General features: G+C 68.6%; 96 protein-coding genes, 1 tRNA gene and 2 pseudogenes (2 of these 99 only partly in view). 54 read left to right on the forward strand and 45 right to left on the reverse strand.

Going from position 1 to position 115,343, the window contains the following annotated elements:
• The 15 genes from LUU90_RS05700 to cutA (LUU90_RS05770) all read left to right on the forward strand — a co-directional run.
• A protein-coding gene (locus LUU90_RS05700) for a glycoside hydrolase family 127 protein (protein ID WP_275002359.1) crosses the window boundary here: on the forward strand, nucleotides 1-1,073 show its 3' portion. It extends 853 nt beyond the left edge of the window; only the last 1,073 of its 1,926 coding nucleotides appear in the window; the start codon falls outside the window, past its left edge; it ends in the stop codon at nucleotides 1,071-1,073.
• 28 nt (nucleotides 1,074-1,101) lie between these two features.
• Nucleotides 1,102-2,415: an ABC transporter substrate-binding protein gene (locus LUU90_RS05705; protein WP_275002360.1), complete on the forward strand. Its 1,314-nt coding sequence runs from the start codon at nucleotides 1,102-1,104 to the stop codon at nucleotides 2,413-2,415.
• On the forward strand, nucleotides 2,412-3,287 hold the full coding sequence (locus LUU90_RS05710) for a carbohydrate ABC transporter permease (protein WP_275002362.1): 876 nt from the start codon (nucleotides 2,412-2,414) through the stop codon (nucleotides 3,285-3,287). The genes LUU90_RS05705 and LUU90_RS05710 overlap by 4 nt, the downstream gene beginning before the upstream one ends.
• A 1-nt stretch (nucleotide 3,288) precedes the next feature.
• Nucleotides 3,289-4,230, forward strand: coding sequence for a carbohydrate ABC transporter permease (locus tag LUU90_RS05715; RefSeq protein ID WP_275002363.1), 942 nt, complete (start codon nucleotides 3,289-3,291; stop codon nucleotides 4,228-4,230).
• 110 nt (nucleotides 4,231-4,340) lie between these two features.
• Nucleotides 4,341-4,411 (forward strand) — tRNA-Gly (locus tag LUU90_RS05720).
• 191 nt (nucleotides 4,412-4,602) lie between these two features.
• Nucleotides 4,603-5,997 carry a site-specific integrase gene (locus LUU90_RS05725; protein ID WP_275002364.1) on the forward strand — a complete coding sequence of 465 codons (1,395 nt, stop codon included), beginning with the start codon at nucleotides 4,603-4,605 and terminating at the stop codon, nucleotides 5,995-5,997.
• 108 nt (nucleotides 5,998-6,105) lie between these two features.
• The gene (locus LUU90_RS05730) at nucleotides 6,106-6,480 is read left to right on the forward strand and encodes a helix-turn-helix domain-containing protein (protein ID WP_275002365.1); all 375 of its coding nucleotides are present in this window, start codon (nucleotides 6,106-6,108) and stop codon (nucleotides 6,478-6,480) included.
• 926 nt (nucleotides 6,481-7,406) lie between these two features.
• On the forward strand, nucleotides 7,407-7,793 hold the full coding sequence (locus LUU90_RS05735; RefSeq protein WP_275002366.1) for a MerR family transcriptional regulator: 387 nt from the start codon (nucleotides 7,407-7,409) through the stop codon (nucleotides 7,791-7,793).
• 149 nt (nucleotides 7,794-7,942) lie between these two features.
• A complete protein-coding gene (locus LUU90_RS05740; RefSeq protein WP_275002367.1) occupies nucleotides 7,943-8,470 on the forward strand; it encodes a flavin reductase family protein in 528 nt (175 codons plus the stop codon).
• Nucleotides 8,471-8,490: 20 nt separating this feature from the next.
• On the forward strand, nucleotides 8,491-9,831 hold the full coding sequence (locus tag LUU90_RS05745; RefSeq protein WP_275002368.1) for an NtaA/DmoA family FMN-dependent monooxygenase: 1,341 nt from the start codon (nucleotides 8,491-8,493) through the stop codon (nucleotides 9,829-9,831).
• A 262-nt stretch (nucleotides 9,832-10,093) separates the two neighbouring features.
• Entirely contained in the window at nucleotides 10,094-11,470 is a 1,377-nt protein-coding gene (locus LUU90_RS05750) for a DHA2 family efflux MFS transporter permease subunit (RefSeq protein WP_275002370.1), read from the forward strand.
• 48 nt (nucleotides 11,471-11,518) lie between these two features.
• Nucleotides 11,519-12,283, forward strand: a complete 765-nt coding sequence (locus LUU90_RS05755; RefSeq protein WP_275002371.1) for an SDR family NAD(P)-dependent oxidoreductase — start codon at nucleotides 11,519-11,521, stop codon at nucleotides 12,281-12,283.
• An 11-nt stretch (nucleotides 12,284-12,294) separates the two neighbouring features.
• Complete coding sequence (locus LUU90_RS05760) at nucleotides 12,295-12,588, forward strand: Dabb family protein (RefSeq protein ID WP_275002372.1); 294 nt, start codon at nucleotides 12,295-12,297, stop codon at nucleotides 12,586-12,588.
• An 87-nt stretch (nucleotides 12,589-12,675) separates the two neighbouring features.
• On the forward strand, nucleotides 12,676-13,359 hold the full coding sequence (locus LUU90_RS05765) for an NADPH-dependent F420 reductase (RefSeq protein ID WP_275002373.1): 684 nt from the start codon (nucleotides 12,676-12,678) through the stop codon (nucleotides 13,357-13,359).
• Between the two features lie 334 nt (nucleotides 13,360-13,693).
• The gene (cutA, locus tag LUU90_RS05770) at nucleotides 13,694-14,035 is read left to right on the forward strand and encodes a divalent-cation tolerance protein CutA (RefSeq protein ID WP_275002374.1); all 342 of its coding nucleotides are present in this window, start codon (nucleotides 13,694-13,696) and stop codon (nucleotides 14,033-14,035) included.
• 48 nt (nucleotides 14,036-14,083) lie between these two features.
• On the opposite strand, the gene LUU90_RS05775 is transcribed toward cutA (LUU90_RS05770), so the two are convergent.
• Nucleotides 14,084-14,806, reverse strand: a complete 723-nt coding sequence (locus LUU90_RS05775) for a GntR family transcriptional regulator (RefSeq protein ID WP_275002375.1) — start codon at nucleotides 14,804-14,806, stop codon at nucleotides 14,084-14,086.
• A gap of 27 nt (nucleotides 14,807-14,833) precedes the next feature.
• Nucleotides 14,834-15,367, reverse strand: coding sequence for a GntR family transcriptional regulator (locus tag LUU90_RS05780; protein ID WP_275002376.1), 534 nt, complete (start codon nucleotides 15,365-15,367; stop codon nucleotides 14,834-14,836).
• 281 nt (nucleotides 15,368-15,648) lie between these two features.
• Here LUU90_RS05780 and LUU90_RS05785 point away from each other — a divergent pair, with 281 nt between their 5' ends.
• From LUU90_RS05785 to LUU90_RS05810, 6 genes are all read left to right on the forward strand, one after another.
• A complete protein-coding gene (locus LUU90_RS05785; protein WP_275002377.1) occupies nucleotides 15,649-15,918 on the forward strand; it encodes a hypothetical protein in 270 nt (89 codons plus the stop codon).
• Between the two features lie 5 nt (nucleotides 15,919-15,923).
• A complete protein-coding gene (locus tag LUU90_RS05790; protein WP_275002378.1) occupies nucleotides 15,924-17,036 on the forward strand; it encodes an HAD family hydrolase in 1,113 nt (370 codons plus the stop codon).
• A 118-nt stretch (nucleotides 17,037-17,154) separates the two neighbouring features.
• Nucleotides 17,155-17,367 (forward strand): hypothetical protein, encoded by a 213-nt coding sequence (locus LUU90_RS05795; protein WP_275002379.1) that lies wholly within the window; start codon nucleotides 17,155-17,157, stop codon nucleotides 17,365-17,367.
• A gap of 348 nt (nucleotides 17,368-17,715) precedes the next feature.
• Nucleotides 17,716-18,549, forward strand: a complete 834-nt coding sequence (locus LUU90_RS05800; protein WP_275002380.1) for a phosphotransferase — start codon at nucleotides 17,716-17,718, stop codon at nucleotides 18,547-18,549.
• Between the two features lie 1,108 nt (nucleotides 18,550-19,657).
• Nucleotides 19,658-19,918, forward strand: coding sequence for a TraR/DksA C4-type zinc finger protein (locus tag LUU90_RS05805; protein ID WP_342469718.1), 261 nt, complete (start codon nucleotides 19,658-19,660; stop codon nucleotides 19,916-19,918).
• A 149-nt stretch (nucleotides 19,919-20,067) separates the two neighbouring features.
• Nucleotides 20,068-20,601: a YcxB family protein gene (locus LUU90_RS05810; RefSeq protein WP_275002381.1), complete on the forward strand. Its 534-nt coding sequence runs from the start codon at nucleotides 20,068-20,070 to the stop codon at nucleotides 20,599-20,601.
• Between the two features lie 45 nt (nucleotides 20,602-20,646).
• Here LUU90_RS05810 and LUU90_RS05815 read toward each other — a convergent pair whose 3' ends face one another.
• Nucleotides 20,647-21,072 (reverse strand): hypothetical protein, encoded by a 426-nt coding sequence (locus LUU90_RS05815; protein WP_275002382.1) that lies wholly within the window; start codon nucleotides 21,070-21,072, stop codon nucleotides 20,647-20,649.
• Between the two features lie 141 nt (nucleotides 21,073-21,213).
• Between LUU90_RS05815 and LUU90_RS05820 the strand changes: the two genes are divergently transcribed.
• Nucleotides 21,214-21,738, forward strand: a complete 525-nt coding sequence (locus tag LUU90_RS05820) for a hypothetical protein (RefSeq protein ID WP_275002383.1) — start codon at nucleotides 21,214-21,216, stop codon at nucleotides 21,736-21,738.
• Nucleotides 21,739-22,529: 791 nt separating this feature from the next.
• On the opposite strand, the gene LUU90_RS05825 is transcribed toward LUU90_RS05820, so the two are convergent.
• Nucleotides 22,530-23,507, reverse strand: coding sequence for a hypothetical protein (locus LUU90_RS05825; protein ID WP_275002384.1), 978 nt, complete (start codon nucleotides 23,505-23,507; stop codon nucleotides 22,530-22,532).
• Nucleotides 23,508-23,834: 327 nt separating this feature from the next.
• Here LUU90_RS05825 and LUU90_RS05830 point away from each other — a divergent pair, with 327 nt between their 5' ends.
• Nucleotides 23,835-25,046, forward strand: coding sequence for a hypothetical protein (locus LUU90_RS05830; RefSeq protein ID WP_275002385.1), 1,212 nt, complete (start codon nucleotides 23,835-23,837; stop codon nucleotides 25,044-25,046).
• 333 nt (nucleotides 25,047-25,379) lie between these two features.
• Here the strand turns inward: LUU90_RS05830 and LUU90_RS05835 are convergent, their stop codons facing one another.
• Both LUU90_RS05835 and LUU90_RS05840 read right to left on the reverse strand, forming a co-directional pair.
• Complete coding sequence (locus tag LUU90_RS05835) at nucleotides 25,380-25,997, reverse strand: hypothetical protein (RefSeq protein WP_275002386.1); 618 nt, start codon at nucleotides 25,995-25,997, stop codon at nucleotides 25,380-25,382.
• Nucleotides 25,998-26,495: 498 nt separating this feature from the next.
• The gene (locus tag LUU90_RS05840; RefSeq protein WP_275002387.1) at nucleotides 26,496-27,929 is read right to left on the reverse strand and encodes a hypothetical protein; all 1,434 of its coding nucleotides are present in this window, start codon (nucleotides 27,927-27,929) and stop codon (nucleotides 26,496-26,498) included.
• Nucleotides 27,930-28,559: 630 nt separating this feature from the next.
• Between LUU90_RS05840 and LUU90_RS05845 the strand changes: the two genes are divergently transcribed.
• Together LUU90_RS05845 and LUU90_RS05850 are read left to right on the forward strand one after the other, a co-directional pair.
• On the forward strand, nucleotides 28,560-30,464 hold the full coding sequence (locus tag LUU90_RS05845) for a hypothetical protein (protein ID WP_275002388.1): 1,905 nt from the start codon (nucleotides 28,560-28,562) through the stop codon (nucleotides 30,462-30,464).
• A 260-nt stretch (nucleotides 30,465-30,724) separates the two neighbouring features.
• The gene (locus tag LUU90_RS05850) at nucleotides 30,725-31,564 is read left to right on the forward strand and encodes a hypothetical protein (RefSeq protein ID WP_275002389.1); all 840 of its coding nucleotides are present in this window, start codon (nucleotides 30,725-30,727) and stop codon (nucleotides 31,562-31,564) included.
• 444 nt (nucleotides 31,565-32,008) lie between these two features.
• Here LUU90_RS05850 and LUU90_RS05855 read toward each other — a convergent pair whose 3' ends face one another.
• The 3 genes from LUU90_RS05855 to LUU90_RS05865 all read right to left on the reverse strand — a co-directional run bounded on the left by LUU90_RS05855 (nucleotide 32,009) and on the right by LUU90_RS05865 (nucleotide 35,358).
• A complete protein-coding gene (locus LUU90_RS05855; protein WP_275002390.1) occupies nucleotides 32,009-33,001 on the reverse strand; it encodes a hypothetical protein in 993 nt (330 codons plus the stop codon).
• A 189-nt stretch (nucleotides 33,002-33,190) separates the two neighbouring features.
• Nucleotides 33,191-34,195: a DUF4917 family protein gene (locus LUU90_RS05860; RefSeq protein ID WP_275002391.1), complete on the reverse strand. Its 1,005-nt coding sequence runs from the start codon at nucleotides 34,193-34,195 to the stop codon at nucleotides 33,191-33,193.
• Nucleotides 34,196-34,416: 221 nt separating this feature from the next.
• On the reverse strand, nucleotides 34,417-35,358 hold the full coding sequence (locus LUU90_RS05865) for a hypothetical protein (RefSeq protein WP_253870470.1): 942 nt from the start codon (nucleotides 35,356-35,358) through the stop codon (nucleotides 34,417-34,419).
• Nucleotides 35,359-36,417: 1,059 nt separating this feature from the next.
• Between LUU90_RS05865 and LUU90_RS05870 the strand changes: the two genes are divergently transcribed.
• A complete protein-coding gene (locus tag LUU90_RS05870) occupies nucleotides 36,418-40,047 on the forward strand; it encodes a hypothetical protein (RefSeq protein ID WP_275002392.1) in 3,630 nt (1,209 codons plus the stop codon).
• Here LUU90_RS05870 and LUU90_RS05875 read toward each other — a convergent pair.
• Together LUU90_RS05875 and mobF are read right to left on the reverse strand one after the other, a co-directional pair.
• Nucleotides 40,006-40,626 (reverse strand): hypothetical protein, encoded by a 621-nt coding sequence (locus LUU90_RS05875; protein ID WP_275002393.1) that lies wholly within the window; start codon nucleotides 40,624-40,626, stop codon nucleotides 40,006-40,008. The two genes, LUU90_RS05870 and LUU90_RS05875, sit on opposite strands and share 42 nt — an antisense overlap.
• Before the next feature lie 70 nt (nucleotides 40,627-40,696).
• Nucleotides 40,697-46,036 (reverse strand): MobF family relaxase, encoded by a 5,340-nt coding sequence (mobF, locus tag LUU90_RS05880; protein ID WP_275002394.1) that lies wholly within the window; start codon nucleotides 46,034-46,036, stop codon nucleotides 40,697-40,699.
• Nucleotides 46,037-46,453: 417 nt separating this feature from the next.
• On the opposite strand from mobF, the gene LUU90_RS05885 reads away from it, so the two are divergent.
• On the forward strand, nucleotides 46,454-46,891 hold the full coding sequence (locus LUU90_RS05885) for an AAA family ATPase (protein WP_275002395.1): 438 nt from the start codon (nucleotides 46,454-46,456) through the stop codon (nucleotides 46,889-46,891).
• A gap of 6 nt (nucleotides 46,892-46,897) precedes the next feature.
• On the opposite strand, the gene LUU90_RS05890 is transcribed toward LUU90_RS05885, so the two are convergent.
• Nucleotides 46,898-47,038: a hypothetical protein gene (locus LUU90_RS05890; RefSeq protein ID WP_275002396.1), complete on the reverse strand. Its 141-nt coding sequence runs from the start codon at nucleotides 47,036-47,038 to the stop codon at nucleotides 46,898-46,900.
• A 724-nt stretch (nucleotides 47,039-47,762) separates the two neighbouring features.
• On the opposite strand from LUU90_RS05890, the gene LUU90_RS05895 reads away from it, so the two are divergent.
• Together LUU90_RS05895 and LUU90_RS05900 are read left to right on the forward strand one after the other, a co-directional pair.
• Nucleotides 47,763-47,897, forward strand: a complete 135-nt coding sequence (locus tag LUU90_RS05895) for a hypothetical protein (RefSeq protein WP_275002397.1) — start codon at nucleotides 47,763-47,765, stop codon at nucleotides 47,895-47,897.
• Nucleotides 47,898-48,144: 247 nt separating this feature from the next.
• Complete coding sequence (locus LUU90_RS05900; protein WP_275002398.1) at nucleotides 48,145-49,425, forward strand: hypothetical protein; 1,281 nt, start codon at nucleotides 48,145-48,147, stop codon at nucleotides 49,423-49,425.
• Nucleotides 49,426-50,001: 576 nt separating this feature from the next.
• Here LUU90_RS05900 and LUU90_RS05905 read toward each other — a convergent pair.
• Together LUU90_RS05905 and LUU90_RS26465 are read right to left on the reverse strand one after the other, a co-directional pair.
• Nucleotides 50,002-51,012: a protein-L-isoaspartate O-methyltransferase family protein gene (locus tag LUU90_RS05905; RefSeq protein WP_275002399.1), complete on the reverse strand. Its 1,011-nt coding sequence runs from the start codon at nucleotides 51,010-51,012 to the stop codon at nucleotides 50,002-50,004.
• The gene (locus LUU90_RS26465; protein ID WP_425596196.1) at nucleotides 51,009-51,248 is read right to left on the reverse strand and encodes a lasso peptide biosynthesis B2 protein; all 240 of its coding nucleotides are present in this window, start codon (nucleotides 51,246-51,248) and stop codon (nucleotides 51,009-51,011) included. The genes LUU90_RS05905 and LUU90_RS26465 overlap by 4 nt, the downstream gene beginning before the upstream one ends.
• A 465-nt stretch (nucleotides 51,249-51,713) precedes the next feature.
• On the opposite strand from LUU90_RS26465, the gene LUU90_RS05910 reads away from it, so the two are divergent.
• The 4 genes from LUU90_RS05910 to LUU90_RS05925 all read left to right on the forward strand — a co-directional run bounded on the left by LUU90_RS05910 (nucleotide 51,714) and on the right by LUU90_RS05925 (nucleotide 56,138).
• The gene (locus LUU90_RS05910) at nucleotides 51,714-52,388 is read left to right on the forward strand and encodes a response regulator transcription factor (RefSeq protein ID WP_275002400.1); all 675 of its coding nucleotides are present in this window, start codon (nucleotides 51,714-51,716) and stop codon (nucleotides 52,386-52,388) included.
• A complete protein-coding gene (locus LUU90_RS05915) occupies nucleotides 52,385-53,836 on the forward strand; it encodes a HAMP domain-containing sensor histidine kinase (protein WP_275002401.1) in 1,452 nt (483 codons plus the stop codon). Before LUU90_RS05910 ends, LUU90_RS05915 begins: the two co-directional genes overlap by 4 nt.
• A 143-nt stretch (nucleotides 53,837-53,979) precedes the next feature.
• Complete coding sequence (locus tag LUU90_RS05920; RefSeq protein ID WP_275002402.1) at nucleotides 53,980-55,221, forward strand: hypothetical protein; 1,242 nt, start codon at nucleotides 53,980-53,982, stop codon at nucleotides 55,219-55,221.
• Between the two features lie 5 nt (nucleotides 55,222-55,226).
• Nucleotides 55,227-56,138, forward strand: coding sequence for a TQO small subunit DoxD (locus LUU90_RS05925; protein ID WP_275002403.1), 912 nt, complete (start codon nucleotides 55,227-55,229; stop codon nucleotides 56,136-56,138).
• 19 nt (nucleotides 56,139-56,157) lie between these two features.
• Here LUU90_RS05925 and LUU90_RS05930 read toward each other — a convergent pair whose 3' ends face one another.
• Nucleotides 56,158-56,823, reverse strand: a complete 666-nt coding sequence (locus tag LUU90_RS05930) for a response regulator (protein ID WP_275002404.1) — start codon at nucleotides 56,821-56,823, stop codon at nucleotides 56,158-56,160.
• A gap of 276 nt (nucleotides 56,824-57,099) precedes the next feature.
• Between LUU90_RS05930 and LUU90_RS05935 the strand changes: the two genes are divergently transcribed.
• From LUU90_RS05935 to LUU90_RS05945, 3 genes are read left to right on the forward strand one after another with little or no spacing between them, the layout of a single operon-like run.
• Complete coding sequence (locus tag LUU90_RS05935; protein ID WP_275002406.1) at nucleotides 57,100-59,295, forward strand: MMPL family transporter; 2,196 nt, start codon at nucleotides 57,100-57,102, stop codon at nucleotides 59,293-59,295.
• A 22-nt stretch (nucleotides 59,296-59,317) separates the two neighbouring features.
• On the forward strand, nucleotides 59,318-60,475 hold the full coding sequence (locus LUU90_RS05940; RefSeq protein ID WP_275002407.1) for a sensor histidine kinase: 1,158 nt from the start codon (nucleotides 59,318-59,320) through the stop codon (nucleotides 60,473-60,475).
• Complete coding sequence (locus LUU90_RS05945; RefSeq protein WP_275002408.1) at nucleotides 60,475-61,137, forward strand: response regulator transcription factor; 663 nt, start codon at nucleotides 60,475-60,477, stop codon at nucleotides 61,135-61,137. The genes LUU90_RS05940 and LUU90_RS05945 overlap by 1 nt, the downstream gene beginning before the upstream one ends.
• Here LUU90_RS05945 and LUU90_RS05950 read toward each other — a convergent pair.
• Nucleotides 61,110-62,378: an MFS transporter gene (locus LUU90_RS05950; RefSeq protein WP_275002409.1), complete on the reverse strand. Its 1,269-nt coding sequence runs from the start codon at nucleotides 62,376-62,378 to the stop codon at nucleotides 61,110-61,112. The genes LUU90_RS05945 and LUU90_RS05950 overlap by 28 nt on opposite strands.
• Nucleotides 62,379-62,521: 143 nt before the next feature.
• Between LUU90_RS05950 and LUU90_RS05955 the strand changes: the two genes are divergently transcribed.
• A complete protein-coding gene (locus LUU90_RS05955) occupies nucleotides 62,522-63,319 on the forward strand; it encodes a hypothetical protein (protein ID WP_275002410.1) in 798 nt (265 codons plus the stop codon).
• Nucleotides 63,320-63,601: 282 nt separating this feature from the next.
• Here the strand turns inward: LUU90_RS05955 and LUU90_RS26470 are convergent, their stop codons facing one another.
• From LUU90_RS26470 to LUU90_RS05980, 7 genes and pseudogenes are all read right to left on the reverse strand, one after another.
• Nucleotides 63,602-65,971: a carbohydrate-binding protein gene (locus tag LUU90_RS26470; RefSeq protein ID WP_425596208.1), complete on the reverse strand. Its 2,370-nt coding sequence runs from the start codon at nucleotides 65,969-65,971 to the stop codon at nucleotides 63,602-63,604.
• Nucleotides 65,972-65,974: 3 nt separating this feature from the next.
• Nucleotides 65,975-67,465 (reverse strand): annotated as a pseudogene (locus LUU90_RS26475) (glycoside hydrolase domain-containing protein); the annotation flags it as partial.
• A pseudogene (locus tag LUU90_RS26480) lies at nucleotides 67,466-68,299 on the reverse strand (hypothetical protein); the annotation flags it as partial.
• 28 nt (nucleotides 68,300-68,327) lie between these two features.
• Nucleotides 68,328-69,359 (reverse strand): WxL protein peptidoglycan domain-containing protein, encoded by a 1,032-nt coding sequence (locus LUU90_RS05965; RefSeq protein ID WP_275002412.1) that lies wholly within the window; start codon nucleotides 69,357-69,359, stop codon nucleotides 68,328-68,330.
• Between the two features lie 104 nt (nucleotides 69,360-69,463).
• Complete coding sequence (locus tag LUU90_RS05970; protein WP_275002413.1) at nucleotides 69,464-70,075, reverse strand: hypothetical protein; 612 nt, start codon at nucleotides 70,073-70,075, stop codon at nucleotides 69,464-69,466.
• 70 nt (nucleotides 70,076-70,145) lie between these two features.
• Nucleotides 70,146-72,875, reverse strand: coding sequence for a fibronectin type III domain-containing protein (locus LUU90_RS05975; protein ID WP_275002414.1), 2,730 nt, complete (start codon nucleotides 72,873-72,875; stop codon nucleotides 70,146-70,148).
• A gap of 184 nt (nucleotides 72,876-73,059) precedes the next feature.
• Nucleotides 73,060-73,629 carry a hypothetical protein gene (locus LUU90_RS05980; RefSeq protein WP_275002415.1) on the reverse strand — a complete coding sequence of 190 codons (570 nt, stop codon included), beginning with the start codon at nucleotides 73,627-73,629 and terminating at the stop codon, nucleotides 73,060-73,062.
• A gap of 148 nt (nucleotides 73,630-73,777) precedes the next feature.
• Between LUU90_RS05980 and cutA (LUU90_RS05985) the strand changes: the two genes are divergently transcribed.
• Complete coding sequence (gene cutA / locus LUU90_RS05985; protein WP_275002416.1) at nucleotides 73,778-73,972, forward strand: divalent cation tolerance protein CutA; 195 nt, start codon at nucleotides 73,778-73,780, stop codon at nucleotides 73,970-73,972.
• 50 nt (nucleotides 73,973-74,022) lie between these two features.
• Here the strand turns inward: cutA (LUU90_RS05985) and LUU90_RS05990 are convergent, their stop codons facing one another.
• On the reverse strand, nucleotides 74,023-74,640 hold the full coding sequence (locus LUU90_RS05990; RefSeq protein WP_275002417.1) for a hypothetical protein: 618 nt from the start codon (nucleotides 74,638-74,640) through the stop codon (nucleotides 74,023-74,025).
• Nucleotides 74,641-74,742: 102 nt separating this feature from the next.
• Here LUU90_RS05990 and LUU90_RS05995 point away from each other — a divergent pair, with 102 nt between their 5' ends.
• Together LUU90_RS05995 and LUU90_RS06000 are read left to right on the forward strand one after the other, a co-directional pair.
• Nucleotides 74,743-75,489, forward strand: a complete 747-nt coding sequence (locus LUU90_RS05995; protein WP_275002418.1) for a DUF2625 family protein — start codon at nucleotides 74,743-74,745, stop codon at nucleotides 75,487-75,489.
• A gap of 418 nt (nucleotides 75,490-75,907) precedes the next feature.
• Nucleotides 75,908-78,769: a glycosyl hydrolase gene (locus LUU90_RS06000; protein WP_275002419.1), complete on the forward strand. Its 2,862-nt coding sequence runs from the start codon at nucleotides 75,908-75,910 to the stop codon at nucleotides 78,767-78,769.
• Nucleotides 78,770-78,886: 117 nt separating this feature from the next.
• Here the strand turns inward: LUU90_RS06000 and LUU90_RS06005 are convergent, their stop codons facing one another.
• Nucleotides 78,887-80,011, reverse strand: a complete 1,125-nt coding sequence (locus LUU90_RS06005; RefSeq protein WP_275002420.1) for an FAD-dependent monooxygenase — start codon at nucleotides 80,009-80,011, stop codon at nucleotides 78,887-78,889.
• Nucleotides 80,012-80,080: 69 nt separating this feature from the next.
• On the opposite strand from LUU90_RS06005, the gene LUU90_RS06010 reads away from it, so the two are divergent.
• The 3 genes from LUU90_RS06010 (at nucleotide 80,081) to LUU90_RS06020 (ending at nucleotide 83,773) form a co-directional block, all read left to right on the forward strand.
• Entirely contained in the window at nucleotides 80,081-80,746 is a 666-nt protein-coding gene (locus tag LUU90_RS06010; RefSeq protein WP_275002421.1) for a TetR/AcrR family transcriptional regulator, read from the forward strand.
• 205 nt (nucleotides 80,747-80,951) lie between these two features.
• A complete protein-coding gene (locus tag LUU90_RS06015; protein ID WP_275002422.1) occupies nucleotides 80,952-82,454 on the forward strand; it encodes a ricin-type beta-trefoil lectin domain protein in 1,503 nt (500 codons plus the stop codon).
• A 224-nt stretch (nucleotides 82,455-82,678) separates the two neighbouring features.
• Nucleotides 82,679-83,773: a LacI family DNA-binding transcriptional regulator gene (locus tag LUU90_RS06020; RefSeq protein WP_275002423.1), complete on the forward strand. Its 1,095-nt coding sequence runs from the start codon at nucleotides 82,679-82,681 to the stop codon at nucleotides 83,771-83,773.
• A 32-nt stretch (nucleotides 83,774-83,805) separates the two neighbouring features.
• On the opposite strand, the gene LUU90_RS06025 is transcribed toward LUU90_RS06020, so the two are convergent.
• From LUU90_RS06025 to LUU90_RS06050, 6 genes are all read right to left on the reverse strand, one after another.
• A complete protein-coding gene (locus tag LUU90_RS06025) occupies nucleotides 83,806-85,065 on the reverse strand; it encodes a glycoside hydrolase family 76 protein (protein WP_275002424.1) in 1,260 nt (419 codons plus the stop codon).
• Nucleotides 85,066-85,116: 51 nt separating this feature from the next.
• Nucleotides 85,117-88,230 carry a glycoside hydrolase family 38 C-terminal domain-containing protein gene (locus LUU90_RS06030; RefSeq protein WP_275002425.1) on the reverse strand — a complete coding sequence of 1,038 codons (3,114 nt, stop codon included), beginning with the start codon at nucleotides 88,228-88,230 and terminating at the stop codon, nucleotides 85,117-85,119.
• A 96-nt stretch (nucleotides 88,231-88,326) separates the two neighbouring features.
• Nucleotides 88,327-89,133 (reverse strand): carbohydrate ABC transporter permease, encoded by an 807-nt coding sequence (locus tag LUU90_RS06035; protein WP_275002426.1) that lies wholly within the window; start codon nucleotides 89,131-89,133, stop codon nucleotides 88,327-88,329.
• Nucleotides 89,134-89,165: 32 nt separating this feature from the next.
• Nucleotides 89,166-90,050, reverse strand: coding sequence for a carbohydrate ABC transporter permease (locus tag LUU90_RS06040; RefSeq protein ID WP_275002427.1), 885 nt, complete (start codon nucleotides 90,048-90,050; stop codon nucleotides 89,166-89,168).
• On the reverse strand, nucleotides 90,038-91,339 hold the full coding sequence (locus tag LUU90_RS06045) for an ABC transporter substrate-binding protein (protein ID WP_275002428.1): 1,302 nt from the start codon (nucleotides 91,337-91,339) through the stop codon (nucleotides 90,038-90,040). Before LUU90_RS06045 ends, LUU90_RS06040 begins: the two co-directional genes overlap by 13 nt.
• 184 nt (nucleotides 91,340-91,523) lie before the next feature.
• On the reverse strand, nucleotides 91,524-92,414 hold the full coding sequence (locus tag LUU90_RS06050; RefSeq protein WP_275002429.1) for an ROK family protein: 891 nt from the start codon (nucleotides 92,412-92,414) through the stop codon (nucleotides 91,524-91,526).
• 255 nt (nucleotides 92,415-92,669) lie between these two features.
• Between LUU90_RS06050 and LUU90_RS06055 the strand changes: the two genes are divergently transcribed.
• From LUU90_RS06055 to LUU90_RS06065, 3 genes are read left to right on the forward strand one after another with little or no spacing between them, the layout of a single operon-like run.
• Nucleotides 92,670-94,430 carry a class I mannose-6-phosphate isomerase gene (locus LUU90_RS06055; RefSeq protein WP_275002430.1) on the forward strand — a complete coding sequence of 587 codons (1,761 nt, stop codon included), beginning with the start codon at nucleotides 92,670-92,672 and terminating at the stop codon, nucleotides 94,428-94,430.
• A gap of 2 nt (nucleotides 94,431-94,432) precedes the next feature.
• On the forward strand, nucleotides 94,433-95,692 hold the full coding sequence (locus LUU90_RS06060; protein WP_275002431.1) for a type I phosphomannose isomerase catalytic subunit: 1,260 nt from the start codon (nucleotides 94,433-94,435) through the stop codon (nucleotides 95,690-95,692).
• A gap of 58 nt (nucleotides 95,693-95,750) precedes the next feature.
• A complete protein-coding gene (locus LUU90_RS06065; RefSeq protein ID WP_275002432.1) occupies nucleotides 95,751-96,614 on the forward strand; it encodes a PHP domain-containing protein in 864 nt (287 codons plus the stop codon).
• A gap of 52 nt (nucleotides 96,615-96,666) precedes the next feature.
• Here LUU90_RS06065 and LUU90_RS06070 read toward each other — a convergent pair whose 3' ends face one another.
• Together LUU90_RS06070 and LUU90_RS06075 are read right to left on the reverse strand one after the other, a co-directional pair.
• On the reverse strand, nucleotides 96,667-96,954 hold the full coding sequence (locus tag LUU90_RS06070) for a DUF6881 domain-containing protein (protein WP_275002434.1): 288 nt from the start codon (nucleotides 96,952-96,954) through the stop codon (nucleotides 96,667-96,669).
• Nucleotides 96,955-96,997: 43 nt separating this feature from the next.
• Nucleotides 96,998-98,287: an AAA family ATPase gene (locus tag LUU90_RS06075; protein ID WP_275002436.1), complete on the reverse strand. Its 1,290-nt coding sequence runs from the start codon at nucleotides 98,285-98,287 to the stop codon at nucleotides 96,998-97,000.
• Between the two features lie 113 nt (nucleotides 98,288-98,400).
• Here LUU90_RS06075 and LUU90_RS06080 point away from each other — a divergent pair, with 113 nt between their 5' ends.
• The 3 genes from LUU90_RS06080 to LUU90_RS06090 all read left to right on the forward strand — a co-directional run bounded on the left by LUU90_RS06080 (nucleotide 98,401) and on the right by LUU90_RS06090 (nucleotide 100,667).
• Nucleotides 98,401-99,627 (forward strand): tetratricopeptide repeat protein, encoded by a 1,227-nt coding sequence (locus LUU90_RS06080; RefSeq protein ID WP_275002438.1) that lies wholly within the window; start codon nucleotides 98,401-98,403, stop codon nucleotides 99,625-99,627.
• Nucleotides 99,628-99,796: 169 nt separating this feature from the next.
• The gene (locus tag LUU90_RS06085) at nucleotides 99,797-100,219 is read left to right on the forward strand and encodes a MazG nucleotide pyrophosphohydrolase domain-containing protein (protein ID WP_275002439.1); all 423 of its coding nucleotides are present in this window, start codon (nucleotides 99,797-99,799) and stop codon (nucleotides 100,217-100,219) included.
• A 7-nt stretch (nucleotides 100,220-100,226) separates the two neighbouring features.
• On the forward strand, nucleotides 100,227-100,667 hold the full coding sequence (locus LUU90_RS06090; protein WP_275002440.1) for an HIT family protein: 441 nt from the start codon (nucleotides 100,227-100,229) through the stop codon (nucleotides 100,665-100,667).
• Between the two features lie 23 nt (nucleotides 100,668-100,690).
• Here LUU90_RS06090 and LUU90_RS06095 read toward each other — a convergent pair whose 3' ends face one another.
• From LUU90_RS06095 to dmpI, 10 genes are all read right to left on the reverse strand, one after another.
• Nucleotides 100,691-101,260 carry an exonuclease domain-containing protein gene (locus LUU90_RS06095; protein ID WP_275002441.1) on the reverse strand — a complete coding sequence of 190 codons (570 nt, stop codon included), beginning with the start codon at nucleotides 101,258-101,260 and terminating at the stop codon, nucleotides 100,691-100,693.
• A 120-nt stretch (nucleotides 101,261-101,380) separates the two neighbouring features.
• Nucleotides 101,381-102,367 (reverse strand): serine hydrolase domain-containing protein, encoded by a 987-nt coding sequence (locus LUU90_RS06100; protein WP_275002442.1) that lies wholly within the window; start codon nucleotides 102,365-102,367, stop codon nucleotides 101,381-101,383.
• Entirely contained in the window at nucleotides 102,364-103,341 is a 978-nt protein-coding gene (locus tag LUU90_RS06105) for an alpha/beta hydrolase (protein ID WP_275002443.1), read from the reverse strand. The genes LUU90_RS06100 and LUU90_RS06105 overlap by 4 nt, the downstream gene beginning before the upstream one ends.
• A complete protein-coding gene (locus LUU90_RS06110; RefSeq protein ID WP_275002445.1) occupies nucleotides 103,338-105,011 on the reverse strand; it encodes an ABC transporter ATP-binding protein in 1,674 nt (557 codons plus the stop codon). Before LUU90_RS06110 ends, LUU90_RS06105 begins: the two co-directional genes overlap by 4 nt.
• Nucleotides 105,008-106,690 (reverse strand): ABC transporter ATP-binding protein/permease, encoded by a 1,683-nt coding sequence (locus LUU90_RS06115; protein WP_275002446.1) that lies wholly within the window; start codon nucleotides 106,688-106,690, stop codon nucleotides 105,008-105,010. The genes LUU90_RS06110 and LUU90_RS06115 overlap by 4 nt, the downstream gene beginning before the upstream one ends.
• Nucleotides 106,691-106,693: 3 nt before the next feature.
• On the reverse strand, nucleotides 106,694-107,707 hold the full coding sequence (locus tag LUU90_RS06120; protein WP_275002447.1) for an ABC transporter substrate-binding protein: 1,014 nt from the start codon (nucleotides 107,705-107,707) through the stop codon (nucleotides 106,694-106,696).
• Nucleotides 107,704-108,534 (reverse strand): ABC transporter ATP-binding protein, encoded by an 831-nt coding sequence (locus LUU90_RS06125; RefSeq protein ID WP_275002448.1) that lies wholly within the window; start codon nucleotides 108,532-108,534, stop codon nucleotides 107,704-107,706. Before LUU90_RS06125 ends, LUU90_RS06120 begins: the two co-directional genes overlap by 4 nt.
• On the reverse strand, nucleotides 108,531-109,655 hold the full coding sequence (locus tag LUU90_RS06130) for a FecCD family ABC transporter permease (RefSeq protein ID WP_275002450.1): 1,125 nt from the start codon (nucleotides 109,653-109,655) through the stop codon (nucleotides 108,531-108,533). The genes LUU90_RS06125 and LUU90_RS06130 overlap by 4 nt, the downstream gene beginning before the upstream one ends.
• Before the next feature lie 146 nt (nucleotides 109,656-109,801).
• On the reverse strand, nucleotides 109,802-110,800 hold the full coding sequence (locus tag LUU90_RS06135; RefSeq protein WP_275002452.1) for a phosphotransferase enzyme family protein: 999 nt from the start codon (nucleotides 110,798-110,800) through the stop codon (nucleotides 109,802-109,804).
• Nucleotides 110,801-110,875: 75 nt separating this feature from the next.
• Nucleotides 110,876-111,085: a 4-oxalocrotonate tautomerase DmpI gene (gene dmpI / locus LUU90_RS06140; protein WP_275002453.1), complete on the reverse strand. Its 210-nt coding sequence runs from the start codon at nucleotides 111,083-111,085 to the stop codon at nucleotides 110,876-110,878.
• A gap of 177 nt (nucleotides 111,086-111,262) precedes the next feature.
• Between dmpI and LUU90_RS06145 the strand changes: the two genes are divergently transcribed.
• The 4 genes from LUU90_RS06145 to LUU90_RS06160 all read left to right on the forward strand — a co-directional run bounded on the left by LUU90_RS06145 (nucleotide 111,263) and on the right by LUU90_RS06160 (nucleotide 113,750).
• Nucleotides 111,263-111,532, forward strand: a complete 270-nt coding sequence (locus LUU90_RS06145) for a DUF1905 domain-containing protein (protein ID WP_275002751.1) — start codon at nucleotides 111,263-111,265, stop codon at nucleotides 111,530-111,532.
• Nucleotides 111,533-111,570: 38 nt separating this feature from the next.
• A complete protein-coding gene (locus LUU90_RS06150) occupies nucleotides 111,571-111,996 on the forward strand; it encodes an SRPBCC domain-containing protein (RefSeq protein WP_275002454.1) in 426 nt (141 codons plus the stop codon).
• 76 nt (nucleotides 111,997-112,072) lie between these two features.
• Entirely contained in the window at nucleotides 112,073-112,885 is an 813-nt protein-coding gene (locus tag LUU90_RS06155) for an SRPBCC family protein (protein ID WP_275002455.1), read from the forward strand.
• A 55-nt stretch (nucleotides 112,886-112,940) separates the two neighbouring features.
• Nucleotides 112,941-113,750: an SDR family NAD(P)-dependent oxidoreductase gene (locus tag LUU90_RS06160; protein WP_275002457.1), complete on the forward strand. Its 810-nt coding sequence runs from the start codon at nucleotides 112,941-112,943 to the stop codon at nucleotides 113,748-113,750.
• Between the two features lie 20 nt (nucleotides 113,751-113,770).
• On the opposite strand, the gene LUU90_RS06165 is transcribed toward LUU90_RS06160, so the two are convergent.
• Complete coding sequence (locus LUU90_RS06165; RefSeq protein ID WP_275002459.1) at nucleotides 113,771-114,073, reverse strand: helix-turn-helix domain-containing protein; 303 nt, start codon at nucleotides 114,071-114,073, stop codon at nucleotides 113,771-113,773.
• A gap of 66 nt (nucleotides 114,074-114,139) precedes the next feature.
• On the opposite strand from LUU90_RS06165, the gene map reads away from it, so the two are divergent.
• Nucleotides 114,140-114,916, forward strand: coding sequence for a type I methionyl aminopeptidase (gene map, locus LUU90_RS06170; RefSeq protein WP_275002460.1), 777 nt, complete (start codon nucleotides 114,140-114,142; stop codon nucleotides 114,914-114,916).
• 111 nt (nucleotides 114,917-115,027) lie between these two features.
• On the opposite strand, the gene LUU90_RS06175 is transcribed toward map, so the two are convergent.
• Nucleotides 115,028-115,343: the end of a serine aminopeptidase domain-containing protein gene (locus tag LUU90_RS06175; RefSeq protein ID WP_275002461.1), read on the reverse strand. It continues 560 nt past the right edge of the window; only the last 316 of its 876 coding nucleotides appear in the window; its start codon lies off the right edge, out of view; the stop codon is at nucleotides 115,028-115,030.

A 115,343-nucleotide genomic window follows, 5' to 3' on the forward strand; every position in this document is an offset into this window, starting at 1 on the left:
CCCTCGACACGCAGTACCGGTCGATGGAGCGCGGCAAGCAGTACGTCACGGGCGGGCTCGGGGCGCGCTGGGAGGACGAGTCGTTCGGCGACCCGTTCGAGCTGCCGACCGACCGCGGCTACGCCGAGACGTGCGCGGCGATCGGCGGCGTGCAGTGGGCGTGGCGCATGCTCCTGGCCACGGGCGAGGCCCGGTACGCCGACCAGATCGAGCGCATGCTCCTCAACGGGTTCCTGGCGGGGGTGTCGCTCAGCGGGACCGAGTACTTCTACGTGAACCCGCTCCAGCTGCGCAGCGACGCGCACCCCGAGGGCGACCGCAGCCCCGCCCACGGCCGGCGCACCTGGTTCAACTGCGCCTGCTGCCCGCCCAACATCATGCGCACCGTCTCCAGCCTCACCGGTTACGTGGCCACGGCGGACGGGCCGAGCCTGCAGCTTCACCAGTACGCGTCCGGCACGGTCACGGCCCCGCTCGACGGCGGCACGCTGCGCCTGCGTGTCGAGACCCGCTACCCGGACGAGGGCCGCATCGCCCTGCACGTCGAGGAGGCGCCCGACGGCGAGACGATCCTCGCGCTGCGGGTCCCCGCCTGGGCCGACGGCGCCACGCTCGACGGCGAGCCCGTCCCCGCCGGCTCGTACGCCCGCTCGACCCGCCGGTTCGCCGCGGGCGACACGATGGTCCTGGACCTGCCGATGACGCCGCGCCTCACCGTCGCCGACCCCCGGGTCGACGCCGTACGCGGGTGCGTCGCCATCGAGCGCGGCCCGCTCGTGTACGCGCTGGAACAGCCCGACCAGGAGGACGGCGCGGTCGTCGACGATCTGCGGATCGACGTCGCCGGCGCGCTGTCCGACGAGTTCCGGCCCGACCTGCTCGGCGGGGTCACGGTGGTGCGGGCCCGCGGCGCCGTCGTCCCCGGGCCGGACGCGGACGCCACGACGCCGTACGCGCCGGTAGCGGCGTCGGCCCCTGAAGCGACGCGCGAGGTGACGCTCACGGCGGTGCCGTACTACGCGTGGGCCAACCGCGGCCCGCAGCCGATGCGGGTCTGGGTGCCGGTGCTCTGACCACCGCAAGGCAAGGGAGAGGAGAGCAATGGAGCTCACCAGACGCCAGCTGCTCGCGCTGGCCGGCACGGCGACGGCGGCCGCCGCGCTGGCCGGCTGCGGCGGCACGCTGCGCCCGGCGAACGTCGAGGCCGCCGGCTTCGGCGAGAACGCGAGCGGGACGCTGAACCTGTGGTGCCGGTCGGACACGGTGAACGGCACCCAGGCCGTCGTCGACGCGTTCCACCAGGCGCAGGACCGCATCCGGGTGTCGCTGACGCCCATCCAGAACGGGCAGTACGTCACCAAGCTCGCGACGGCGATCCGCGGCGGGCGCGTGCCCGACGTCGTCGACATCGACGACATCTACTCGACGATGTTCGCCTACCGCGACGCCTTCACGGACCTCACGCCGCTCATCGAGGAGCTCGGCATCGGCGACGCCCTGAGCCCGGGCCACCTCGCGCTGAGCACGAAGGACGGGCGCCACTACGGCCTGCCGTTCATCGGGGACTTCTCGGTGCTGTTCTGCAACACCGAGCTGTTCGAACGGGCCGGTCTCGACGTCACGCAGTCGACGGCGGACTTCGCCGGGATCCTGGACGCGGCCCGCGCCATCACGGGCCTGGACAGCGACGTCTACGGCTGGTCGTTCCCGGGCAACGCCTCGGGCGCGCTGGGCTTCACCGTCCAGCCGCACGTCTGGGCCACCGGCCGCGACCTGATCCAGGGCGAGGTCGGTAGCCAGCGGGGCGACATCGTGGGCAACGACGCCCTGCGCCGCACGCTCGACCTCGAGCGGACACTGTGGGCGGAGCAGCTCGTCCCGCCGGGCAGCTTCGCCGACGACGCCTCCCGCTGGTCGGCGGACTACACCGCCGGACGGCTGGGTATGTTCCCCGCCGGGTACGGCGTCGTCGTGCCGAACGCGGACCAGGAGCTGCTGGACCGCTCGCAGGTGGTCCTGCTGCCCGGTCCGGACGGCGGCCGGGCCTTCTTCGACGGCGGCGACAACCTCTGCCTCCTCAACGGCGCGCGGAACCCCTCGGCGGCGTGGGAGTTCATGAAGTTCGCCGTCTCCGTCGAGCAGCAGTCGCGGATGCCGGAGGGCTTCTACTCCCCCGTCCGGTCCGACGTCGTCACGCCGGAGTTCCGGGAGAGCTACCCGTTCGTCGTCCCGCCGCTGGAGGCGCTGGAGACCGGCTACGCGCCCACCACGCTCGCCTACAACCTGATCTACAACCAGCAGGACGGACCGTGGTTGCGCATGTTCCGCTCTGCCGTCTTCGACGGGGAGGTCGATGCAGCGATGCAGGAGGCCCAGTCCACGTACGACCGCATCCTGAGGCAGGCCCAGGCATGAGCGGCTCCCTCACGCACCCGCGGCGCACCGGCCTGGCGCTCATCACGCCGGCGCTCGTGCTCGTCGTCGTCTTCGTGTTCGTGCCGCTCGTGGTGGCGGCCTACATCTCGCTGACGAACTTCCCGCTGATCGGCGACTACCGCTTCATCGGGCTCGACAACTACGCCTCCGTGCTCACGGACCCGACGTTCTGGGACGCGCTCGGCTACACCCTGCTCTACACGGCGATCGTCACGCTGCCGATCCTGCTGCTCGGGTACGGGCTCGCGGTGCTGGTCCGGTCGAACCGCCGGGGCGCGACACTGCTGCGCACCATCTTCTTCGTCCCGTTCGTCATCGGCCTGACGACGCTCAGCTTCCTCATGCTGCTGGAGGCCCAGCCCAACAGCGGCATGGTGAACGTGGCGCTCAAGTGGCTCGGCCTCACCGACGGCACGACGGCGTGGCTCGTCAACGGGCCGCTGGCCACCGGGCTGCTGTGCGTCATGGTCGTCTGGGGCGCCTCGGGCCTGACGATGGTGCTGCTGATGTCCGGCATGCAGGGCATCCCGCGCGAGGTCTACGAGTCCGCGGAGATGGACGGCGCCTCGTGGTGGCAGCGCGAGGTGCAGATCACGGTGCCGATGCTGCGCCGGACGATCGCGATGACCGTGATCCTGTCGGTCATCGGGTCGTTCCTGGCGTTCACGCAGTTCTACATCCTGACCCAGGGCGGACCGGGGTCGGACACGACGACGATCGTCATGGCCATCTACCGCCGCGCTTTCGTCCAGCTCCAGCTGGGCGCCGCCACGGCCATGTCGCTGGTCCTGGTCGTCATCACCGGTCTGGTCACCGCGGCACAGTTCTGGCTGCTGCGGGAAAGGAACTGACATGGCTACGGTCACAGAGGTCTCGGCGGCGCGGGGTGCGGGGGCCGTGCGGCGTCGTCCTGCCGGTTCTGCTGGTTCTGCTGGTTCTGCGCCGGGGGCGGGCGGGCCGGAGCGGGACACCCGGATCAAGCGCACCCTTTATGTGGTGGGCGGCACGCTCGCGGCCCTGGTGTTCCTGGTGCCGCTGGTCATCGCGTTCGTGCGGGCGGGGCAGCCCGGCGACGTCATCGTCGCTGCCCCGGACGCACGGTTCTTCGAGCTGTCCTGGATCAACTTCCAGGCGGTGGTCGACCAGCCGGCGGTCTGGCGGGGCATCCTGAACTCGGCGATCGTGTCGATCTCGACGGCGGTGCTCACCGCCGTGCTCGCGACGCTCGCCGGATACGGGTTCGCCAAGTTCCCCTTCCGGGGGCGCGGCGTGCTGTTCGGGATGGTGCTCGTCACCCTGATGATCCCGTTCCAGGCGATCCTCACGCCGCTCTACCTGCAGATGAACGTCATGGGGCTGACGGACAGCCTGTTCGGGCTCGTGCTGTTCTACACGACGGTGAACCTGCCGTTCGGCATCTTCGTCATGCGCAACACGTTCGCTTCCGTTCCGGCGGAGCTCGAGGACTCGGCGCATGTCGACGGGGCCGGGACCATTCGGATCCTGGTGTCGGTGCTGCGGCCGCTGGTGGTGCCGGGGACCGCTACCGCCGCCCTGTACGCGTTCCTCGCGTCGTGGACGGAGTTCCTCGGGGCGCTGACGTTCCTCACCGACCAGAGCCTCTACACGCTGCCGGTGTCGCTGGTGAACCTGCAGCAGGGGGCGTACGGGCAGGTGAACTTCGGGCTGCTCGCGGCGGGGTCCGTCATCGCGATGATCCCCTGCGTGATCCTGTACGTGGCGCTGCAGCGGTACTACGTCGCTGGGCTGGCGTCGGGGTCGGTGAAGGGGTGATGCTCGTGCCCGGTTGCCCGACGGCGGTGCGTGTCACGCTCGTCCGTGCCGCTCGGTGGGCGCGAGGTTTGCTAAGGTATCGACCGCACCTTGCTGCGAGGCAGGGTCGTGCGGGCGTAGCTCAATGGTAGAGCCTTAGTCTTCCAAACTAATTACGCGGGTTCGATTCCCGTCGCCCGCTCAGAGTGCGGAAGCCCAGGTCAGAGAGTGTTTCTGACCTGGGCTTCGTGCATTCTGGAGGGCTGGAAGCGGTGCCGGCTGGCCCTAAATGGCCCTAAGTCGCTTTCGGCAGGGCCAGGAGCCGGAGTCCTAATGTCCGCTTCACCCGATCCGCGGCCGGCCTCGTCTGGCGAGGCGCGCACACCTCGAAGCATGACCAAGCGTCCCCGCCGCAGCATCCGCCGTGCCTACGGCAACATCCGGCAGCGCGGCCCGAACCGCTGGCAGGCCAGGTACACCGGGCCTGACGGCGTGCGCCGCCCGATCGGCACGTTCGAGTCCGAGAAGGCGGCCAACGCCGCCCTGGCCCGCGTGCTCAGCGACGTCTACCAGGGCACCTACCGCGAGCCCGAGACTGGCGACGTACCGCTGCGCGAGTACGCGCGGCGCTGGCTCGCCACGCGCGACCTGAAGCCCTCCACCCTCGACGGCTACGAGCGGCTGCTGCGGCGCTGGATCCTCGCGCCGCTGCCGAGCCCGGGCGGTGCGCGGCAGCTCGACCTCGGCTCGCTCCCCCTGCGGTCGCTGTCGCACATCATGGTGAGCGAGTGGTACGCCGCGCTGTTGGTGGCGACGGCGGACTCCGCCGCGCAATGGCTGGCGCGTGGCGGCGGGCCGAGCGACGCGGTGCACGTGCGAGCCTGGGCCCGTTCCACGGGTCTACCGGTGGGCGACTCGGGGCGGATGCCTGCGCGGGTGTGGGAGGCGTGGCGGACTGCCGGTTCGCCCGCCGCCGCGTCGGTCGAGTCGCGGCATGCCGGGACGGTGACCGGCCGCACTCAGGCGGCGCACGCCTACGCGCTGCTGCGGACCATCTGCGGTGACGCCGTGCGCGACCGGCTCATCGAGGCGAACCCGTGCAGCATCCGGGGCGCGAGCCAGACCCGGCCGGCGGAACGCGTGGTCCCCGGTGACACCGTTGTGGACGCGATCGCCGCAGCCTTCGACGGGCCCTCCGAGCGTTACCGCGCGGCCGTAATCGTCGCGACACACTCCGGGCTCCGCGCGGGCGAGCTGTTCGCGCTCGAACGCCAGCACGTCGAGCGGACGCCGCAGGGCGGCGTGCGGCTCAACGTGCGGCAAACGCTCGTGGACGTGCCTGGCAAGCCCGTCGCGTTCGGCCCGCCCAAGTCCGACGCCGGGCGCCGCAAGGTGCACCTGCCGCCGGAAGCCGCCCGAGCCCTCCTTGCTCACCTGGACCGCTACACCGGGCCCGGTCCGCGGTCCTTGGTGTTCGCGACAGCCGCTGGGCGACCGGTGCGCGGCGGGAACCGCTCCTCGATGTTCACTCGCGCCAAGAGGCGTGCTGGGGCGCCTCTTGAACTCCGCTGGCACGACCTGCGACACCTCGCGGCTACTCGTGCCGCCGAGGCCGGGGCGACCCTGGCCGAGCTACAGCGGCGGATCGGGCACTCGACAGTCGCCGCCGCGATGGTCTACCAGCACGCCACAGACGATGGCGACGAGCGGCTGGCGGCACGGATGGCCGAGATCCAGGCGGCGAGGCGGGCGTCGAATGTAGTGGAGTTCCCTGGGCTGAGCGGGTGAGGGCCCCTGCCGCTGCCCGGCCCTTTCTTTGGGGCCGGGCAGCGGCGGCTTGCTTGGAGGTTCGTGCACACCTCCCTGTCGATGACCGCGATCGGACAGGAGACAGAGATGGGTACCCAGGGTGTGCTGCCGTTTGCTGTTGACGATCCCCTGCTCACGACGGCCGAGGCCGCCGAGATGCTGGGGGTCTCTCGCTGGTGGTTCGGCGAGCTGGTGCGACGTGGACGCGTCGGACCGTGTGCACGGATCGAGGGCCGGCTGCGGGTGCGGCGGTCGGTGCTGGACCGGTACCGAGCCGAGCAAGCAGGCGACCCTGAGGACCCGTACCTGACGTACGAGGGCATCGGTGCTTATCTCGGTGTCTCGTCGTGGACGGCCGGGGAGCTGGTGCGGCGTGGGCTGCTTGCCAGCACTCGGATCGGGCGGCGGGTTGTGGTGCGGCGGTCAGCGGTGGACGCCTACGTCCAAGCCTGCACGCGGTGATCTCGGCGCCAGGGACCGAGGCGTCTTCCCTGGTCGCATGGTCCTGTCAAATTGGCAGAACCATAATTATCCGTTTTGTTCTCCAGGGCCGGAGCGGGCTGTAGCGCGTGTGCCGTTCGGGTAGATGCCCAGGTCACACGGTGGTGCCAAGTTGGCACCACCGCGGCTGTCCAGATTAGCCCTGATGCCGTCGGCAACTCGACGCCGACCGCGCGACATGCCGGAGCGAACCCGCAGGTCGCGCGGTGGTGGCAATTTGCCACCACCGCGCATGTCCGAGTTATCCCGCATACATCTGCACCGGCCTGCCCCATGCTGCCGATTGTGCACGCCACCCGTACCCGTCGATGTACCACCTGACGTCCCTCGTGCAGCTCTCGTAGGTACGTCCCGGGTGGTGGACATGGCGGTGAACACCGCGAACACATGTCCCCCAGCTCGTGGATATTGCCCACAGGCGGAACATGGAAATCGGAGCGCGCTCGTGCGTAGGCACCGCTCGCCGGCTGGGCCAGCAAGCCCCACCCACTGGCCTTCACCGGCCGGCCCGCGCCTGAGTACACATCCATGCGTCGATCGTGCCAAACGAGCGCACGCTCTGCGCACACCAAGTTCGCCGCACACCAGGGTGTGCGGCGGTATCAGCGCAGGCCCGAGCCGCGCACCCCCAACCACCCGCTGGTGCCCAGCGGCGCTGGCGACAAATGTTCAGCCCCGGGTTCGACGTCTCCATCAAGCCCTGGCGCGACAGTGTCCCTCCGGGGCCATCTCGTCAGGTTGCTCGATCCTGCGTCCGGGTCGCTACGGCGCCGTAACTAGCTCGCCGTCCGGGGCAGCGCAACCCCCTGGGGTGGCCAGCTTCCATCCCAACAGACCGTCAAGGTAACGTTGACAGGATTGTGAAGCTTCTGAAGGACGGAGTCGACATGCAGATCGGCGAGCTCGCGGAACGCACCGGGGTGCCGCGGCGGCTGCTGCGGTACTACGAGGAACAGGGGCTGATCATGCCGCGACGGCTCGACAACGGGTACCGCGAGTACGATGCTTACCTCGTCGAGAGGGTGATGAAGATCCGCGGCCTGCTCGACTCCGGGATCCCGACCCGCATCATCGTGGACATGCTTCCGTGCCTGGATCAGTCGCAGGAGATCGTCGTGGCAGATCCCGATCCAGAGTTGAGAGCCGTTCTCGTTCGAGAACGAGAGCGGATGGCGGAACGCATCTCGTTCCTGCAGCACAGCCATGATGCGCTCACCCGGTACCTCGAGGCCATGGACGTCGCCAAGGGCCGGCAGGACGCGCTCACTTCCTGACGGTGCCTGCGGAGAAGGGGTTCTGATCACGCGATCAGGACCCCTTTTCGCTTGGCACTCCCTTCCTGCCGCCGCTGTCGTTCGCCGCTGGCGAACACGCGGATACCGATTTGACCTTCACAGGGGTGTGAGGGTTCGACGATGTTCCCATGACATCGACGAGTACCCATGCTCTGCGCGTGGCGGAGGCGAGCGGGCGACCTGAACCCACTTCGGAATCGATGCGTCGCACCCTGGCCGGGTATCCGACTGGCGTCGCTGTCGTCGCGGCGCGGATCGACGGCCGCATCGTCGGGCTGTCCGCCAACTCCCTCGTATCGGTTTCCCTCGAACCGCCGCTGGTCTCCATATCGTTCGCTCGAACGTCGACGACGTGGCCTCTACTTCGACGGGCGTCGCGGTGGGGCATCAGCGTACTGAGCGAGAACCAGGAACCGGTCGTTGATCTTCTGCGCCGGCCAGCGGGCCAACGATTCGACGGCATCGACATGGATGTCAGGGACGACGGTCACGCATTCGTGCACGACAGCCTCGCAGCACTCATCGTCACCCGCCGCGCAGAAATCGACGCGGGCGACCACGTGCTGGTGCTCCTCGAGGTTCACCACCTTGATCGAAACACGAGCCTTCGCCCTCTCGTGTTCTTCGACAGCACGACACATCAACTTTCTCGCTGATTTTACCCCGGAGAACACAGATGACCACACGAAAAATGCTGCTCGGCATGCAGTTCGGCAACGGCTATGGTGCGCAAGCGACCTCCTGGCGTGCGCCAAACGTCGACCCCAAGAACTACGCGAACTTCGACGCCATGGTGCGGTACGCCCAGGCTGCTGAGCGCGGCAAGATCCAGTTCCTTTTCCTGCCGGACAGCCCTGCCCTTGTGGGCGACCTCACTCATGGGGCACCGGTGATGACACTCGAACCTCTCCTCACCCTGGCGGCTGTCGCTCGGGGCACGAAGCGGATTGGATTGGTATCTACCGGTTCCACCACCTTCACCGAGCCGTACAACCTCGCTCGCCAATTCAAGGCGCTCGACGTCATGAGCCACGGACGAGCCGGATGGAACCCTGCGACAACGAGCGACCCGAGCGCGGCAGCCAACTTCGGCCAACACATCGCAGAACGCCCTGAGCGGTACCGGCGTGCGCACGAGGTGATCCAGATCGTGCAGGCACTTTGGGGCAGCTGGGAAGAAGACGCGTGGATCACTGATACCACCACCGGGCGATTCGCGAACCCGGCAAAAGTCCAGCCCATAGATCTCCAGGGGCGGTACGTCGCGGCCCGCGGCCCGCTGCCGATCCCGCCGTCCGAACAGGGACAGCCCGTGCTCTTCTCTGCAGGTGGTGGTGAATACGGCCTGACGATTGCCGGCCGCTACGCCTCCGGCGTGATCGGGTCGACGTTCACGATCGACGATGCCCGCGCTCAGCGAGAGGCCGCGCGTCGGGCCGCGGCAGATGCGGGACGCAACCCCGACGAGATCAAGTTCTTCGCCGGCGTCATGCCCGCAGTCGCACCGACGGTTCGGCAAGCTGTCGAGCGCCGCATGGTGCTCGGCGCGAACGTCTTCCCCCAGAGCGTCCCCTACCTGGGACAGATGCTCGGCCTTCGCCTTGATCCTCGCCGGATCGACGACACGTTGACCAGCGAGGAGCTCGCGAGCGCCCGTGCCACGCCGTTCGATCCCCGCGCGCCACGGGCCCTGGAGATCGCGCGGCAAGGATGGACGATCCGTGAGGTCCTCGCCCACGGCGTGATCGACTACCACCCCACCCCCGTCGGCCCTGCCGCGGTCACCGCCGACCACATGCAGGAGTGGTTCGAGGCTGGCGCCGTCGATGGATTCTGGGTGTCGATCGACACCTACGAAGACGGCATCGACACGTTCGTCGACGAGGTCGTTCCGATCCTTCAAGAACGAGGCCTCTTTCACGAGGACTACGAAGGCACCACTCTTCGTGAACACCTCGGGGCCCCGCCGCAGTACGGCCTCGACCCGCGCATAGCCGGAATACCAGGACAGAACTAGCCCATCGAGGGCTGGTCGCCCGAGAACTCGCGTCCTAGCACGGGCTTCCCGGGGCGCTGCGTCCCATCCAACGAAGCCGGGCCTTGCCCACCCAGAGCTGGAGCCTCTTCGGTCTCGCGGCCTTCTTCCCCTCATCACTTGTCTGGAGAACATCGACATGGCCAATACGACCTCAGTTGACGCTGCCGTCTCCCCGCCACCGAAAGAACGGAGCCGCGTCGAGCGGCTCGCCCCGGGCAGTGCCCTTGTCATCGGTCTCCTCATGGGCTCTACCTTCGTCGTGCTTCTGAACGAGATGCTGCTGGGTGTCGCGCTGCCCACCCTGATCACCGATCTGGGAATCACTCCGTCGACGGGCCAGTGGTTGACGACGGGCTACCTGCTGACGCTGGCAGTCTTGATTCCTGCGACCGGCTACGTGATGCGTCGTTTCCACTTGCGAGCGATCTTCCTTACCGCACTGACCCTGTTCATCATCGGTACCGCGATCTCGGCCGTAGCTCCTGGCTTCGCCGTCCTGCTTACCGGCCGCATCATCCAGGCGGCGGGAACAGCAGTATTCGTGCCACTGCTCATGACGACCGCGATGCGGCTGGTTCCCGAAGCACGTCGCGGCAGCATCATGGCGCTGGTCACCGCCGTACCGGCGATCGCTCCCGCCCTCGGCCCGGGCGTCTCCGGACTCGTCTTGTCATTCCTCCCGTGGCGGTGGCTGTTCATCCTCGTCCTCCCCGTCGCAGTGATCGCACTGGTGCTGGGGGCCGTGAAGCTCAAGAACGTCACCACACCGGAACCCGCGACGCTCGACGTGCTCTCGCTCGTCCTGTCCGCCATCGGGTTCGGCGCCTTGGTCTTCGGCCTGTCCTCGATCGGCGAGTCCGCTTCCGGCCATGCGCTCGTCTCACCCTTTGTCCCGATCGTGGTCGGTGTCCTCGGCATCGTCGCGTTCGCCCTGCGCCAGGTCGCACTACGCCGCCAGAACCGGGGCCCGTTCCTCGACATGCGGATCTTCCGCACCACGTCGTTCGTCGTGCCGCTGCTGATCATGGTGTTCATCGGTCTGAACGCCTTCGGCATCGGCCTGGTCCTCCCCCTCGTCCTCACCGGGTCGCTGGGGCTGGGCTCCTTGGCGATCGGGCTGTTCCTTGTCCCGGGTGGTGCCGTGATCGCACTCGTTTCCGCGGCGGGAGGTCGGATCTACGACCGCTTCGGCCCTCGGCCGCTCGTCGTTCCCGGCGGCATCGTCTGGGCCGCGAGCATCTGGTTCCTCAGCACTCTGGACGAGAACCACAGTGTCTGGATGTACCTCGCGACATACCTTGTCCTCTCTGCGTCCCAGGCGATGATGTGGGCCCCAATCACCACTCTCGCCCTGTCATCCCTACGCGCCGAGCTCTACCCGTACGGGAGCGCGGCCTTCACGACCGTGCAGCAGCTCGCCGGCGCCGCCGGAGGCGCTGTCCTCGTCTCCGTGTACACGATTGGGGCAAACGCGGCACGGCCTGGCGCCCTCTCCGTGGCTCAGACCGTCGACGCGGGACAGGCAGCATTTACCACCGCCTTCTACATCGCCCTCGCGGCGGTGCTCGGCACCTTGTTCGTCGGAAAGCACCGCCGGCTCGCACCGGTCGTCGCCTGAAAACACCACTCTCACCGCAGCGCGGTGCACGACACAAAGGAGGACGCCATGGGACGTCTAGACAATAAGGTCGCTCTCATCACAGGAGCAGCCGGCGGACAAGGAAAGGTCGAAGCGAGACTCTTCGCCCAGGAAGGCGCGAAGGTCATCGCCACCGATCTCAACAACGCCCTGCTCGCAGGGACTGTCGCGGAGATCAACTCGGAGCTGGGCACCGACGCCGTTCTCGGACTCGAGCACGACATCGCCAGTGAGAGCGACTGGGTCAGCGTCGTCGCAAATGCCGTCGAAGCATTCGGAAAGATCGACATCTTGATCAATAACGCCGCAATGCCCGGCAAGACCCGCGAGGATGTCTGGGACGTCGACGCCGAAGAGGTCACCCGCATCCTGAACGTGAACATCACCGGCACACTTCTTGGCATTAAAGCCGTCATGCCGCAGATGAAGACCATCGGGGCAGGATCGATCGTGAACGTCTCCTCTGCGGCCGGCCTCGTCGGCGGTATCAGCGGTGGCTCCGTCGCGTACTCCTCGACGAAGGGCGCGCTGCGCGCGATCACCAAGGAGATCGCGCTCGACGTCGCCAGGACGGGAGTACGTGTGAACACGGTCTACCCAGGCCTGATCAACACGCCGATCATGCAGGCATTCTCTAAGGAGGTCACCGAGGCGGTCCTCGCGAAGATACCTATTGGGTTTGCCGCCGACCCGATCGACATCGCTTACGGGGTCCTCTTCCTCGCCAGCGACGAGTCCCGATTTGTCACCGGGACCGACCTCGTCATCGACGGCGGATACACCGCCCAGTAAGGGAACCCACCATGATTCGACACATCGTTCTCTTCCGCGTCAACGAAGGCACCTCGAAGGAACGCGTCCAGGATGCGATCAATCGCCTCGAAGCACTCGTCGGCGTGATTCCTGGGCTGCGCGCCCTTGGGGCCGGTGCCGACATCGGCATCGAGGGTAATTTCGACTTCGGCCTCGTCGCCGAATTCGAAGACGGGGCAGCGCTCGACGCGTTCTCCACGGACGCGCGACACATGGAAGTAGCCACGGCCATCCTCGAATTCCGGCAGCCCGCCGACATCGCCGTCCTCGACCTCGAGATCTGAACCACGACGGTGCTCCTGAACCGACGGACCAGGAGCCACGCAACCAGCGCAGGCGCCCACGTGCGCCGCAGACCAAAAGGAGACCTCATGTCCACCATCGCACTGATCGGAAGCGGAAACATCGGCAGCGGCATCGCCCGCCTGGCCGTCGCCGCAGGCTACGACGTGGTGCTCAGCAATAGCCGAGGCCCGGAAACCCTCACCGAGCTCATCCGCGAGCTCGGCCCCCGAGCGCGAGCCGCCACCCCCGCAGAAGCGGCCGCGGCAGGCGATCTCGTCGTCGTGACCATTCCCCTGAAGGCCTACCCACACGTGCCAGCAGCAGAGCTGCGTGGCAAGACCGTGATCGACACCAACAACTATTACCCAGAACGCGACGGTCATATCTCAGAACTCGACGACGAGTCCACCACCACCACGGAACTTCTTCAGGCACACCTGCCCGAATCACGAGTCGTCAAAGCATTCAACAACATCTACTACCCGCACCTGACCAGCCTTGCGCGACCCTCCGGCTCCCCAGACCGGTCCACCCTGGCCATCGCCGGAGACGACACGGCCGCGAAGCAAACGGTCACCGAATTCCTTGACGCCATCGGATACGACACGCTGGACGCCGGGGCCCTGTCCGAGGGATGGCGATTCCAGCGAGACACTCCCGCGTACACCCGGCCATACTTCAGCGAGACCGATCCTGACACCGGGCGCCCCGTCTTCCGCGGCGAGCTCGCGACCAAGCTCGCCGAAGCCAAGCGCTACCGCGACATGTAAGGCGCAATGGCGATACGGGCCGACAGTTCCGGCGTCCGCGTCCTAGGTCCTTCGTGGCTGCGCGCGGTCTTACTTGTGGAGCGTGCGCGCGAGCCCGGCAGGGCTTCTCGAGTCCGCTATCGCAACTCAAGTGGGGGCTCGTGCCGCTCACGTTCGCCGAACCCGATGCCCGGCGGGCAGAACTGGTTGGACTTGCTCAATCGACTGCGGGCCGGCGCGATAGCGCCGATCGCGGACGGCTCGCAACGTTCGACGACCACCTGCCCGATTTCAATGACGTCCCGACAGAATAAGAGCCTGAGTATGCTCCGCTCGCGCCGGTACGCTCGCTGCCATGGGGAAGAGTCCTGGCGATGTTCAGTTCGTGCAAGTTGCGACGACCTTCGACGCTGTGGAGGAGGCTGAGGCTCTCGCCTCGTCGGCTGTCGAAGCACGGCTCGCGGCATGCGCGCAGGCCGAAGGCCCGGTCACAAGCGTGTACCGCTGGGACGGCGCGGTTCAGAAGGACAAAGAATGGCGCGTCACGTTCAAGACCACAGCCGCCCTCGCTGATCGGCTCACCGAGTACATCGTGCGCGAGCACTCCTACGATGTCCCGGAGGTTCTGGTGACGCCCGTGATCGGAGGACATCAGAAGTACCTGGAGTGGGTGCAGAACGAGACACAGCAGGAGTGATCATGCGCGTGCTCGACCCGGGCCACCTGCATGCCTTGGTCACGGGATTCAGTCCGAGTCTGGTACCAGGCGCTTGAACTGGAGCTCGTACAGGTGCGCTCCCTTGACCAGTACTGATGCTTCGACTGGCCGGTCATCGTCGGAGAGCACGACTCGGAGCTGGCGGATCACCGGGGCACGTACGGGTAGGTCGAGTGTCTCGACCTCTTCTCGCGTCGGAGGCCTTGCTGAGACCCGATCGACAAAGGCACGGGGAGGCAGACCAAGGCCCGTGAAGACCTTGGGCGCTCCGCCCACGATCTTGCCCGGCCCGGACAGCGGTGTGCCCTCGGCGAGGCTTGCTGGGTAGTACGAGGCGGAGAGTTCTAGCGGCTGCCCATCGTGGAGCAGGATCCTGCGGCGCCGCACCGTCTGTTCTCCGTCAGCAAGTCCCAGGGCGGTGGCGACGTCGGCTGGCGGGTTGACGGTCTCGACGTCGATCAGCTCGTAGGAGAACGATCCGTCCGGTGGTAGGTAGGCGCCGGTGTCGATGACCAGTGGCGGCTGGTTGCGGACGTAGACACCCTTGCCGACACGGCTGTTGAGGAACCCTTCGTCCTTGAGGGACTTCAGTGCGCGCTGGATGGTGGCGTTCGCCGCGTCGAACCGAGCCATGAGCTGGGCGGTTGACGGCAGCTGTGCCCCTGGCGCCAGATCACCGCTGAGGATCTGCTCGCGCAGCTCAGCGGCGACCTGCTCGTGGCGAGGCCGCTGGTCAGTTCCGCGGGGCATGGCCTACTCCGGCACGTGTCCGATGGTTCACGGAGTGATCTCGTAGCGCAGTCTGCGGGCGTCGGCCGGCGAGATCATCACGCTGGCCTCCACCGGTTGGTCGTTGTCGGAAAGGATCACTCGGGAGAGCTCGACTATCGCGGCCGGAAGGTCCAGTCCGAACTCCCCGGCTTCCGCTGGGGTCGCGATGCGGGCGGTGACGTCCTCGACCACCCGCCGAGACGGGTAGCCCAGAGTTACCAGGTGCGCGACGGCGCCGCCGGGGATCTTGCCCATCTCGGCCAGCCGAGTACCGCGGGCGATCGAGGCCGGGTAGTAGGAGTCAACGAGCTCCACCGGGCGGTCGTCCAGGAGCATCACACGGGAGCGCAGCACTACCTCCTCACCGGGCTGAAGCCCCAAAGCACGGGCGACGGACTCGGGAGCGGGCCGCATGTCCACGGTCACCAGCCGCTGCGTGCCCTTGCCGCCATGAGCCTTGGCCTCTGCAGCCCAGGCATCGACCGGCTCGCCGGTCACGTACGGCAGGGACACGCTTGTCCACTGCCCGTCGCTGCTCATCCTGGATCGCTCCTCTGCTCCGTTTCACACCTGCTCCGGCCTGCGCAAAGAGCCGACGCGCGGACTCACTCTACGTCGCAAGCACGTAGAGCCTCTGCCTCTAGTTCCGGACCTAATCCTTGGCACCTTATTGAAATGGCAGTAAGGTTTCGGAAGTTGCTCGGCGCGGAATCGACTGCCGAGCCAGGGAGCCGAGGGCGCGCGACCCGTCGCCCCTGTATCGGACAGAGGAGAACACGATGAGAGTTCGACCGAGCCCCGATGACGGGGGGCTCACTGCCATGGATCAACTCATCTTCGCCATGGCCGCCGCCACGGACGCTCTGCGGACTGTGGGTCCGGACCAGATCGAGATCGTGACGCTCACCCGTGGCCGGATCTGCCTACAGCCCACGGACATCAACCGCGGAGAGCAGATCGCGCGAGCCCTGGGGTGCGAGTCCCCGTTGGACCACCGCATGTTCGTTCCCGGGCACACACTGTGGACTGGTGAGCGCGACGGTCTGGAAGTCCAGGTGCGTTCAGCGCTGCGGCAGGTCGTGGCCCTATGAGTGCCGTGACTGCCACATCCGCTCGGGTGCTCGTTGCCCTGGATATCGACGGCACGCTGATAGACGGCGATCGGCGGATTCCATCCGGGACGGTCGAGATGCTGGATTTTGTTCGTGCGGCCGGCCACGAAATTGTGCTCGCCACGGGCAGATCCTTGGCGGGGCTGCTGCCGATCGCTACCCGGCTGGGACTCGCCCACGGCTGGGCGGTGTGCTCAAACGGAGCCCTGACCATTCACCTGGACCCGTCTGCACCGTCCGGCTACGACATCGTCGAGGCCCGCATGTTCGATCCCGCACCCGTCATCCGGCGCGCCGTGGACGTAGCGCCGGCCGTGCGGGTGGCGATCGAGGAGATCGGGTGGGGCTGGCGCACCAGCAGCCCGTTCGAACCGGGTGAGCTCAACGGGCACCAGAAGAACGTCCTGCTGGCCGATCTGATGGCAGAGCCCGCGACTCGCATCGCGCTCACCGCCCCTGATCTTCGCCGCTATAGCGACACCCTCCGCGCCACAGGGGTCACGGTGGCCCCGCAACGGGCTGACTGGCTCGACATCACCGCACCCGGCGTCAACAAGGCTGTCGCCCTCGACGCGGTCCGCACCCACCTGGATATCCGCGCGGATCGGACGGTGGCGGTCGGGGACGGTGTCAACGACCTCGACATGCTGGCCTGGGCCGGACGCTCAGTCGCGATGGGACACGCGCCAACGATCGTGCGCAGCGCCGCCGACGAAACCACCGGCACCATCGACCAAGCTGGCGCCCTGGCTGTCCTGGCGTCCCTTGTCCCTGCTGTGGACGATTCACTCTCCCCGCTCGCCGCGCAGATTGCCACCGCCGAGCAGACCGCTCCCGGACCGGTCGTGCTGCGGGTATGGCACGGCATCGGATCGGACCTGGCTCGATGTGAAGCGTGGACCCTCCAGGACGGCCGCTGGGTCAGGCACGCACCGATCCCGTCCGGTGTGGGCATCACGATGCGTGCGATCGAGACCGCCGCACTAGAGGCGGGCTTGCCCTACCCGCGTGGCGACGAGGGCCGCCGTCGCGCGCAATGGCGCAGCGTCACCGGACACGGCCCGGCCGGATTCGAACTACCCCTGAGCGGCCTATAGCCGGTCCCCACTGATCTTGCGGCTGGGTGGCGCCCCAGACCCCCGCATCACTACCCAGCCGCAAGCCCGCCCCTTGCGGGCATGTCCAGCACCACCCCGTACAACGAGGAGGAAGCACATGACCACCACCACCGCACGCGAACTGCGAGAGGGCCGCTCGCTCGTCGACCCCGACCTGTTCCACCGACTCGTCCAGCGAGTCGCCGAGGAACACGACCACGACCTGAACATGGCGGCCCGCGTCGTCGACCAGGCCCTCGCGTTCCTGGCCACCAGCGCCACCCACCAGGGCCGACCGCTGTCTCCGTCAGAGATCGTGGACCCGGGATAGCACGAGTTCATCCTGCACACCGTTGACTACGCTGCCTTCTGCGAGCAGGTCGCCGGCCGGTTCCTGCACCACGTCCCCACCGACCCCCAAGATCCGACCACCCGAGGTGAGTCCGCGCACGAGGCGATCCAGTACACCGTGGACGCCATCGCCGAAGCCGGGTTCTACGTCGACACCGACCTATGGCCCACCGCGCACTCCGTTGCCTGTTCCCAGTGCCACCAGGGCTGCACCAGCTCCACCGCACCCTGACCCACCACTAGGAGCCACGAGGAGACGATGCACCGCCGCTCATGGGAGGAGCTGCCCACCGCACTGCGCCACGCCGTCGAGGCGGGAACCGGGCCAGTGCTCCGTACCGAGGCGCCGTCGGCGGGCCGCAACTCGACCTTCGCCGCGTTCCTGCACACGGCCGACGGGACGGTGTTCGTCAAAGGCGTTCCCGACTACGACCGGCTGGTGACCGTTCATGAGCACGAGATCCAGATCAACACCCGACTGCGAGACGCGGTGGATGATGCGCCGCGCTTGCTGTGGGTCGTGCACTCCGAGGGATGGCTGCTCGCCGGGTACGAGACCGTGCCCGGCGAGCACGCCGACCTCACACCAGGATCACCAGACATCCCGGCGGTGGTCGATGCCCTCTCGCACCTCGCACAACAGCTCACCCCGAGCCCTGCGGCTGGTGCGTCGCCGCTCCGGAAGAGGTACGCGCGCCTGGCGGGCTGGCAGTGGCTCGCGGACAACAACGCGGACCAGCTCGACGCGTGGGAGATACAGCACCTCGACCGGCTGATCCAGTTCGACCACAAGGTGCCGAGCAGCCTGCTCGGGGACGCCTTGGTCCACGGCGACATCCATCAGCTCAACCTGCTTGTCTACGGCGACCAGGTTCGTCTGATCGACTGGGCCTGGTCCCGGACCGGACCACCCTGGGTCGACGTCGCCCTGTTGGTCGCCCGGTTGATCGGCGAAGGGCATGAGCCCGCCGAGGCCGAGCACCTCGTGTCCGGCACCTGGGGCATGCAGCACGCCAGCGCGACCCCGGATGCCATCACGGCGTTTGCTGCAACCCTCTATGGCCAGTGGCGCCGTCTTGCCGTCGAGTACCCAAGCCCGCATCGAGAGGTGGCGGTTCGTGGCGCACGGCGCTGGATTCAGCATCGGTTGTCTTCGGGCTAGCAGCTTTGCCATGCTCGGACGCATCTGACCCTGGGGCCATCGGAGATCGCTCGAATTGAGTTCTGACGCTCCCGAAGTCCTGTTCCGGCTCAGACGTTGAAACGTGTCATGTGGCCCTGACCTCGTGGTTCACCGTCGGGCTGGGTGCCTTGGGGGAACTGTGGGGGAATCGGGCCGGTCTGCCGCTCCCGCTGGCGGGAGCCGTTTGGGACCTCGACGGATTGGTCGTGATTCGCGAGGCAGGACTCGTGCCTGCTCGAAGTCGAGGTTACCGGTCTACTTCTCCATCGACGGGTCGCCCGCGCGGCGGGATCGCCAACCGCCAATCGTGATGCCCGAATCCGGGTCGCCCTCTGGCAGGTCGGTCCGGGCCTCATCGCTTCCACGGTGTAAACCATGGAAGTTGCCCTGACCTGCATCGACGCCCCCTGGAGATGCGCACGTGGGCATCCCACGGGCATTGGAGGTTCGCGTGCTGGTTCATGGGTTCAGGGTCCCACGCAGATGCGGCACCTACCAGCGTCATGACACCCACGACGGCACCATCACCAAACTCGTCGCCGCGCCGTGCTGCTTAATGGTTCGATCGGCGAGATGGCACTCAGGAGGTTGGGCTGCGGTTCGACGGCGGCTCGCGCATTGTGCCGAGGTGATCGTGTCCACCGCCCCGGTGCGCCTGCCCGAAAGTCGCGGGTGGGGTTCTTGCTCCTCGACTCAGCGCCCAATGGAAGCTGCACCCAGACGCGGTTGCCCCTGGCCATCCCCGCGCACCCACACAGGCGGCGGTTCAGCACGTTGTTTCCCATTGGCGCCGGCCTCGCCGATCACCCGCCACTGCCCCTGGTCCTGACCACCCACGTTCGTGGCTCGCAGCAACCTCAGGCCGATACGGGTCAGGAAGCCATGGGGAGTAAACGACGGCGCCCCCCGCCGAATTGAGATCCTGGCGGGCGACCGTCGCCGGTAGCCTGCGAGAGTCAACAGGCCCGAGATTTGTGAGGAGGGCGGCGGGAGAATGCCTCCGATTGCTGAGATCCATGGGCTGTTGATCGCCGATCGCCAGCGCACGGCCGACCTGATCTCCTCTCTTTCCGCCAACATTGCCTCGATGGTGGAGATCGCAGCTGACTGCGTCCGACGACGAACACGACCCCGAAGGATCGACGATCGCCTTCGAGCGCTCGCAGGCGAGCATGCTGCTTGCTGCTTGCTGCGGCAAGGAACCACCTGGCCGACGTGGACGCCGCGCTCGCGAGGATCGCCGCCGGCAATTACGGCTAGCGAACGCTGCGGACAACCAGTCGCAGGTGACCGTCTGCTAGCCCGGCCCACGGCCCGCACTTGCATCAGCTGCGCCTCCGCCCGCTAACTGACACCGCGTTGTCGACAGCAGGTCGACATCGCTCGCGGCGCGAGACCCGTGGCAGGACCTCGAGCGCCTCTGCGACTCCTAGCGATCGCTGGGACGAGTGGCTAACCAGGCGCACGAGGGCCGGGTAATCGTGGCAAACTCCGCACGTGAACACTGAGAATTCCATCAGCACGCGGGCGATCTCCGCTCAGTGGAACCCTGAGCCGCGCGACATGAAGGCACTCGTCCGCTCGGCTGGGGTGCCGCGTGGGCTCATGCTTCTCTTCGTCGTAGTTTGGGTGCTCGGTATGCTGCTGGCTATTGGCTGGCGGTACGAGCCCATCGGCCGAGCCATCTCCACACTGCTGCTGCTCGCACCGCTCACGTTCTTGGTCTGCCTTTTCCTCGCCCAGATTTCGTTGCCCCGCTGGACCTGGAAGACGCAGCGAGGCGGCCGGCGTCCCACGAGCTGCCGGGTCGCACCCGATGGCATCACTGTGGAACAAGACGTCGTGACCTCGAGGTACACGTGGGGTGCGGTCGACCTCGCGATCGAGTCCACGACGGCGTTCGTGCTCTACGTCTCGCCAGCCGTTCTGTCGACACCTGTCCTGGTGCCGAAGCGAGCGCTACGACCCGAAGACATCGCGCCAATGCGAGACCTCATCACCACGCACGCATCGCGATTCCGCAAGCGCTGAGCCGGTTGCGCACCACGCCTGCCTGATCGAGCAGTCCACAGGTGATCAGCCCTTGCTCATCGCAACTTCGTACGCCGTGATCGCCGCTTCGATTTCTGCCTCGACCTCTCGCCGTCGAGCGCGCCGCAGAGCGCCCACCTCGCCATTGGGCAGATCGGCTTGTTCCAGATCACGGAAGCGGAGCAGGGCAGCGAGGATCTGTTGCTGCTCACGCTGCCCGACCTCGTACTGTGCCGCGAACCACCGGGGATCCGTCGTTGCTCGCGACCGACGCTCCACAACGAAGTCGTGCTGAGCCAACGCCGCGACAAGGAACCTGCCGGCCTGGCGGTCAAGATTCAGCGCCGGACAAGTCAGGAGCTGAATCGTCAAGTTCGTCTCCGTGTGCGACGAAGGGGCCTGGAGGTCATCGGGCACGTCCCACGTCTCGGTCACGTAGTCGAACCAGCTAGGACCATCATCTCCGAACACGCCTGCCCCCTTCTCACACCATCGAACGGCCGTCACGCGCTTAGTTTCACCCGCCGAAGCCGTTTCGCGATGTAACGCGTCGTGCGACCGTGACACATGGCCTTGAGTGACTGGACGGGTGTGGTCGGCGCCCTTGGTGGCGTGGCGATCACGAGCGTTGTCGCATTGGTCACCGCGAGACTCTCACACACCTGGCAACGCGAGGCGCGGCACGACGATCGCCGACAGGCGAGGGCTGACCTCCGACGCACCTCTTACGTGGACTTCCTCACGCAGACCCAGAAGGTAATTGACGACGCCACCGCATGGATGGAGAGCACCGGCGCCGATCTGCAGCCGACGGAGCGGCTAGCAGCCTTCGCCAGTGACCTCGGGGCGTGTACACACGAACGAGACTCGCGTGAAAGGAACATGAAGCTTGTGGCCGGGCCAGAGGTTAGGGCCGCAATGGAGGATTACGATGCATGGTTTCGACGGGCGCTCAAGGAGACCATTCTTCAGCAAAGACCCGGATTCAAGGATTCAGATGATCACGAGAGGGCTCTGATCGAAGTCATGATCAACGAGCTCGATCGAGAGTTCGAAGTCAAAGACGAGTCCCCGCCGCCGAGGTGGAGGTTCTGGGGCAGCCCGAGAGGTTTGCGTGGTCACGAGGCTGATCCCTAAGCAGCGGTACGGCCGGCCTGCGAAGACTTGCCCCGGCGCGGACACACTCGCTCGACAGACCATAGAATCCCAGACTGCCAGAACCGGCCGCCCGAAGTAACAGCAACCCAGGTCGCTCGGAAGCGCGAGCGGCTCAGCGGTGAACCGACGCATCCGTAGGCTATGAACCAGAAGCGAAGTACTTCTCCGTGTGATCTCCGGGTGGTGATCGTCCGACCTGGTCAAACCCATTCTGGCTGGTCAGAGCTCCGGACGCATCGCCGGGCTCCCGTATCCAGACGTCGCTGGACGTCCCTCAGCGTACCAAAACGTGCCATAAGCGTGCCGCGATCACCCCCTTCGGGGCCGACGCCCGGAACGTGGCACGGTTCAGCTCTCTGACCTGCTCGAACACGTGGGAACGTGGCACGAATTGGCAGCTGACCTGGGACTTCACTACACATCAGGCTGCGGGCGACTGCTCCGGCGGGCTCACCACGCTTGGCTCAAGAGCGCGAGGAGCGGGGCCTCCCTACCGCAGCAGGGATGGGCGATGTCGATCGACCGCCTATCGTTGGCGCCGGTGGTGGGCGCAACCACGCCAGATGATTTCCGGTTGCCGCCCACGAAAGGCCGTCCCCCTCTCGGGAGACGGCCTTTCACGTGCACTCCAGCTGCGGCGCTAGCGCGAGGCGCAACGGCGCCACTGCTCCCACAGCAGGTTAGGCACCAAATCCTCGATCACGAGCCCGCAGCCTGCCCCGAACCGGCAGGTCAGGCATAGCGGACACGCCGACCGTTCTAAGCGAGGTCTAAGAAGGATTTGACTCTAGGTAGGCAAGGATGCGGTGCATCGCACGGATCGCCTGTATGGCGTCGGGCTGCTCAACTCGTGTGTCACCCTCATGGACGGCGACATGGCGCTTCCCGTACAGAGCATCACCCGCAGTCGTGACATCAGCGGGAGCGTCATCAAGCCGACGCTTCACATCGGGCCCACGTCCGCCACACGCCGTCTCGACAGCGAGCCGCGCGGAGAGCACGGCCTCCCGATAGCGGCTCCTGTCGAAGTGCGACTGCGCAGTGCGCGCGTGCGCCTCGGGCGCGGACTCTTCTATCAGCACGCGGAATGCATCCCGGTACGCAGTGTCGGGTGTCGGACCAAGCAAGTAGGTAAGTTCGGCACCGTCTTTGAAGAGCGCCACGTCGTATGAGTCTGTAGCCGCGCCTCCGGAAACCAGCACGTAGTCGTCGAAGCCATCCTTCTCATAGAGGTTCGCCATGTGTGTATTGGCGCCTGTGAATTGCGGGCTATTGAGGAATGTCAGCAGGTGGTCCTGGTTCTTGCCGTACATCTCGATCTTCCGGCCGGTGACCTTCTGCCGAAGACGCAGGCCAAGGGCCCCATCCTCGGTGGAGTATTCCTCGATGTATGCCCACACAGAGGTCGGAGGGGATGCGACGTCCGCCGTGACGATGTGGACCTTCACCGAGAATCTCTCAAACGCCACAGCAATCTCTTGATCGCTTTGCCTCACGATCGGCGCAGAGATGGCGATGTGCTCCGCACGACTCCGCGGCTCAACGAGGCCGCCTCCATGCGCGTAGCAGTCCTGCAACAGGTTCGACAGCGGCGCGATTGACCTGAACGTCTGCTTGTCCGTCAGAACCCGCACGAGCCGTTTGGTCGACTTCTCACGAAGGCGGAGATCAGGGATGCCGACCGCATTCTCGAACCGCTCGATGTAGCACTTGACGACGCCGGAACTCTGGACGCTACGAGCAGTCACCTTCGCTGCCCGAGCAGCGCGTCGCGCCTTCGAGCTTGATGGGCTCATCCCAGTGCCTCAGCTTTCGGCTTGGTGGTCAGGATGATCCGCAGGCTATCTGAGAACGGGCGCTGGCACTTGCCCGGCATACCAAGCACGAGTCCTCGCGCGCCACCCCGCTGAACTCACTCGACGCTGGACATCCCGGGACTGCTGCGCACATGCGGCGTCGGCCACGCACACCGCTCCCTGAGCAACGCCGACCTGGCGCGGACCCACTACCTGCTCATCCCATTCCTGACCGCGCAGGTGGGTGGGCTGAGGATGGCGGCGTAACTTGTCGAGGTCATGCCCGGCGCGTGCAGCCAAGGCCAGCAGGTCATCAGCCAGCACGACGAAAAGCCAGAACTCGGGCGCCTTCAGGTCGACTCGGCTTGTCTGTCGGTGGCGGATGGTTGGATATGGGATATGCCCGTTTACGCCGACCAGATCCGCCCGGCCAAGCTCGTCCTCGCCGCTCTGTCGACGATGGTCCTGGAAGACCTCGGCCCGCAGGGCGGCATCTCCTGGTGGAGGGACCTGGACGCACCGCGATCCATCCTCATCGCGGACTACTTGGTCGGCCTGACACACTCCACCGCATCGAACCTCGAGCAAACCGTCATGCACCGCGACAAGCTCAAGTCCGCGTGGACCACTGAAGGCATGAGGCTCGGCGCACGGATTCGAGCCGGTCAGGGAAAGCCCGAGATGCTCAGCCAGTTGACTGACCAGGACCAGAACCGATCGGTCGAAATTGATGCGCACCTGTCCGGTTTCTTTCGTGCAACCGGTAGCGTGCTAGACACACTTGTCGGACTCATCGTCGGCACGGCCGGGCTGGCCACACCACTTGTGCGCGCCGACTGGGCCATAGTCCGCAAGAGCGCCGACGAGAAGAAGGTCAAGACCTTCCTCACGGGCACCGACGGCGGGCGCAGGGCTCAGCTCGACCTCTTGGAGAGGGTTCGTGTTCTTGCGGCCGATGGTGGCGATTGGCTCGACTGGACGCTTGATTTCCGGAACACCCAGGTCCACCGAGCCACCCGGACAACGCTCATGATGCGCGACCCCAAACGCGCAACGGGCATCGTGAACCCGCTGCCCCGCCACCCAGCTCAGACCGAAGGTGAGAGCCTCGCCATCACCTATTCGCGGGCAATAGAAGAGGCCATGCTGACCGAAGATGCCCTCGATACGCTCAACTTCATTTTCCACCACCTGCACGAACTCACCGTCCAGGTGACCAGGCTCTGCGTCAACGTCTGGCAGACCCGCCGCGACGACCCCGTACTCATCGCTCAACCTTCCAAGCAGTGGCCGAAGCTGCTTCAAGGAGACCAGCGACACTTCGCAGGAGCGGTACCGGATGGACGACTCCCTCGCGGAAACACGATGCTGGTCGGCCCGGAGGGAGCCATGCGCCTGCAGAGGGGTCTCTTCCTCGACGAGCACCGCCGCACGTGGCAGCGGTGGCTTAACGAGGATGCTGAAGAGTCGCAGGCTTCGTCACCGAAGTAGGAGTTACACACTGGTCGATGTCTTCGACCAGGCGGGCCAGCCGCGAGGTTTTCGATGCCACCTCTAACGACGCAGTGTCGTCCTGACCGGAATCCTGGGTGCCGTCGGCTATGGTCGCCAGCCCCGCGCCGTGCCATTCACGGAAGCTGTCTGGACCGTCGACGACGCCGACATCCCGCGGTGCCCGAGGTCGAGGCCCCCGCCGAGTCCGCGGTATATATCGGGACACCGATGCATGATGCCCACTCCTTGCGTTCCGGGTACACCGCTGGACTTGCACGTGCGGTTGCTGCAGGCGCATCCGCTTCACACAGCGCGCAGAAAAGCATTGAATCACTCGGGCCCGGGCGCGATGCCGTAGAGCGGATCCATTCGCACCAAACGCATCACGAGGGGTTCATATCCGCGCACCACAACGCGCCCCAATGCCTTCAATGTCCACACGAGGATGAGGCGGTCCTTCGACTCGTAGACGCGCCTCAATCGCTCAGGCGTGTCCTTGCTCATCCCAACATGCACGCCGCCCTCATCGTGGGCGACATGACGCACCAGCCATTTCAGAGTGATCTCCGGTGAACCCAACGAGAACAGTGGTGTCCCGAGCAGATCGTGGTGCGATCCTCGACGTGTCCACGACTCGTCGATCAACTTTTCGGCCTCATCACCGAGGTTGAGCGCTGTCACGGCCACGGGGTCCAGCTCCCACTGCAAACTCCCGGACGCCCTGACCTCGTGCCCGTATGCGACGAACCACCGGAACTCTGGAGAGAATCCCACGAGCTTCGCCGCCCTTGGCCCCAGGGGTGAGCTGTCGGTCAAGAGCCGCCGAAGCAAACCTGCGGCCTGCCCCACGTCATACTCGGACGCGTTGAGCCGTGTGCGCACCCGAAGATCCTCGACAGCGTCAACAAATGCGCGGGTCAGCCGAATCTCTTGGTAGGTCGCGACCATGACTCAAACTGTCACGGTTCAGTGCGGATCGGTCCAGGATGAATATCTGCAGCGTCGACCCCAAAGCCATCCGAGCGGATGGCGATCCAGAGCTTCGCAGCACCCGGCATACCAACGAGAACCCCGTCATCGGTGCCGCGGTCCTCGTACAGGATCGAGAAGAGTGGCCGCTGCCGGAGCGCTTTGGTCCGAAACCAGATAACGAGCTCAACTACCTACTCGAACCGCCGGCCCCCTGCATGCGGCGCTCGCACACGGGACTCGGTGGGAGACCTCGGCAACTCTCGGAGAAACACCGCTGACCTCGGACTATCCCGGAATCTGGCGGTTCCTCGTGAGTCGATACTACCGCGGAACTTCGGGGAAACTCGTGGGTTCTCGGTCTCTCAAGTGGTGAGTTTCTGGTGAGCACCGGCCAGTTCGCGGCCTTGGACCTCCTCCTTGCACCCTATGGATGTCGCACCGCGCCCCGGGAGCCCGGGAAGCCACGGCGGTACCTCAGATCGTCTCGCGGCTCACTTCGATGGCATGGACCTGGCCAAGAGCGGGATGCTCGTCCACGCCGACGGCATTCCAAGAAACAGGCACGGCTGGACCACTCGTGTCTTCTTCCGTGAGCCTGGTCAGTCTCCACGGTTCGTGCGGCGCAGGAGCGAGTACGGCCAGCTCGCCGTCGATGTTGTCCGACTCCAGCAGTCGCAGAAGGTGGCCCGGCTCGGCGAACCCCACGCGTGGTGAGACGAGCTGAGCCGGACCGACATCGACGCGCCAGCCGCAGATACTCAGCTCGAATTCTTCCTGCAGGATCTGCATGGGGTTCTGCGTGGCGATGAAACGCCCCATGTCAGCTGGCAAGCTGCCGTCCTCGCTGATCCGCAGCGAGACCCTCAACCACTCCGGGACCAGGACACAGGCGCCTTCGATCACCAGGCGGGCCAGGCGCGCCTGAACCCGGTCGTACGTCGTGTACGAGGCCGGCATGCGCTTGCGCACTCCCAGGTGCCTTTCGATGGCAGCGAGGTCTTCGACGAACTGATCGATCGCCTCAAGCGCATCTTCGTCGGGGTCCTCGAATCGGTCGATGGTGAACGCCGCGGCGACCTCACCATCACGTCGAATGACGACTTCCCCGGCGTCGCGGCAGATCGACCTTCGCAGTCGCAGCGCCTCGACGGCGTCGGACACCATCAGGCCGTCCACGCTCAGATGGACTTCAGCACCGCCCGGTTCTCCGGCACGGCGCGGAAGCAGATAGCGGATCGTGAGCCCGCCGTAGAAAGTCAACTCCAGGGTCCCGCCTTCGAAACCGCCGCCGACGTGGGTCACGACCCCGTCGTGCTCTCCGAGCACACCGTTTGCGGCTCGCAGCTCGATCGAGAACCGGTCCTCGGGCCGCGGGCGCTTCGTCGCCGCGAGAGCCAGCATCCTCGGGCCGCCGATGCTGAAGAACTCGGGCCCGGTCACCTTTGAGACCACGACCGGGACCTGGACGGGCTCGCCCACGCCATACCCGATCGACCGCCGAAAGGCCGCCCGGTCCTCCTCCGAGGCTGTCTCGGGGTCGAGGGAGAACGTAGCGACGATCGGGCTCTTCTCGGGCGCATCCGGGGACTTCGGCCGGAGCGTCATCGTCGTAACGCCGTTCTCGATGCGAAAGTCTGGTGCCCAGTACAGGTCCATGTCGGCGCCGCGAGCTGCCAGCAGCCGGACGCGCTCGGCGAGGTCGTCCGCGTCCTTGATGACCGCCGTCGTCACCTGGTACTCGCCGGCTGCGTCGAGGACCGTGTCACGTTCGAGATAACGCCGCACGTCGTCGTGCTCAGCAAGCAGTACATCCAGGCCGACTTGATCGAGAATCTCGATCAGCGGCCCTGTCTCACCGCCCAACCCCTCGACGAACGACCTGTCCCCCGGTGTCAGCTTGCAGGGCACGACCAAGACCCATCGCTGGGGGCGGTGGCGCGCTGCCTGGTCGAAGGAATCGCGGATGTGCCGCTTCCTGCTCGACACCCCCAGCCCGCGGTCCGGGTAGTACTTGAACTGGTAGATCGTCAGCTCCCCCAGCGCCGTCGTGACCTGGAAGTCGATCCCAGCGTCACCACCGCGGCAATCGGGCGAGAGCGCAGTCGCTCCAGGCTGCGCCCCACTTCGCCCAAAGAAGCCTCTCGACAGCCATGTCGAACCGCCCTTGGCCTACCCGCCGCCAGTCGATCACGAGCACGACGCTACCCGCGGTGACTGACACGACAGGCCCTGGCGTCCCACCATCAGGAATCTCGGCGCCGCAGAGCTAGCTTGCGGCGCAGATCGGCGTGACTGCTGACCGGCGACGTCGAACTTCGGGTGTGGAGATCGGTTGCGATCGACGGGCAGAATTGCCTCTTCGGTCCGAATGAGGTCGCCCTCCGACCACGTGATCGATCTGCGGATCGATCGGTTGCCGTCGCCCTTCTTGCGTGGACGTGCACCTGTGCTGTGCCGGTCGTTCGCGAGCTTGCGTCTGGCCCGCGCCCGCAGGACGTCGAGACGAGGAATGTTCAACCCATCAACGATCGGAGCGCAATGTTCAGGGACTACAAGGTCAGCAGCCACTGGGCGGACGACGACCCCGCGTGGATCAAGTCCCTCGTTTCCTCGCTCGACCGGCGCCACGGTGCCAGCAGCATCATGCCCCTCACGAGTGTCGTGGACGAGATAGCCGCCTGGGTCGACATGGCGAGCGGCGAGGAAGCGTGGGCCAAGCGCACCAACCACGGATACCTGCGTCTTGAACTCGACAGGTCGACCGGCGCGCTCGGTGCGGCTGTCCGCGCGGTGGTCTCGGCACCCCTGTCGCGGTTCGAGGCCGCCTTCACGCGGTTGGTAAACAGCCCGAGGACTGTGCTCGTTCATGCGCCAGGTTCACGTACCGATGCAGTGTGGACGGACCTGGCCAGCAGCGCGAAGGACCTCTTGACCACGCTCGAGGCCGACGGTGCGACCACTGCCAGCTGGGACGACCTCGTGACCGCAGCACGCGACCGCTCACTGTCGGCGCGCCAGTACCGGCCGATTGCAGACCTTCTGTTCGACCAACTGCAGCGACGCGGACACGACTCCGAGTCGATCTTCAACACTCTCGCCTCCCTGGTCGCCTACGGGCCGGAAGCAGAGGAAAGCCCGCTTCACCATCTGGATGTCCCGACCGAAGACCGGATCGCACGGGCACGTGTCACGGTGAGCAGCCCGGCGGAGGTCGAACCGACCGTGGTGTGGCTCGGGTACCAGGGTCATGCCTGGCTGACCCTCAGTGCTGGACGCGTGTCATTCATGGATGCGCAGTGGCACGTCCCGAACGCACGGCCGGATGGCCAAGGCTTCGACCACAAACCTGAGCTGTGGGATCTGGTGAAGGACGGCTACCAGTTCAAGGTGGCGAAACTGGTCGACGAGGAGTCCGACGTAGACCTCCTGGTGCGCGTTGACCTCGGAGAGACAACGGCGGCCGGCGCGGTGAAGCGTGCCACCGACATGGTCGAGACGATCCTGAACGTCTCGATCCACAGTTTCGGCGGTATTCACCCCGACCTGGTTCAGCACGCCGTCCTGCGGTCCGGCCGCCAAGCAGCGTGGGGTTCCGTAATCTCGCGTCGGGAGACCGGCTTCCCAAACGACAGCTACGGTGCACACCTGACCGGCGAAGCGGTCGAGAGGCACGGGCCGCGCATCGCACAAGCCCTTAGCCGGGACGAACTCCCCCGCTACCTAGCCGCCGCGATCGAGGTACAGGTGATCGCCGACCATCCCTTCAGCCGCGACATGGCCCTCCGCAAGCCGTCCGAGGCCGACATCCGAAGCATCGTCCCGCTCGCCGACCGGGTGGTGCAGCACGTCGCAGCACACGCCGCCATGAGTCCTGACGACGCCTTCACGGAGCTGCGGCAGCACTGGCCGCACACCAGATGGACCGTAGACGTGCAGAACGCGGTCGGCATGTGTCTCCTCGGTGGAAGCACACAGCCACAACTGACACAAGACCTCAGCAGGGACTGGTTCGCGACAAGCCCGTCACGCCCCTGGGTTCTCTTCGTCGCCGACCGCACCGGCCAACTGCTCTCGGTCTGCCAGGTGGAACACGAACGAGCGTGGATCACCCGGATGCTGCGCAGCGTCACGGACGCCGCCGTCTACGCCGAACTCGTCCAGGAATACACGGCTGAGGCCGAGATGCTGGAAGGGAGGCGAAAGCGAGTGCGCAACGGCTTGGTCCATGGCAATCCCACGAGCTTCGCGATGGTGAAGTCCGTCCGGGAATACGCCAGCTTCCTCAGCAGCAGCGCACTCTGGCGGGGGCTGGAGTCCTACATCGAGGTGATCGACCCTCGCACCGCCCTGACCTCGCTAACTCCGGAAGCCGCCGCGATGCGATCTGGTCAGGATGCCGCCACGTATTGGCGCAACCGGATAGCCAGCCAGCCCTCCTCCTGAGTCCCGCCCAGCCCAGCCCAGCGTTGCGTTGCGTGATTGGACAGTTTCGACCACTCCCCGACCCGTCACCCGAGCCTCGATGACCGCGGTCGCCGGCGGTCCAGCGCGCTGACGTGGGCTACGGGACGTCCAGATCGCCGCACGCGCCTACCATCGGTGCTGTGGATCAACTTCAGGACGGTGTGCCTGTGGCTGTGTATCGCCACCTGCCCAGGAGTCCAAGGCTCAAGGACCCTTTGCCTCCAGTCTACGAGGGCACCGTGTACCACTACACAAGCCTTGCCGGCGTACACGGGCTCATCGGGTCCAAGGTTGCATGGGCGTCCTCCGTGCAGGACCTGAACGATCCGAGCGAGCGGCTTTACGGATGGGATGTCATACGTGGGCGCTTCGCCAGCCACCGACCGCCGGGATCATCGCACGCGATCGGCGAGCTGAAGACGATCCTTGAACAGGCCGATGAGCCGGGCGATTGGTATCCACAAGCGTTCGTCCTCTCAGCTTCCATGGTCGCGGACAGCCTCACCCAGTACCGCCTCTACGGACAATGTCAGGTTGCGTTCGCCGGAGGGACCTGGGACGCCAGTCCCCCCAACGGCCACCGACAGCTACGGGATCTTATGGCTGTATGGCGACCGGTCTTGTACGGTCCCGCCGCCGCGATGGATTACGTCGACCGGATGCTCGCAGCCGCGGCCTCCATCATGGACTCTGTCGCCCCGGAGGATTACACGGACGAGACTCTGGTCGCGATGTTTGCGCTTGAAGTCCTGGCCCTGCATATCAAGAACCCAGCCTACGAGGACGAGCGCGAGGTGCGCTTGGTCTTCTCTACCGACGACAATCTGAAGGTACGCGTCGGCGACAATCGGTTGATCACCTACCTCGAAGCACGGCCAGTCCACGATGACGGCCTAAACCACCATGCCGAACCCGAACTCGTGGAAGCCGTGCGACTAGGCCCGCTCGCGGGTGGCAAACGCAGTGCCGCGGCTATTCGCATCCATCACCAAAACAGCACTGGCGACCCCCGCCGATTCTTTGGAAGCGATGAGCGAAAACTTGAAGTCGCTTTGAGCGAGACGCCATACCGAGGTTAAGCCAGCCAGCCCAGAGACCATCGACTCGTAGGCAAAGCGGCTATGGGGATTTGGGCTGGCACACCCACCTGAGTGGACAATGGGTGGACCGAATTACAACCGCAAACCTCTGGACCTAATCGGCCAAGAAATCGACGCCACGATAAGTCGGTGGGATTCGGGCGGAAGCCCTGAATCACTAGGGCGAACGGCTGCTCGCCGACTACATCGTACCGGATTCCATCGGGTTGGTACCAGACTCATTCGGGCGCCAAATAGATGGGTGGGTCAAGACCTGAATCTCTCGTGCTACATCCACGCCCGGCGCAGGTGCGCGCTCGGCAGCCCGACGCCCGCAGGCTCTGGGCGATCGAGGGCGAGCACCGCGGCGCTCCTGATCGTGCCTATCGTCCTCGTCGCCAAACTGACGATCGCCGAGTCACCGTGAAAGGCAACCCCGACTCCCTACCGCAACTCAAGGTCCGACTGACGAATGTCGATGCCGTCGTATCCGGATGTCTCCAACACTTCCGCGAGCCACGTCCTTGCCTCGTCAAAGTCGTTCCTCGGGCTGACGTAGACCGCCTGAATCGGCAGCAGGCTGTAGCCGGCTTGGAAGACCGCTGGCTCGTGGTGATCCCAGTCGGTCGCGAAGCGATCTGCGCCTGTCGCACCAGTCAGACGGAGGATCTTCCTTTCACCGACCTGTTGGATCCCACCGCTGACGTGGGAGCGGGAGAGGGCGTAGCGAATCTCGTCCTCGAACGAAAAGATCTCGTTCTTGATCGTCGCGGCAGCGCTCGTGTAAATGCTGCTAAGCCGATCACGCAAGAACTGCGTTCCGTCGAAATCTTCGTCGCTCCAGCCCGGCTGGCCGACTGCCCACTCCTGGATGAAGCCCCACAGTCCTCGCTCGGCGGCGGTGAGCTGCTGCTCCTCGCCGTAGTGCATCGAGAGCCACCTCAAAGGGAGCTCATCGTGGAAGGTGAATGACTCTTCGCGCGCCTGCCCCACGACGGGCAGCCTCACGCCTTTCGGGATTCCGATCGAGAAGCCGTCCTTGCCGCCATACTCCTCCCACTGCTTCTTGATGTCACCGTTGCGGGAGAAGCAGCAGGCGAAGGCACTACCGACGAACAGGTCGCTGCTCGCCCGCTCGACCCACTCTCCGATCTCGTCCCAGTCGTAGCCCGGCTCGTCTCGGGGATCCCACTCGTCGACCAGCTTGGCCCAGGCGCGAGCTACCACCTGGTTGCCGTTCTTGAGTTCACCCTTGTCGCAGAACCCCTCGACGTCCATTCCCCAGAAGGCATGCTGCGTCAGGATAGATTCGGTGGTCTTCCGGTCCCGGTAGTGCCACACGAGCTCTCCGTCATCGACGGAGGAGTCCTCGTCAGGGCTGGTGGAGTCGTCTGGCTCGTCCTGTCCATTTAGGTCGCCAAGCCGCACGTTGGGCATGTCTCAGAACTTAGTGCTTGAGCCAGCAGGCAACCAGGCCGACGATCGCCAGCCGTCTCCGAGTTGGCGCAGGACCGTTCAGTACCCGATGGCGCGCCGGTCGAACGAGCGGCGCGTGCGCGTGCGCGTGCGCTCGGATCTTGCCCTGCACCCGACCCAGCCGTAGAACCGACACCGAGAACTTCGAAGCTAGAAATCAGCCGTGGGAGCGTCCACAGCTAGTGCTGGGTTGCCCAGCGGGTGCGTCGTGGCATCGAAGAACCGGGGCTGGAGCCCACGGAACTGATCGTAGAGTTCCGCCTTGCGCCGCTGCACCGCCGCTTCTCCCCCAGGGCGGACAGAAAAGGCAATGCGCCTTCCTGCCGTATGCCCGACGCGGAGCGCGTCACGAATGTGCTTGTCTTGAATCGACAGTGAGTGGCCGAACACAACGATGTCGCCGGCGTCGGCAGTTAGTGCATTGAGGCAATGACTCAAGTACGGAGAACGGCGAATGGTCCGCGACTTCTCCTCGGATGTACCCTCGGACACAAACAGTGGCCTGATCTGAGAATCTGGGCGGTATTGGGATGCAATCTGGCGAAGACTCCGACCCTCTCGACTGGCCCACTTTCCGTTTACCCCGTCATCGTCCTGCCACAGGTGGATCGCACCATGGAGGTAGTAAACGGTTGTCCGCGCAAACAAGCCTGGGTTGAACCTGAGCTCGTCCTGGCCCGAGAACAGATCCGTCGTACCCTGCAGATGCTGGCGATCCCCACTCATCAGGGACCAGTAGATGAGCAGGTCGTAGTTAGTCGTGAAGACCGCTGAGTGAAACTTCAATGCATCCGCTACGACGGTGGCACACTCGTCACTAAGGAGCCCCCATTCCATGTGTGCATCGTTGACGACGTTGAACAGACTGTCCCGAATCTCGTCGTAAAGCGCGCCCACCGCGTCAACCGGCTTTCTCAGTGCTTGAAGGACCACTCGCGCGTGCTGGATGTACTCAAGCGCCGTCTCGAAGTTGGTACCAACCGGCCCGAATATATGTCGTGCTGAGACACTGAGGATCGCCTTCTCAAACAGGCTGTCGTACCCGAAGGCTGGCCAAATGTTCATGCTCGCACCGTTACCAAACAGGAGCGTGGGCCAGCTGCCGTCCGAACTCAAGTCCGACCAGCTCTCCAGTTCAGCGTCGATTGCCGTCACGCTACCGAGCGTACTGAGCGTTGCTGCCACCCTCAGCCGATGAGCGGGTGAAGACGCCACCAATCCAGGAGCGCACCGACTCGGCAGCCTGAATACGCCGCCTCCGACGGCGGGCCGACCGCGACGTCAGCGGTACGTACAGCATGTGCGCGGCTTGCCGATCAACGTGGCGCCGAGCAACGCCCGGTGGAGCACAGACCGTCGAGTCGCCGAACGAGGTTTCAGTCCCGCTGCCACGGGGGCACATTAGAAACCCCGTCGGGAACCCATTGTCGCGGATGCCTACCCTCGGTGGTATACGCAAGCGGATCCTCCCCGACTCGCTTTGCGAGGGCGGCAGCGAATGCCAGACGATCGACGACATAGTCCTCGAATCCATCTTCGGTGACAATGTCGAATTCAAAGAGCCCGTCGACGTTCTTACTCTTTAGTTGCCGGACCACCGTCGCCCAACTTCGCTGTTGCACCTTATATTCTGAACTTGAAGCGTCAACGACGTACAGGGGACTTCCAATGAGGACAACGGGGAAGTGCAGACCAAACTCTGCCCATCCAGATCGCTGACCACCGGTCGGTGGTGCGACCCTGCCGCGCAGAGGTTCCTGGGATGCCAGTAGCGCCTTTGCGAGCGGATAGACCAGCTCAGTAAAAATTCCACTGTTCGAGGCACCCCACGCCCCTTGCCGCTCACGCTCAAGCCGCGTCAGCTGAGTCAGTCTAAAGTTGTCGTCTCCGTGTTGCACTGCGAGAGCGCGAAATCCCATCAGCCCCCAAGCAGGGAAATGAGACACCAGCATATTATCGCCCTGCATTTTCTCTGACCAGATCTCCTTGGTCGGGAGTGCATGCTGCCTTGGATTCTTCTCGAACCGCGCCTCGGGCATTGCGTAGCCGATCCCAGCGAACGGCAACGCGCTCTGCTTACACTCCACGAGAAACCGGGCCGTTACCGTGACTCGGGAACGCTCGTCGCACATTAGCTCCTTGTAGGAAAATACGTCTAGCTCACGGGATATGGTGGGAGTATCTGGATCTTGATACGCCCATCCGATGTGTGGTTCCATTCCGTTAGCAGCGAGCACCCTGAGTGCGTGGTGCTCCAGCAACCATCCAGCTCTTGTTACCGCGCTCAGCAGCTCTCCGTCATCTGGCCATTGCCCCATGCGTCGATCGTATGGCCAGGTCCGCCCGAATACGGCAGTTCGGGCATCCCGCCTTGGTCCGCTGTGCAGCTAGCCGCAACGCTGGACGAGTGTCGATCTGCCGGTGCCGGTGGGAATGGTGTCTCCGAGCAGCGGGACGCGGCGCTAATTCAAGAGCCCAGCTTTGACTCGTGCGCCGAGCATCCGGCGCGGTACGGTCCCGTGTGCTTCGCGAGCCGGGAGAATTAGGGTCCGCCGTCTGGTACACGCCTCAGCCCAGGCCTGAAACACCGCCAGCCCGACGACGCCGTCCCCAACGGTGGAAGCAAGATGTCGTGGCGCTGATTGGGCTGGCCCGTCGACTCTCAGCGTAAGCCCATAGTGCTGCGTCGGAAGCTGGCGGCGAGGGAGAGCCCGGCTTCGTCTGAGCATTTCCAGCCCGCTGAATGCGCATTCCGACGTCGGCTGCGTTCAGCGCGACTACGATCAGCTCGACCCCCTGGCGCCCTCGGCTCCGTGGTCGCCGTGCCGACGCGGACAGCGCGGCAGCAAAGTCGCTCCCTCGGATGGCATGAGGATGGCCTGGTCGGCCTCGTGGAAACCTGGGACGATCCCCTGGTGGCGGGAAAAGGCGGGAAGCGCGGCCCGAAGCGGGCTGTGGCTCGGCCGCGGAAAGGACCAGCACATGGCACGACGGTGGCGGCGAACTCCCCGCACCCGAGTTCAGTCACGGAACAGGGCACCCGGAGTGACGCATCGGTCGGGGGCGAAGCCGCTGCCGCTCTGTGGACAGAGTCTCGCTCCGGGGCGACAGCTGGCCGCGGATTCCACTACCAGGATGCTGTAGGTGCATGGCTTTGTGGGCAGCTTCTAGACGGCTCACTCGATTTTGACCGCGTCGTGCCTGAGGGCGATGAGGACCTGTCATGCGAGGGACCCCAGAGCTGGGACGTACAGGTCAAGTCTCGCCAGGAACGCATCGGCGACTTCTCTGCATCCGAGGTCGCGGGACATCTGCTTGATATTGCAGAACGACGTGCGCGGCGTGAGGCGGCGGGTATCTCTGGCCAACCTGTCCTCGTGCTGGAACGCCCCGTAGACGGGGAGCTCTTCGCTCAGTGGGGCACACCGATTGACGCGCTGCCGAACGACCACGCCGTTTCTGTGGCTCTCCGCCGCCTGGGCTCCCGCCGAGGGCTGACCGATCCCGAGATTGAGTCGGTCGCTCGCTTGGTGAGCGTTTTCGTCCTTCCGTGGCGAGCCGCCGCGGAACAGGCGCGTGGGGCTGTCGCATCGCGTCACGGTTTGTTGCCGATGTCAGCCGAGCCCGTGGTCCTGGCGTTGAGGGACCAGATAGCGGCAAGGTCAGATGCCAACGCTGCTGCCACTCGCGCAAATCGCGAGGGGCTCGATCGCACGTCCATTGAGCGCGTCTGCGTCGAGGTCATAGGGATCCTGGATCAGCAGGCGCTCCAGGAAGCGCTGACGAACAAGTTGTGCGAACCAGCGGATTTCGACTCACCATTGGCAAGCCCGGGCTTCTACGAGGGCGTGGCTGTCCAGCCGGGTCACATCGCAGCAGGTTTGCCAACACCGCGCCCCGATGTCACCGGGCGAGTCGTGGCGGCCCTGGAGAGAGATACTTCCGTACTTGTGACGGGACCGTCCGGAGTCGGCAAGTCGACGGTGACGTGGGCTGCTGCCTATTCGACGCGCCACATCCTCTGGTACCGCGTCCGGCGGCTACGCGAGTCAGACGTCAACGCGATCGTTCGCCTGGCACGCGCGTACCGCCCGTCAAGTCGGTCACCGGTCGGATTCGTCGTTGATGGTGTGGCCGCCGGTGCGCTCCAAGCCTGGGACGATCTGCGTGGCGAGCTCGCGACCGTCCCCCATGTCGTCCTACTCGGTTCCGTACGAACTGAAGATCTGCTGCTACTGCGTAGCACTGCAGAGTCCACGACGATCGACGTCCGGCTCGACGAGGCGGTCGCGGCCCAGATCCACGCGGGTCTCCAGCGTTCCGGTGCTACAACGACCGCCCACTGGCGAGAGGCGTACGACGCGGCAAACGGTCTCACCCTGGAGTACACCCACCTCCTGACCAGAGGTCGGCGGCTACAGGACGTGCTGACCGAACAGGTCCACCGACGGGTCATAGAACAGCGAGACACGGAACTGAAGATCATCGCACTGGTCGCAACTGCTCACCGATGGGCAGTCGACCTGCCTATGCGAGCGGTCCAGCGGCAGATCGGTGCACCGGACTCAGATTTCCGAGAGGCTCTTGCGCGTCTCAACGAGGAGCACCTCGTGCACATCGACGGCACGCAACTGACCGGCCTGCACCAGCTGCGCTCCACGGCGTTGTCGGTGGCCGTCCACGACGTGCCGCCACCGGCCCTCCAAGACTCTGTCGAGACGATCCTGGCAATGTTCGACGACGTGCAACTGCAGTCGTTCATCGTCGGGGTGCTGAGCGACGTTCCCACGCTCAGCGACTTCGTTGTCGCACGGTCCCTTGTGGAACTTGAACGCCGTAACACCCCAGAAGCTTGGACTGCGACGCTTCAGGCACTTCGAATAGTTGACTTCCAGCAGACCGCCAGCCGATGGTCATTGATCCTCGAGAAGCACGGTGTCCAGCCTGCACTCCGGTCGGTGACTCTCCAGCTTGCACTCCTCAAGAACAAGGCCGACCTCGATCTGAGGCCCGAGATCACCGCCGCGGTCTCCGAGATTGCTCCGGACTCGTCAGGCCCGTCACCCCTGCGAGACGAACTCGTCCACACCGCCGGCATCGCCGAGCTCTCGGACGTCCTCGCGACCTGCAGCGACGTACCGAGCGCGCTGAGACTCCTCGGGGTACTCGCAGGCACAAATCTCCGCCTCTCCGATGCGATCAGGCCCTGGCCCCAGGATTGCTCGCTTGTCGTGATGCTCACTGCGGCCTCAGGGGAACAGCTCGGCGATATCCTTGCCGCTGCGATGGATGTGTCGCTGGAGACTGCCGTGGCACTGTACGAAGCCGCTGGCGGACAAGAGTCCGTATTTAATCGGCTACGGGCCCACACACCGTTCCTTGTCGAGGTCAGCGTGGTGGAACGCGCCGACGAACTCGTTGGCTACGCCCGTCTGATGCACATTTCAGACCGCGCTATCCCCGACATCGATGCGGTGGTGCGCACCTTTGCGCGGATCATGCTGCGATGCCTCCCTCAGTGCCTCTCCGTCGACGTTCAGGCACTCCTCCCAGGAGAGGTCCCCCTTCATATGGGCGACCTCACCAGCGGGATCAGTCAGCTCTCCCGCCGCTACGACCACGCGACAACCGCAGTCACCTGGAACCGCATGCGACCCCAGATCACAGCCCTTACCTCCGGTGCAATGCAACCGACAGAACGGGCACTGATCGCACGAACCCTCGTGGCCGACGCCTGCCGGTACCTGGACCAATTGACACGAGCCTGGTGCGTGTCTCGTGGTCGCCCTGAGGAGGCAGCTGAGATTGAGTCCCAGCGACAGGCCTTGCGATCGCGAGCCGACAAGTTAACACTGCCGATCGACCGTGCCGACCTGTTCAGCGTCGCCGCCGACGGGACAGCGCCAGCCCCCCGGAACGATGCCCTGCATACCCTGATCCAGGGCATCGTGGACAACCTCACGCCCGAACTACAGTCCCTCGACCCCGGCTGGGCCCGCTTGGTCGGGTTCACCGGAGACACACTCCGGAAACTCGCCGCACGCACAACGGAAGACGAGCGCTGGGACCTGATCGACGAGGCTGCACCGCTCGAGCTCCAGCAGATGGACGAGATGCTCGCCGACCTTCACGCAGTGCTTGCCGAGCTGGCTTGGGGCGATCTCACTCCCCCAGCAATTGTCTCCATAGCCCGTGAAGGTCCGTACAAGACTGCCCTGCACCGTGTAGCAGACCGTGCTCGGGATTCTGCCGCAGCACAACTCACGAAGAGGATCGAGCAGTTGCGGGCCGCCGCACACGATGAGGGGCTCGACATCCAGGTCTGGGTTCGTCCTATGGACGAACCTGCGGCCCACGAATGGCCTCCTGAGCAGATCGCCATCGGCGTGCGCCAGTCAGCTATACACGAGTGGGCCGAGTCTCTCGCAAAACTCACCGCCATACTCCAGACGTACGATCAGTCCTCTGACGGCGGTCGACCGCCAATCCTCTTGGTCCCACTTGTCGCCGGGCGTCCAGTGCGTGCCCTCGCACGCCAGATTCAGTTCTCTATTCTGCCCAATCCGGAACTCTTCGATACGTGGACCGAACAGCTCGGCCAGCCCCACGACACGCCACTCACCGACGCGGTGAGCGCAGCACACCAGGCGCTTCAAGGGCTGTCTGGTCTCGCCGCACTCACTGAACGGCGGCCGGATGTCACGTCCCTGCAGGAGTTCGCTGACCAGGAGCAGTCCCGGTTCCTAGCGGCATTTCACTCGATCACCGAACTGGACGACAGTCAGGTTGTCGACGCCGTCGCCCGCCACGTCGCTGCTCTTGGTGAGCGCGTTCAAGGAGAGTTCGGCGAGCCGGTGGGCGTCTCCGACACTCTGGCCGCCGGTATCGCGACAGGCACTGTAACGGGTTCATCCGTCGACATGACGGACCTCGATCGACTCTTGACGATCAGCCTCCAATGGGACCTAGACCCAGAACTGGCGACGCGTCTCCTCAGCGACACGTGAGCGAGTACGCCAGGCGCGAGATTGCAGGTCCTCGGCCCATAGTCGATGACCGCACTCGGTTGGTGGCTCGACATCCTCCGCCCGTAGCGCGCGCTCCATGAGCTGGTCGAAGTTCAGGGTGACGAAAATCCGCAGAAGACCGGACTTGGCCAGGCGGGCAAGCGCGATGTGCGCGGGACTGGGCTGGGTGGAGCGCGCATCCTGATCGCGCGGATCCGGCTCGAAGAAACTGCGAAGGATGGCCTGCCGCTCATGCTGAGTAGGAGCCAGCTCCTCCAGCAAGCCCTGGTAGGTGGGATCTGTGCCGAACTGCTCGCGATACCACTGGTGAGGCGATCCAGAAATAGCAGCGCGGCGCATGACAGCGATCCGGCGGATCAGCTCCTCCTGCACGCCCCAGGCTGAAGGGACGCCCGCGGCAATGGATACCCCGGCGCCCGGGAGCACAGCGTGTGAGCTCGGCACCGCCTGTAGCGCGCTCGCCAGCATCAGGATCGGATCAAAAGCAGACCCTCGAACGTGGTCCGCCACCCGTCCTCCCCCGTCCGCATCTGGCGCCGGAGCCTCGGTCGTTGTCATGAGCTGACCGTACGGCCCGCCACCCACATTCCGGATTCCACGTGCCAAGTGAGGCCTGCCCATCAAGGCGCTATGGACCAGTCACGTGACCCGGCTCCTGCGGGGGCTGCCCCTGCTCGTGATGGTGGCGCTCGTCAGTCTCTCGGCGCAAGCGCTCAGCGGTTCGTGCGCGTGCAGCGGCCAGTACCAGCGGGGTACGTTCCATGGGCCGCGGTCCAGGCCGCGCCACCGGGCGGGCTTGCGCACCGGTGACAGTGATGGCTCCCAGGGCTCGAGCGGCGATGGTCTGCGCGTCGCCACGCTCGCCCTCCTGAGGACCTGGCCCGAGCGGGTAGACAGGATCGGTGACCTGGTACCGATCGCGGTAGGCCACCACGTATCGCATCGCCGCCTTCCAGGTCTCGCGGGCTGGCCCATCTGGGGGTGGCGGAGTGATGGTCTCCATCCACAGCTCCGGACTCGACATCGCGTCCTCGACCAGGGCATCCAGGCGGGCAGAGATCAGATCGGACTGTCGGTACAGCCACGCCCGCACCAGCGGATCGGTCACCGGCCGGTCCCGGCCGACCGGTGCAGCGCCCGCCTCGGCCACACGATCGATGTTGGTGACCACGTCGGCCTGTGCCTGGTCGGTGATGCGGTCGGCGAGATGGTCGGTCATGACCTTGCGCACCGAGACGACGTCGAGCTGCTGCTGGCTCTCGGCGCCGGGCACGTGTCCGATGGTCTGGGCGACATGTTCGATCAGGGACCGCCACTGGTCCAGCTCGACCCGGCCGTAGAGGTGGTCGACCAGCGCACGCAGCTGCGGGATCTGCCGTTCGAAGTGGTCCAGGTCCCGGATGGTCTGCAAGTTGGGTTCCATCGCGAACCACGTCAACGGGATCGTCTCAGTCAGAGCGGTCGCGAAGGTTTCGGGGGCGCCGGTCGCCGTCTGGGCGGGGTCGGTCGCCAGGTCGAGCGCCCGGGCGTGGGCGGCTTCGCCGGGGGCGAGCATGGCCCAGACTCGGGCGGCGGCGGTGCGGCCGGCGGTGTCAGGGTCTAGGGCGACGATCAGGTTGCTCAGGTCCCGCCCGGTCGCGTCCCGCAGCGCCTGCAGGTGCATTCGCGTGATTCCCGTGCCACCTACGGCGACCGGCACGACTAGAAGTCCGGTCTGCTCCGCCAGGCGGGCGGCAGCCAGGTGGAGAGCGGCATGGTCCGTGGGCCCCTCGACCAGGACGGGCCGTGCGCCCGCGGCCAGGCGGGTGATGGCGTCGGGGTCCAGCCCGTACACGAGTTCGCTCTTGCGGTACGCCGCCGTCTCGGGGCTGTTCAGGTACTTCGGAGCACGCCCGTCCCCCGTGTCCGCCTCGGCGGGGTTGATCCGACCGATGACGCCCACGACCTGCCCGGTCTGGTCCCGGTAGGGGAACACGATCCGGTTGCGGAACTTGTCGATGATCCGCCCGTTCCGGGTGCGGGTGACGACCCCGGCGGTCATGAGCTGGTCGGGCGTGTAGCCCAGGGTATGCAGGTGGTCAGTCAGACCGGTCCACGTTCCGGGGGCAACACCCCACTCTGCGCCGGTCAGGCCGCGGCTGTCCATGTACCGGGCGGCCCAGGGTTGTGTGGGCTTCTGCCGGGTCCACCAGGCCCAGGCGTGCCCGGTGATCTCGACGACCAGGTCCCGCTCCCCCGCATCAACCAGCACCCACCCCTGGTCGCCGGTGGCAGGCTCGTGATCCGCACCACCCGGAGCGGGCCCGGCTGCGGCGTCACCGCCTGCCTGCGGGTCGCCCGGTTGCCCGGTCTCGTACACGGTCGTCGCACCGACCGGGGCGCCATCTGTGTTCGCGCCGTCCGTCGAGGTGGTGGGCGTGACGGTGGCCCAGAGGAACTCGTCGGTGGTGTCGGGCGCGGTCGTGATCCAGGCCGGCAGTCCGCGCTCGTCATGGTCGTGGGCACGGGGTAGGCCGATGCGGTAGTGCAGGACCTTCGCGTTCGACCTCGCGTCCCCGAACCCTGTCCCGGCCGCCCGGCAGATCACGGTCTCCGGGTCGGTGCCTGCAGCCTCGTGCATCGACAGGCGCTTGGCCAGCACCGGCCACACCTCGTCTGCGAGCACCAGGTCCGCCATCCGCTCGGGCAGCACCGACCGCACAGCTTCGGCCAGGCGTCCGATGCGGTCGGGCTCGAGGAAGGCGAGGTAGGCGTCCTCGTACTCGGGGACCAGGCGGGCCAAAGAGTGCGCGTGGTCCCACTCGTCTTCGATCACCCGCGACGCGGACAGTTCTCCCCCGTCGCGGTCCAGGACGCCCTCGAGCGCGTTCAGGACCGCGCGCTCGGTGTTCGGTTGACGGTGCGGGTCGAGGTCGAGGACGTCGTCGGTCTCGACATAGACCCGGTTCGAGTCAGCTCCGCGGGTGATGGCGGTGTAGAGCTCGTTGCGGGTCATGCCAACGCCGACCATCGCGTGGGAGGTGTCGACGGTCATGCCCTGGACCCGGTGGATCGTCGCGGCGTACCCGAGCTCGACATGTTCGGTCACGTAGTCCGCCGACAGGACGACCGTGGCCCCGGTCTCCAGGTGCTGAGCCTGCAGCGCACCGTCGGCACCACGGGCGGTCACGCGCCACAGGTCACCGTTCTTGACCCAGCCGCGAGCCCAACCGATGTGCCCGTCCTCGTCCTCGGCGTGCAGGTGGCGGTTGTTCAGGCGGGTCACGATCACGTCCCCGACCCCGGCCCGGTTCTCGTCATGCAGGACCACGCCGTCGTCCTCGACCTCCCCGCGGGTCACCCGGTGCAGGCGGGCCCGGGCCGAGAGCTCGGTCACCAGCGTGTTGGTCGCCGCGATCATGATCGTCTTACGACCGTGGTCGGAGTCGGTGATCCAGTTCGCGAACATCTCCTCTGCCATCGCCGCCGCCGACCCACCCTGCGTGCGGCGGCCGATGATGTAGAAGTCCAGGCCCCGGTGGTCACCCTCGCGCAGCCGCAGGGACGCGTCGGCTTCGCCGGGGGTGTGGAAGCGGTGGATGTGCGTCAGCTCGACTGCCCCGGACTGCTGGGTGATCAGCCGCAGGGCGCCGCCGGCGGCGACGGCGCTGAGCTGGGCCGGGTCCCCGAGCAACCGCACGCTGCCGCCGGCTTGCTGGGTGATGGTCAGGACGTCGGCCAGGGCGAGGGTCCCGGCAAGGCTGGCCTCGTCGACCAGCACGACCGTGCCGGGCTCCACCGCCAGCCGTTCCCGCAGGCGCTCACCGCCCTTGCCCCGGCCGGCCAGGAGGAACATGTCCAGGGTCTCCGCCGTGATCCCGTCACCGAGATGCGCGCCGAGGACCTCCGCGGCGGCGGCCGACGGCGCCAGGGCGATGAGCTTGCCGCCGGAGTCCTGAACCGCGTCCGCGAAAGCGCGCATGGCGGTGGTCTTCCCGGTCCCGGCCGGGCCGATCCCCGCCGCCAGGACCGTGCTGGCCGTGAAGTGCGCCACGAGGTCCCGCTGCCCGGCGTTCAGGACCCGACCCTGGTCGACCCGGACCCGCTCGATCGAAGCCTCCACTGTGCTTGGGCTGATGACCAGGCCGCCGGGGGTGCCGGCGGCGGCCAGGAGACGGTCTTCGGCTTCCAGGACCGCCAGGGAGGTGTACTTGGTGGAGCCGTGGACGAAGTAGACGCTCTCGCCGTCCTTGCGGCGCATCACGTCCGGAGGCTCGTTCACGTCCGGTGGAGTGACCTGCAAGCTGGCGGCCACGGCGTACCCGGAGATCGTCGCAGCCAACGCGAGCAGGTCCGTCCCGATGGGGGCGTGGTCGCGGGCCAGGCGGGTTGCCTCGGCCTGCAGGTGGTACGTCGTCCAGGTCGACCGCTTGCCGGCCACGTTCGTCAGGCACGCGCCCACCAGGTCACCCTGGGTAAGCACCTGTCCGGCCAGTTCCGTGAGCACGGTCTGGCGTCGCGCGGGGCTCGTCCACCGCAGCGGTCGGAAGACCTGCGCGCGGGGCCACACGGTCGCGAGCCGGCTGACCGCGTCCGTGACATCCTGGGCCGCCCACCGGGCGATCCCCCGCGCGGCCAGGTCCTGCGCGACAGCGGCCCACAAGTCGCCCGGCTCGTCCACCACGACCCGGCCCTCCCCCAGCTCGGGTCGCAGGGCCGTGGTGAGCATGCCGGTCACCGCCGCCCGGCCGCCCAAGACGTTGGCGGCGACGCCGGCCCACTGCGGGAGCCGGTCACGCAGCCCGACCGGTACCCCCTTGCCCGGACGGGTGTCCAGGTTGGCCTGCTGCGTCAGCCCGAACGCGGCCTCCGTCGCCGGCTCGTGCCCATGCATGGCGCGATACGCGGCCCGCAGGCTCTCGTACGACTCCACGATCGCGGCCCGCCGCCGCGAGAACACGTCCCGCACCGTCTTCGGGACCCCCACGATCTCGCGCACACCCTGCTTGCCCCGGCCCCGGGACTCGGTATGGAACGCGACCCCGAGCCGCTCGACCAGCAGCTGCTCGATCCGCGTGTTGTACCGCTCGGAGGCCGCGACCTTCAGACCCAGCAGCACCCGCCCGTCCAGGGCCCGCCACCCACCATCCACGCCGAGCACCTTCGTCGCCACGGCGACATGGGTATGCAGGTTCGGGTCCCCCGTGCGGGAGTCGAGATGGTCGAACGCGACCGCCGTCAGACCATGGGTATCGATCTGCCGCACACCACCCGCACCGCCACGCGTGAGCGCAGCCTCGGACTCGATCCACGCCAGGGTGTCCTGCCAGGCGTCGGTGTGCGCCGTCGTGATCGCCTCCCGCGTGGCCGGGTCACCCAGACCCCACAGCACGCTGATGCTCTTGGACGGCGTGAACACCAGGTCATACCCCGCCACCGCCCGCCGAGGCTGACCGCCCCGCTCGGCCAACCACCGCGCCACCTCCTCATCGCTCAACGGGCCACCACCCCCGGTGTCGCCCTTCCGTGTCGCCAGGGCCCGGCCCACCTCCCAGCGGAGCCGGTCGCGCTCGACACCCGGCTCCGGCGGACGGTCGTTCTCGCGCGCAAACCGAGCGAATGCAGCCTCCAACCCCGCCCGGTAGTCGTCATCCTGCGCGCTCTCAAAGACCGGGAACGCCCGGCCCAACGCGCCTGCGCGGGCCGCGTCCTTCGTCGAGGCGCCGCGGGCCAGGGCCTCGAGCTCCAGCCGGCCGGCATCGGGGTGGCGGCCCTGCCCGAACAACGACTTCATCTGCCGCTCCAGCACCCGGCCCGAGACCCCGAGCTGCTCCGTGCCGGTGCCGACCCACCGGCCGGGCGGGTTGCCGTGCTGCATGTAGTAGTCCGTCAACGACACCCCGCGACCCCGCGGCACGTCCCCCGACGCGACCTGCTGCGTCAGGTACGTGTACCCACTACCCGCGCTCAGCACATGCACCGTCATCATGTCCCCCACATCCCCCTTCCAGGCAGGACTGGAGCGGCTCAGCTCGGGGCTGATTCGGGACCGCTCACAGCGTTGTGCACTAGGTGTGTGGCCTTCGTCGGGCGGTCCGCGGGACCCGTTGTCCATCCGCTCGACTGCCCTAGCCGCGCAGCCGTGTCAGTCGCGCCGCCGTGTCACGCGGTGTGCGTCGTCGCCCGCTCGTCCATCTCCGTCGCGGCTTGCCGGCCGTGTCCGTGCAGCCAGGTGCGGCAGGAACGTGGCGGCGGGGTCCCTCCGCAGGGCGCGAGCAATCCCCCGGGGCATGCAAAGAGACCGCCACCCCGAGAGGGATGCCTCAACGCCTACTCCGGCTGAGCCTGCTACTGGCGCAGCGGTCGTATTCAAGTGGTCCGAGTAGCGGCTGCGTAGGCTTGGGGCATGGCTCGCATTCTCGTCACCGGAATGTCTGGCGCTGGTAAGTCGACGCTGCTTGAGGAGCTTGCTCGGCGCGGGCATCTCACCGTTGACACTGATTACGACGCCTGGGAGCTGTCCCGCGCGGTGTGGGACGAGCCTCGGATGAGTGAGCTTCTGGCTCGTCACGATGATGTGGTGGTCTCGGGAACGGCCGAGAACCAGGGCCGCTTCTATGACCGGTTCGAGCACGTCGTGCTGCTGAGTGCTCCGGTCGAGGTGCTGATCGAGCGCGTCGCGACCCGGACGAACAACCCGTATGGGCGCTCGGCGGATGAGCAGGCGGAGATTCGGCAGTACGTGGTGGAGGTTGAGCCGATGCTTCGCCGGGGCGCGACGGTCGAGTTTGATGGGCGTCGGCCGGTTGGTGAGTTGGCCCACGCGATCGAAGCGCTCCGATGAGCAGGGTCAGCGGGCGCGGTCGCTGATGTAGCCGCCCCAGTCGCAGGCGGCGAGGGCTGCCCAGCGTGCTGCGGTGCCGTCGGTGATGCCGATGAGTTCGGCGGACGGGAGCGGGAATGCTGGTGGCGAGGGCGAAGGTCGCAGCATGGCGGGAGTGACCGGAGCGGATGCCGTTGGCGACGAGTTTGTCGCGGAAGTTCTGACCTTCCTCCTCGATCTGCAAGAGGCGTGTGGCGGTCGTCGGGCGGTCCGCGGGACCCGCTGTCCATTCGGTTGCCCTAGCCACGCAGCCGTACCAATCGTGCCGCCGTACCAATCGTGCCGCCGTGTCAGTTGCGCGGTGTGCGCCGTCGGATGCTTGGACGTCGCCGTCGCAGCACGTCGGCTATGCCCTTGCTGCCAGGTACCGGAGGGGCGCGGGCGGCCGGTTCCCTCTGGAGGGCGTGAGCAATCACTCCGGGCCATGCGAAGAGGCCGCCGTCCAGAGGGGATGACGGCCTCTGACCCTGGCGTTACGGGCGAACTACCCAGCTGAGGGCTTGGAGAGCGAGCCCCACGTGTCGGGCGCGCGCGCCGCGGATGACCTCCCATGGGAAAAGATCCTCCACACGCTCATGCCCCCCGAACACGTAACGTCACCCCGCCGGCCGCGGGCCGTCAGCCGCCCGCGCCGACCCAGGCGTGAACCGTGCAAGCGGCGTATTCGCGTGCCGGCGGGTTACCTGGAGTCACGGTCACCAGCCACCAGGCGCACCACACGCGCGACGGCCCGAGCTGCCCGCGCACCAGCTATCAGATCGGAGCGCCGTCGATCCCCAATTCACCCGCCAGATTCATTGGACGTGCTTCAACTTCGACCTAGTGTGTCGATATGACAAGTCTTGCCGGACTGATGATCAACGCTGCCTATGAGTTCCATGCCGGGATTGAAGCAAAGAGGGCGGCTTTTGAGCACACGTTCTCGGAACGCGTAGCCGTAGAAACGGGCCGCGCGATCCACGTGTAGATCTGGCATGCATTTTGAACTACCGGAGCGTCCGATCACCTTCCCAGTCGCAAGACCGAGGAAATGCCGACCACAGCTGAGATCAGCGATGGATATGAGGTCGAAGACATGACCCCTGCCATCTCTCTCGGCACGAGTTTCAGACTAGCCTCAAATGGCCTGTAAGTATCTCTGCAACCCCAGTTTGCGTTCTAGTGGAGGACATCCCGTGAGTAGTCCGATTGAACGATTGAACGCGGACCCTTCCTTGCCCGAGAAGCGAGTAAAAGTTCTACTGGAACGTGCATCGGCCGCAGGGATCAAGGCTGAAGTGCGACGTGCCGAACACGTCTCGGGCGTGCGATCGCGCTCGTACGTAGTGCTGCAGCTGCCAAACGGTCGGCGCACGCGGCCGCTTGCCGTGTTTCCTCGGGACTTAGAAGGGTTGCTCGCGGTTGAGTTCGAGAAGTACATCGTGCTAGGTGACTACGTGGCCGTTGTGGACAAAGATTCAGGCGCCATCGAGGCTCAGGTGGTGGGACCGAGGATGGCGGGAAGATATGTAAGGGCGCTCCAGCAACTACCCGGCGTTGAGACCACCGCTGAGGGTGATCCGGAACCTGATAGTGAAGATTTTGAGGAAGCGACTGCAGCGGCGCGTAGGCCGCCCGACGAAAACTGGCGGCTTACAGTCGAGGACGAGGGAGTCGTAATTGAGATCTCCCCAGCATCGAACGATTTTCAAGTCTTATTTCCGCCGGGTGTGACAGTCAAGATTAGAGGTGCCTCGACGTCCAGTCACGACGCCGCGCTTGAAGTGCTTGAACGCTACGCACGAGCCTTGCTTTTCGACTTCGACCTGGTATACGGGATTCCTGTACAGCTTGCGAAGCACAGGCGAGGAACCCGAACCCGCCGCCGCGAAATGCCGGAGCATCCACCAAAGTTTCCCCGCAATGAGTATGCGGGGCAAGCGCTAGAACTTTACCAGTACGGTCGGGCCGCCACGGGCCTCCCGCTACTAGAATACTTGGCCTACTACCAATCCGTGGAGTACTTCTTTCCCTTCTTTGCAAGAGAGCAGACAGTAAACTCCGTCCGGAGCCAGCTGCTACACCCCGGATTTGATGCCCGCAATGACGCTACATTGAACCGCCTCATCAATCTCGCATCCCCCGCCGGCAGAGGCGGAATTGCGGAGCGAGAGCAACTTCGCGCCACTGTTCGCGCGTGCATTGATGACGCCGATCTGCGTGAGTTTATCGAGTCGTCGCCCGAGCATACAGAACATTTTTGCTCGAAGAACCAGGCAATCCGCGGAGTCGGTAGGATTCACCAGGATCCTAGCCAAAGCGACTTGCGGGATCAGGTGGCCGACCGCATATACGCAATAAGATGCCGAATTGTGCACTCAAAACAAGACGGTGGCGGCAACGGCGAAGAAGTTCTACTTCCGTCGAGCAGGGAGACTGAGTCGCTTCAAGCCGACATCGAGCTCCTTCGGCTGGTCGCGCAGCGGGCTCTCGTAGCCCGCGCGGCGCGTGCTTAATTGGCACCGGGCAGGCTCATCGACTTGGATGCGTCGCCTCGCACTCTGAAATAGCAGCCGTCCGCATAGCGCGACCCCACGCGAGCACCATCCTCGAAGTGTGGCCACTCACAATGTCGGCCCCTGCGATCTTCACAGCAGCGCGCCACAGCATCGGCAATCTCATCATCACAGATGAACATCTACCGAGTACCAGCGAGCGAAGAACTGCCCGCCTCCAGCAGACCTGACGCGGTCCGTACACCGCGTCGAGGTGAGCGGCTAGCCCGGGGAGGCTGGCCCTTATTGGCCCTAACTTCCGCCAATCTGGCCCTAGTTAGGGCCAATAAGGGCCCATCCCGACCCCACACGAGCCCACTCCAGCATTACAATAAGACCAGGTCAGCAGCCATTTTCGGCCGGTTGGCCCGCATCACCCGATCGCCATCCGGCAAGGCTTCCAAACTAATTGCGTCCGTTCGGTTCCCCTCCCGCTCAGCCTGCGGAAGCCCGATCAGCTGTCTCCGACCTGGGCTTCGGGCGTTCTGCCCGCTGGGAGGGGCGCCGTATGTGATCCAGCAGCCGAGCCAGCCGCCGTTAACGGAGCGTCAACCGGACTTCCCAGCCCTCGACGCTCGGCACAACGACGCCGGTGATATCAGGCCAGCCCGGGCGTCCCGCGTTCCGCCACTCTTCGATCCACAGGGTAAGGATGCGGCCCGCGTCAGGGTTTCCCGTTGTGATCAGCTCGTCGTCGGTGAGAAACGCCGCACCGCCCTCGGTGGCCGCTCCGATGCCGGCGAAACGGTCGGAAAGCCCCGCCGTAGCCAGCTCGACGGGGACTGTTGCGTACAGCCAGGCCGTGAAGTCGTCGAGGTCCTCTCCCGGGGCCAGCGGTGTGGCTGAGGTGTGTGGAGCCGACCTGAGCCGATCCAACAGCAGGCCTGCCACCCCCGGAACCTCGCGCAGTGCTGCGCTGCTGAGCCACCACGGTTCCGCGTCGTCAGGGATGTGGGACGCGTCGACGTACCGCAGCGGCAGACCGAAGATGGTGACGGGCTCGGAGTGCATCTCGATATACCCACCGGGCCGCGCTGATACGGCTGTCGGACGGCCCCCGGAAACGGTGATGGCGACGATCGCGTGCGCCCTGGCAAGACGCGCGACCTTGACCGGCGCAACGACTGCGGCGTCCTGACCGATCTGGTCGATCCAGGCCGACGGGATCACGTGCGGGGTGGCCCACGCGACGACACGGTCGTACGGCGCCCCGGCCGGGTCGCCCGCATATCCGTCGCCGTTGGTCACCGTCGCGGTCGTCACGCCGGCCGCTGCCAGGCGAGCCTGGGCCCGGGGTACGAGATCGGCGAACACCTCGACCGACCGCACCAGCCCGTCGGCGCCGGCCAGGTTGGCGAGCAACCCGGTCGTGTACCCGGACCCGGTCCCGATCTCCAGCACGCGGTGCCCAGGCCGGACCTCAAGGTCCTCGAGCATCTGTTGGATCGACGTGACGCTGGACGACTGCGGGAGCGTCGACCCGTCAGGCTCGGTCACGAAGTGGTCGTAGTCGACAGCGGCGACGGCATCGGCAACAGCGGCGGTCATGGGTGGCTCCTTCGCGGTCGGGCAGTCAGTGCCCGGGCAGGGATGGTCATGGTTCGCAGAAAGGTGGACGTGGTGGCGGGCTCGTCGACAGGCGCGCCGTCGGTCTCGACCCACGCGTGGGACGTGTACGGGTGGATCTGCACGCCGTGGCACCACACCACGGCTCGTCCGCGCAGTGCGGCCAACCACGCCGCGGCAGAGAGATCTCCAGACACGCCGCGCGACCAGGCCACCATGCCGCTATGTCGCTTCTGACTCCCAGCGGGCGATCGTGGTGCGCTCGACCCTCGACGGCTCTGCGAGCGCTTCCTGGCTCGCCCCAAGGTCCCGACGCCGTCTGGCAAGCCGATCACGTCGCCGCTTCATTCTGCTCCCACCGTCCGAATACCCCCGGAGTGCACAACGCGACGTCCGTGGGACAACAATGCCGCGCTCACACCGCGAGAACCAGCAACCAGGCCGACTTCCTACGAGGAATATTGAGTCAGCACGACGACGTCCCCCGCTTGGCGTGCCTCCGTCAGGCTGCGGTCTGAGAGCAGGTCGTCGGCCGCTTCCTGCGCCACATGCCTGCTGCCCCGTAAGACCAATTCTTAGCGCGGGCCGTTCACACAGCGCAACGCTCTAATCCTGGTCTCAGGTTGAGCGAGGACAATGAGCGGAAAAGCACCGACTGGAGAGGGCGGGCCGGCGTGCGGATCATGATCGCGGACGACGAGGCAGCCATCCGTGAGTCGCTGGAGCGGGTGCTCCAGGTCGAGGGTTACGACACCAGCACCGTCGCCAACGGTCTCGCCGTGCTCGACGGGGTCGCTGGCGACACGCCGGATCTGCTGATCCTCGACGTGATGATGCCCCGCCTCGGCGGGTTGGAGACGTGCCGACGGTTGCGGGCAGCGGGTCGGGATCTGCCGGTGCTGATGCTGACCGCCCGGGATCAGGTCTTCGACCGGGTCGCGGGGCTGGACGCGGGCGCCGACGACTATCTGCCCAAGCCGTTCGCCACCGAGGAGCTGCTGGCGCGGGTGCGGGCCCTGCTGCGCCGTCGCGCGCCGGGCGATGACGAGTCGCAGATCTTGTCCTTCGCCGACGTCCGGGTCGATCCCGACAGGTTCGAGGCGTGGCGCGGCGGGCGGCCGCTCCGCCTGACCCGGACCGAGTTCTCCCTGTTGCAGGTCTTCGTGCGCAACGCCACCAGGGTGTTGACCCGCGACGCGCTGTTCGAGGCGATCTGGGGCTTCGACATGAGCGCCACCGCCAACAACCTGCAGGTGTACGTGAGCTACCTGCGCCGCAAGATGGAGGCCGAGGGTGAACCGCGATTGATCTACACGCTGCGCGGCTTGGGATACACGTTGCGGGAGACTCCTCCGTGAGCAGACCCGCCGGCCGAGGCCCGCGCCGGCTGACCCGTTGGTGGCGCCGGCGGTCCCTGCGGACCCGGCTGACGGTGATCGCGGCGACGGCCATCGCGGTCTGCGTGTTCCTGGCCTTCCAGGTAGCCAGCGAGCTGCTGGAATTGGAGCTGCAGGACGCCGCGGAGGATCAGCTACGCGCCGACTCCCGCGTCCTGGCGGCGGACGCGGAGCGCGCGGGTCTGGCGCAGGTCCGGCTACCGCCGTATCCCGGATCCGGTCGGCTGGTGCGGGTCATCCTGCCCGACGGCTCGATCCGGACGCCGTCCGGCCAACCCGCGCTGCCCCCGGTCAGCGAGCGCGCCGAGCGCGTGGCGCAGGGCGTGTCGGCCGACCTGATGGAGTCGGGCGACTTCGACGACGACGGCTACCTCGTCTACACGCTGCGGGCGGGCGACGGCGCGGTCCAGGTGGCCCGCGTCGCCGACGACAGCCCCGTCAACCAGTTCGGGTTCGGCATGCTGCTGATCGGGCTGCTCTGCGTGGTCGGCGGCGCCCTTGTCGGGCGGGCCGTGGCGCGGACCGGGCTCGCACCGATCGACCGGCTGACCGCCGCCGCTGTCCGTGTCGCGCACACCCAGGATCTCGACGCCGACATCCCGGATGAGGGCGGTGGGGAGATCCAGCGGTTGATCCAGGCGATCAACGACATGCTCGCCGCGCTCCGGGACTCCCGTCGGGCCCAGCGGTTGCTCGTCGAGGACGCCGACCACGAGCTCAAGACCCCGCTCACCAGCCTGCGCCTCAACGTCGAGCTGCTGATCCGGCTCGATCGGCGCGGCACCCTGGACAGCGCACTGCCGGCGGAGAGCCGGACCCGGCTGCTCAACGATCTGGGCGCCCAGGTGGCCGAGCTGAGCACTCTTGCCGCCGAGCTGACCGACCTGGCGCGCGGTGACGTCAGCGACGAGAGCACCGAGGTGCTCGACCTCGCCGACGTGGTGGTGGCCGCCGCGACCCGGGCGCGTTCCCGTGTGCCCGACATCGAGGTCGCGCTCGACGTGACCTCGGTGTGGGTGAGCGGCCGTCCCGCCGGCCTCCAACGGGCGGTGCTCAACCTCATCGACAATGCCGGCAAGTGGTCCCCCGCGGACCAGCCGGTCCAGGTCCGGCTCCGTGCCGAGGGCGCGTCGGCCGTGCTCGAGGTCGACGACGCCGGGCCGGGCATCGACGCTACTGACATGCCGCGGGTGTTCGACCGGTTCTACCGTGCCGACAGCGCCCGGGCGTTGCCGGGATCCGGTCTGGGTCTGTCGATCGTGCAGCGGGTCGTCGACGCCCACGGCGGCCGGGTCACCGTCGCCCGGTCCGCACGCGGTGGCGCGCTGCTTCGGGTCGAGCTTCCGGCTGCGACCCCGCTCGCCCCGATCGCGCGGCTCACCGCCGGGGAGGCCACCGCGGAGCGTTGACCAGCCCCGACGTCGCGCCGCAGGACAGCGCCGCCGGACAAGGGACGGCTCCGGAGAGAAGTACCGTAGTACCACTTTCCTCCGCCAAAGATGACGACCGTAGTACGACGAAGTGGGACGGAATCGGCCCTAGCGTTCAGGCCATGACGAGACCTGAGAGTCCACTACTGCGGAGGTTCGGGGCGGCCGCCATGGCGCTGGCGACGGTGTTCGCTGTCGCCGCCTGCGGGCCGTCCGCCGACAACGCTGCTGACAACCCTGCGGCGCCCGCCGCGTCCGGCTCGCACAGCGCGCACGCGGGCGCGTCATCGGCTCCACCGCAGCCCCTGCGCGACGGTGAGCGGTTCGTCGACCTGAAGATGCCCGAGGCCTACACGCCCGCGCCGCCGGAGGGCGCCGTGGACGAGTACCGGTGCCAGGTGCTCGATCCGGGCCTGACCGAGGAGGCGTTCCTGACCGGAACCCAGGTCATGCCGGACAACGTCGCCATCGCGCACCACGGCATCGTGTACGCGGTGCAGCCGGACGACGCCGCCGCGGTGCGCGAGCACGACGCGAAGACTCCCGGCCTCGGCTGGCAGTGTTTCGGCGGGACCGGCGTGGAGGGCGCCGACGTGGAGGACGACGACGAGGAGAGCACCGACCCGGGCGCGGCGTGGGTCGACACCTGGGCACCCGGCGCCGCGGAGACGCTGCTCGACCAGGACGCCGGCTTCAAGCTGGAGCCGGGCAGCCTGATCGTCTTCCAGATGCACTACAACCTGCTCGCGACCGACGGCAAGGCGGCCGGGTCCGACCGCTCGGCGGTGCGGCTGCGACTGACGGACGGCACACCGCAGACCCGGGAGCTCGAGACCTGGTCGCTCGGCGCGCCGACCGACCTGCCCTGCACCGCCGACGAGTCGGGTCCGCTCTGTGACCGGGCGGCCTCGATCGCCGACGTGACGAAGCGGTTCGGGTCGGAGGTCGGCGAGTTCGCGGACGAGCAGGTGGAGGAGTGCAACAAGAGCGGCGTGCCAGAGCCCGGTGACACCCAGTCCTGCGACCACGAGGTGGAGGAGCCGGTGACGGTCTTCGCCGGTTTCGGTCACATGCACATGCTCGGGCGGTCCCTGAAGGTCGAGCTCAACCCGGGTACGCCGAAGGCCAAGGTCCTGCTGGACGTGCCGCAGTTCGACTTCGACAACCAGCGGATGGTGAAGCCGCCGTCGCCGGTGGAGGCCGGTCCGGGGGACACGCTGCGGGTGACGTGTACGCACGACGCGGGGCTGCGCGAACAGCTGCCCCAGCTGAGCAAGCTGCCGCCGCGCTACGTGGTGTGGGGCGACGGCACCGGTGACGAGATGTGCATCGGCATCATGACGGTCTCCCCCCGTACGTCGTGACCGAGATGTCTCCCTGGGCACTCCTGCCGCTCCGTGTCTTCCTCGGCGGCACGTTCCTCTACGCGGGCCTGTCCAAGATCCTCGACTCCCACTACCTGGACCACACCTCACCCCTCGGCGTCCACGCGCAGATGCTGAACGCCGCGACGACCTCGCCGATCGGCGCGCTGGTGTCGTTCACGGCCGAACACCCGACCGTCACCGGCCTGGTCATCGCCTTCGGCGAGGTCGCCGTCGGGCTGGGTACTCTGCTCGGGCTGTTCACCCGTGTCGCCGCACTCGGCGGGTTTCTCCTCGCGCTGAGCTTCTTCCTCACCGTCAGCTGGACGACCCGCCCCTACTACCTCGGCGCCGACATCGTCTTCGCAGCAGCCTGGACACCGCTGCTGATCGCCGGCGACGCAGGCCCGTTCTCCACGACGGACCGCCTGCGCGCCGCAATACGTCGTCGTCGCCAAACGAACCCCACCCCAGAGCAAGGGAACGGCGCCGAACGACGCACCTTGCTCTGGGGCGGCCTGATCGCCGCGACGACCGCTGCCCTCGGCGGTGCCGTCGTCGCTCTGACCCGCCGCACCACCACCGACCCGAAAGCGAGCCCGCCAACAGCCCCAGGAACGGCCTCCCCGACAGTGATCGCTGCGGTCGCCTCCGTCGCCGTCGGTTCGTCGACGCGCTTCACCACACCGAACGGTTCCGCCGCCTACCTGCTGCGCCCCTCGACCGACACCTTCCTGGCTTTCCTCGCCGCCTGCACACACCAGGGCTGCCCCATCACGCCCACAGGCTCCGGCTTCCGCTGCCCATGCCACAGCTCCACCTTCGACGGCGACGGCCAGGTCACCGGCGGGCCGGCGACAAAACCCCTGACCAACGTGCCGGTGCAGGTCATCGACGGGCAGGTCACCACCGCATGACCCCTAGCAGCCCCGAGCGTCAGATCGGCCGGGTGAGCCTCAGGTCGTAGGCGAGGATGACCGCCTGGACCCGGTCTCGTGCGCCGATCTTGGCGAGGACCCGCCCGACGTGGGTCTTCACCGTCGATTCGGACAGCGTGAACCGCTGCGCGATCTCGCCGTTGGTGAGGCCCTGGCCGATGGCGACGAGGATCTCGCGCTCGCGCCTGGTGAGGAAACGCAGCCGAAGATCCTCCCGCACGGGCCCGCAGAGGTCATCACCGAGCCGGTCGGCGAACTCGTCGAGCAGCCGCCGGGTCAGCGCCGGCGCGATCACCGCGTCCCCGGCGGCGACGGCCCGGATCCCGGCGAGCAGCTCCTCCGGGCGGGTGTCCTTCAGCAGGAAACCGCTCGCCCCGGCCCGCAGCGCGGCGAGCGCGTACCGGTCCACGTCGAACGTCGTCAGCACCAGGATCCGCGAGCGCCCACCGGCGGCGGCGATGCGCCGGGTGGCCTCGATCCCGTCCACGCCCGGCACGCGGATGTCCATCAGCACGACGTCGGGATACAGCTCGGTAGTCCGTCGAACGGCCTCGGCGCCGTTCTCGGCCTCGCCGACGATCTCGGTGTCGGGGGTGCTCTCCAGCAGCATGCGAAGCCCGAAGCGCTGCAGCGGCTGGGCGGCCACCACGAGCACAGAGATCATGACTGGCTGCCTTTCATGGTTCGGCCGTTCGTGGTTCGGCCGTGCCGGGGAGGCCGAGGCCCGCGTCGCAGGGCGGTGCCTACTTCCTACCGAGCGAATCTGAGACGACTGTTAGAAGGGCGCTCACCCGACAGGGGCGTCGGCCGCGGCAGGACACCTGCCGTACGGCAATCTCCGTATCCGGGGCCTGCATCTGCACGACGACCCGGACGCAGGAGATCGAGAGGCTGAGGCCATCATCCGAATCGAGAGCTGGAGTGGTCTCCCATGGCAGGCATGCTGAGTCGTCTTGGTCGTTTTTCTTATCGCCGCAGGTGGCTGGTCGTGGTGGCGTGGCTGCTGGCGCTCGGCGGGGCGGTGACGTTCGCCGTCACCTCGCAGGGCCCGGTCAACACCCGGGCGACGATCCCGGGGATCGAGTCGCAGGAGGCGTTCGACCTCATCGAGGAGCGCTTCCCCGACGCCGCGACCGACGGCGCGTCGGCGACGATCGTGTTCGTCGCACCCGCCGGTGAGGACCTCGCGTCCGCGGAGAACGCGCAGGTCGTGGACGAGACGCTGGCTTCGTTGGCCGACAACCCGCAGGTCTTGCGGGTGACGCCGCCCTCCCCAGGCGGAAGCACCAGCGCCGACGGCACGACAGGATTTGCGTCGGTGTCGTACGAGGTGCCGTCGTCCGAGGTGACGGAGGCATCGCGCACGGCACTGGCCGACGCGGTCGAGGAAGCGCGCGACGCCGGGCTGACGGCGGAGATGTCAGGATCGGCGCTCAAGACGAGCACCCAGATGAGCGTCATGGAGCTGGCCGGCGTCGGGATCGCCGCCGTCGTGCTCGTGATGACCTTCGGCTCGCTGCTGGCAGCGGGACTTCCCCTCCTCACGGCGCTCATCGGCGTCGCCATCTCCTTCCTCGGCGTCTGGGCCGTGGCCGGCCCCCTGGGGATGACCATCACGACCGGCATGCTCGCGCTCATGCTGGGGCTGGCAGTCGGGATCGACTACGCGATGTTCGTCGTGTCGCGATTCCGGGAGGAACGCCATGGACCTGACGACGGCTTCGAGGCGACGGGCCGCGCGGTGGGGACGGCGGGCTCGGCCGTGGCCTTCGCCGGGGCGACCGTGGTGATCGCACTGGCCGGACTGTCGGTGGTGGGCATCCCGTCGCTGATGAAGATGGGCCTGGCCGCCGCGGGTGCGGTGGTGATCGCGGTCCTGGTGGCGCTGACCCTTGTTCCCGCGCTGCTGGCGTTCGCGCCGAACCGGGTACTGTCACGTGCCCAGCGTCGCGGCGACTTCCAGCTGCCGTCCCGCCGTCCGGTGGCGCGGCCGTGGATGCGGACCGTGCTGCGTCGCCCGCTCCTGATCACCTTGGCGGGTGTGAGCCTCCTCGCCGCGGTCGCCGTTCCGGCGCTGTCGCTCCAGCTCGGCACCCCCGGAGACGCGTCGTTGCCGGTCACGGAGACCCAGCGCCGCGCGTACGACCTCCGGGCCGAGGCATTCGGTCCCGGGTTCAACGGTCCGCTGACCGTCGTCGTCGACGCGCGGGACGCAGCCGATCCGGAGGCCGCGGTGGCGAAGGTCGCCGACAGCATCAGCTCGACGGGCGGCATCGTGTCGGTCTCGCAGGCCAGCTTCAACGAACGCGGCGACACGGCGATCCTCAGCGCGGTGCCCTCGACGAGCCCGACCGACGAGCGCACCGAGGATCTCGTCGACGAGCTGCGCGCCGCCCGGCCGGATCTCGAGGCCACCGAAGACGTGACCTACGAGATCACCGGGACCACCGCGCTGGACATCGACATGGCACAGAAGACGCAGTCCGCGCTCGTGCCCTATGTGGCGATCGTCATCGGCCTCGCCGTGCTGCTCCTGATGATCGTGTTCCGCTCCGTCTGGATTCCCGTCACGGCGGCACTCGGCTTCCTGCTCTCCCTCTTCGCCGCGCTGGGCGTGATCGTCGCGGTGTTCCAGTGGGGCTGGGCGGCCGACCTCCTCGGCGTCGAGCAGACCGGCCCGGTCATGAGCCTGATGCCGATCCTTCTCGTGGGCATCGTGTTCGGGCTGGCGATGGACTACCAGGTGTTCCTGGTGTCGCGGATGCGCGAGGCGCACGTGCACGGCCGGCCCGCGCGGGAGGCCATCGTCACCGGGTTCGAGCGGAGCTCGAAGGTGGTCGTCGCCGCGGCGGTGATCATGATCGCGGTGTTCGGCGGATTCGCCACGGCGCACGAACCGTTGATCAAGATGGTGGGACTCGGGCTGGCGTGCGCGGTGTTCTTCGACGCCTTCGTCGTACGCCTCACGCTGGTGCCGGCCATCCTGCAGCTGCTCGGCGAGCGGGCCTGGTGGCTGCCCCGATGGCTCGATCGCGTGCTGCCGCGGGTCGACGTCGAGGGCGAGTCGCTGCAGGAGGAGCCGGCGGACGCACCGCACGAGCAGCGGGATCTCACCGATGCGGCAGGCACACGGTGACCATCCGGGTAGTGTCCGCGGAATGAACGTGTTGGCGGCGCTGGTGGCGTTCGTCTTCGCTGCCCTCGGTGCGAGCGTGAGCACCGAGGGCATCTTCCGGCCGGACGCCCTGCTCCCTGGGGCGCTGCTGAGCCTGTTGGCGAGCGCGGCTCTGCTCGTCTCCGAACGCTTTCCGAGGGCGGCGGCCGTCGTTGCGATCCTCAGCGGGGCCGCGGCCTGCGCGCTCGGGTACCTCCCGACGCCGTTGCTGCTGGCGCCGCTGATCGGATGCCTGTATCGCCTCACGGTCCATCGCGGCACCACTGCCGCCGGCTGGTGGACGGGAGTCGCGGTGGTGGCCGTGTCCCTGGCCGCGGCCACGGCCGACGTGCAGCCGACGGCAGGGGCAGTCCTCCTGCGCACGGTCGGCGTAGCCCTGTGGCTGCTGCCGGCGGTCTTCGCCGGCCGGCTCGCCCACGCGCAGCGGGCATACCTGCGGGTCGTCCAGGCGCGTGCCGAGGACGCCGAACGCAGCCGGGACGAGGAGGTGGGACGTCGGTTGGACGAGGAGCGCCTGCGCATCGCTCGTGACCTCCACGATGTCGTCGCACATCATCTCGCCGTGGCCAACGCACAGGCCGGGACGGCCGCGCACCTGCTGGGGAAGAAGCGACCCGAGCAGGTAGCCGAGCTCCTGAAGGGGCTCAGCGAGTCCACGTCGGCCGCTCTGAGGGAGCTCAAGGCGACCGTCGGGCTGCTGCGCCGTCCTGGCGACGACTCCTCCGAGGCGGCACTGCCGGCACCCGGGCTCGACCAGCTGCCCGATCTCATCGAGGCGTGCCGAGTAGCAGGGATGGAGGTCCGCGTCGTCGAGGTCGGGACGCCGCGGCCGCTGCCGGCGCTGGTGGAGCTCACCGCGTTCCGTGTCATCCAGGAAGCCCTGACCAACGCGACGAAACACGGCGACCGGCCGGCGGTCACCGTCACCCTGACGTACGACGACGACACTTTCTCGGCGCACGTGGTCAACCCGTCCACCGGTTCGGCTCGAGCCGAACCGGGCGGGTACGGCCTGATCGGCATGCGTGAACGCGCGCTCGCCGTAGGCGGCTCTGTCGCTGCCGGTCCCGACGACGAAGACCAGTACGCGGTCGCGCTCTCGATCCCGCTGACCCGCTGGCAGGAAAGCCCCGTGTCCTAATGATCCGCATTCTCCTCGCCGACGACCAGGCTCTGCTGCGTTCGACCTTCCGCATGCTCATCGACTCCTGCGACGACATGACCGTCGTTGCTGAGGCCGCCAACGGCGAGGAAGCAGCCGAGCTCACCGAGGCACACCGGCCCGACCTGGTCCTGATGGACATCCGGATGCCGGTGGTGGACGGGCTGGTGGCGACGCAGCGCATCTGCGCAACGCCCGAGCTCGCCCACACGCGGGTTCTGATCCTGACGACGTTCGAGACGGACGAGTACGTGGCCCGCGCCCTGGAAGCGGGGGCGAGCGGGTTTCTCGGCAAGGACGTCACGGCGGATGCGCTCCTCGCCGGAATCCGTACCGTGGTCGGCGGCGAGGCGCTCCTGTCGCCGGCGGCCACACGCGCGCTGATCGGCCGGTACCTCTCCGGAACCGGCACCACGGGCGAGTCCCCCACCGGATCGCTCGGGAGCCTGACCGACCGGGAACGCGAGCTGACCGCGCTCGCCGCTCACGGCCTGTCGAACCAGGAGATCGCCGAGCGGCTGTTCGTGAGTCCTCTGACGGTTCGAACGCATATTCACCGGGCCATGATGAAGGTCGGCGCGCGTGACCGCGCCCAGCTGGTCGTCGCCGCCTATCAGCAAGGGTTGGTCCGTGTGCGGTGAGCGGTGGCAGCCTCCGCAGCCACCAGAGCCAGCTCGTCCTCCCACGCGCGGAACATCCGGATCCGACTGGCGCACATCACTGCGGCGACCGCGAACATTCCGCCGGCGACCGCGAAGGGGATCAGGAACCCGACGCCCGACGCGAGAAGCCCTCCCAGAGCTGCGCCCACTCCTAGGCCGGTCAGGCTGAGAAGGCGACTCATCGATCCCACACGTCCCATCATCGCGGCGGGCGTGGCCTTCTGACGCACAGAAGCAGCCATCACGTTCCACACGACGGCGTGCGCGATGTACGCCGCGAGAGCGACCGCCACGACCACGACATTCGTCGTCAGGGAGATCACGATGAAGGAGATGGCGCCCACGCCGAGCGCCGCGACGATGGTCCAGCCGTACCCGAGCCGACGGCGTAGGCGAGCTGCGACGAAGGCGCCCAAGAGGCCGCCGAGCGCGGAGAAGGAGAGCAGGAAACCGTATCCGGCCGGACTCAGCCCGAGCTCCTTGGTGGCATAGAGGGCGAGGTAGGAGAACGGGATCATGTAGGCGACGCACGCCAGCGCCCCGACGATCACGAGCAGCCGCACGAGACCATGGCGCCACGTCCAGACGGCACCCTCCCGGATCGACGAGAGTGTGCCGTGCGAGGCTGCCGTTCGGTCGGCAAGCGGGACGGTGTACGAACCCCGCAGGCGCCAGTAGGCGAGGCCTGCCACGAGGAATGCCACAGCGGTGAGCGCCGATGGCGCGAAGGCTGCCGCCGCGAAGAGAAGGCCGCCCAGAGGAGGGCCGACGAACTCGTCGACCACGGTCTGCGTGCCAGCGATCTGGGAGTTCGCCCGGTCAAGGCCGTGTGGCTCGACCGCCTGCGGTAGGACCGCGGACGCGGCACTGTCAGAAAGGGTCTCGATGACCCCCATGACGGCGTACACGACGTACAAGGCAACGAGCGGCGCAGCGTCGATCATGACGAGGACAGCGAGAAGCGCGAACACGGCGGCGCGGGAGAAGTTCGCCAAGAACAGCAGTCGCCGCCTGTCGTACCGATCGATGAGCACACCGATGCCGAGTACCGACAGCACGCGCGGCGCGGAGTGGGCGATCGCCAGCCCGGAGACAGCTAGCGGGTTGTCCGTGAGCGTCACCGCCAGCAAGGGAATAGCGATGAATGTGATGCCGTCGGCAAGGTTCGACGAGGCATTGCCGAACCAGATCCTGCGGTAGTCGGCCCCCCATGAGGTCACGGCACGTCCTCCATGAGTTCTCGGGGCTTCGCTAGGTGCTCCTGCTCGGTCAGGCCCTGCTGGTTCTCAGTACGCCTGACGCCTCGTTCGCTGGAGAAGACGCGCCAGCCGTCGGACTCCTGGACGAGACAATACGTGTCACCGTGAGAAACTCCCCCGTGCGCTACGTGACCGTGCAGTCGTCCAACGGCGGAACGATGACCGACATCCGCCCCTATCTCGAGTGGCTCGGCGCGCATGCCGACGAGCTGCCTCCCGGCGCCCGAGCCTTCGCGCTCGACCCGGAGCACTACGACTTCTCCCACACGTGGTGCCCGCGCAGCGCGTCGTTCGACACGATGTCCGTGCAGTTCACCGACGACGGTGTAGAAGTCATCCTGGTCCTGGCGGCGTGGGGCGGCGCTCCACCGGAGTTTGTCCTGCGGTACCGCGGTGTATCCCACGTCGAGTCCGACGGCGACCATGGCGGCTACCCGCGTTCGGGACTGCTCGTCGACGAGTTGCTACCCCACCCGGACGGCGTGATTCACGAGCTGGAGTTCACCGGCGGCACCATCACCGTCGTCGCACGCGACCTGACGGCCGGCTGGCGCGGAGAAGCTGGTCCGGAGAGCCCGCGCGATCCACGCGATGAAGTGAGACCGAGCGGGCCTCCCGTTGACCTGCACGATGCAGACCACGCGCCCGTTGCCGATGTCGAGATCCCGTCCGGGACCGTCGTGGACTGCACGGTGATGTGCCATCACCCGTTCGGCATGGGCGTCTGGGTCGCGGATCATGGCCAGTTCGGGCACGTGGACGTCCCCGCGATCCGAGACGGGAAGATCCGCGGCGTCGAGGACTTCCCGACGATCGGTACGCGGGTCCGAGCGGTGGCGCGCGGGTACAGCGGATCAAGGCAGCTCCGCCTGTCGACAAGACCGTCGGACCTTCCGGGTTGACCGAGCGTGGCAAGGCGTTGCTGCGGCAGATCGCTCAGGCGGTGCCGACACCGTGAATGTCGACCACGAGTGGCCTTGACTTCGCGGAGCGCCGTCCTCCGGGAATGAGCACATCAAACCTGCTGCCGGAGGAAGCTGCGGGCGGATGATCGCGATCAGATGCCCGATTCCACCCGCGCGCCCTCAGCACAACGAACTCGTCGCGTTCGAACATGGATCAGAAGATGACGTTGACTGCCTGGACCCATGCCGGACCCACCGTCTCGAGCGCGCCGCGGATACTCAGCCCGCTGCCGGATAAGAGACGGTCTTGTCGCCTGTGACCGTCTCCCCACCGACCACCCCGGTGACGGTCACGTTCACCTCACCGGCCGGGATCGATGCCTGGCGCGAGTTCATCGACACGTTTGCCGACGCTCCCGGCTGCACCGCGGCGAACGACCTCGAGCCATAGGGCGTCTCGACCTCCAGGTCGAGTGGCGCACCCGCACCGTTCGTCACTGCGACGGACACGTACTGCTTCCCCGCCAGGGTGCGCGTCGTGGCAGACACCGATACCTGCCGGATCGCCCTCCATTCGAGCTGACCTGCGGCGACGTCGAGCACGCGCTGCGCCTCGTCGGCCTCGTCCTGCGTCGTCCGATCAGCCGCGGCGATCTGCTTCGCCTCGTCGAGTGCGGCGCGGAAGACGGCGAAGTCGATGGAGACGTACCGGTCCTCGCGGGCGAGCAGCGGTTCGGCGTCGTCGATGGCCGTGTTCAGGCCCGCGAGGTCGACCTCGGGGGCCTCCTGTGGTTCCGGGCCGAACTCGAACCACTGCAGGTTCGCGACGTAGTTGAACTCCTGACCCGAGACGGCGTCTGCTCGCATGACGACGATCACCGTGTGGGTGCCCGAGACCGGCTCGTCGAGCTCCGCGGTCGTCTCCACGTAGTTGGCCCACCCACCGGTCTTCGGCAGCGCGACGGTGCCGACTCTCGTCGCCTCGCTCACCTCGTCGAGGTAGAACTCGAGCCGGCGGTTGTCGCCCACGCGGTCGTCGCGGGTGGACGCGCTGACCGTGACCTGCGTGAGGGGGTCCGGGCCGAGATCCCGGCCGTCGTAGGTCAGCCGGCCACCGTCCCAGGTTCCGCCGACGTTGCCGGCGGGCGGCTCACCGCCCTCCTTCTTCAGGCCGTTGCCGTTGTCGGCGTCATAGGTCTCGGCTTCGATCCGCACCGGTTCGGCCGTCTCGGGGCCGTCCTTGGCCGTCTTGATGAACTGGGCCCAGTCCAGGTTCGCGACCCACGAGTTCGGCTGCGACGGGTCGGGCGTACCGCCGAAGACGAGGTAGATCCGGTTCGATCCGTCGAGCGCCTCGGGGTCGTCGACCGTCGCCTCTGCGGTGACGTAGTCGTCCCACCCGTCGGTGGTCTCCAGATCGACCCGGGCGGCGACGGGACCGTCCACAGCGCCGACGCGTACCTCGACAAACTCGTCCGTGGCGCTGTCATCGGGGTGGTTCGCGTAGCGCAGTTTGACCCGCTGAGGGAGCTTCCCCCCGAAGTCGATGCCGTCGTACGCGATCCAGGAACCGACCTGGACGCCGCCGATGTGGCCGCTCCCAGGGCTCAGCCTTCCGCCGGACGAGTCGTCGAACTCCTCCGCCTGGAGCACCCGGTAGGGCGTCCCCGTGATCTGGAGAACGTCCGCCGTCCTCGTCAGCCGGTCGAGCGACGCCCGCAGGTCGTCGTCCGAAGCCGACTCGTTGGCGAGAGTCTCCGTCGCGCCGTCGCGGGCCTTCTCGAACGCGGAGAACGACGCCGAGGAGTACGCCCCGCGGACGACGAGCTCGGCCTCGACCAGCAGCGCGCCCAGCCTCTCGCGCCACCGCTGGTCCCGTTCGATCGTGACGGTCGCCAGGCCCGAGATCCCGTCGCCGCGGACGCTCGCCGCCGCCGCTGAGTCGAAGGCCGCGTCGGTGAAGTCCAGGCCGAAGGTCGCGCGCTGCGCGTCCCCGAGCGAACCGGTCAGCCGGAGCGTCGCCCGGTGCGCGTCGTCCAGGATCGCCGTCGCCACCACACCCTCGGGCAGACCAGGAAGCGCCAGGGCACCGTCTGCGACGAGATCCCGCCCCTTCGCCTCCGCGAAACGTGCGCCGCGCAGCGTGAGCGCCGCGGAGACGTCGACCTCACCGTCCGCCGCCGCCTTGAGTCGCGTCGGGTCCAGGCTCAGGGTCGCGTCCTCGAAGTCCACCCGGAACGCGAACTCGCGGGTGCCTGTCGAGGGCGCGCGCGTGAAGGCCTTGTCGGAGATCGCCACCGTGAGGTCGTCGATGCTGTCGAGCGCCCCGGAGTGCTCCGCCGAACCCTCGAGCGACAGCCTCACCCGGCGGTCTCCCGTGCGCTCCGCGACGAACGTCAACCCTGCGGGCACGTTGTCGGCGGTGATGGCCTCCGCGAGGCTGTCGCCGTCGGCACCCGCGAACGTGCCGTTCGCAAGTCTCAGGTCGATGCTGTTGCCGATGGTCCCGTCACCGGCCCGCGCCTCGGTGAACGTCCGCGACGACACCGAGACGGCGCTGATCGGGTCGTAGACCGAGCTCGGCAGCTCGTCGCTCAGCGACGACGCCGCCACCGCGTCGGAGGCCCAGTCCGAGGGCTCCTCCCCCATCCGGAAGTCCAGCTCACCCCCGGCGGTGAGCTGGTCGTACGTCAGCCAGGTGCGGTCGAACGCCTCGCCGTTCAGGCGTGCCGACTGGATGTAGTAGGCCTCGGGCGACACCCCGTCCGCGGAGATGTCGAAGGTCCGGCCGGAGGGATAGTTGATCCGCACGTTCTCGAAGAACGGCGTGCCGATCTGATACTCGTCGGATCCGGCGGCCACGGGGAACAGCCCCAGCGCGGCCGCGACGAAGGTGGACGACATCGTTCCGGTGTCGTTGTCCATCGTGGGCAGGAAGCCCTGCGGATCGTTCTTGAACACCTTCGTCTTCACCGGCGGGGTGAACTCCCCACCGCCCGACGGCGCCTCGTGGGTACCGCCGGTCGCGATGTACCGGTTCCACGTCTCCTTGGTGTAGATGCTCCGCACCCAGTGCTGGGTCCGCGCAGGGGCGCCGACGTAGTTGAACAGGTACGGCGCCTGCAGGTCGATCTCGTTCGCGTTGGCGTGCAGCATGCGCTTGCCGTCATCGGGCGCCTGCTCGCCGAACATGAAGCTGAGCGCCTTCCGCGTGGTCTCCTCGCCGCCCATCTTGTCGATGAGCCCGCCCATGTCGGCCGCGGCGTACCAGTGGTACTGCCACAGCGTGCCCTGGTAGAGGTTCGCGGCTTCGAACCGCTCGGGATCCGCGTCGACCCAGGCGCCGTTCGCGTCCTTGGGGAAGATCAGTCCGGTCTTGGTGCCGTCGGCCAGGGTGACGGAGCTCGGCTTGAACAGGTTCGTCCAGTTGGCGGCGCGCAGGCGGTAGCGCTGCGCCTCGTCCGTCTTCCCGAGCGAGTCGGCGATCGTCGCCATGGCCCAGTCGTCGTAGGAGGTGCCGAGCGTGTCGTCGACCTCGTTCGCGATGTAGCCGCGACGAGCGTTCCCCTCGTCGGCGTAGCCGCCCTGCGACTGCGAGACGAGGGCGGGCCATGCCTGGGCGAGACCCCGCAGCTGTGCGCCCTTGGCGATCGCGTCGGCGACGACGATCGCGGCGCGCTCGAACCGCACGGTGGGCACGGAGTGGGTGACGCTCGACAGGGATCCCTTGCCGGTGCTCGCGAACGATCCGTAGAGATCGACGACCGACTGCGCCATGTCGCGGAACACCTCGGGGTATCCGATCGCGAGGATCTCGTACTTGCGGAAGTCGTCCCAGAACCCCCAGCCGTCATAGTGCGTGTAGCCGTCGGTCTGGTGCACCTCGCCGTCGAGGCCGCGGTACGTGCCGCTCGTGCTCGTCGCGTTCACCGGCGTCCCGAACATGCGGTACAGGTGCGTGTAGAACAGCGTCTGCAGCTCGCCGTCCGGATCACTCGTCCCGGATGCCGTCACGGCGAGCCTGCCGAGGATCTCGTTCCACGCGGCCCGCGTCTCCTCGCGTACCTGCTCGAAGGAGCGGTCCCCCATCTCGGCGGCCAGGTCGATCTTCGCCTGCTCGACGCTGATGGGAGAGATGGCCACCCTGAGCCCGACCTGCTGGCCCGCATCCACCTCGAAGTCGAGGATCGCGCCGATGTCGGTGCCGTCGCGCTGCGGCTGCTCGGCGAGGTCACCGGAGCCACCCCAGGTGCGCACACCCGCCGCCGGTGCCGTCGTCTCCACGTAGTAGTGCATCCGGTAGTCGTAGCCGTTGAAATGGCCGGTGAAGTCGCCGGAGAGCGCGACGCGTCCGTCGTCCAGCGTCTCGTAGCCGAGCGTGGCGCCCCTGCGGCTCGTGAAGTTGTGCCGCAGGTCGACGACGAGGGAGGCGGTCCCCGCCTCGGGAAAGGTGAAGCGGTCCTGTCCCGTGCGCACGTCGGTGGTCGCCTCGGCGCGGATCGCGCCGGCGTCGGTCGCGAGGTCGACGGCGTAGTACCCCGGCTCGGCCTCTTCGTCCGCGTGGCTGTAGTCCTTCGCGTACGTGCCGGTACCCGGACGACTCGTGTACTGCTGATACGTCGGCACGACGAGGAGGTCGCCGCCGCCGCCCGAGCCGCCGACGCCGTTGAGGTTGGTGTGCGTGAAGCCCGAGATCTGGTCCTCGGCGTAGTCGTAACCCGAGTGCGAGCGGCCCGGAGCCGTCATCGGGTTGATCTTGACGATCGAGGTCGGCGCTTCCGCGCCGACGAGGTCCTGGCCGAAGTCGTCCTCGGTCGAGACGAAGGGGTTGACGAGACCGGCGTAGTCGGTCTCGTCCGCCACCGCTGCGGCGGCGGGTGTTTCGGTACCCGGGGAGACGCTGGACAGGCCGGCTCCGATCAGCGCGACGGCCGCGACCGCGGCGGTCAGACGAAGAGAACGAGATGCGAGGGACATGACCAGTCTTTCTCCGGAACGGGTGGTGTCAGCTGTGGTGTGGGACGGCACCGGCGAGCGCCTCTTCGCGAGCCTCTTCGCGCGCCTGCGCGACCAGCTCCGCGGTCCGTCGCTGCTCGCGACGACGACGCCAGACGCTCCAGGTCGTCAGCAGCGCCGCCACGATCAGGACGAGGAGCTGCGGCCAGGGCATGGCGAGCACTGTGGTCTGCGCGCTGCCGCGCTCGGCGTCGTCGAACGAGAGCTCGTCGGAGAGGGGGAGGGGCTGCGCCACCACGGTGACGTCGTAGGCGACGAGTGGCCAGGCGTCCGGGAAGCGGACGGTCCCGTGCCGCGTCTCCCCCGGCGCGATCTCGACGATCTCTTCGCCACGCAGGGTGAGCTCCCCGAGGCCGAACGGGCCGGACAGGGAGATCTCGGGCCGGGCGTTCAGGCGGGTGTTCCCCGTGTTCTCGAGCTCGTACGCGACGTCGATCGCGCCCGCCTCGAAGGGGTTCGGATCGCCCGTGTAGGACGCCGACGCCGTGAGGCCGAGCGATGGTTCGAGCTCGCCCAGCACGCGCGTCATCACGCGGAACCCCACCCGCGACTCGACCGCGACCTCGCCTCCGCCCGTCGAGCGCACGCTCGCGGCGACGCCCGCGGCGTGGTCGCCCGGTTCGGCGTCGTCGGGAACGGCCACCGTGAACGGCACGACCTCGGCTGCGCCCGCGGGGACGGTCACGCTCTCCGGCAGCTCGATCCACGTGCCGGCCGCGACCGACTCCTGGTCGGAGGGCAGCATGTTGAAGCGGCCCGTGTCGGTGAAGTATCCGTCGGCGGAGGTCAGCCGGAACTCCACCGGGTCGTCGCTGTGGTTGATGACGGCCATGTGCTCGGTGCGCGACTGGCCCGGATCCGCCGCCCACTCGACCCAGGCGCGACCGTCCTCGCCGTTCTCGTCGCCCGGGCGCACCGACCACGTCACGACGTCGTCCACTGCGGCGCGGGCAGGCGTCGCCACCAGCGCCGAGGCGGCGACGAGCGTCAGGACGGCGAGCGGGACGAGCGGGTTCTTCACGGGACGGGCTCCTGGGATCGGGGCGGGGCGACGAGAGCTGGGGCGACGAGCGCCGGGCGGGGAGCCGGAGGCGTGCTCCGGTCACCCCGCCCGACGCGACGACGTCACTCGAACAGCGACAGGGTGATCGTCGAGGAGTAGCTTCCGGCTGCCACGTCCGCCGGGACCGCGAGCTTGAGGTCCGCGACCGCGCTGAACCTGCCGCCCCCGGCGTTGGCATCGGCCGACTCAGCGAGGTACAGCAGCTCCTGGTCGGCCAGACCAGGCGCCGACGGAGCCACGTCGCCGCCGACCTCGACGAAGGGCTCGCCCTCCCCCTCGCCCGCGACGAGCTGCGGCGACCAGCCGAGGTGGCTCGCCTCGATCGTGTTCTCGCCCGGCGCGTCGTGGAAGTCGCTCGCGGTGCCCATCACGTACCAGAAGGCGCCGTCCGGGACGTCTTCCGGCGCACGGGTGTCGGTCACCGTGACCTTCGGCAGCGTGCCCGTGAAGACGCGCTCCAGATCGGTCGACTCGCCCTCCGTGAGGGCGGTCGAGTCGCTCTCGACCGTCATCGCGAGCGATCCCGGGCCCGTGAGCGGCTCGATCTCGACGTCGACGTCGACGCTCTTGGTGTCCTTCTCGTCGTCGGCCATGGCCGCCGAGCCCGCCGATGCCAGCAGGGCGGCGCCGAAGGCGATCGCGCTGCCGCGCAGCATGAGGGAGTTCTTGTTCACGTCGTTCTCTCCTAGTTCAGGTTCACGCGCGAGGCCGCACGGCGTCACGCGTTGATTCAGGGGCGATGGCTCAGCCGGCGGCCGGGTAGGAAGCGGTCTTCGAGGTCGTCACCGTCTCGCCGCCGACCCGTCCCGTGACGGTGACCGTCACGTCGCCGGCCGGGATCGCCGTCGCGCGCGAGCTCATCGCCACGCTCGCCGACTTCCCGGGCTGCACCGCGGCGAACGACTTGGCTCCGTATGCCGTCTCCACCACGACATCCACCGGGGCGTCCTCGTTGTTCGTCACGACCGTCGACACGTGCTGCGTGCCCCCGAGCGTGCGCGTCGACACGTCCACCGACACGTCCAGCTCCGTCGTCGCGTCCGCCTTGGCGAGCACGACCTCGTCCACGACGCTGTTCACCGGAGCGATGACGCCGTTGGCCTGGCTGCGCAGGGTGCGCACCGTGAGAGTCTTGTCAGTGACCTCGATCGCCGAGTAGTTGCGCACCTTCTCCTGGTTGATCACCGAGGCGAACCACGCTTCGGGAGCGCGGGTGTCGTAGTACTTCGAGCCGCTGGACGAGTTCGCCGTGACGTACAGCGCCTCGCCGTCCTCGGCCTCGACGCGTTCCTGGCCGGCGACCTCGGTCGGGTCGGCGAGCTGGCCGTCCTTGATCAGGTAGCTGCGCGTGTAGTTGTGGTCGTGCCCCATCAGCACCATGTCGAAGCCCAGCTCCGAGATCTTCGCCGGCATGTTGTTGCGCCGGTCGATGATGTCGCCGTCATTCGTGTGCGACGCGACCGAGTAGATCGAGTGGTGGAAGGCGAGCACCTTCCACCTCGCCTTGTCGCCCTGCTCCGCGATGACCTTCTCCATGAACGCGTTGTGGGAGTCGAAGTCGCGGCTGTTGGAGTTGATGTTGAGGAACAGCACGTCCTTGTAGAGGAACCAGTAGTCGCCGCCCGACGACGTGCCGTTGGACGCCCCACCAGATTCCAGGTCCTCGTTCGGCACGTTGAAGTGCTGCTCGTACGCCTTCGATCCGACGTCGTGGTTGCCGTTGGTCACGGCGAGCGGGACGCTCCGGACCTGCTCCGGCTTCAGGAAGGTGTCGTACTGGGCCTCGCTCGAGGCGGCCTCGACCTGGTCGCCCGCCGAGAACAGCATCTCGGCGTCCGGATAGGTCTGCGTCGCGACGTTCAGCGTGTCGATCCAGCCGGCTTCGTCGCGCGCGAGGTTCCCGGAGGCGCCCACCTGGGGATCACCGAAGAACAGGAAGGAGAAGTCGCCAGAGAAGTCCTGCGTGCGGAAGGTGTGGACGTCGGACCAGCCGGTCGCCTCGCTGCCGACGCGGTAGGCGTACTCGGTGTTCTCCTCGAGGCGGTCGAACGTGGCGTCGCGGAAGAACTCACCGCTCGTGGTCCCACCGCTCCTCGTCACCTCGACCGTGCGAGCCGATGCGGGGAAGACGCCGTCGACGACGTCCGCGGCCTCAGCGAGCTGCGCGACCTGCGGCACGTCGACGTTCGAGTACCAGGTGAGGTTGCGCTCGGCCTGGGTGGCGCCGACGTGCAGGGCGATGTCAGCGATCTCCGGTGCGGGGGCCGGGCCCGTCGGGGCCAGCGACGTCAGATCGAAGTAGATGTCGCTGCTGGTCTCGCGGTCCTGGTAGAGCGCGACGGCGATGGTGTTCCCGCCGGCCTTGAGCGCATCCACCGGGATCGTGAACGTGCTGGTCAGTGGGTTGCCGTTGCTCGCGCCGGCATAGGTCAGGTTCTGGTTCGCGGCCTCGTCCACGCGGTCGTCCACGAATCCGGCGACCTTCTCACCGTTGACGTAGACGCGTGCGGCGTCGTCGTAGGTGACCTTCCCCTGGAGCGACTCGACCTGCGCGAGCTGCGCGGCCGAGATCTCGAACTCGTTGCGGAAGTGATAGGTCGGCACGGTGTTCGGCGAGCCGGCCAGCGTGTACTGCAGCAGCGTGTTCGCGACGAAGCCGCCGCCGAGATCCGCGGCGCCTCGCTTCGAACCGAAGGGCCCGACGGCTTCCTTCCACGCGGCGTCGTCGAAGTCGGCCGTCGTCCAGGACAGCGAGCCGTCACCGGACGGGTCCGTACCGTCGTCCGAGTACTTCCAGGCGTCGGCCGTCGTGAGGAACGTCTCGGGCAGCGACTCGGGGCCGAACTCGAGGAAGTCGATGTTGCCGACGTAGTTCGGGTAGCTTCCGCTCTCGCCCGGCTTCGGGTCGACATGCATGACCACGATCACCTTGTGCTCGCCGGAGACCTCCGTCAGCAGGTCCGCCGTCGTCTGGCCGTACGAGGACCAGTCGCTGCCCGTCGCCTCCAGCGCCACGGTCGCGACCTTGTTCTCGGCGCTCTTCTCGTCGAGGTAGACGTCGATCGACGGGCTCACGCCGCTGCGGCTCTCGTTGACGACGTAGCGCACCGTGAGCGAGGACAGCGGAGTGGTGCCGAGGTCGACGTCGTCGAACCAGATCTCGGCGCCGTCGTAGGTGTTCTTCACACGCGATCCGCCCGAGGCACCGCCGTCCGGTTCGACGCCGGTGTTCATCACCCGGCCGTTGATCACGTCGCCGTTGTTGCTCCCCGTGTACGTCTCGGCCTCGATGCGGACCGGCGTCACGCCGGCCTCCGCAGACGACGCTGTGGAGGTCTCGTCGGCCGCCGTGGCGGGGAGAGAGGCGGCGAATACTCCCGCCACCAGCGAGACGAGGGCGAGGCCCGCGAGCCCACGCCGTCCGCTCCTGTGCTTACGCGAATCGCCGACCGGAGTCGGCGACGCTGTGGTCATCTGCAAGAGGTCACACGCCAATCTTGAGTTCCGTGCAGGGGTGAGAGCGCATCCATGCCGCCCGACTCGTCACCTTCCTCGCCCCATATGGCCCGATCGAGGCGATTCGATGAACAACAGGTGCCACACAGGGGAAGGATGGCGATCGCCGTCTTGCGCGATGTCGACGTACCCGGTTCGATACTCAGCCGAGATGGAGGACGACGCCGGTGGTGCCGTCCTGGATGCTCGCCAAACCCGCTTCGAGCGCATCCTCGCCGCGGTCCTCGGTGATGCTGGTATCGGTGAGCTCTCCGTCAGAGCCGGCTGCGGATCCGCGAGAGGTCGCACCGTCCCAGACCACGGCGGTGACGTTGCCGGTCGGCTCGGCCAGCTGCGCGCCGACGACGAGGAACTGCAGGTCGAGCAGCTGCGCGCTCTCGAAGCTGAACACGTCCACAACGCCGTCCCCGAGACCGACGATCAGGTCCGGCCGTGCGTCGAGAGCTCGATCGAGCGCCGCACCGACCGGGTCCTCACCCTTCTCGTCGGCGGGAAACTCACGCAGGTCCGCGCCGCTCGCGGAGGCCACTTCCCTTGCGGCCGACAGCAAGGCCATGGAGGGCGCCGAGGCATCGGGAATGATCGCAGCGATCCGGTACCCGTCCAGACCGGAGAGGGATGCGGGCGGCGTCGCCTCGATCGTGCGCCCCGGCTCGGGCACGATCTCGGAGGCAGCATCCGTCGGGGCAGGCACCACGTCTTCCTCGCTCACCGAACATCCCGACATCAGCGCGCCCAAGACCACGAGCATCACAACGCCACATCTGGTTCGCCCACGCATCACCGCGAAGTGAAGCCCAGCGCGATGATGCGCCGGTAGCCACCAGGTGTCCGGCGGGCGAACGCGCTCGCCCGCTCGGGTGCACGTCTCCCAGCGCGCTTCGCTCGCGCCGGGGCGCGTCACGTTCAAGGCCACCGCCGCCCTCGCTGACCGGCTCACCGAGTACATCGTGCGGGAGCACTCCTACGACGTTCCCGAGGTTCTGGTGACGCCCGTGATCGGCGGACACCAGAAGTACCTGGAGTGGGTGCGGGACGAGACGCAGCAGGAGTGATCATGCGGGTGTCGAGCCGAGATGCGCAGGTTGCGCCGGCTTCGCGCGGCCTACATGACCAGGTGGTCCTGCGGCCTCTCCCCCAACGTGCTCAGAGCGTCAGCGAAGTCGGACTGTCTGCTCATGGGGAACCACGCTAGCTTTCGCAGGTCGCAGGGTCGGATCGCCACGCGCTGATCGCCGTCGGAGACCTCGAGGTCGTAGACGCCCGAGCCCGTGATCCCACCAGACCTGACCAGCCTGACGCCTCCCGGAGTGCGCCGCACCGTCCACCGCGGACTGGTGTCGCCATAGCCCCACACCTCGACGCTATCGCGCAGAACCACAAGAATCACTGCCGACTTCGCTGACACGTAGGCAAGCGGGATCTGGCCGAGTACGAGTGGCCAGCCTGGCCGTAACCGCTCCACCTGTCGGACCATCCGTGCGCACTGCCTGCGCCCTATGAGCACCGTCGGCAGGAGCAGGACGTAGATGAGCAGGACGACGATCGCGATGGTCGCAAGCACGCCCAGCGCCGCACCTGGGCCGTTCGCGATCCAGGTGGTAACAACGGCTGGGAGCACAGCAAAGGCCACGACGGCAGCCGCGAGTCCGATCCAGAGCTTGGGGATCCAACGACGTTCTGCGACCAGGTCGATCGGCGAAGGGCCTCGGTCGCTCGTCATGGGCGCCATTTATAGCAGCGCCGAGGTAGCTACTCGGGCTGTGCGTCGCCGGGTGGAGCCAGCAGGTCAGGAGGGCGGGGCTACGGGGCTACGATCCAGCCTGTGCGACTGTTCGAGAACCTGACCGCCACGCAAGAACCAGCCTGGCCAGAGTTACAACGCCTCTTCAGGGAGGCGTCGGTGACCGTCGAGGTTCTCGCGCCTGACGAGGCGACCTGCCGTCGTACGCTCGAACAGCTCCAGGTCACGACCAAGTCATACCTGGGCGCCGTCGTCGTCCACAGCGGCGGGCTCCTGATCGACAACGGTTGGTTGCGCGTCTACGGAAGCCCGTCCTTGGGCGACCCTGCCCGGCTGCCCAGCCTGGCAGCGGTGAACGACTTCCCATCGGCACCCCAGGACACGTGGTCCCCGGCGCATGGGCTCGTCGTCGCCCACGACGTCCTCGGCGGTACCTACGTCCTCAACGGGCACGACCCTGAAGCCGTCGCACGACCAGGAAGACCGGGCGAGATGATCTATCTCGCTCCCGACACGCTCCAGTGGGAGCGGCTAGAGGCAGGGCACGCCGCCTGGCTCGCCTGGGTGCTCGACGGCGGCCTGACCGATTTCACGGACGGGCTGCGGTGGGACGGATGGGACGCTGAGACCCACAGTCTGAGTGGCTACCGGGGCCTGAACTTCTTCCCGCCGCTCTGGACCAAGGAAGCTCACGAAGACCTCGGCGCCACCAGCCGCGCTGCCGTACCCATGGCCGAACTGGTCGGACTTGCTCGATCGACTGCGGACCAGATCGATGGTGCCGATCTCGGACCACTCGGAACGTTCGACGATCGCGCGTCCGGGTGAGCACCATGCGAAGAGTCAGCGATCCAAGCGCGGTCCTGGCATAGATACCCGCAGGGTCCGAGGTTCCGAACCTCGTTCTTGGAGCGCCGCGCGCTTCCAGGTGCGGTAACCCCACAAAAACGATGTCTCACCACAATTGGTTGACGGCCGTGCTCTGATCCTGCAATCTGTGAGAGCGCTCTCACCGATGTTGCTTGTCAAGGAGCGGCGCGATGTGAAATTTCGCAAGTCCTTCATCACCCTCGACGACGCGGGAACGAGACGAGCGAAGCACCCCATGGTGGGCGGCTCCGAGAGGACAACGATGTTCCATCCTTCTTCCAGCACAGGTTCGACGGCCAATCCCGAACCAGCGATGCGACCGCACGGCGATCAGCGGCTCGGGTCTCGACGCCGACGCCGGGAATGGCGTTCACACATGGCTGTTCTCACGGCAGTCGTGGTCGCACTCTCCACGGCCGGCGCCGCCCCGGCCGTGGCGGCCGAACCGACGCCCGTCGGTGCCGGGAGCTACACGACCGATCAGGTCGGCCCCGCACCCGAGGGGTGCGCCCCGCTCGCAACCGACGCTCGCGCGTTCATCACCGACTCGGCGCCGGAAGGGGCTGTGCCGACGAACGACTGGTGGTCCTCGTTGAGCTTCAAGAAGTTCGACTGCTCGATGAGCGAGCCCCTGCACGCGCACCCCGTGTCGTACAAGCCGTCGCCCGAGGGCCTCGGGCTCTCGTACACCCAGCAGCCCACCCTCTACGGAACGCCCGGTGGGATCGGGGAGTTTCACTACCCGTACAGCCAGGACCTCGTCGTCGGGGTAGCGGGTCTGAACGCATCCGTCGCCGAGGTCGCCGATTGGAGCGACTGGACGGTCACCCCCTCCTGGAGCGACGGAGCACGCTCCATGACGGCGACGATCGGGCACGGGCTTCCCGTCACCTGGTTCGAGATGACCGGCGGCGATGCGCGCCTCACCGGTGCGTCGGACCTTCGTGTGTGGCTCCGCGACGGCGCCCGGATCGGATTCAGCACCGGCGGCGCCGACTACGTCGCGTTCGCGCCGACCGGATCGTCCTGGACAACCTCTGGCAGCGTGCTCAGCAGCAACCTCTCCGGCAAGGGCTACCTCTCTGTCGCCGCACTTCCGACAACACCGGGCGACGACGACGCGGCGCGGACCGCCCAGGCGGACTCGTACACCCCGTATGCCTATGTCGAGGTGACCGGAACTCGCGCCGACTACGACTACGACGAGGCCACGAGCATCGTGCGTACGACCTACTCCTTCGAGACCGAGGCGCACGAGGGCAGCAGCTCGGGCACGATCGTGGCGCTCTACCCGCATCAGGACGTCTACCTCGAGGAGACTGCCGGCGACGGGCCGGGCGGCGGCGCGGCCTCCGACCGCGACTACGAGTCCGCACGCGGCAAGATGAACACCCTGGTCGGAGCGACGTCGTTCACGACGGAGACTCCGTTCACCGGTGTCCTGCCGGAAGTCCCTGCGGTCGCGACCGCAGCGGGTGACGCGAATGCGCGGCTCGACGCCCTGCTCGACGCAGAAGCGGACGACCCGATGAGCATCGACGGTGGCGACACCTACTGGACCGGAAAGGCGCTCGGCCGCGCCGTGCGGATCGCGGAGATCGCCGATCAGCTCGACCGTACGAGCGTGCGCGATACGGCGCTCGGACAGATCGAGGCCACCCTCACGGACTGGTTCACGGCGAGCCCCGGCGAGACGGAGAAACTGTTCGCGTACAACGAGAACTGGGGCACCCTGGTGGGCTTCCCCGCCGGGTACGGCTCGGACAAAGAGCTGAACGACCATCACTTCCACTACGGGTACTTCATCGTCGCGGCCGCCACGCTGGCGCGGTTCGATCCGGCGTGGGCCACCGACCAGGAGTTCGGCGGCATGGTTGACGAACTGATCGCGGATGCCAACAACTTCGACCGCACCGACCTGCGTTATCCGTACCTCCGGGACTTCGACATCTACGCGGGTCACGACTGGGCGGCAGGCCACGGCGCGTTCGTCAACGGCAACAACCAGGAGTCGAGCTCGGAGGGCCAGAACTTCGCGAACGGTCTCATCCAGTGGGGTACCGCCACGGGCGACGACGCCACACGCGATGCCGGGATCTACCTCTACGCCACGCAGACGGCGGCGATCCAGCAGTACTGGTTCGACGGGTCCGGTGCGATGCCCGATGCCTTCGGGCACTCGACGGTGGGCATGATCTGGGGCAGCGGTGGAGCGTACGCCACCTGGTTCAGCGGCGAAACCGAGATGATCCAGGGCATCAACACGCTGCCGATCACCGGCGGTCACCTCTACCTCGGTCTCAGGCCCGATGACGTCGTCGACAACTACGACGAGATGGTCGCGGCCAACAACGGCAACCCGACGGTGTGGCAGGACCTCCTGTGGTCGTATCTCGCACTCGGGGACGGTCAGCGAGCCCTCGCCGCACTCGACGGGGACCGCGAGTACCCGGTGGAGGAGGGAGAGAGTCGCGCGCACACGTATCACTGGATCGCCAACCTTGCCGGGCTGGGCACGATCGACCCGGCGGTGACGGCTGATTCTCCGGTGGCGGCCGTCTTCACCAAGAACGGGGCACGCACCTACGTGGCCTCGAACATCACGCAGTCGCCCCTCACGGTCGAGTTCTCGGACGGGACCTCGCTCGCGGTGCCGGTCGGAAAGACCGTCACCTCGGGTGCTCATGCGTGGAGCGGGGGCGGCGCCGCGAGCGGCACCGACCCGACGGACCCGACGGATCCGCCCGAGCCTGCTGCGACCGAGTTCTACCTGACCGCGGGCGGCACGCTGGCCACTGGCCCGGGCTCTGCTACCACGGCCGTGCTGGGCGCGCGTTCAGGACCGGATGCGGTCGGTGATCCGAGCACCGGGCTCACCGCCACGCTGGAGCACGTCACGGGCGAGTTCGGCGGTCTGCGCACCGCGTTCGATCTCGGCGTGGACGCAGAAGCGAATGTCGGTAACGGCACGCGACTGCGCGTCTCCTACGATCTCAGCGGCGACGGCTCCTTCGACCGGGTGGAGTCGTACAGATACTTCGCCACGGACCCGGTCCCGGGCTTCGAGCGCTACACCTCTGTGAACCGGGCGCTGGAAAGCTCCGAAGGCACTCTCGGCGACCTCAGGGACGGCACGATCCAGGTCGAGATCTGGAACGTGATCGGCAACGCGCCCTCGCTCCTGAACCTCGAAGACTCCGTGCTGGAGGTGCCGTTCGGGCCATTGACGGTGAGCTGACGAGCACCAAGGAGCACGATGGCCCCGGTCGGTGGCGACCGGGGCCATCGGAAGGGACCGAGCCGGACCCCCCAGCGCCCTGACGCCGTCCGGCCGCGAGCCGGTCTATCCGCACCCTCAGGGACTGACCGGCGTCGTCGCGTACGAGTTGAGCTGCCGGTTCCGCTCCTCGATCGCCTCGGTCGTCGGCGGCACCAGCAGTTCTCCGCCCGGCGCGGCGGTCGCCTGGGCGTGCGTGACGTACGGACGCTGCCGCTCCTCGTACTCGGCGAGGGCAGCGCCGACGTCGTCCGGGTGCGTTCCCAACGCTTCGGCGAGGATCGAGGCCCCCGTCAGCGCGAGCGACGTGCCACGCCCCGAGAGACCGGAAGGACCGGAGGCCGCGTCACCGAGCAGGACCACCCGGCCCCGGTGCCAGCTGTCCATGTGGATCTGCGCCACGGTGTCGAAGTACAGGTCCGGGTCTCGCACCAGGGCGTCGACCAGCTCGGGAACGCGCCACTCGTCGTGCCCGGCGAACGCGTCGGCGAGGATCCGCCGAGCGGAGTCGGGGTCGCGGTAGTCGTGATCGAGCGGCTCGGAGCGGAAGGTGGCCACGGCAATCACCTTGTCGTGATAGCGAGCGAACCCGATCAGGTGGCCGGGGTAGTTGTAGAACGAGTTCTCCCGGCTCGTGGACTCCTCCCGACCGGGCATCAACCCGAACGCCACGTAGTAGCCCAGCGGACGCAGGTACTCGCTCTCGGGGCCGAAGGCCAGGCGCCGGGTCGCGGAGTGGATACCGTCCGCACCGATCACGAGGTCGAACCGGTCGGTGGACCCAGAGGCGAAGGTGGCGTCAACGCCCGTGCCGTCGTCGGCCAGGGCCGTGACGTGCTCGTCGAAGATCAGGCGCACGCCGTCGGGCAGCGCGTCACGGAGGATGCGGGTCAGGTCCTCGCGGGCGATCTCGATGTCGTCGGCCGAGTCTCCGACCATCGCCTGCGGCACCGTCGCGAGCACGGCTCCGTCAGACCCGACGAAGTGGACGGTCTCGGTCATCGTGAGGCGAGCGTCCCGCACCGCGTCCAGGATGCCCATCCGGCCGGCGGCGCCGATGGCGTCGCCACGCAGGTCGATCGGCGATCCGCCGGTCCGCAGCCGGGCAGCACGCTCCACGATCGTGACGTCGTGTCCCGAGCCGCCGAAGGTGATTCCCGCCGACAGACCCGCGAGCCCGGCACCGGTGATGAGGATGCGCATGTCGATCTCCTTCCAAGAGACACGTTGTCTCTTAAGCACTCTGGTACCGTAGCACGCAGAGGAGACACTGTGACTCTTAATGGGACTCTTAATGGCGAGCGACGGCGCCGCGGTGCCGAGCTGGAGACCGCACTGCTCGACGCGGCGTGGGCCGAGCTGACCGAACGCGGATACGACGACCTGACCTACGACGGCGTCGCCCAGCGCGCCCGGACGGGCCGCGCCGTGCTCTACCGCCGCTGGCCCGCCAAGGCAGAGCTCGTGCATGCCGCCGTGCTGCACGTGATCGGTAGCGAGCCGGCCGAGCCTCCGGACACCGGCAGCCTCCGCGGCGACGTGATCGCCGCCCTCCAGCAGACCAACAGCACCAGGATCGTCATGGCCGTGCAGCTGCTGACCCGTCTGGGCGACTACTACCGCGCGACCGGTGTCTCGCTGGGCGGCCTCATCGAGGCGGCCACCGGCGGGAAGAACCCGATCATGCGGGTCATCGCCGAGCGCGCCGCGGCACGCGGTGAGCTCGATCCCGTAACGATCACCGAACGGGTACTGCGCGTCCCGGTGGACCTGTTCCGGATGGAGTTCATCCTCACCTACGAACCGGTACCCGACTCCGTCATCCTGGAAATCGTCGACGACGTCTTTCTGCCCCTGGTCAACGCAGGGCGTGTTCCGACTGGATCACACGGCTCGTCCCGATCCGCTATCGACTCTCGGTCTCAGCGCAAGTCCTGACGCCCCGAAAGGCGCGGATCGCATGATGGCTCCGGCACCGACCTTCACCCCCTGATCGTTTCTGATCGTTCAAGGCTCACTCTTGACCACATACTGCTCGAGTGGAACCCTTACGGCGACGCTGACCCGCGCAAACGATCAGCATCGAAGCCCTCCGTTAGTTCAACGACGAACACGCGCAATGACGCGCGAGATGGGTTGCACCGTGACGACACTCCGTCCAACCTCCCCACGCCCCCGGCGGCCCTGGGCGCGCCTGACCGCCCTGCTGGCCGTCCTGACCCTCCTGCCGTTCACCGCCGTCGCGGGCAGCGCCCCCGCCGCTGCGGCCACCGACCAGTTCCGCGGCATGAACTGGGCGGTCTCCGGTGACAACTTCTCGACGAGCCCGCTGGTGCTCGACGGGCTCTCGTCGTCGGACAGCTACGACACCGTGCGCGCCAAGGCCAACGCGCTCTACGGCGACATGGAGTCGACGCTCGGCGTCAACACCGTCCGCCTGCCCGTCAACGCCCACACGGTCGGCACGGCCTGGTGGGGTGCCTACCGCGGCACGATCGACGCAGCCACGGCCCGCGGGTGGAAGGTCATCCTCGGCTACTGGGAGGACGGCGCCGCCTCCGGCGGCAGGATCACGAACACCTCCGCCTGGAACTCCATGTGGAGCACGATCCTGTCGCAGTACGCCTCGAACGACCTCGTCTACTTCGAGCCGATGAACGAGCCCCACGGCTACTCCTCGACCGCATGGCGGGACACGGCCGCCGCCTGGCTCAGCACGCACAGCAACGCCCCCGACGGCCGGGTCCTGATCGGTGGCACGGGCTACAGCCAGGACCTGCGCGACGTCTGCAACGACTCACGCTTCAACAGCACCCTGCTCTCGTTCCACACGTACACCTTCATGTACAGCGCGATGACCTACGACGCCTGGAGGTCGCACATCACGACCCGCCTGGGCAACTGCGCGTCGCGCGCCGTCGTGACCGAGTTCGGCTCCGCGATGAACAACGGCCTGAACTACAACGACAGCGGCAGTGCCGACAACATGGTCCGGTACCTGCGGGCCGTCGCCGAGGTGATGCGCGACAACTCCATGGGTGGTGTGTACTGGCCGGCTGCCGGCGGCAAGCAGGGCAACATCGGCTACGACTGGTACTCCATCTACATCAAGAGCGGCAGCGGCACCGCGCTCGACCTGACGATCCGCAACTACTCCGGCGCCAACCAGTACCGGTACGCCATGGGCGACAACGTGAACCCGAGCGGCGGCACCGGCTCCGGGTCCCGCGCCGGGACGATCGCCGCCAAGCACTCGGGCAAGTGCATGGACGTCGTCTCCGCCTCGATGTCGAACGCCGCCGAGGTCACCCAGTACACCTGCGGCACCGGGACGAACCAGCGCATCGCGCTGAACGATCTCGGCAACGGCTACTACAACCTCGTCGCCCAGCACTCCGGCAAGTGCATCGAGGTCGACGGCGCGTCCACGGCCGACGGCGCGAGCATCACGCAGTACACCTGCAACGCGGGCAGCAACCAGCAGTGGCAGCGCATCAGCGTGGGCAGCGACCACCAGTTCAAGAACCGGAACTCGGGCAAGTGCATCGACGTCCCGAGCGCCTCCACCGCCAACAGCGCCCGCCTGAAGCAGTACACCTGCAACACCAGCAGCACCAACCAGGTCTGGACGATCGGGAACTCGTGATCGCAGCCTGACACCGCACGCGGCGGGCGAGGCCACAGCCACGCCCGCCGCACGGGGCTCCGCCGGTGATCAGGTCCGTCGCAAGCACACGATGAGGAAGGTTGCTCAGCAGGCTCGCAGCCGTCGCAGGTGTGGTCCGATGACGACCACCGCGTCCGCCCGACGGCGTCCCCCGTCCCACCCGGCAGTTCGCCCGAACCGGGCATGTGCCATAGGTTCTGACTATGGCTGAGCCGGGCAGCGAGGAACGGGCGAAGGAGCCGCGCACCGTCCCCACCATCAGCGACGTAGCGCGGCACGCCGGCGTCAGCCCGATGACGGTCTCGCGTGTGCTCTCGGGCGGCCAGAACGTCAGTGCCACGATGCGCCGCAAGGTGGAGACCTCCGTGCGCGCCCTGGGCTACCGCCGCAACGAGAACGCGCGGAGCCTGCGGCCCGGCCACCGCAGCGGTCTGGTCGGCGTGGTGGTGACCAACCTGGCGAACCCGTACTACGCCGAGGTGCTCGAGGGGATCGGCGAGATCCTGAGCGAGGCGAACCGGCGGGTCGTCTTCGGCACCTCGCACGAGGATCCCGAGGAGGAGGCACGGCTCATCGCGGACTTCGTCGGCCGCCAGACGGAGGGGCTCATCGTGGTGCCCGCCGGCGGCCCGTCGGAGCATCTGCGGCCGGAACAGCGGCACGGTGTGCCCCTGGTCTTCGCCTCACGGCGGCAGGACGGCGTGGACGTCGACGCCGTCATCGTGGACGACGTGCGAGGCGCGGAGCGGGTCACCGCCCTGCTGCTGGAGGAAGGGCACCGGCGTATCGCGTTCGTCGGCAACGCGGTCTCCGTCTTCACCGGGCAGCGACGCTACGAGGGGTTCGAGCGCGCGCACGCCGCGGCGGGCGTCCCCGTGCTGCCCGAGCTGGTCCGGCGCGGACAGCAGGACATCCACTCCGCCGAGACCGCCGCCCGGGAGCTGCTCGCCCTCGACGAGCCGCCCACGGCGATCTTCGGCGCCAACAACCGAAACATGGTCGGTGCCATCAAGGCCCTGCACGCCGCCTCGGCCGTGCGCGGGACCGACCTGTTCGCCCGGGTGCGGCTCGCGAGCTTCGACACCTTCGACCTGGAGGAACTCGTGCCGGGCGACCTCTCCGTGGTCACGCACGACGCGCGCGAGCTGGGCCGCACGGCGGCGGAGCTGCTGCTCGTGCGGCTGCAGGGCAAGCGCCCCGACCGGCCGACCCGGACGATCGAGCTGCCGACGTCGATCCGCACCCGCCGTCGGTCGGAGGAGCGCCTGCCCGGCGCCGAACCGGCTCAGCCGGCGTAACCGGCCGAACCGGCTCAGCCGGCCGGGCCCGCTCAGGCGGCGTCGCCGTAGTCCTGCTTGCGCCAGGCGAGCAGCGCGAACACCTGGATCGCGCCGGACTGGTGCAGGGTCTGGGGCTTTGCGTCCGGGGCGGGCGCTCCCCCGCCGCCGGACTGGAACCGGAACAGGCCTGAGGCCTCGTCCCGGTTCTCCGTCCAGATGCGTTCGGCGTACCGGCTCATACCGTCGACGACGGCGGACCTGCGAGCGCCCGCGATCGACTCGAACAGCAGCAAGTTCGCGAACATGATGGCGTTGAACACCACGGGCTGGTCGTAGAGCCGGTCGCCGCGCAGCCAGTGGTCGACGGCGCCGGCCGCGTCCGCCGTCGCGAGGTCGAGGTACCGCTGCTCCCCCGTGGCGCGGTGGAGCAGGGCCGCCGCGCCGACCATCGATCCGGAGTTGTAGGTCCAGAGGGTCTCCTCGACGGTGCCGTCGAGCAGGATGCCGTTGGCGTAGAGGCCGTCGCCGCGGCTCAGGGCGACGCGGACCCAGTCGTAGGTGCGCCGGGCCCAGTCGAGGTACTGCGTCTCGCCGGTCTCCTCGTAGAGGTGGACGGCCAGCTCGGAGGCGAGGCTGGTCACGTTGGCCGCGCCCCGGTAGGGGTTCCAGTCGGCCTCGACCCAGTGCATGCCGCCGGGGTGCTCGACGTCGGGGTCGGTGTCCCAGGCACGGGGCAGGAACTCGAAGACCCGCCGGGCCCGGCGCAGCAGCTCGGGTTCGCCGGTCATGCGGTAGCGGCGCACGAGCTCGAGGCCGATCACGGCGTTGTCGTCGAAGAACGGGTCTCCGCCGCCGCCGAGCGGGGCGGGCGGGTAGGACGCGTACGCGCCCCGATCCGCTTCCCAGTACCGCTCGAGGCCTGCGAAGCGGTCGGCGACGTCATCGGTGAAGCGGCGTCCGGACCCGGGGAGCCGGTCGACGTTCACGGTGGCGGCCGTGGCCTCGCGCAGCGGCCAGACGTAGGAGTACTGGTTCTCCCCCGGCTCGGGGTCCAGGCCTTCGTTGTACAGGCCGGTGTCGGGCAGGTACAGGTGCCGCTGGAGGGCGGCGTAGCCGTCGAGCGCACGACGGCGCCACGGGTCGGCGGCGGGGTTCGCCGTCGCCGGCGTGGCCAGCAGCGGGGCCGCGAGCACGGCCAGCCCGACGCCGCCGAGGCCGGCGGTGAACGTGCGGCGGGACAGGGGCTGGGTCGTGGGCAGGGAGACGGGCAGAGAGACAGGCAGGGAGAAGGGCAGACGAGGTTCAGGCACAGCGCACTCCTTCGTGGTTGTGGACCGGTGGTCTGGGGCCGAATGGCCCGTTCAGCGGGTGGTCAGGAGCACGGCCGTCGTGCCCTGCGGTTCGATCGGCACGGCGATGCCGTCGGCGGTCACCGTGAGCTGGTCGACGCGGTCGCCCAGGTAGGTGGCCGTCGCGGCCTCGGTGACGTCGAAACCGGGGCGCAGCCGGACGACCACGGGCTCCTCGGCGTAGGACTGGAGCCGGACGAGGTTCTCGCCGTCGGTGCCGGTGGCGGTCACGGCCACGAGCCGCACCCGGTCGTCGTCGAGCTGCAGCAGGGACCGTTCGGCGTGCTCGGCCGCGGCGGCCCCGGCGGGTGTGCCGGGCCGCGCCGTGGCGAGCACCCCGAGGACGGGGCGGGTCAGCTCGGCGGCCGTCCGTGCCGCCAGGGCGGCGGGGCTGATGCTCTCCCCCGCGCGGCGCAGCCCGACGGCGTAGCGGAACGACGTCTCGAAGCCCTGCTCGGAAGGGAAGTTGGTGTCCCAGACGTTGTTGTGCACCCACGAGTAGACGGTGGCGGGCTGGCGCGGCGTCATGCTCTCGGGGAACGGGGCGTAGGGCAGGGAGATGACCTCCGGGTGCACCAGCGGCGCGTCGGCCGTGACCCAGGCGATCGCGAGCTCGTCGTCGTCGAAGGACACCCAGTCGCGCACGGCCCGCATGTGTTGGGGAGCGCCCGGCACCTGCGGCAGGTCGGGGCCGGTGAGGCCGCCGGTGATCTCGTAGCGCACGCGCGGCGCGGGCACGGCGAAGGGGAAGGCCAGGAAGGCGCTCTCCTTGGTCATGGTGGCGGGCTTGGCGAGCCGGTTCTCCACCTCCAGACGGGCGGCGTCGCGGGGCAGCACGAGCGTGACCAGCACGTGGTGCACGCCGTCGGCCGCGTACCGGTAGGTCAGGCGTTCCTCGATCGGGGTGCTGACGCGCTCCACGACGTGGCCCGGCCCCGCCGTGGTGCGGCTGCCGAGCAGCTCGAGCTCGGCGGAGACGGAGGTCTTGTTGGACTGGTGGTTGTACCCGCCCGCCGTGGTGTACGTGTCGTAGACGTAGCCGTTCATGCCGACGACGGCGTCCTGGTCGACGATCTCCCGGCCCGTCGCCTTGTCGAGGATCGACGCCACGCAGCTGCGCTCCAGGTCGACCCGGACGCGCAGGTGCTCGTTCTCGAGGACCAGCGGGTCCGCCGCCGCGGGTGCGGACGGCGCGGGCGACTCGGCCGCTCCGGTCCGGTGCACGGTCAGCCGCACGGAGCCGAGCGCCGGGACGTCGGGCACGTGCACACGCACGAAGCGCCCCGCGGCACGGTTCTCGGGGTTGGTCTGCGGCACGGTCACGCTCGGCAGGGTGTCTCCGGTGCGACCGTCGCGGACCAGCACGGGCTCGTCGAGCGGTACCCGGCTCTCCCGGACGAAGAGGGAGACGGTGGTGGTGCGGGCGAAGCCGGCGGTGTTGACGGCGTGGTACGTGCTGTCGGCGCCGGGCTCCTCACGCAGCAGCGCGCCGAGGCGGGCGGAGGCGTGGTCGAGGAACAGGTCGGCGTCGTCGCGGGCCGCGAGCGCCCGGCCGTACTTCCAGTGCCACTGCTCGCTGCCGGACAGCCGCCCGGAGTCGGCGTGCGTCCACGGGTCCGAGGCCCCCCAGGTGTGCTCGTTGAACAGGGAGATCGAGGAGTAGACGGCGGAGGAGCGCTCGGTCTCCGCGGGCACGCCCTCACCGCCGAGCAGCCGCTCGATGCCGCTGACCGTCTGGGCGTCGGCGAGCGTGGCCTGCGCCTGGCGCGTCATGGCCTGCGGGCGGGCGGCGCTGCCCACGCCCTCGACCCACCAGTCGCCCCAGTCGCCGGTCAGGGTGGGCACGTCGTCGCCGACGCGCTCCTCGACGGCGCGGAAGAAGTCGGCGTTGGTCGACGTGCGCAGCTGCGGGTAGGCCCACGTCTCGTTCCACCGCTGGACGATGTCGGCGTGGATGATGCTCGCGGGCGCGTTGTCGCTGTGCCGTCCGAGCACGCGCAGGTGCAGCACGTCCCAGGGGTACGGTTCGCGGTCGGTCACGGCGGGCCCGTGCCAGCCGAAGGCGCCGGGCGCGTAGGGGTACGGGTTGGTGGCGAGCGCGGTCAGGTAGGCCGGCAGCAGCTCGTCGACCAGGTCGTACGACGTCGTGAACCCGAGGTTGGCGCCCTCCATGTACGCGAGCCCGTGCGGGCTGTCGGTCATCCACACCAGCACGCTGCGCCCGGACGGCGCGCTCCACCGGAACAGCCGCGGCAGGTGCTGGCCGCCGTTGAGGTGCGGCACGGAGCGGCCCGCCCAGTTGTGCGCCACGGAGAGGTACCGCACGCCCTGCTGCGCGAGCGCGTCGGGCAGGCCGACGGGCTGGCCGGGCACGTCGGTCTGCATGGCCACCGGCATGTCGATGCCGTACCGCTCGCGCACGTCGCGCGACAGGCGCAGCAGCTCGTGCAGCTCGTCGGTGGAGCAGGTGTCCAGGTGCAGGTTGTACGGCAGCGCGGTGAGCTCGAGCTGTCCGTCCCGCACGCGGTCCATGAACTCCTCGACGTGCGCCGCCGGGCGCGACCGGACCCACTGCTCGAACGGCCACAGCGCCTCGAGCGACCAGCGGAACCGGCCCTCCTCGGGCCGGTCCTGCGTGGCACGGGCCAGGTCCAGGCAGGAGTCGAGGAACGCGAGCTGGTTGCGCAGCACCGTGCCCTGCGGGTCGGTGTACCCGATGTCGAAGTGGGAGTGCTGCACCAGGTGGATCGACCACTCGCGCACCGGCACCTGCTCGAACGTGATCGAGTCCGTGCCCAGGTCGGGCAGCTCCAGGCTCACGTCGGTCGCCTCGCTCACAGCGGGCAGCAGCACGCGCACCGATCCCGCCGGCCCGGGCAGCGTGGCGGGCTCCACGGCCGTGCCCGACGGCGTCCGCAGCACGACCCGGCCAGGGTTCGCGCCGTCGGCCTCGAGGCGGACGCTCTGCAGCGTGCCGGACCCGGTGTCCCGGCGCAGGAGCGGCTCCGGGATCACCCGGACCCGCCGTCCGCCGATCACGGCCTCGGCCGCGACGGCGCGGCCCACCATCTCGGAACGGGCTCTGTCGAGCGACCAGGGGTGGTCCTTGACCAGTGCACGGCTCATCGGGAAGACACCAATCTCACGTCGGGTGATCACATCGGGTAGTCACATCGGGCAGTCAAATCGGGCATGGCAGGTGGGAACGGCGGGGTCCGGGGGCTACGGCGTGAGCCGCAGCGCGTTGACGAAGAATCGCTGGAAGGAGAGGAACAGCACCACCGTAGGAATGGACGCCACCAGCCCGGCCGCGAGGATGACCGGCGGGCCCAGGCCGGAGTACTGGCCGTTGAGCTCCGCGAGCGCCGCCATGAGCGGGCGCACGTTGGGGCTGGTGGACAGCGTGATGCCGAAGAGGAGGTCGTTCCACGTGGCGAGGAACTGGAAGAGGAACGCCGCGACCATCGCGCCGCGGGCCAGCGGCAGGTGGATGCGCAGGAACATCGTGAACCAGCCGGCACCGTCGAGCTGCGCGGCCTCGCGCATCTCCTTCGGTGCCGTGGTCAGGTAGTTGCGCACCACGAAGAAGGCGAACGGCACGGCGAGCGCCGCGTAGATCAGGACCATGCCGTACTGCGTGTCGTACAGGGAGGTGACGGCGTAGGCGTTGAACAGCGGCGACAGGAAGACCTGCAGCGGCAGGAGGGTGCCGGCGTAGATCAGCCAGAACCAGAGCACCGGTCGGCGCACGGGCATGACCACCACCGCGAAGGAGGCCAGGGCGGCCACCACCACCGCGATGAACGCGGAGCCGGCGGAGTACAGGAAGGTGTTCCACATCGCCTGGCCGATGTCGGCGGTGGCGAATGCGGTGGAGATGTTCTCGAACAGGGCGAACGAGGTGAACCACCAGCGGGGTCCCACGTACTCGTCGGCCGCCGTGAAGGCGTTCACCACCACGAGGTAGGTGGGCAGCAGCCACAGCAGCGCCACGGCCACCAGGAGCGCGTTGCGCAGTCGTCGTGCCATCGCTAGGCCTTCTCTCAGTCGTCGGGGCGCGGTCAGTCGTCGGACCGCAGCTGGCGCCGCAGGTAGATCCAGGAGGCGGCGAGCACGATCACGGTGAGCACGACGGCGACGGCGGCGCCGTACCCGTAGCGGCTCAGGGTGAAGGTCTGCCGGTACATCGTCAGGGCGAGCGTCTCGGAGGCCGTGCCCGGGCCGCCGCGGGTGAGCAGCCAGACGATGTCGAACGTCTTGAGGCTGCCGACCAGCGAGATGCCGATCACGACGATGCTGATGGGCTTCAGCTGGGGCAGGATCACCTCGCGCAGCAGCCGGAACCCGCCGGCGCCGTCGAGCCGCCCCGCCTCGATGGTCTCGGTGGGGATGGCCTGCAGGCCGACCAGGAACAGGATCATGTTCGCGCCGGTCGCCTGCCACGTGGTGGCCAGGATCATCGCGAAGGTGTTGGTGGGCCACTCGAGCAGCCACGGCTGCTCCAGCGACGACAGCCCCAGGAGGCCGAGGATCTCGTTGACCCCGCCGTCGGTCTGCAGCATGAAGTTCCACAGGATCGCGGTGACCGAGCCGGACAGCGCGTACGGCAGCACGACGGCGAACCGGGTGAACCTGCCCCAGCCGGAGCTGTTGGTGGCGACCGCGATGACCAGCCCGAGCAGCACCGGCAGCAGCAGCGTGCCCACCGTCCAGATGCCGGTGTTCAGCAGGGACCGCAGGAACGACTCGTCGGTGACCAGCGTCGCGTAGTTGTCGAGGCCGACCCAGCTGCGGGACAGGCCGTCGTCGCTGAAGAAGCTGCGGTAGACGGTGAAGAGGAACGGCAGCACGAGCAGGGCGCCGACCAGCGCCACGGCGGGTGCGATGAACAGGGCGGCCCAGGTGCGGGCGGCCCACGGGGCGGCACGGCCCGTCACAGCGACCACATCTCCCACTCGACGTCGGCCCGTTCCTGCATGCGCTGCAGCGTGCTGCGGGCGCTCGCCGCGGTCGGGTTCGCCATGAACGCGCTCAGCTCCTGGACGTTGCCCTCGATGAGGGCGGGCGGGGAGGCCTCCCAGTAGCGGGTGGCCAGGATCGGCCTGGCCTCCTCCACCTGGCGGGCGAGGTCACGCACCGGCTGGACCGGCGGCAGCGCCGCGGTGTTGGCGGACAGGTCGTTCAGGAAGTCGACCCAGACCTGCTGGGCGTCGGTGCTGAGCCAGTCGCCGGCCACGGCCAGCGCCTCGGAGCGCTTGTGCCCGTTCTCGGACACGGCGAGGGCCCCGCTCTCGGTGACGACGGCCGCCGGCGCGCCGGGGTTCACCGCCGGGAGCAGGAACAGCCCGAACGTCTCCTCGTCGAGCCCGGCCTGCACGTAGCTGGCGGCCTGCCAGGTGCCGTAGAGGTTCATGCCGACGGTGCCCTCCGCGAACCGGCCCGGTGCCTCCTGGACCGCGAAGTCCGGCGGCGAGAACAGGCCGCGGTCGTACATGTCGGTCCAGAGCGCCATGGCCTCCTGGGCGGTGTCGTCGGTGTAGGAGGCCTCACCCTCGGTCAGCGCCCGGTAGAACTCGGGGTCCAGGCCGTTGACGAGCTGCTGGAACCAGATGAGCGACTCCCAGGTGGTGGCGCCGCCGCTCCCGATGGGCACGACGCCGCCGTCGCGCAGGGCCTCCGCCGTGGCGATGAACTCGTCCCAGGTGCTGGGCACCGTCAGGCCGAGGCGTTCGAAGGCCGGCTTGCTGTAGAAGATCGCGTAGTAGGACTGGTAGAGCGGGATGGCGTACGGGCGGCCGTCGTGGCTGAAGCTCTCGCGCGCCGCCGGGGAGACCCAGCCACGGCGTTCGGCGTCGTCCCAGACCGTCGACAGGTCGGCGAAGATGCCGGACCGGGCGATGTCGCGCAGGCGGTAGCCGTTCCACCACTTCACGAGGTCGGTGGTCGAGTCGGTCCGCGCGGACATGCGCACGAGCTGCTGGTACCCGCTCACGTCGGGCACCGCCCGTACGGAGACGCCGTGACCGGTGCGCTCGCGGAGCACCTTGCCGATGCTCTCGAACCCGGACGCCCAGGTGGGGTTGTCGTTGGTGAGCGTCACGTCCGCCCCGGACGCCGCCCGGGTCAGGGTGCCGCGAGCACACGACGACAGCACGGCGGCGGCTCCGAGACCCGCGCCGAGGCGCAGGACCGTTCGCCTGTCGACCATCGCTCGGGGCAGCGTCTTCGCTGACATTCGGACCTCCTGGTCTCGTCGCTGGCTCCGGCGCCAGCGAGCATGATGGTGGGAATGGTATCGATACCAACGCGTGTCAGGCAAGGCCGTGGGGCGAATCCGCAGTTCGACGGCGGGTGTTTCAAGCGTCTCCGCAGGCCAGAGCCTTGTCAGAGGCGACTTCGGATGGCGGGAGGTGGTATCGCTACCGCGCCAGGCCGTCCAGAGGCCCCTTCTGGGCGGCTCGCGACGCGACCACGGCGCCCAGCAGGCTCGCCCGCTCCCGCGGCAGCTCCCCCGCGCACACCGCGGGCGGGCGGGCCATCGCGGCCCCGAGTCCGGCGGCCAGCGGCGGGAAGAGCAGGTCCGACGACGCCGCCATGGAACCGCCCACGACCAACCGCTCCGGGGCGAACGCCTCGAGCCAGGGCGCCAGCGCACCCGCCAGGGAGCCCATGGCGCTCTCGAGCGCCCGGGCGGCCACCCCGTCCCCGTCCCGCGCGCGGTGGGCGATGTCGACGACGTCGACGTCCCGGCCCGTCTCGGCCCGGTAGGCGAGCCGCAGGGCGCGCCGCGAGACGACGTCCTCCAGCGGCCGCCCGCCCACCCGCACGACATGGATGTTGCCGTCGGCCGGGACCAGCGGCCCGGTCGTGACGCAGCGGCCCTGGTCGACGAACGCCGAACCCACGCCGGTCCCGAGCGTGACGGCCACGACCCGGGCCGCGCCCGCGCCGGCGCCGGCCGCCCATTCGCCCAGGCCGAAGGCCTCCGCGTCATTCACGAAGCGCACCGCGGCGGGCTCCAGCCCCAGGCGTGCGGCAAGCTCGCGCCGCAGGTCGACGCCCCGCAGCGCGGCGAACTTGTCGACGCCGCGAAAGTCGCCGATACCCCGCTCGTAGTCGAACGGCCCCGGGATCGCGATCGCGACCGGCCCGACGGTGACCGCCCCAGCGGTGCGGGACCGGCGCACGCAGTCCGCCACGGCGTCGAGCACCTGGGCCGCGGGTGCGGCCGAGTCGAGCGGTACACGGAACTCGTCCCGCACCGCCCAGCCGCTCTCCACGGTGGCGGCCGTGACGTGGGTGCCGCCCACGTCCACGGCCGTGGCGACGAGGCTCCCGCCGTCTCCCTACTGGTCGTGGGGCCGGGTGGGCGCAGGCCCGATCGGCGCCGGCGGCGCGGGCTCACGAGACGTCATCAGCTCCCTTCCCGGCGGCCGCCTCCGTGCGTCCGCCCCGTGCCTGGACGGCACGAACCGATGATGACATAGTCTTGGTATCGTTACCAGGGCGAGCCGCCGACTCCGGTCCGCACCGCCCTGGCTCGTCCGACCCGTAGAGAGGGCCACATGCGCATTCCCCCATCGGCCGCACCGCACCGCTACGACAAGGCTCCCGTGGTCCGGGTGCCCGGAACGCACCCGGCCTGGCGCGGCGACGGGGTCTGGGCCGCGCTCGCCGAGCACGCCGACGGCGGGACGATCGTCATCGACACCTACCCCGCGAGCGACGTCGACGCGTACGTCAAGGAGCTCGAGCGGGCCCTGCCCGCCGCGACGGTGATCGACGTCGAACGGGCCGCCGCGCGCAGCCCCGAGGACATCGAGGCCCTGATCGGCGACAACCTGACCGACGACCGGGTGTTCGGCATCATGTCGCACCGCACCCTCGACGAGCTCTACGACCCGGAGCGCCTGGGCGACGTCGCCCGCCAGGTCGCCGGCGCCGACGGCCAGGTGGTCCTCGTCGGCTGGGGCGCCTCGCTCGTGCCCGCGCCGGCGGCCACGCTCGTGCTCGCCGACCTCGCACGCTGGGAGATCCAGCAGCGGTACCGGGCCGGCCTGGCGAACTGGCGCGCCACGAACGGGTCCGAGGACCCGCTGCGCAAGTTCAAGCGCGGGTACTTCGTCGAGTGGCGGCTCGCCGACCAGCACAAACGTCAGCTCTTCGACCGCATCGACTTCCTGCTGGACGCCAACGGCTCCGTCGCCGACGCCAAGCTCGTCCCCGGTGACGCCTTCCGCGCGGGGCTGGCCACCGCGACGTCGGGCCCGTTCCGGGTCGTGCCGTTCTTCGACCCCGGCGTCTGGGGCGGCCAGTGGATGAAGGAGGTCTGCGGCCTGGACCACGACAAGGAGAACTACGCCTGGTGCTTCGACTGCGTGCCCGAGGAGAACAGCCTGCTGCTGGCGGTGGGTGACGAGGTCGTCGAGATCCCCGCCATGGACGCCGTGCTGGCCCGGCCCGTCGAGCTGCTGGGCGAGCGGACGTTCGCGCGGTTCGGCGCCGAGTTCCCGATCCGGTTCGACTTCCTGGACACCATGGAGGGCGGCAACCTCTCCCTGCAGGTGCACCCCCTGACCGACTACATCCAGCGCACCTTCGGCATGCACTACACGCAGGACGAGAGCTACTACATGCTCGACGCCACCGACGACGCCGTCGTCTACCTGGGGACGAAGACGGGGGCGGACCGCGAGGAGATGACCGCCGACCTGCGGCGCGCGGAGCAGGGCGAGGCGCCCTTCCCGGTCGAGCGGTACATCAACTCGTTCCCCGCCAAGAAGCACGACCACTTCCTGATCCCCGCCGGGACCGTCCACTGCTCGGGTGCCGACTCGATGGTGCTGGAGATCTCCGCCACCCCGTACATCTTCACGTTCAAGATGTGGGACTGGGGCCGCGTCGGGCTCGACGGCGTGCCCCGGCCCATCCATCTGGACCACGCGCTGGCCAACGTCCAGTGGGACCGGGACGCCGAGTGGACCACCGAGCACCTCGTGGACCGCGTGGAGACGGTCGCGGAGGGTGACGGGTGGCGCGAGGAGCGCACCGGCCTGCACGAGCTCGAGTTCATCGAGGTGCGCCGCCACTGGTTCACCGGACCGGTGGACCACGACACCGGCGGCACGGTCAACGTGCTCAACCTGGTCGAGGGGTCCGAGGCCGTCGTCGAGAGCCCGGACGACGCGTTCGAGCCGTTCGTGGTGCACTACGCCGAGACCTTCATCGTGCCCGCGGCCGCGGGCCGGTACCGCGTGCGGCCCCTCGGCGACCAGCCGCGCCACGCCACGGTCAAGGCCTACGTGCGCGGCACGGAGACGAGGTAGCGGTGCTGCTGCGCGTCACGAACACGCCGCGCGACTACCCGTGGGGATCGCGGACGGCGATCGCCCGGCTCACGGGGCGTCCACCCAGCGGGCGGCCCGAGGCCGAGCTCTGGCTCGGGGCGCACCCGCTGTGCCCGAGCCGGATCGTCGACCCGGCGCAGGCGGGTGGCCACGCGACCCTCGACGCGTGGATCGCCGCCGATCCGGACCGCGCCCTGGGACCGGGACGCACGTCGGACGAGCTGCCGTTCCTCCTGAAGGTCGTGGCGGCCGAGGCACCGCTCTCGATCCAGGTGCACCCGGACGCCGTCCAGGCACACCAGGGGTACGACGACGAGAACCGCCGCGGGGTACCGCTGACCGGTCCGGACCGCGTGTACCGGGACTCCCGGCACAAGCCCGAGCTGGCCCTGGCGATCGACGGGCCGTTCGAGGCGCTCGTCGGGTTCCGCCCGCTCGAGGCCACCCGGCAGCTCGTCGCGGAGCTGGCGGCGACGGCGCACGCCGGGCGGCTGGCGGGCGCGGACCGGCTCGGCGACCTCGGGCACACGCTGGACCGGGCCGCGGGCCCCGGCGTCGACCCGGAGCCTGTGCTGCGGCGTCTGGTCGGTGGGTTCCTCGCGGGCGACGGGGCTGCGCGCTCCCTGGTGCCGGTCGTGGCGGAGGCCGCGCGCAAGGCGCCTCGCGGGCATGGCCTCGACCGCGAGCTCGACACCCTCGCGGACCTCGCGGTCGGGCGGCCGGGCGACGCCGGGGTTCTCGTGGCGCTGCTCCTGAACCACGTGATGCTCCGGCCCGGCGAGGCCGTCTATCTCCCGCCGGGCACCGTGCACGCGTACCTACGGGGCGTCGCGATCGAGGTCATGGCGGCGTCGGACAACGTGGTGCGAGCCGGGCTCACCGACAAGCACGTCGACGTGCACGAGCTGCAACGCCTGGCGGCGTTCCGAGTCACCACCGACCCGTATCTCGCCCCGCTGCGGGCCGTGCCCGGGACGGCGCTCTTCGACGCGGGCCTGCCGGACTTCGCACTCGCCGTCGTGACCGCGTCCGACGCCGGCCGCGCTCGCGTCGACCTGTCGGGCCCGGCGATCGCGCTGGCGCTGGACGGTGAGGTCCACGTGACCGGGCAGGACGGCGAAGCGGTACTGCGTGCCGGCGAGTCGGTGTTCATCACGCCCGACGAGCGGACCCTCGCGGTCGCGGGCCGGGGGCGAGTAGCCGTGGCTGGTGCCGGACTGCGGATGGGGGTCCCGGCGTAGGTGTGCGCTCGCGTCGGTACGCTCGCTGCCATGGACCGGGTGCAGAGCGAGACCTCGCATGACGCTGCCCGCTGACAGCCACGTTCACAGCGAGTGGTCGTGGGACACCGGCGGCCCGCGGTCGCACGCCGTCGGACGGATGCAGGCGACCTGCGCCCAGGCCGTCAGGATCGGGCTGCCGGCGATCTACTTCACCGAACACCTCGACATCCCCGACACGTGGCGCGCAGAGCCCGAAGACCTGATGCCGCACCAGCAGGACTTCATCAACAGGTCCGGCCGCGTCGACTTCGCCCCGTTCGACGCGGGAGGCTATCTCGGTGCCATCGATCGCCTGCGTCATGCCTTCCCCGATCTCCGCATACACACCGGTGTGGAGTTCGGCCAGCCGCACCTGTTCGGCGCTCAAGCAGCGGAGATCGTCGACCTGGGGCTGATCGACAGAGTGCTCGGCTCGCTGCATACCGTCGACCTCGGTGAGGGCGCCGCAGAACCGAACATGCTCTTTCGTGAGCACGATCCGGCCGCAGTGATGCATGGCTATCTGGACGAGATCCCCGTCATGGTGCGCGGGTCGGAGGTGTTCGAGGTCTTCACGCACATCGACTACGCGATACGCCAATGGCCAACGGCGACTGTCGGGCCGTTCGATCCGCGCCCCTTCGAGGAGGCATTCAGGGCAGCGATGGGGTCGATCGCCGAGGGCGGACGAGCCCTCGAGATGAACACGCGTCGCCTCTGGCCGTGGATCCCACAGTGGTGGGCCGAGGAAGGCGGCAAGGCAGTCACCATCGGCAGCGACGCCCACACCCCTGACGCGATCGCGGCCAACTTCCCCGAAGCCACCGCGATGCTCGAACACTTCGGGTTCAGACCGGGAAGTGCGGCGGAGGATCTGTGGACGAGGTCACGTGCTCTCTAAGAGCACGGCCTCGATCGCACGGCGCCTGCGTCGCACCGGTCCACGAAGCTGCTCACGAACCGCCGCGGGCCTGCTCCCACACCCGCTCGAACGCGCGCTCGTCAACGATCTCAACGGTGAACTGCGGGTCGCCGCCGACCTCTCCGGTCGACGGCATGGGCACCTCGCTCAGCCACGTACCGCCTGACTCTTGCTCCTCGCCTGCCCACTCCAGTCGCCCATCGGCGAACTCGTCGACCTTCCGCACTTCCCAGCCATCGACGACATGAGCCCATAGGACGACGGGGTCGTCGCCGCTCTCGTGATGCCACTGCACGCGCTGGAAGTAGTTGCTGGTCACCCCGCCATGCTCCCTTCCACCGCACCAGCGCCTCGCGGCCTTGTCAGCGACGGCGCTTCTTCAGGTATGCCGCGAGCTCGTCGTACGCGCCGGCCTCGTTGCCGTACAGCGCGTAGTTCTTGGCGGTCTCCATCCACTCTCCGATGCTCGGCCGCACGGACCTCGCCGACTCCAGCAGCTGTCGCTGCGTGATCGGCACCACCCGGCCCGATGCCATCGACTCCTCCATCGCCGTCTCCGTCGCCTGCTCGCACACCAGCGCGAGGTCAGCGCCGGACAAGCCGTCCGTCGCCCGCGCGATCTTCGCGAGATCGAGCCGCTCAGCAGGACGGCCGCGCAGGTGCAGTCGCAGGATCGCCTCGCGGCCCTCGACGTCCGGCGGCAGCACCAGCACGGTCCGGTCGAACCGCCCCGGCCGGAGCAGCGCCGAGTCGATGTCCCACGGGTGGTTGCTCGCACCGAGCACGAAGAGCCCGTCGTTCTCCGTGCTCGCGCCGTCCAGCTCGGACAGCATCTGGTTCACGACCCCTCGCATGGCCGAGCCGCCGCCACGGAGGTTCGACCGCTTCTGGCCGAGGGCGTCCATCTCGTCGAAGAACAGGACGCACGGCCGGTTCTGCCGGGCCGTGTCGAAGATGTCGCGCAGGTTGCGTTCGCTGCTGCCGATCCACATGTCGAGGACGTCGCTCAGGCCGATCTCGTAGAAGCTCGCTCCGAGCTCGCCCGCGAGTGCCCGGGCGATGAACGTCTTGCCGCACCCGGGCGGCCCCCACAGCAGGAGCCCGCCACGGAGCGACTTGCCGAACTCCTTGCTCAGCTCCGGGTTGCGCAGCGGCGTGAGGAACGACAGGTCGAGGCGCTTCTTCACGCCGGCGAGGCCACCGACGTCCGCGAGCGTGACGCCCGCCTGCCCGAGCCTGCCGAGGGCGGGCTCTGCGACGGGCTCGCTGCCTGACCACTGTTCGAGGATCTCGTCAGCGGTGTCCGGGATGGCAGCTGCGGCCGCGTGCGGTCCGTCCGCGAGCGCGGCTGGGGATGGCGTTGCCTCTGTGTCGGCCGGGGTGGCCGGCGGGTTCACCGGAGTGAGCGCGTCGGCGAGGCGGCCGTAGGACGCCGCCTTCGTCTCGTCGCCGAGCGCCCGTGCGGCGTCGGCCGCGGTGCGCAGCGCCTCGACATGATCCGGAACAGCGGCGAGCACCGCGGTGGCGTGCGTGAGCGCCTCGTCCGGGCGGCCGGCCTCCGCGAACAGTCTCGCGACATGTGCTCGCACCGCGTGATTGGCGGGATCTGCGGTCAGCGCGACGAGCAGGGCGTCGATCACCGGATGCGTCATTCGCCGAACGGTACCGGATCGATTTGGACGGCTTTGACCGGTCATGCCCTGACCTCTACGGTGTGCCTGATTCGTGCTCGAACCCGAGCCACGACCTGTGTGCTGGGGTGGGAATGAACGAGACTGCAGTTGCCGCAGAGCGACGAGGCCTGGCATTGCTCGAGCTCGGCCGTGGCCGGGAGGCGGAGCAGCAGTTCCGCGCCGCGCTGGCCGCGACCCCGGACGACCCGGACCTCCTGACCCACCTGGCACATGCGCTCCTCCAGCAGGACCGGCACCAGGAGGCGTACGACGTCAGCCGCGCGGCCGTAGGTGCGGCCCCGGAGAACGTGATGGCCTACTCGATCCTCTCGGCGTCTCTCGCTGGGCTGGATCGCCTGGCCGAAGCGCGCGAGGCCGTCCGACGAGCCCTCGCACTGGCCCCGCACTTCGCCGGGCTGCACGTCCAGGAGGCCCGCGTGCTGCTGGCCCAGGACCTGCCCGCCGAGGCACTGGTGAGCGTCGCGCGGGCACGCTCGCTCCACCCCGAGGACTCCGACGCCGTGGCGGTGCAGGCCGCCGCGCTGTACGACACGAAGCGGTTCGGGGAGGCGGACGCCGCAGTGCGCGAGGCCTTGCGCCTGGACCCGGAGAACGTCGTCGCGCACCGCGTCCAGGGCCTGCTGGCGCTGCGCCGTGGCGGCGGCGCGCCCGCTGTCCAGGCGCACCGGACCGCGCTGCGCCTCTCGCCCACGGACTCCGGTGCCCGCGAGGGGCTGGCTTTCTCGCTCAAGTCGCGCAACCCGCTCTACGGCCTCCTGCTGCGCTACAGCATGTGGTTGCAGTCGCAGCCGAAGGCCCTGCGGCTGGGGATGGTCTTCCTACCGCTGATCCTGATCCGCCTGCTGCGACCGTTCGAGGACCAGATGTGGGCCACCGCGCTCATCGGGCTCGTGGTCGCGTACGTGGTGCTCGGTTGGAGCCTCGAGCCGTTGATGAACACTGTCCTGCTGCTCAGCCGCGACCGGCACGTCGTGGGCCGTCCGGAGCGGTTGGCGACCTACGCCTTCCTCGGATTCGCGGGGGCGGCCGTCGCAGTGCTCACCGTGGGTCTGGTGGGCGGCCTCCCCCTCTTCCAGACCCTTGCTCTTGGGCTGGGCCTGTGGGCTATGTCCCTCGGCTCGGCTCACACGGTCAAGGCGGGGCGCGTCAAGGTTCTGACCATCGGGGCCGGGTTGGCCGCGGTTCTTTCCTCCGTAGCGTTCGTCGGCACCGTGGCCGGCGTCGGCGGACTGGGCATCGCGGTGATGGCAGTGCTGCTGGGCGGCATCGCGGCACTCTGGTTCACGGCGTTCGCCTGAGGAGAGCTCGCCCGACGCCCTCGCATCCTGCCCGGTATGGACGACTCCGTAACGTCTGGGCGCGGCCTCGCAGGCCAGGGGCACCCTGGCTATATCCCGCCCACCACGGCCGGATGATCGCGCCCGGTAGAAGCCCTCGTCACGCACCCATCGCGCTTAGGGTCAGGGCATGGATCATGAGCCCATGCGACGGGTCGCTGAGTTCCGCGAGATGTTCGGCGGCGAGGCCCAGACCGAACGCCCCGAGCTGGCGGAGAACCGGCGGATGTTGCTGACCGAGGAAGCCGAGGAGGCCGCCGAGGCGCTCACCGACCTCGCCGGCGCACTGCGGGACGGCGACGACCCGGTCGCCGCCTACCAGGCGGTCGCCAAGGAACTGGCCGATGTTCTCTACGTGACCTACGGCGCCGCCGACGCCCTCGGGATCGACCTTCCGGCCGTGTTCGTGGAGGTCCACCGGTCCAACATGAGCAAGATCGACGACGACGGCCAGATCGTGCGCCGAGCCGACGGCAAGGTGCTCAAGGGACCCAGCTACCAACCGCCGGTGCTCGACGGCCTCGTCGGACGGCCGTCGACCGTCGGATCGTAGGAGACTCGTGCACAACCACGAACCGGCCGGCTACCGCTGCCCATTCTGCGACCTCTCGGCCGAGCAGGAGGCCGAGGTCGTCTATCGCGACGAGCGGGTCTTCGCGATCATCGCCCCTCGCTGGTGGCCGCGGAACGCGGGCCACCTGCTGATCATCCCCGTCGCTCATCACGAGAACCTGTACGACCTCCCCGCTGCCGACGGTCACGCGATCTTCGACGTCACCCAGCTGCTCGCCCGAGCGATGCGTGCCGCCTACGACTGCGCAGGCGTCTCCACCCGCCAGCACAACGAGCCCGCCGGTAACCAGGATGTCTGGCACTTCCACCAGCACCTCTTTCCCCGCTACCCGGGCGACGACCTCTACGGCACGCTCCCGGAACCCGACTGGCTCCCCGTCGAGCGCCGCCGCGCCTACGCGGAGCGGCTGCGCGCCGCGCTCGACTGAGCGACGCGCGCCGCGCCGTGGGCTCACCACGTCCTGACGTGCTGCCCCAGCAGGCCCACCCCGTTCGGGCCCAGCCGGCGGCACAGCTCGACGAGCACCAGCGCGCACTGCCGCGCGTCCGCCCCGGCGTCGTGATGGTCGTGCGCGGCGATGTTCAGCGCACGGGAGACGTCGGGCAGCTTGTACGACGCGAGGTCCAGCACCGACCGCGCCGTGTCCCGCGTGCACAGCCACGGCGACCGCGGCACGGCGAAGCCGTACACCTCGCTCGCCTGCGTCAGCACGGAGCGGTCGAAGGAGGCGTTGTGCGCCACGAGCGTGTCGCCGTCCACGAACTCGGCGAGCTTCGGGTAGACGACGTCCCACGTCGGCGCGCCGACCACGTCCCACTCGGTGATCCCGTGGACCCGCACGTTGAAGCTGCCGAACGACTCGTGCCCCGGCGGCGGCTGGACCAGCGTCTCGAGCGCGTCCACGACGACGCCGTCCCGGACCTTGACGACCCCGACAGCACAGACCGAGGCCCGCTTCGGGTTCGCTGTCTCGAAGTCGATGGCAGTGAACGACAGGCCGGGCAGGGCGGCAGAGGGCATGCCGGGCATCGTAGGACGACGAACGCCCTGACTAGCGGGCAAAACGCCGGGCGCGGTGCTTCCTCCGACGGGGCCCCGCAGCAGGCGCCGCTCCTGAGGGCCGTTCCGCACCGGCCTGGGTCAGCCGGCCTCGCGCGCCTGGGACGCCTCCGTCAGCAGCCCGAATCCTTGCCGGTCGACCGGCGTCGACGTGGCGGACAGCACGACGACGCCGGCTCCGGCCGCACGGTCGAGGCCGATCCAGGAGCGGAACCCACCGGTGCCTCCGTTGTGCCAGGTGACCGAGCGCCCGCGGACGGTGATCGTGATCCAGGCCGCACCGATGTGGACACCCCCGCCGAACCGGCTGGTCGCGTCCAGGGCGCCGCTGCCGGGCGCCGAGCCGTCGAGCAGGGCGGCCAGCAGGCGAGCCATGTCCTGGATCGAGGCCCGGATGCCGCCTGCGGGGCCCACCGCCTCGCCGGTCCAGGCCTGCTGGGGCCGGCCGTGCCGGTTCGTGCCCGTGACCGCGTTCGAGGAGAGCTGGTCGGCGGTCGCCGGCACGTAGAGGGTGTCCAGCGCCAGCGGGCGGGCGATGCGCTGGTGAACCAGGTCGGCATAGGTCGTTCCCGCCGCTCCGGCGACCGCGTGACCGAGCAGCTCGAACCCGAGGTTGGAGTAGCGCGGCCGAGGTCGGCCCACACGCGCGCTCCGGGCCTGGGCCAGGAGCTGCTCCAGGTCCTCGCCGTAGGGGTTGGTGCCGTGCCGCCAGAGGGCGAGGGTCCGGCGCAGCGGCTGTGCCGAGCCGGGCAGCCGGGGCAGGCCCGACCGGTGTCGGCTGAGCGCGTCCAGCGTCACCTCAGCGGCCGGGGGGTCACCGAGCGGCAGCAGCTCGCCCAGCCGGGTGTCGTGCGTGATCTCTCCACGCTCCAGCGCGTCCACGTACAGCAGCCCGGTGATCCCCTTCGAGATGGACCCGATCTCGAAGTCCGCGTGGAGGTCGGCGCCACGGCTGGCCACCGTCACTCCGTCCGGGCCGACGACGGCGGCCGCCGTGACCAGGTGCCGAGGGCCGAGGAGCTCCTGGGTCCGCGCGGCGAGCCGCTCGTCCCCGTGCACCGCGGTCATGACCGGCCCCCGAAAAGGCTCAAGGAGTCGACGAACCGCGTGCTCACGGCCGAGATCTGCGTCCGCGCTTCGTCGTGGGAGATCGTCGGCGTCCCGTCGCCCGGTTGCGGGCCGTAGTCGGCGAAGAAGGCGTGCACGGCCCCGTCCACCACCGTGAACGTGCTGCCCTCCGGCAGGTTCGCGCGCGAAGCCTCGATGTCGTCCGGCGTCGAAAGCCCGTCCCGGGAGGCTGATATCGACTCCACCTCGGCAGTGAGCGACGCGCTGACGTCGCCTGCCGGGTAGGAGGCGTACAGGAGCAGCCCGACGACGGGCGCGGCGCCACCGTCCTCGTCGTCCGCCGCCGTCGACGCCACCACACCGCCGAGCGAGTGCCCGCCCAGCACCCACCTCTCGGCATCGGGGAGCTGAGCGCGCGCGCCGTCGAAGGCCCCGGTCGCGAGGAAGGCGATACCGAGCGGCTGCTTGGCGATCACCACCGGGTGCCCCGCCTCGGCCAGCGGTCGCAGGACCGCGGCGTAGGCCCGCGCATCCACCTTGGCGCCGGGCTGGAAGAAGACCGCGGTCCCGCCCGCACTCCCGTCCACGTCCCCCGCCGGGGCGAGTTCGACGCGTGTCGCGAACTCGGTGACGGTGACCTCCGCGTCCGAGACCAGCGCGGACAACGCCGGTTCGACGGCAGCGTACGGTCGGCACCAGGCCAGGGCGGCGACCCAGCCGATCCCCGCGAGGACGAGGACGACATCGAGCACCGCGCGCCATCCGTGACGGGCGGGGCGTGCCCGGACGCTGCGCCCCAGCACGAGCGCGCAGCCCAGCACCGTCAGCCCCAGCAGCACCGCGTACGCGGGGTGCCCGTGGACCACGGCTCCCCAGGCGGTCACGCAGGCCCACACCACGACGGCGACACCACCGGCCGCGACGGCCCGGACGGTCCACGTGAGCCACGCCGGTCTCCGGGCCTCGACGGTCATCCTTCTCCTTCGCTCCGGCGGACGGCGGCTCGGGGTGCCGCCGGCGTCAGCCTGACACACCGATCGGCCCGGGCGATGGTGGCCGGCCTGTGCGCGATCAGCAGGATGGCGCAGTCACGGTTGCCGTTCAGCAGGTCGAGGATCGCGGTGTCCGCCTCGTGGTCCAGGGACGCCGTCGCCTCGTCGAGCACGAGGACCCGCGGCGTGCGCAGGAGCGCCCGGGCGATCGCGACCCGGGCCCGCTGCCCGCCGGACAGGCCCGCGCCGTGCTCACCGACCGGGGTGTCCAGCCCGAGCGGCAGGCCGACGTCGGGACGGTCGAGTCCCCCGGCGCGCGCGGCGCGCAGCACGTCGTCCGCCGGAGCATCCGGCCGGCCGAGCAGGATGTTGCTCCGGATCGTCCCGTGCAGCAGCGGGGAGGACTGCGGGACGACGGCGACGAGCTCGCGCAGCCGGTCGTCCGGCAGCGCGCGCAGGTCCACGCCGTCGAGACGGATGCTCCCGCCGTCCGGGTCCCAGAGCCTGAGCGCGAGCCGGGCGGCGGTCGTCTTCCCGGCGCCCGACGGGCCGGTGAGGGCGACGATCTCGCCCGGGCGCACCCGCAGGTCGAACCCGTCGAGCACCGGCCGGGCGCCGTCGTAGGAGAAGTGCACGCCGTCGAAGACGAGTCCCGCCTCGCCGGGGTGGGCGGCGATCGATCCCGGGGCCACGGCCCCGGGATCGATCGCCGGCGGCTCGTCCAGCGCGCGGAGGATCCGCGCGGCGGACTCGCGCAGCGTCCCGGCGTTGCGCAGCAGCTCGGCGATCTGCGCGGCCGGACCGAGCCCGGCCACGGCGACGGTGATCGCGAGCGGCACCGCCGCGGCCTCGACGGCAGCGGAGCCCTGCAGGGCGACCGCTATCGCACCGACGGCGGCGAGGGCGAACATGGCGTCGGCGATGCCGCGCTCGACGCCGAGCCGGCCCGCCTCACGCTGCTGGACGACGGCGTGGGCGCGGGTGTCGTCGGTGATCCGGTCGAGCTGGGCGTCCAGCGCGTCCGCCCCGGTCAGCTCACGCATGCCGCGGATCGTGTCGAGCAGCTCCGAGCGCACCTGCGCCGCACCGGCCGAGAGCGCCTCGGCGTTGCGCCGGGCGCCCCGGGCGGTGATCAGGGGCACGGCCACGCCGACGACGAGCAGCGGCACCCAGACCAGCAGCAGTACCGGGGTGATCGAGAGCGAGACGACCGTGCTGACCGCCAGGACCAGCGCCGCGCTGAGCGTCTGGGCGACGGTGTGCGCGTACAGCCACTCGAGCGTCTCGATGTCTCCCATGACCGTCGTCACCAGCTCGCCGGTGCGGCGGTGCTGCCGCCGCGACGGCAGCGCCCGCCGCAGGGCCGCGAAGACCCGGCCGCGCAAGATACCGATGAGCCCGTAGGCAAGGCCGTGCGAGACCCAGGACTCCCGCCAGGCGGCCCCGGCCGCCAGCACCGCGACGGCACCGAGGGCGGCCGAGACCGCCGGGAGCGAGACCGGGACGCCCGTCGCGACCTGCCCGACCACCAGCGCCAGCCCGAGCGTGATGGTCAGGACGGCGACCTGGGTGACGACGCTCCACGCCACGGTCTCGACGAACAGGCGACGGCGGACGGCGATGACCGGCAGGAGCCGGAGCACCGGCCTCATCGCGCGGCTCCGGCCGGCTGGGCGAGCGCCGTGGGCGGACCCTCGCCCGTCGCGGCGACACGACCGCTCTCGATGCGGACCCAGCGGGTGCACCGTTCCGCCGCGGTGAGCCGGTGCGCGATCACGATCGTCGTGCGCCCGGAGGCATGACCGAAGATGCCCTCGACGACGCGGCGTTCGGTGTCGGCGTCGAGCGCCGAGGTGACCTCGTCGAGCACGAGCACGGGGGCCTCGGCGAGCAGGGCGCGGGCGATGGCGATCCGCTGCCGCTGACCGCCCGAGAGCTGCTCCCCGTCCTCGGCGAGCACCGTGTCGTAACCGCTGGGCAGGGCGCTGATCAGGTCGTGGGCGTCAGCGGCAGCCGCGGCGGCCGCGACCTCGGCGTCGGTGGCCCCGGGACGGTAGAGCCGCAGGTTCTCGCGGACGCTCCACGCGAACAGCACGGGGTCCTGCGGCACCACGACGACGCTCCGGCGCAGCGCGCTCAGGGCATAGCCGCGCAGGTCCGTCCCGTCGATGTGCACGGAGCCCTGGTCGGGGTCGGCGCCGCGCTCGAGCAGCCGGGCGAGCGTGCTCTTGCCCGCGCCCGACGGCCCGAGGACCGCCACGGTCTCCCCCGGCCCGATCCGGAGGTCGATCCCGCTCACGCCGGTCTCCGCGCCGGGGTACCGGTAGCCGACGTCGCGGAGCTCGACCGACGCACCACTGGCAGCGGGTGCGGTCCGCGAGCCCTCGCCGGTCACGGCCGGCTCCGCGGACAGCAGCCCGTCGAGCCCGTCCACGGCGGTCAGCCCGAGGTAGCCGGCGTGCCAGTGCTGCCCGAGCTCCGCCACGGGGCGGAAGCACTCGCGGGCGAGCATGAGCACCAGCACCGCGGTCGTCGCCGTCGTGCTGCCGGTGGCGACCGCGGCGAGCGAGACGAGCACCGCGGCGACCACACCGACGTGGACGGCGAGGGCGCTCAGGGCGCTCTCGACCAGCGACACGCGAAGCTGCGACATGGTCCGCTCGCGCAGGTCCTCGGCGCGGGCGTCGAGCTCGGCCCCGACCCGCTCCGCGGCACCGAAGCCGCGCAGCAGCGGGATCGACCGCAGCGCCTCGACGTAGTCGCCGGACAGCCGGGTGAAGGCCTCCCACCGGCCACGGCCGTTGCGCAGCAGGCGGGCGTCCCACAGCCGCGGTGCCAGCACCGCGACGGCCGCGGTGACCGCGAGGACGGCGCCCGCGGCCGGGGCGAGCGCCGCCACGATCACGACGACCGCCGCCGGGACGACGAGCACGACGACGAGCTGCGGCAGGTAACGCGTGTAGTAGGCGTCCAGCCCGTCGACGCCGTCGATCACCGTCGCGGCGGTCCGCCCGGCGCGGCGCTCGGACTCGGGGACGGCAGCGACCTTGTCCAGCAGGCGGCTCCGCAGCCGGATGCGCACCGACACGCCGATCCGGGTGGTCAGCGACTCACGCGCCCAGATCACGGCCGCCCGCACCAACGCGACCACGGCGAGCGCCGTCAGCGGCACGCGGACGTCCCCGTCGCCGCGGACGAGCGCCGCGACGACGAGGCCGACGAGGAGCGCGAAGGCCACGTGCAGCGCGGACATGATCAGTCCGACGCCGGCCAGGGCGAGGATCGCGCCCCGCACCGTCCCGGCGAGCTGGAGCAGCCTGCGGTGGATCACCGGTCAGAGCTCCTGGGGGTAGAGCGCCTCCGCGATCTGGCGGACGGCCGCGACGTTGCCGAGCGTGCCGGGGAACACGTCGGCGGCGGAGATGGCGATGAGCCGGTCCTCGCGGACGGCGGGCAGGTCGGGGAACGTGCTGGTGAGGTACTCGCGGACGGCCTCCTCGTGCTCGGCGTCGGACACGGAGAAGACCAGGGCGTCGGGCGCCTCGGCGGCCAGGGACTCCGGGGTGATCTCGGCGGCGAAGAAGTCGGCGAAGGCGGGCTGCTCGGGCGTGTAGACGTTGTCCGACCCGGCCAGGCGCAGGATGTCGTACTCGACGCCCGCGCCGATCGCGGAGAGCGACGTCCCGTCGACGTACACCTGCGCGACCCGCAGCTTGTCCACGTCGGCGACGGCCGCGGCGATGTCGTCCAGCTCGGCCTGGCTCTCGGCGATCAGGTCGGCGGCGGTGTCCTCGACGCCGAAGATCGCGCCGAGGTCCTCCAGGTCGGTGAAGAGGTCGGTGACCTCGCCCGACATCCGACGGTCCGCGCATCCGCCGGTGGCGACGTAGACGGCGGCGCCGGCGTCCTGGAGCTGCTCGATGCTCGCGAAGCCCTGCTCGGCGGTGAACTCGTAGGTGGTCGGCGAGTAGACGAAGTCGGGCTGCACGGCCAGGAGGTCCTCACGGCTGGGCGGTGTGTCGCCGCCGATCACCGGTACGTCCGCCGCGAGGGAGGCGACGTCGTCGGGCAGCTCCTGCGTGGTCGCCTGCGCCTGGCCGGCCAGGCGGTCGGCCAGGCCCAGGCGCAGCAGCAGCTCCGTCTGCGAGGGGTGCATGCCCACCACGGCCTCCGGCACGCCGTCGACCACGACGTCCTCGCCGCAGTTGTCCACGGTGACCGGCTCCGCGCTGCCGGTCTGTCCCGACGCGGGCGTGACCCCGGACCCGCAGGCGGACAGGAGCAGGGTGGCCGCGGCCAGGCTTGCGACGGCGCCGGTGGTAGCCGCGCGACGGGGGTTTCGGGTCATGAGGAGATCTCGCTTTCGGTGGGAACGGGTGCGGGGTCCGGTACGGCCCCGTCCGGAAAGGTGTCGGCGTACGGGCGCCGGAAGGCCAGGACGCGGTCGTGCCCGTCCTCGAGCAGACGCGCCTGAACGCCGAAGACCGCCCGGATCAGCTCCGGCGTGAACGTCGTGGCCGGTGGCCCGTCGGCGACGACGGTGCCGGCGTCGAGCACCACCACGCGGTCGCAGTACTGTGCCGCGAGGTTCAGGTCGTGCAGCGCGGCGATCACCGTCCGGCCGAGGCCGCGGACCGTGCTCATGAGCTCGAGCTGATGCTTGATGTCGAGGTGGTTGCTCGGCTCGTCGAGCACGAGGACGGGGCTCTGCTGGGTCAGGGCGCGCGCGAGCATGACCCGCTGCCGCTGGCCGCCGGAGAGGGTGCCCACCATGCGTGCGGCGAGGTCGTCGATGCCGGTGCGGCGCATGGCGTCGTCAGCGATCCGCAGGTCCTCCGCGGTGTCCCTGCCGAAGGAGGCGTGGTGCGGTGCCCGGCCCAGCAGCACCACCTCGTGCACGCTGAGGTCGAAGTCGGTGTGCGGGTCCTGGAGCATGACCGCCACCTGCCGGGCGTGCTGCCGTCCGGAGAGAGTCCGTACGTCGGCGCCGTCGACCCGCACGGTGCCGCGGCTCGGCCGGACGGCGCGGTAGAGCGTCCGGAGCAGCGAGGACTTACCGCTGCCGTTGGGGCCGACCAGGCCCACCACGGTCCCCGGATCGACGGTCAGCGAGGCGCCGTGCACGACCTCGGTCCCACCGAGGACCACCGAGACGTCGTCGAACTCGACCCTCATCGTCCGAACCCCGCCCGGTCGGCGCCGCCACGGCGCATCAGCCACAGGAAGAACGGCGCCCCGACGAACGCGGTGAGGATGCCGAGCGGGATCTCGGTCGGCATCGCCACGGTGCGGGCCAGGAGGTCCGCCATCATCAGGAACACCGCACCCGCGAGCACGGTGACCGGCAGCATCCGCCGGTGGTCGGCGCCCACGACGATGCGGGCGATGTGCGGGACCACGAGGCCGACGAAGCCGATGCCGCCGGCGACCGAGACGACGGTCCCCGTCAGCAGCGACGCCACGACGAGGAGCAGCCCGCGCAGCCGGGTGGCGTCCACGCCCAGCGAGGTCGCGGACTCGTCCCCGGTCATCAGGGCGTTGAGCGAGCGCGACGTCCCGGCCGCGACCAGGCAGGCCACCACGAGGGCGATCGCCGGCCCGATCAGGCTCTGCATGGTCGCGGCGGACACGCTGCCCAGCAGGAAGAACATGATGCTGACGACGTTCTGCGCGTCCGTGGAGATCGTCAGGTAGCTCGTCACCGCGCTGAACAGCGTGCCGAGGGCCACGCCGGCGAGGATCATGCGGGTCGGCGAGAGCTCGCCGTCCTTCCGGGCCAGGGCCGCCACGCACGCGCACGCCACGAGCGCGCCGATGAAGGCGGCGACGTTGAGCGAGAGGCCGCCCAGCACGCCGGTGCCGAAGACGATCACCAGCACGGCGCCCACGCTCGCGCCCGACGACACCCCGAGGATGTAGGGCTCGGCCAGTGGATTACGCACCGTCACCTGCATCAGCGCCCCCGCGAGCGCCAGGCCGGCGCCGGCCAGTCCCGCGAGGAGCGTCCTCGGCAGGCGGAACTGCCACACCGCCTGGTCCTGCAGCGGGGTGAGGGTCCCGTCGGACATCCACGGCATCCCCGGGACCAGGTGCCCCAGGGTGATCTGCGCCGCCTGGGCGAGGCTCACCTCGACCGAGCCGACCGCGCCGGAGACGACCACGAGGGTCACCAGCGCGATCGCGAGGGCCGCGCAGGACCAGGCGGTTCGCCGGAGAAGGCGGCGTCGGATCGAGAAGGAGGAGCCGGGAGGGCTGCCCGGGGTCGGCGCCACAGAGGCGAGCACGCGTGCGGTCACGCCGCGACAGTAGTGATAACCATTATCAATTTCAACTCCGCCTGCGAGCTGACCTGCGCCGGGCCGCACGCGAGCCGGCCGCCCCCGCCCGTTCGAACGTAGGGCTGGTCGCTCTGCGAGTGTCCAGAGCGCGACCAGCCCTACGTTCAAGTACCGCAGCCTGCGGCGACGGCGACCGCGAGGTCCCGGTGCGCCCGCGCCATGCCGGTCAGGTCGGCCCGGAGCTCTGCCCTCCACTCGGGCTCGTCAGCTCCGGACGACTCGAGGGCACGGGCGATGCGGACGGCGGAGCAGGCTGCGTGCGCACCAACGAACAACCGCAAGTTCGCCAGGTCGGAGTCATCGAGCGTCCGCACGTCGCGGTACCCGGCGACGAACGCCTGGACGAGGTGCCGGTGCGTCGGGTCCGAGTCCACGTCGGCACCGGTCAGGTCGCGCACGGCGTAGGCGACGTCGGCGGCGTACCAGGACAGTGCGGCCTCGTCGAAGTCGAAGGCGGTCGCCCGGCCCGCATCCCAGGCCAGGTTGTCCAGCTCGAAGTCGCCGTGCACCACCCCGAACCGTGAGCGGTCACGCGGCAGGCCCGCGAGCCGGTCGGACAATCGGGCAGCGGCTTTCACGAGCGCGGGGTCCTCGGCGAACAGGTCAGGGATCTCGGCCAGCTCGGTAAAGGCCTCCGGCAGGCCGACCTCGATGCCGACCGCGCCGTCGTGCACCCGCGCAAGGGCCCGGCCCCACTCGCGCGCGAGATCATCGGTGAGGCCCTCGGCGTCGATCTCCTCGCCCGCCGCTGCCTCGACCACCATGGCGTGCATCGTGCCCAGCTCCGTCGGCACCGTCGCCGTCAGTCTCCTGGTCTCGGACCGGACCGGGCCCACCACTGCCGCGCCGCCCGCAGCGAGCCGCTCCATCAGGACGCTCACCCGCTCGACCGCATCGGCCTCCCGGTAGGTGTCAGGCACGAATCGCAGGTACCGCTTCCCGCTCGGGTCGGGCAGGACGAACACGTGCGAGGCGCTGGAGCGCCACCACTTCGCAGTGCCGGCCGGGTACCCCCAGGCGGCAGCGACCTGGTCGGCGACCGGGCTCTCCCACGCGGAGGTGACCGTACGCTTCAGGCGGTCGATCTCGGTCAACGGCATCATCGGCGGACAGCCTCACGGGCTCCGGCCTCGCCGGGCAAGCGAATTCTCGGTCCGGTTGACCGGCGGACGATCGCTCTAATGCGGAAGGCTCTCGTCCTGCCCCGAGTCCGCGAGCGTCACACCACCCACGCCCCAGTTCTCCCGTGGGATCTCCTGGATCATCACCCGGATCGTGTCGGGCTTCATCCGCATCACGCGGGCGTAAGTCGCGGTCAGCTCGGCCACGAGCTCGCGCTTGGTGTCGGTGTCACGGGGCGACGCGTTCAGCACATGGATCACAGGCATGCCCGTTATCTCACCACGGTGTGCCGGGAGCTCCGCGATGAGTTTCACCACGAGCCGCCGTCGTACCTGATGAGCATCACGAGCGAAGGGGCAGCCCTCCTCTCCGACCCCCGAAACACCGAACTCCCGAACTCCCGAACTCCCGAACTCCCGAACTCCCGAGAGGCGGTACCCGTGATGGACGAGCAGTTCACCGCGACCCTGCAGAAGAGCCCTGAGAAGGGCGGCTGGACATACGTCGTGTGGCCCCGGTCCGCCGAGTTCTTCGGCACCCGCGGCCTGGTGAAGGTACGCGGCACGATCGACGGGCATCCGTTCCGGAGCTCGTTCATGGCCCTGGGCGACGGCACGCACAAGCTGCCCGTGAAGGCGGACGTGCGCAAGGCGATCGGCAAGGAGGAGGGCGACTCGGTGACCGTTCGCCTGGAGGAGCGGGTGGACGCTTGAGCACGGGAAGAACAGACCGGGCAAGCCTCCTCCTCCACGTGGACAGGGCGACGGCGTTCGCCGCCCTGACCAACCCTGACGCGCTGGCCGCCTGGCTGCCTCCCGCGGGGATGAGCGGCCGCTTCGAGCGGTTCGACATGCGCGAGGGCGGCTCGTACCGCCTCGTCCTGACCTACGGCGACGCCTCGGACGCTCCAGGCAAGACGTCGGCCGACGAAGACGTGTCGGAGGTTCGTATCGCGCGGATCGTTCCCGGCGAGCGGATCGTCCAGGACATCGACTTCGAGTCCGACGACCCGGCGTTCCGGGGAACGATGCGGATGGAGTGGAGCATGCACAGCGTCGACGAGGGAACCATCGTGGAGATCGTCGCGCGGAACGTGCCGCCCGGGGTCCGGGCCCGCGACCATGCGGAAGGGCTCACGTCGTCCTTGGCGAACCTCTCCGCCCACCTCGAGCCGTAGCCACTGCTCCGATCCGAGCACGAACCGGACTCGGGTCACCCTTGCTTATGCAGGTAGTTGCCTGCATATTGGATCCATGACCGCACAGCAGGACGTCCTCGACCCGGTGTTCAAGGCCTTGGCCGACCCCACCCGACGCCTGCTCCTCGACCGGCTCCGTCAGCAGAACGGCCAGACGCTCACCGAGCTCTGCGGCAGCCTCGAGATGGCGCGCCAGTCGGCCACGCAGCACCTCGACCTCCTGGCGCAGGCCGGCCTCGTCGTTGTCGTGCGCCGTGGGCGAGAACGCCTGCACTACCTCAATCCCGCTCCGATCCACGAGATCGGGGAGCGCTGGATCGCGGCGTACGACGCGCCACGACTGGCAGCGCTGAGCGCCATCCGAGACCGAGCAGAGGAACACGCCATGACCGAGACCACCTCGACCGTCCCGACGTACGTCTATGTCACCTACATCAGGGCGAGCGCCCAGCAGGTGTGGCAGGCACTCACCGACTCCGACGTGACCGCGCGGTACTGGCACCACGCCAACGTCTCCGACTGGCAGGTCGGCTCGCCGTGGGAGCACCGCCGGGTCGACGGCTCCGACACCGTCGACGTCGTCGGCACCGTGCTCGAGGCGGAGGCTCCGAACCGGCTCGCCGTCACCTTCGAGGCCTCCCCCGGCACCGAGCGACCGGATGGCCCCTCGGTGGTCACCTTCCTGATCGAACCGCACGCCGACGTCGTCCGGCTGACCGTGACCCACGAGAACCTGCCCGACGCGGAGATGCACCGCCGCATGTCGGGCGGCTGGCCCGCGGTGCTCGCCAACCTCAAGACGCTGCTGGAGACCGGCGCGGTCATGCCGTCGGCGCTCTGGGAGGTCCCTACGCGCGCGACGTCATGAACCGCTCCCCCACAGGAGCTGGCCACCACCACCACCGATCGTCTGGAGATTCGTCATGAGCGGACTGCTGCTGGAGAACAAGAACGCCGTCATCTACGGCGGCGGAGGTGCCATCGGCGGCGCCGTCGCGCGGGTGTTCGCCCGGGAGGGGGCACGGGTCTTCATCGCCGGACGGACGCAGGCGAAGCTCGACGCCGTGGCACACGACATCCTCGCCGCGGGTGGCCAGGTCGAGACCGCTCAGCTCGACGTGTTCGACCCGGAGGCGGTCGAGCGACACGCCGACACGGTCGCCACGCAGGCCGGCAGCATCGACGTCGCCCTCAACGCCGTGAGTGTCGTGCACGACCAGGGGACGCCGCTGGCAGACCTCTCGCTGGAGGAGTTCATGCGGCCGATCGACGGCTTCCTGCGGACGCTCTTCATCACGAGCAAGGCGGTGGCACGGCACATGGGTGGGGAACGCCCCGGCGTCGTCCTGAACCTGTCCGAGCCGGGGGCCCGGCTCGCCGTCGGCGGCATCCTCGGCCACGGTGTGAGCGCCGCGGGCAAGGAGGCGTTCTCGCGACTGCTGGCCGCGGAGCTGGCGCCGAGGAACATCCGCGTCGTCGACATCCGGCCGCACGCCGTCGTCGACGCGGCCGCCGCGGGCTCCTACACGCGTGAGCTCTTCGGGCCGTCCGCGGCCGCCGCCGGGCAGACGCTCGACGAGTTCCTGGACGACGGGATGCGGGCAGGGACGCTGCTCCAGCGGCTACCGACGCTCTCCGACGTCGCGGAGACCGCCGCGTTCCTGGCCTCGGACCGCGCCGGCGCGATGACAGGGACGGTGGTCAACCTGACCGGCGGGGCGCTGGTGGACTGAGGCACCAGGGCCGAGACGGCCTACGAGGCCAGCCACTCGCGCGCGTTGCGGCCCGGCCGCGCGGACGTGGCTGCGCCATCGGCCTCGTTGATCTCCGCCCACACCGCGTCGAGCGAGAGGCCGAGGACCTCCGCGATCGCGGCGATCGTGGGAAAGGCCGGTGTCGCCACGCGGCCCGACTCGATCTTGCGGAGGGTCTCCGGGGAGACGCGTGCGTCGAGCGCGACCTCGAGCATGGAGCGCTCGCCCCTGGCGCGACGCAGGAGGGCGCCGAGGCGCTGCCCGCGCTCGATGTCCGCGGGTGTGAGCGGCAACCTGACCATGAACCGATTCTAGTACCGGGATAGTATGGCCGGGATAGTTATTGGGAAGTAAGAGAAGGGCGCCACATGATCGAGATCCTGAACCCCGCCGAGCTGGTCCGAGCAAAGGGCGCAGGCACCCTGGTCGCGACCATCCTGCAGACGCTGCGGACCCGCAGCGCGGTCGGCACGAACCTCCTGGACATCGACCGGTGGGCCAAGGCGATGATCGTCGACGCCGGCGCGCAGTCCTGCTACGTCGACTACGCGCCGTCGTTCGGGCGCGGGCCGTTCGGCCATTACATCTGCACCGCCGTCAACGACGCGGTCCTCCACGGGAAGCCGCGCGACTACCGGCTCGCCGACGGCGACCTGCTGACCCTCGACCTCGCCGTCTCCCTGGACGGCATCGCCGCGGACTCCGCGATCAGCTTCATCGTGGGCGACACCAAGCCCGCCGAGAGCATGGCGATGATCGAGACGACCGAGCGTGCACTGCGGGCGGGGATCGCCGCGGCCCGCCCCGGAGCCCGCATCGGCGACATCTCCCACGCCATCGGCACGGTGCTGAGCGCCGCGGGGTATCCGATCAACACCGAGTTCGGCGGGCACGGCATCGGCTCGACGATGCACCAGGACCCGCACGTCCCCAACACGGGACGGCCCGGCCGCGGGTTCACGCTGCGCCCGGGGCTGCTGCTCGCGCTCGAGCCGTGGGTCATGGTGGACACCGCCGAGCTGGTGACCGACGCCGACGGGTGGACCCTCCGCAGCGCGACAGGTTGCCGGACGGCGCACAGCGAGCACACGATCGCCATCACCGACGGCGAACCCGAGATCCTCACGCTGCCGACCCCGGCGTAGCCCTCCGACGCAGAGCAACGAACGTAGGCCTGGTCGCCCCATGAGGGTTCATGGAGCGACCAGGCCTACGTTCGACGCGTCCCGTCCCCCGACAGGGACGGGACACGTCCTCTAGTACGGGCAGGTGCTGCGGTACTCGCTGATCGTCGTGCTCGTGGACGGCGCCGGGCACAGGAACTGGTCGTAGCGCAGGTCGTCGTCGACGAAGCGCTTGAGCCAGGAGATGCTGTACTTGGCGATCGTGGTGTTGTCGGTGTTCGGCGCGAAGTGGCTGGCACCGCGCAGCTCCAGGTACGCCTTGTCAGCGCTGCTGGGGAGGGACTGGTAGAACGGCTCCGCGTGCGAGCGGACCGAGGCGATCGAGTCGTTCTGCGCACCGACGATGAGCGTGGGTGTGCTCACCTCCGGCCACGTCTTGTCCGTGTTC

The sequence above is a fragment of the Promicromonospora iranensis genome (assembly GCF_028994775.1).
Lineage (GTDB): Bacteria > Actinomycetota > Actinomycetes > Actinomycetales > Cellulomonadaceae > Promicromonospora > Promicromonospora iranensis_A.

Bases quoted from the DNA above. Each gene is read 5' to 3' on its own strand.
- LUU90_RS05895 (WP_275002397.1), top strand. From the start codon at position 47,763: ATGACAAGTCTTGCCGGACTGATGATCAACGCTGCCTATGAGTTCCAT.
- LUU90_RS06165 (WP_275002459.1), bottom strand. From the start codon at position 114,073: ATGGTCAGGTTGCCGCTCACACCCGCGGACATCGAGCGCGGGCAGCGC.
- LUU90_RS05930 (WP_275002404.1), bottom strand. From the start codon at position 56,823: ATGATCTCTGTGCTCGTGGTGGCCGCCCAGCCGCTGCAGCGCTTCGGG.
- LUU90_RS05795 (WP_275002379.1), top strand. From the start codon at position 17,155: ATGACCACCACCACCGCACGCGAACTGCGAGAGGGCCGCTCGCTCGTC.
- LUU90_RS06035 (WP_275002426.1), bottom strand. From the start codon at position 89,133: ATGGCACGACGACTGCGCAACGCGCTCCTGGTGGCCGTGGCGCTGCTG.
- LUU90_RS06105 (WP_275002443.1), bottom strand. From the start codon at position 103,341: ATGACCGTCGAGGCCCGGAGACCGGCGTGGCTCACGTGGACCGTCCGG.
- LUU90_RS06065 (WP_275002432.1), top strand. From the start codon at position 95,751: ATGACGCTGCCCGCTGACAGCCACGTTCACAGCGAGTGGTCGTGGGAC.
- mobF (WP_275002394.1), bottom strand. From the start codon at position 46,036: ATGATGACGGTGCATGTGCTGAGCGCGGGTAGTGGGTACACGTACCTG.
- LUU90_RS05975 (WP_275002414.1), bottom strand. From the start codon at position 72,875: ATGACCACAGCGTCGCCGACTCCGGTCGGCGATTCGCGTAAGCACAGG.
- LUU90_RS05735 (WP_275002366.1), top strand. From the start codon at position 7,407: ATGCAGATCGGCGAGCTCGCGGAACGCACCGGGGTGCCGCGGCGGCTG.
- LUU90_RS06145 (WP_275002751.1), top strand. From the start codon at position 111,263: ATGGACGAGCAGTTCACCGCGACCCTGCAGAAGAGCCCTGAGAAGGGC.
- cutA (WP_275002374.1), top strand. From the start codon at position 13,694: ATGGGGAAGAGTCCTGGCGATGTTCAGTTCGTGCAAGTTGCGACGACC.
- LUU90_RS05730 (WP_275002365.1), top strand. From the start codon at position 6,106: ATGGGTACCCAGGGTGTGCTGCCGTTTGCTGTTGACGATCCCCTGCTC.
- LUU90_RS05935 (WP_275002406.1), top strand. From the start codon at position 57,100: ATGCTGAGTCGTCTTGGTCGTTTTTCTTATCGCCGCAGGTGGCTGGTC.
- LUU90_RS06110 (WP_275002445.1), bottom strand. From the start codon at position 105,011: ATGAGGCCGGTGCTCCGGCTCCTGCCGGTCATCGCCGTCCGCCGTCGC.
- LUU90_RS05830 (WP_275002385.1), top strand. From the start codon at position 23,835: ATGCCCGGCGCGTGCAGCCAAGGCCAGCAGGTCATCAGCCAGCACGAC.
- LUU90_RS05945 (WP_275002408.1), top strand. From the start codon at position 60,475: ATGATCCGCATTCTCCTCGCCGACGACCAGGCTCTGCTGCGTTCGACC.
- LUU90_RS06030 (WP_275002425.1), bottom strand. From the start codon at position 88,230: ATGAGCCGTGCACTGGTCAAGGACCACCCCTGGTCGCTCGACAGAGCC.
- LUU90_RS05715 (WP_275002363.1), top strand. From the start codon at position 3,289: ATGGCTACGGTCACAGAGGTCTCGGCGGCGCGGGGTGCGGGGGCCGTG.
- LUU90_RS05755 (WP_275002371.1), top strand. From the start codon at position 11,519: ATGGGACGTCTAGACAATAAGGTCGCTCTCATCACAGGAGCAGCCGGC.
- LUU90_RS06055 (WP_275002430.1), top strand. From the start codon at position 92,670: ATGCGCATTCCCCCATCGGCCGCACCGCACCGCTACGACAAGGCTCCC.
- LUU90_RS05925 (WP_275002403.1), top strand. From the start codon at position 55,227: ATGTCTCCCTGGGCACTCCTGCCGCTCCGTGTCTTCCTCGGCGGCACG.
- LUU90_RS05745 (WP_275002368.1), top strand. From the start codon at position 8,491: ATGACCACACGAAAAATGCTGCTCGGCATGCAGTTCGGCAACGGCTAT.
- LUU90_RS05725 (WP_275002364.1), top strand. From the start codon at position 4,603: ATGACCAAGCGTCCCCGCCGCAGCATCCGCCGTGCCTACGGCAACATC.
- map (WP_275002460.1), top strand. From the start codon at position 114,140: ATGATCGAGATCCTGAACCCCGCCGAGCTGGTCCGAGCAAAGGGCGCA.
- LUU90_RS05740 (WP_275002367.1), top strand. From the start codon at position 7,943: ATGACATCGACGAGTACCCATGCTCTGCGCGTGGCGGAGGCGAGCGGG.
- LUU90_RS05705 (WP_275002360.1), top strand. From the start codon at position 1,102: ATGGAGCTCACCAGACGCCAGCTGCTCGCGCTGGCCGGCACGGCGACG.
- LUU90_RS06095 (WP_275002441.1), bottom strand. From the start codon at position 101,260: ATGCCCTCTGCCGCCCTGCCCGGCCTGTCGTTCACTGCCATCGACTTC.
- LUU90_RS06120 (WP_275002447.1), bottom strand. From the start codon at position 107,707: ATGACCCGAAACCCCCGTCGCGCGGCTACCACCGGCGCCGTCGCAAGC.
- LUU90_RS05910 (WP_275002400.1), top strand. From the start codon at position 51,714: ATGATCGCGGACGACGAGGCAGCCATCCGTGAGTCGCTGGAGCGGGTG.
- LUU90_RS06135 (WP_275002452.1), bottom strand. From the start codon at position 110,800: ATGATGCCGTTGACCGAGATCGACCGCCTGAAGCGTACGGTCACCTCC.
- LUU90_RS06045 (WP_275002428.1), bottom strand. From the start codon at position 91,339: ATGTCAGCGAAGACGCTGCCCCGAGCGATGGTCGACAGGCGAACGGTC.
- LUU90_RS05805 (WP_342469718.1), top strand. From the start codon at position 19,658: ATGGTGGAGATCGCAGCTGACTGCGTCCGACGACGAACACGACCCCGA.
- LUU90_RS05765 (WP_275002373.1), top strand. From the start codon at position 12,676: ATGTCCACCATCGCACTGATCGGAAGCGGAAACATCGGCAGCGGCATC.
- LUU90_RS26465 (WP_425596196.1), bottom strand. From the start codon at position 51,248: ATGGTGGCCTGGTCGCGCGGCGTGTCTGGAGATCTCTCTGCCGCGGCG.
- LUU90_RS05835 (WP_275002386.1), bottom strand. From the start codon at position 25,997: ATGGTCGCGACCTACCAAGAGATTCGGCTGACCCGCGCATTTGTTGAC.
- LUU90_RS05775 (WP_275002375.1), bottom strand. From the start codon at position 14,806: ATGCCCCGCGGAACTGACCAGCGGCCTCGCCACGAGCAGGTCGCCGCT.
- LUU90_RS06000 (WP_275002419.1), top strand. From the start codon at position 75,908: ATGGCTGTTCTCACGGCAGTCGTGGTCGCACTCTCCACGGCCGGCGCC.
- LUU90_RS06005 (WP_275002420.1), bottom strand. From the start codon at position 80,011: ATGCGCATCCTCATCACCGGTGCCGGGCTCGCGGGTCTGTCGGCGGGA.
- LUU90_RS06100 (WP_275002442.1), bottom strand. From the start codon at position 102,367: ATGACCGCGGTGCACGGGGACGAGCGGCTCGCCGCGCGGACCCAGGAG.
- LUU90_RS06085 (WP_275002439.1), top strand. From the start codon at position 99,797: ATGGATCATGAGCCCATGCGACGGGTCGCTGAGTTCCGCGAGATGTTC.
- LUU90_RS05920 (WP_275002402.1), top strand. From the start codon at position 53,980: ATGACGAGACCTGAGAGTCCACTACTGCGGAGGTTCGGGGCGGCCGCC.
- LUU90_RS06125 (WP_275002448.1), bottom strand. From the start codon at position 108,534: ATGAGGGTCGAGTTCGACGACGTCTCGGTGGTCCTCGGTGGGACCGAG.
- LUU90_RS06080 (WP_275002438.1), top strand. From the start codon at position 98,401: ATGAACGAGACTGCAGTTGCCGCAGAGCGACGAGGCCTGGCATTGCTC.
- LUU90_RS05760 (WP_275002372.1), top strand. From the start codon at position 12,295: ATGATTCGACACATCGTTCTCTTCCGCGTCAACGAAGGCACCTCGAAG.
- LUU90_RS06075 (WP_275002436.1), bottom strand. From the start codon at position 98,287: ATGACGCATCCGGTGATCGACGCCCTGCTCGTCGCGCTGACCGCAGAT.
- LUU90_RS05845 (WP_275002388.1), top strand. From the start codon at position 28,560: ATGTTCAGGGACTACAAGGTCAGCAGCCACTGGGCGGACGACGACCCC.
- LUU90_RS05885 (WP_275002395.1), top strand. From the start codon at position 46,454: ATGGCTCGCATTCTCGTCACCGGAATGTCTGGCGCTGGTAAGTCGACG.
- LUU90_RS05865 (WP_253870470.1), bottom strand. From the start codon at position 35,358: ATGGGGCAATGGCCAGATGACGGAGAGCTGCTGAGCGCGGTAACAAGA.
- dmpI (WP_275002453.1), bottom strand. From the start codon at position 111,085: ATGCCTGTGATCCATGTGCTGAACGCGTCGCCCCGTGACACCGACACC.
- LUU90_RS05940 (WP_275002407.1), top strand. From the start codon at position 59,318: ATGAACGTGTTGGCGGCGCTGGTGGCGTTCGTCTTCGCTGCCCTCGGT.
- LUU90_RS05875 (WP_275002393.1), bottom strand. From the start codon at position 40,626: ATGACAACGACCGAGGCTCCGGCGCCAGATGCGGACGGGGGAGGACGG.
- LUU90_RS06020 (WP_275002423.1), top strand. From the start codon at position 82,679: ATGGCTGAGCCGGGCAGCGAGGAACGGGCGAAGGAGCCGCGCACCGTC.
- LUU90_RS05905 (WP_275002399.1), bottom strand. From the start codon at position 51,012: ATGACCGCCGCTGTTGCCGATGCCGTCGCCGCTGTCGACTACGACCAC.
- LUU90_RS05780 (WP_275002376.1), bottom strand. From the start codon at position 15,367: ATGAGCAGCGACGGGCAGTGGACAAGCGTGTCCCTGCCGTACGTGACC.
- LUU90_RS05785 (WP_275002377.1), top strand. From the start codon at position 15,649: ATGGATCAACTCATCTTCGCCATGGCCGCCGCCACGGACGCTCTGCGG.
- LUU90_RS05855 (WP_275002390.1), bottom strand. From the start codon at position 33,001: ATGCCCAACGTGCGGCTTGGCGACCTAAATGGACAGGACGAGCCAGAC.
- LUU90_RS06155 (WP_275002455.1), top strand. From the start codon at position 112,073: ATGACCGCACAGCAGGACGTCCTCGACCCGGTGTTCAAGGCCTTGGCC.
- LUU90_RS06160 (WP_275002457.1), top strand. From the start codon at position 112,941: ATGAGCGGACTGCTGCTGGAGAACAAGAACGCCGTCATCTACGGCGGC.
- LUU90_RS26470 (WP_425596208.1), bottom strand. From the start codon at position 65,971: ATGGGGGAGGAGCCCTCGGACTGGGCCTCCGACGCGGTGGCGGCGTCG.
- LUU90_RS05710 (WP_275002362.1), top strand. From the start codon at position 2,412: ATGAGCGGCTCCCTCACGCACCCGCGGCGCACCGGCCTGGCGCTCATC.
- LUU90_RS05990 (WP_275002417.1), bottom strand. From the start codon at position 74,640: ATGACGAGCGACCGAGGCCCTTCGCCGATCGACCTGGTCGCAGAACGT.
- LUU90_RS05750 (WP_275002370.1), top strand. From the start codon at position 10,094: ATGGGCTCTACCTTCGTCGTGCTTCTGAACGAGATGCTGCTGGGTGTC.
- LUU90_RS05890 (WP_275002396.1), bottom strand. From the start codon at position 47,038: ATGCTGCGACCTTCGCCCTCGCCACCAGCATTCCCGCTCCCGTCCGCC.